Genomic DNA, 113,625 nt, shown 5'->3' on the forward strand with positions numbered 1-113,625 from the left:
TGCTTTCTTTGGTTACTTTTCTTTGCACCAGCAAAGAAAGTAACTCGGCCGCGTCAGCGGACGAAACGCTCGTGCTTCGAATATGGCCCACCGCGAGACGCAGGCGGACACCTCGACCTACAACGACAACGACAACGACAACGAACTCTCGAAATCGCGTCGTCGACCACCGACCGGATCATCAAACGCCAATCGCTTCGCCAGCAACGCAAGCGACGCCCCCTCAGCGGTGACGACGCCGCCATACAACGGATCATTCGCAATCGCCGCCCCGAGGCCCGCCATATGCACGCGCAGCTGGTGCTTCCGCCCCGTCACCGGCTCGAGCGCATAGCGCCACAGACCTTCGCTCCGTTCAACCACATCGATCCGGCTGTGACTGTTCGCCACCCCGTCGACCTCCCGCATGGTGTGAAACGGCACGCCCCGCTCGATCCGACTCTCGCGTACGAGCGGAAACGCGACGCCCGGTAACGCCGGCGCGATCGCCTCATACCGCTTTCGAATCGCGCGATCGCGAAACAGCGCCGCATACGCATCCCGCGTGGCCGCCCGCAGCGAAAACATCACCAGTCCCGCCGTATCGCGATCGATGCGATGCAGCGGGACGATGTCCTCGACGCCGAGTCGCCGCACCATCCGCGCGAGCAACGTATCGCGCACGTAGCGCCCCGCCGGCATCACTGCCAGACCGTGCGGCTTGTCGACCACCGCGATGTCGTCGTCGACATGCACCAGCGTTTCGACGCCGCCGCAGACCGGCTCATCGGGCACTTCGCGGTAGTAGAAGACGTCGCCGCCGACCGACAACGCCGCGTCGGCGTCGAGCGCGCGGCCTTGGGCATCCAATACACGCCCGCGCCCGAAGCGCGATCGCCAGGTCGTTCGATCGATCGACGGAAACCGCGCACACAGCGCCTCGAACACGGTCGCGCCCTCACCCGGCCGCAGCTGCACCCGGCTCGCGCCGACGCCATCGATCGCCGGCGGTTTCATTCAGCGCTGCGGCGGTGCCGCGAGTTCGCGTGCATCGAGCACGCCGTCGTGATTCACGTCCTGCTTCGCGAATCGCGCCGCCAGCGCGGCGCGATGCTCGGCGAGCGACACCGGCTTGCCACGCCCGCCCGGCAATTCCGCCTGCGACACAACGCCGTCGTGGTTCGCATCCATGCGCTCGAACGCATAGCCCATCCACGCCTGGAACTCGGCGAGCGACACGCGGCGATCGCCGTCGGTATCCATGCGCGACAGGTAATCATCCCGCGACGTCACCGGCGTGCCGGCGATCGCGGCGCCCGCAAACGACGAGGCCGCGCAGATCAGCGCGGCCCCGAGGTGGCGAATGCCGTGGCGCATGTCAGTGCGCGGACGCGAGCGCATAACCCTTCATGCGCGCCGAGAACTGCTGCAGCGAGGCGATGCCGCTGGCCTCGGCCTCCTGGCACCAGGCCTGCAGACGCGCGAGCGTGGCCTTGGCGTCGTGCGAGCGATCGTCGAGCACCGCGGCGAGACGCGCGCGGTATTCGGCGACGGTGGCAAGCTTCGGACGCTCGGCGAGGAACGCCTGCAGGCGTGCCTTCTTCTCATCGTCCAGCCAGCGGCCGCCATCGGCGAGGCCCTTGCGGAGCTTGCGCGGCAACATGCTGCGCATCTTCGCGCCGGCCGCCGCGGCTTCTTCGCGCAGCGCGGGCAGCGTGACGCCGCGGTAGTAGTCGGTCATCGCCTGGAAGCGGATCGCGAGCAGCGCCTTCAGCGTTTCGCCATCCGGCATCGCGACGTTCGGGCGCACGTCGAGCGACGGCGCGACGCGCAGCACCTTCGCCAGGCCCACCGCCTCCAGCCCGCGCAGCGCGAACCAGCCGATGTCGAACTCCCACTTGCGCAGCGCGAACTTCGCCGACGACGGGAACGCGTGGTGGTTGTTGTGCAGCTCCTCGCCGCCGATCCACACGCCCCACGGGGTGAGGTTGGTCGCGGTGTCGGTGGTCTCGAAGTTGCGGTAGCCCCACCAGTGGCCGAGACCGTTGACGACGCCCGCGGCCCAGAACGGGATCCACGCCATCTGGATCGCCCACACGGCGATGCCCTTGAAGCCGAACAGCGCGAAGCTCAGGAACAGCAGGATGGTCGGGCCCATCGTCGCGAACGGCGTGTAGAGCTTGCGCTCGATCCAGTCGTCCGGGCAGCCCTTGCCGTACTTCTCGATGTCCTCGCGATTCGCGCGCGCGTCGCGATAGAGCTCGACACCGCGCCAGAACACGGTCTTGATGCCCTTGATCTGCGGGCTGTGCGGATCCTCTTCGGTCTCGCACTTGGCGTGGTGCTTGCGATGGATCGCCGCCCACTCCTTGGTGATCATCGACGTCGTGAGCCAGCACCAGAAGCGGAAGAAGTGCGCGAGCACGGGATTGAAATCGACCGCGCGGTGCGCCTGCGAGCGGTGCAGGTAGAGGGTGACCGTGAGGATGGTGATCTGCGTGGCGACCAGCAGGTAGACCAGCATCGATCCCCAGCCGAACTGCAGCAGGCCGCCGGCGAGGAAATCGGTAAACGCAACGGACATCGAAGGGCTCCGGGGGAAAGCGGCCGTGGGCCGTGCCGCGAGGCGGCTCCCGAATGATGACACCGCTTCGTCGCCCGCGATCGTGACCGGGCCCGCAGGCGACGCGGGCGTTCATCTGCACCCCGACGGCGCATGCACAGGCGTATGACTAGGGTGCGCGTTCCCCCTTCACGACCGACCCCGCGCATGCGCATTGCCCAGATCGCCCCGCTGTACGAAGCCGTTCCGCCTCGCCTGTACGGCGGCACCGAGCGCGTGGTGGCGCATCTGTCCGACGCCCTGGTCGCCCGCGGGCACGACGTCACCTTGTTCAGCTCGGCCGACGCGTGCACCCGCGCGACGCTGGTGCCGGTGCGCGACCAGGCGATCCGCCTCGATCCCGCGCCGCTCAAGAGCGACCTCGCCGCCCACCTGTCGATGCTGCACGAGGTGCGCAAGCGGGCGGACGACTTCGACGTGCTGCATTTCCACGTCGACATGGTGCATTTCCCGCTGTTCGAGGACATGGCCGCGCGCACGCTGACCACGTTGCACGGCCGCCTCGATCTCAAGGATCTGGCGGGCTGCTACCGCCGCTGGTCGCAGTTCCCGCTGGTGTCGATCTCGAAGAACCAGCGCGAACCGCTGCGGGCGGCGAACTGGGCCGGCTGCGTCCATCACGGCTTTCCGCCGGAGCTGTACCCGTACAGCGCCGCCGCAGGCGGCTACCTCGCGTTCCTCGGCCGCATTTCGCCTGAGAAGCGGCCGGACCGGGCGATCGCCATCGCGCGTGCGGCCGGCATGCCGCTCAAGATGGCGGCCAAGGTCGACGACGCGGACCGCGCCTACTTCCACACCGTGATCGAACCGCTGCTGCAGGGCCCGGGCGTGGAGTTCATCGGCGAGATCGGTGACGCCGACAAGCCGGCCTTCCTCGGCAATGCCGCCGCGCTGCTGTTCCCCATCGACTGGCCGGAACCGTTCGGCCTGGTAATGATCGAAGCCATGGCCTGCGGCACGCCGGTGATCGGCTGGCGCTGCGGCTCCGTGCCGGAGGTGATCGACGACGGCATCAGCGGCCGCATCGTCGACAGCGAGGCCGAAGCCGTCGCCGCGGTCCGCGATCTCGCGTCGCTGCCGCGCGCCGCCGTGCGCGCGGCGTTCGAGCGGCGCTTCACGGCCGATGTGATGGCCGCGAACTACGAAGCGCTCTACGCCGACCGCCTGCTCGACACCGCCACCGCCGGCGAGGCCGTCGTCACCCCGGCACTGCTCGAGCGCGCACAGACGGCGCGCCTGCGCGCCTGACGCCATGGCGGAGGACAGCGGCAGCGGCGCGGCGCTGTACGCCAGCCACGTCATCAAGGACGGGGACAGTTTCCTCGTCGCGAACGGGCTGGGTGACGTCGAAGCGGCGGCGCACGGCCTGTTCCGGGACGACACGCGGCTGCTGTCGCGCTACGTGTTGCGCCTGGGCGATTCGCCGCCCGCGCTGCTGAGTGCGACGGTCACGCGCGACAACGTCTACTTCATCGCGCATCTGACCAACCGCGCGCTGCCGCCGCTGGGCGGCGTCGAATCGGCCAAGGGTCTGGTGCACCTGCAGCGCACGCGCTTCCTGCACCACGAGCGGCTGTACGAGCGCATCGCGCTGCGCAGCTACAGCGCCGAGCCGGTGCCGCTGCCGGTGACGATCGAGTTCGACGCCGACTTCGTCGATATGTTCGAAGTGCGCGGCTGTGAACGGCCGGCGCGCGGTCAACTCGATGCCCCCGTGGTCGGCGACGACAGCGTCCGCTTCAGCTATTACGGCCTCGACGGCCGGGCGCGCACCTCGGTGATCGCGTTCTCGCAGGCCCCGCAGGTGCTCGACGCGGGACGGGCGACATTTCTGATCGACCTCGCCCCCGATGCCCGCATCGACCTGTACATCGAGGTCGGCACCGAGCCCGATGCGACGCCGTCGCGCGCGCGTTTCCGCCATGCGGCAGGGCTCGCCCGCAAGCGCATGCGCGCGCGCCAGCGGCGCGGTGCACGCGTGACGTCGACGGGCCCGCTCTTCAATGCCTGGCTCAAGCGCTCGCGCGCCGACCTCGCGCTGCTCACCAGCGAACTCGAGAGCGGTCCGTATCCCTACGCCGGCATTCCCTGGTTCTCGACACCGTTCGGTCGCGATGCGGTGATCACCGCGCTGCAGACGCTGTGGCTGGATCCGGGGCTCGCCCGCGGCGTGCTGTCGTTCCTCGCGCGTCGCCAGGCCACGGACACATCGACGTTCCGCGACAGCGCGCCCGGCAAGATCATGCACGAGACGCGCAAGGGCGAGATGTCGGCGCTGGGCGAACTGCCCTTCGCGCTGTACTACGGCGGCGTCGACACCACGCCGTTGTTCGTGCTGCTCGCCGGCGCGTACGAACAACGCACGGCCGACATCGGCTTCATCAATGAACTCTGGCCGGCGCTGCTCGCCGCATCCGCATGGATCGAACGCGTCTGCGACGCGAACCCGCTCGGCCTGCTCGACTACGCGCGCGGCGAGGACAGCGGCCTGTCCAACCAGGGCTGGAAGGACAGCGAGGATTCCGTCTTCCACGCCGACGGGCGATTCCCGCGCGGACCGATCGCGCTCGTGGAGGTGCAGGGCTATGCGTACGCGGCGTTGCGCGAACTCGCGCGGCTTGCACTCACGCGCGGCGACGTGGCGCATGCCGATGCATGGGCCGCGCGTGCCGAACGCCTGCGTCGCACCGTTGAAGAACGGTTTTGGATGGACGACGAGCAGTTCTACGGCATCGCGGTCGACGGCGATTCGCAGCTGTGCGAGGTGCTGTCGAGCAATCCCGGCCACCTGCTCTACGTGGGCCTGCCCGATGCCGCGCGCGGTGAAGCGGTGGCGCGGCGCCTGCTCACTCCGATCTTCTACAACGGTTGGGGCATCCGCACGCTGGCGTCGGGTCAGCCGCGCTACAACCCGATGAGCTACCACAACGGCTCGGTATGGCCGCACGACACCGCACTCGCCGCCGCCGGCATCGCGCGCTACGGCCTGCGCGATGGCGCGATGACGCTGCTGCGCGGCGCGTTCGAATCGGCGACGCAGTTCGACATGCGCCTGCCCGAACTCTATTGCGGTTTCTCGCGCGCGCAGTCCGGCATGCCGGTCGCGTATCCCGTGGCCTGCCTGCCGCAGGCGTGGGCGGCGGGCTCGGCCTTCATGCTCGTGCAGGCCTGCCTGGGCGTGAGTGTCGACGGCTATCGCGGCGAGATCGTCGTCGACCGTCCGCGCCTGCCGCCGGGCATCGACGAGGTGCGCCTGGTCGATCTCGAGATCGGCAGCGCGCGCGTCGATGTGCAGTTCCGGCGCGTGCGCGACATGGTGGCGGTGTCGGTGGAAGGCGACGACGCGCATCGCGTCGCCCTGCGCGTGCGCCAGGACGCCCGTCGCTAGACTGGGGCGATGCCCGAACTGCCCGAAGTCGAGACCACGCGACGCGGCCTCGCGCCGCATGTCGAAGGCCGCCGCGTCACCGGTGTGACGCTGCGTCGGCCCGACCTGCGCTGGCCGATCCCGCCGGAGGTGTCCAACCTGCTGCCGGGCCAGCGCGTGGATGCGGTGCGGCGTCGCGCCAAGTACCTGCTGCTCGACACCGCCGCCGGCAGCGCACTGATGCACCTCGGCATGTCGGGCTCGCTGCGCGTGCTGCCCGCGGACACGCCGGTGCGCGCGCACGACCACGTCGACCTCGCGCTCGATTCCGGCCGCGTGCTGCGCTTCAACGATCCACGCCGCTTCGGCTGCCTGCTGTGGCAGTCGCCCGGCGAGACGCACGAGCTGCTGGCCGGGCTCGGCCCGGAGCCGCTGTCCGACGCCTTCGACGGCGACTGGCTGTTCCGCCTGTCCCGCGGACGCACCGCGCCGGTGAAGACCTTCCTGATGGACCAGGCGGTGGTGGTCGGCGTCGGCAATATCTATGCGGCAGAGGCGCTGTTCCGGGCCGGCATCTCGCCGTTGCGCGCGGCCGGCAAGGTGTCGCGTGAGCGCTATGCCCTGCTCGCCGACGCCGTGAAGGCCATCCTCGCCTACGCCATCGGCCGCGGCGGCACCACGCTGCGGGATTTCATCAGCCCGGACGGCGCGCCCGGCTACTTCGAGCAGGAACTGGCGGTGTACGGTCGCGGCGGCGAACCCTGCCGCACCTGCGGCCGGCCGCTCAAACAGGCGGCCATCGGACAACGCGCAAGCGTCTGGTGTCCGGCCTGCCAGCGCTGACCGCCGGTCGTGCGCGGCGCGCCTCCCATGCCTTCCGGCCCACGGTACCCCCGGGGGCCGGGCGTATAGTTCCTAAACGGAGGACGCACGCCATGACGGACGCCGCGGACATCACGAACTGGCTGGACGCCGCGCGCGATGGCAACCGCGAGGCGCTCGATCGCGTGCTGGGCACGCTCTACGACGAACTGCACGCCATGGCGCGTCGCCAGCTCGCCGGCCAGCAGGAACAGACCCTCGACGCGACGGCGCTGGTCCACGAGGCCTACCTCAAGCTCATCGGCAGCCACGGCGCGCAGTTCGGCGACCGTGCGCACTTCTTCGCGTATGCGGCCACGGCGATGCGCAGCGTCGTCGTCGATCACGTGCGCCAGCGCCTCGCGCAGAAGCGCGGCGGTGGGCTGGAGCGCGTCACCTCGATTCCCGAAGACGGCGAGGGGGCGATCCGTCTCGACGAAGACCTGCTCGCACTCGACGGCGCGCTCGACAAGCTGGCCGCGGTCGATCCGCGCCTCGCCCAGGTGGTCGAGCTGCGTTATTTCGGCGGCCTGTCCGAACTCGAGATCGCCGCGCTGCAGGATCGCTCCGAACGCTCCATCCGCCGCGACTGGCAGAAGGCGCGCATGTTCCTGCTCGCAAGCCTGGAAGGCGACGAGCAGGCGGCCTGATCCGTCGCGTCGCGCGGTCGCTGATCCATGGACCCGGCACGCTGGCTGCGCCTGTCGCCGCATCTCGACGAACTGCTCGAACTCGAGCCGTCCGAACGCGATGTGCGGCTGAGCCAGATCGCGAATGACGACGCCGCACTCGCCGCGGACCTGACCAAGATGCTCGCGCTGGAAGACGGCAACGCCGGCTTCCTCGCCGAACCGATCGTCGTTCCGAAAGCGCTGCTGAGCGAAGGCGGCGAGGTCGGACCGTATCGTCTGGAGAAACTGCTCGGCGAAGGCGGCATGGGCCAGGTGTGGCGCGCCTCGCGTGCGGACGGCCTGTACCAGCGGCGTGTCGCGCTCAAGCTGCTGCGCCCGGGTCTTGCCGACGAAACGCTGCGCCTGCGCTTCGCCCGCGAACGCCAGATCCTCGCGCGTCTCGCGCATCCGCACATCGCGGGGTTGCTCGACGCGGGCGTCAGCGCGGAAGGCGTGCCGTACCTCGCGCTCGAATACGTCGAGGGCGAGCCGATCACGCGCTACTGGCAGCGCCTGGACGTGCCGCTCGATGCGCGCCTGCGCATGTTCCGGCAGGTCTGCGCGGCGGTCAGCCATGCGCACGCCAACCTCGTCGTGCATTGCGACCTCAAGCCGTCGAACATCCTGGTGACGCAGGACGGCCAGGTGCGCCTGCTCGATTTCGGCATCGCGAAGCTGCTCGACGGCGCCAGCCCGCGCGGCGACAACACGCGCACCGGCACGCGCGCGTTCACCCTGCACTACGCCGCACCGGAACAGATCCGCGGCGCGCCGGTCACCACGATGACCGACGTGTATTCGCTCGGCGTCGTCCTGTACGAACTGCTGACCGGCACCAAGCCGTATCGCCTGAAGCGCCAGAGCGATGCGGAGTGGGAGGAAGCGATCCTCACGCACGATCCGGTGCGGCCCTCGCAGATGCTGTTGCGTCTTGCGGAAACGAAGCAGGGTGTCGAACGCCAGCAGTTGCGGCGCCGTGCACGTCGCCTGGTGGGCGATCTCGACAACATCGTGATGCGCACGCTCTGCAAGCCGCCGGAGCAGCGCTATCCGTCCGTCGAAGCGCTGAGCGAAGACCTCGCGCGTCATCTGGACGGCCGCCCCGTGCAGGCGCGTCCGCAGGGCCTGCTCTACATCGCGCGCAAGTACCTGCGCCGCCATCGCTGGGCGCTCGCGGGCACGACTGCCGCGATCGCCTTCATCGCGATCGCGGTCGGCGTGACGTGGCGACAGAGCCGCGAAGCCGTCGACGAAGCGCAGCGCGCGCAGGCGATGCGCGACTTCATCGCCGGCGTGTTCGAGAAGGCCGCGGAAACACGCGATGCCGGCGCGGTCGACCTGCGCACGCTGCTCGATGCGGCCGTCGAACGTGGCGACCGCGAACTCGCACGCGAGCCGGCGTCGCAGGCCGAGCTGTTCGGTCTCGTCGCGCGCCTGCGCATGGGCCTGGGCGACTATCCACAGGCCCTGGCGCTGCTCGAACGCCAACGCGGCCTGATCGAACACAACACCGACATGCCCGAAAGCCTGCGCATCGAAGCCAGCGCGCTGCGCGGCGACGTGTTGCGTCGCACGGGTAATCCGCGCGGCTGCGTGGCCGGCATGCGTCCGCTCGTGCCGCTGGCCGAGCGCCGGCAGCGCGCACTGCCGACGCCGGCGTCGGAATTCTTCTCCCAGCTCGGCCGCTGCGAACGCGCGCTCGGCGATCTAGGCCGCGCGCACGACCTGTTTGCACGCGCGCTGACGCTGCGCCAGTCGGTCGATGCGCCGGGGTCGGCGGTGGCGGAAATCGAAAGCCGTCTCGACCTCGCCACGCTGCAGGTGGACCAGGGCGAATTCGACGACGCGCTCACCACGTACCGCGAGGCGCGCGAACGTCTCGACGCCGAAGTCGGTGCGCGCCACCCGCTGCAGGTCGACATCGGCCGCCAGATCGCGACGGTCGAGCGGCGTCTGGGTCATCCCGGCCGCGCCGAGCGCGAACTCGTCGACACGCTTGCGACGGCGCAGGACGTGCACGGCGCGCAGCATCCGATCACCTTGCAGATCCGCCGCGAACTCGCCGACGTGCTGATCGACCAGTCGCGCTACCGCGACGCCGCGCTACCGCTGCGCACGCGGCACGCCGAACTCAGCGCGCGCCTGTCGGCGAACGATCCGGAGCTGCGCGACAGCCACCTGCTGCTGGCGCGCGTCGAATGGCAACTCGGTCGCCTGCCTGCCGCGCTTTCGTCACTGCAGACGGCGCTCGCGATCGATCGTCATCGCGGCGAACCGGAGGCGATCGCCGAAAGTCTCGCCGCGCAGGCGCAGGTGTTGTACGAAGCCGGACGCAGTGCGGAGGCGCGACCACTGCTGGAGGAAGCGCGCACGCTGCGCGTCGATCGCCATGGCGCGGCGGATGCGTCCGTCGCGGACATCGATCGCAGACTCGGCGATGTCGACGCTGCGTTGGGTGACGCGCGTGCGATTCCCGAACTCAGTCGCGCGCTGCATTTCCTTCGCCAGGGTTACGGTCCACGCGATCCGCGCACGCGCCTGGCGCAACTATCACTCGCGCGCGAACAGGCGTTGCAGGGCGATCCCGTCGCACTCCGCCTGCTCGACGTGCTCGCCGCGTCCGGCAAGGGCTACGTGCGGCCGCAGCCGTTCGCGTGGCGCGCGGCCGGCTACGCGGATGCGGTGCGCTGTGCCGGGCGTCCGCGCTCGGCGGGGGCACGCCATCTCGATCATCTGGTCGAGGCCGTGCGCGTCGCACAGCCCGACGGCAGCGTCACCCTGCGCGAACTCGAGCAATTGCGCCGCCAGTGCCAGCGCCCGGCCGTGCAGGTGCACGGTGACCTCGGCTGAGCGTCAGGTGCGCTCGAACGGCAGCGGCACCTGCATGGGCTCGATCGTGGCGTCGCCGCGCATCACCGACTTGAACTGCGCACGGGACACCGAAACGTAGCGCTCGTTGCCGCCGATCTCGACCTGCGGGCCGTCCTGCACCGCGCGGCCGTGTTCGTCGACGCGCACGGTCATGGTCGCCTTCTTGCCGGTGTGGCAGATCGTCTTGATCTCTTCGATCTCGTCCGCCCAGGCGAGCAGGTACTGGCTGCCTTCGAACAGCTCACCGCGGAAGTCGGTGCGCAGGCCATAGCACAGCGTCGGAATGCGCAGGCTGTCGACGATCTCGGTGAGCTGCCAGACCTGTGCCCGGGTCAGGAACTGCGCCTCGTCGACCAGCACGCAGTGCAATGGCCCATGCGCCTCGATGTCGGCGCGGATGCAGCGTTCCAGATCGTCGTCGCGCGAGAACGCGATCGCCTGCGACGACAGACCGATGCGCGAGGCCACGACGCCGCGCCCGGCGCGATCGTCCAGCGCGGGCGTCAGGATGAACGTGCGCATGCCGCGCTCCGCGTAGTTGTGCGCGGACTGCAGCAGCGTGGTGGTCTTCCCGGCGTTCATCGCCGAGTAGTAGAAGTACAGCTTCGCCATGGCGTCATTTTAGGCGGTCGACGCACGCCGCCGCACGCCTGACCGCATTCAGGCGATGGGATCGGCCTCGGGCACAATACGCGGCCCGCAGGTGGTGTCCATGCACGGTCTCAATCCCCAGCAACGCGCCGCCGTCGAGCACTGCGACGGCCCGCTCCTCGTCCTCGCCGGCGCAGGCTCCGGCAAGACGCGCGTCATCGTGGAGAAGATCGCGCACCTGATCGCGACGGGCCGCATGCCGGCCAAGCGAATCGCGGCGATCACGTTCACCAACAAGGCCGCGAAGGAAATGCGCGAGCGCGTCGCCAAGCGCATCAAGGGCGATGCCGCGGAAGGCCTGACCATCTGCACCTTCCACGCGCTGGGTCTCAAGTTCCTGCAGATCGAGCATGCGAAGGCGGGGCTGCGTCGCGGCTTCTCGATTTTCGACGCGGACGACACGGCGGCGCAGATCAAGGACCTGCTACCCGCGGGCAGCAAGCCGGACGCCATCGACGCGGTGAAGAACCTGATCTCGCGCGCGAAGAACGCAGGTCTGTCGCCCGAAGAAGCCATGCGCGAAGCACGCGCGCCGCGCGAAGTCGAAGCCGCGACCATCTACGAGCTCTACCAGGCGCGCCTCAACAGCTTCAACGCGGTCGATTTCGACGACCTGATCCGCCTGCCGGTGCAGTTGCTCGAGGCCGACGAGGACATGTGCCTGGCGTGGCGCGAGCGCATCGGCTACCTGCTCGTCGACGAATGCCAGGACACCAACGACGCGCAGTACCGTTTGCTGAAAGCGCTCGCCGGCCCGCGCGGGTTGTTCACCTGTGTGGGCGACGACGACCAGTCGATCTACGCCTGGCGCGGTGCGAACCCGGACAACCTGCTGCAGCTCAGCACCGACTATCCAACGCTGCGCATCGTCAAGCTCGAACAGAACTACCGCTGCAGCAACCGCGTCCTGCGCGCGGCGAACACGCTGATCGCGAATAACCCGCACGAGCACTTGAAGACGCTGTGGTCCGACCAGGCTGACGGCGAGCGCATCCGCATCTGGGAATGCCGCGAGTCTGGCCACGAGGCCGAACGCATCGCGGCGGAGATCCAGTTCATCGCGGCGTCCACGCGCTCGCCGTGGAGCGACTTCTGCATCCTGTTCCGCGGCAACTTCCAGAGTCGCGCGCTGGAGAAGGCTCTGCAGCTGCAGCGCGTGCCGTATCACCTGTCGGGCGGCACGGCGTTTCTCGACCGCGGCGAAGTCAAGGACGTGCTGAGCTGGCTTCGCCTGCTCGCCAATCCCGATGACGACGCCGCATTCCTGCGTGCCGTGCAGGCGCCCAAGCGCGAGGTCGGCGCGGGCACGCTGGCCAAGCTCGCCGAACTCTCGGCGCAGGCGCACATGCCGATGGCGCGGGCGATCGAGAACGTCGGCGCGCTCAAGCAGTTGCCGCCGCGTGCGGCGAATGCGTTGGATTCGTTCGCCACGCTGGTGCGCCAGTTGCGCGCGAAGTCCGCGGTCGTGACGCCGGCGGAGCTGGTGAGCGAAGTCGCCGAACGCAGCGGGCTGCTCGCCTCGGTGCGTGCGCAGTGCAAGGACGAGGCGTCGTACCAGCGTCGCAAGGGCAACCTCGACGAGCTCGCCGGCTGGTTCGAAGGCGCGCGCAACGCGGGACCGGGCGAACTCGCGGCGCAGCTCGCGCTGCTCTCGCATGCCGACAAGGGCGAGGCCGGCAACCAGGTGCGGCTGATGTCGCTGCACGCGGCCAAAGGCCTGGAGTTCCGCTACGTCTTCATCGTCGGCATGGAGGACGGCACGCTGCCGCACGAGGCCTCGTTGGACGAAGGCCGCCTCGACGAGGAACGCCGGCTGCTCTACGTCGGCATCACCCGTGCGAAGGAACGCCTGTGGCTGTCGTATTCGAAGACGGCGCAGCGCTGGGGCGAAGTGTTGCGGCTCAAGCCCAGCCGTTTTCTCGACGAACTGCCTGCCGCGGAGATCCAGCGCGACGGCGCCGACCCGGTGGTCGATGCCGAGAACAAGAAAGCCCGCGCGGATGCGGGCTTCGCGGCGATCAAGGCCTTGCTCGAAGGGTGAGCGCGCCGCAATGAAGAAGGGCGGCCGTGGCCGCCCTTCTCTTCACGCCCCGTCAGAACTGCACGGAGACCTTGGCGTCGAGGCGGTGATCGCTGGCTTCATCGCCGTACTGGCCGCTGTAGCCGAGCTCGACCAGCGTCTGCGGGCTCAACCACGCGCCGATGCCGGCTTCCGCCGTCCATGCGTTGTCGACGAGCGTCGCGCCGTGCACCACGAAGGCGCCGCCACCGTTCCACATCGCCGTCGTCGGCGAGTCCAGGTCACCCGAGGCGTGGCGGTAACCGACGCCGCCGCGCAGCTGGAACCAGCCCGGCGTCTGGCCGCTGCCCGTCGGCATCACCGCGAAGCGCACGCCGGCCGATGCGAGGTTGACGCGGCTGTCCCCGTCGACCGTCAACGCCGCGCTGCCGCCCGTCTCGGTGAAACGATCCGAATCCACGCGCACCTGCGCCAGCTGGCCGTAGGGTTCGACCGACCAGGCCGCCGAGCCGAAGCGATAGCTGCCTTCGACGAACGCCTGCGTGGTGCGGGCGTCGTAGTCCGACGTCAGCGTCTGGTCGACATCGGCGAATGCGACACGGCGACGCATGTCCACCGCATGGCTGGACCACGCGATACCGCCGTGGAGGGCGACCGGCCCGACGAAACCGCCGCCGTACAGCGCGACGTGACGATCGTTGGTATCGCCGCGGCTACCGCGCGCGGGGACCGCTAGATCTTCGCGGCTGCTGCCCAGCAAACCGCCGATCGTCCAGTTGCCCGCGAACGCATGGTCGGCGCCGACAAAGATGCCGCTGCCCTGCGCGTCGATCCGCGCGGCGTTGCCGTCGGCGTCGACGTGGCCGTCGGTCGCCATCCCCTGCGCCCACAGCGACGTCGCGCCGTCGGCACTCTGGTCCGGCGCCGCCTGCGAGAGGCCGCGCGAGAGCGCCGCATCACGGACATGACGGCTCGCGTCGATCAGCACCCCACGCGTGCTCGCATGCGCTTCGCCGCTGAGTGCGTCGAACGCCGGCTGCGCCTGCGCGGGGAACAGCTGTGTCAGCGACGTGAGCAGCGGGTTCGACATGGCGGTGGCGTCGGCCGCCGCACCAACCTGGCGCTGGTTCCACGTCGCGCCCGCGTCCGCGAGGGCCATGCCGCGCACGACGTTGATGCCGACCGCGGTGGGTGCGTACGCGAGATCGAAACGCAGGAACGGCGAGAACGCGCCGCGATCCACCGTCTGGAACTGACCGGCGACGCCGCTGTTCGCGGTGAGCAGGGTGTATTGCTGACCCAGCAGGTAGGTGCCCGGCGCGCCGAGCAGGCGCACGGTACCGCCTTGCAGCACGGCGTTGCCGTCGACCGCGATGCGGTCCGATGCGCCGTTCGCGCCGAGTTCGGCGTCGAAGAACGAGCCCACACCCTGCACGTAGGTGCCGTTGACGTGCAGCGTGCCGATGCTGTTGCCCGGCGCGATGGTGCCGTAGACAGACAAGCCATCGAGCGCGCCGTTGCCGCCGATGCGGCCGCCGGCGTTGACGCGCGTCGCTGCGCCCGACACCGCGCCGTTGATCGTCGCCACGCCGTTCGCGTTGACGGTCAGCGCGCTGCCGTCGAGCCGGCCACCCAGCAGCAACACGCCACCGTCGACATTGGTCGCGGCGGTGAGCGTGTTGTCGCCGGTCAGTTCGAGCACGCCCTGCTTCACCGTGGCGCCGGCAAACGCGTTGTCGCCCGACAGGCGCAGCCAGCCGATGCCTGACTTGGTCAGGCGACCCGGGCCGCCGATGTCGTTGGTCCAGTCGTCCCACGCGAGGCCCGACCACGTCTGGATGCCACCTGCGCGCGTGTTCATGACCACGTCGGTGTCGACGCGCAGCAGCCCCGGGCCTTCGATCGCCTTCTTGAGATCGATCAGGCCCCAGCCGTAGATATCGTCGACACCGGCATCGCCGAGGTCGGTGGCCGTGGTGAGCAGGACATCACGGACCTGAGGATTGTCGAGGTACGGGAATCGCTCCATCAGCAGCGCGAGCGCACCCGTGACGTGCGGCGCTGCCATCGACGTACCGGTCATCAGGCCGTAGTCGTATTCCGGGTTCTCGCCGGTGACGTCGAGGCCGATGACGTTGCCGTCCTCGTCGCGCACGACCAAGCCCTCGATGGAGCCGCTGACGACCGTCGACCCGATGTCAGTGCCCGGCGCAGCCACGCACCAGTCCTTGCTCAGGCCGCAGATGCTGGAGCTCGAATCGATCTCGCCGGTTTCATTGATGTTGACGACGCTCACCCAGTACTTCTCGAGCCCGTCGACGTAGCGCGGCAGCGTGGCGTAGATGCCCGCGATGTCGCCACTGTTGTTGCCCGCGGCGAAGACCTGAAGGATGTGGTCGTTGAGCGACGGATCAGCGTAGGTCTGGAAATACTCCGGCACGCCGTCGAGGCTGTACAGCTCGTCCATGTCCGCAGCGGTGTTCGGCTCGCTCGACAGGCCCCAGCTGTGATTGATCGCGCGAACGCCCTGCGCGGCCATCTGCGCGTACATGCTCTGCACGGCGCTGCTGTCGGGACCGATCGCGTAGTTCTGCCCGCTGGGGTCGCCCAGTAGCGCGAACAGATCCTGATAGGTGTTCGAGAACAGGCGCGAGGCGCTGAAGTCGGCACCGAACGCCACGCCCTGCGTGCCGTTGCCGTCGCGATTGGCGGTCATCGTGCCGGCGACGTGCGTGCCGTGCGTGCCGTAATGGAAGCCGGCCAGCGACTCGAGATACTCCGGCACCCAGTCGTAGAAGTAGCCGATGTCGGTGAGGTACTGGACCAGCGCGCGATCGTCGTCGGTGTACTCGAAGTAGTCGATGGCGACGCTGCCGCCGTCAGAGCTGAAGCACGCGTCCGGGCCGGCGAGTGCGGTCGTGTTGGCGCAGGCCACGCCGTCGCGCATCAGGTCGGCGATATGGATGCTGCGCGTCTGCTTGCCGGCGAATTCGTTGTGACCGAGTGCGACACCGCTGTCGAAGATCCCGAGTCGCACGCCGCGGCCGGTCAGGCCCCGCGCGTAGGCGTACTGCGCGTTGATCGCGGCGAGGCCCCAGTCCGCATTGAATTCTTCGGTCAACCAGCTGTCCGGATTCCCGGTACGGCCGGGGTCGGCGGGTGCCTGTTGGGCAGCGACCGGCAGCGACACGCCGACGGCAAGAGTGGCGACGACAGCACACGACAGCAACGAGCGCGCGAGCCCGGCGCGGGCGGCACGCGTGGAACGAGTCTTCATGGATTCCCCGGTCTAAATCGAACGGTCCGCCCCTGCGGCCGGACCTCATTCCGCGACCTGCGTCACGGGCAGGCAGCTGTATACGGCAGCCTTGGCCGGATTGTCGAGTGCAATGCGTTTTATCGGCAACGTGGTTCAGGCCGCCCGCGATTGCGGCGCTCATGCAACGGTGACACGAAGGCGACCGCAGCTAAATCAACAGGTTACAAAGCATATTCCGCCTGTTGCATTAGCAATAACGCTTTATTAAGCTGGCGGCGTCCGGTTCGACCCGGCACTGTCCAATTGTTGTTGTCCCGCCGGCTCCGGCCGGGTTTTCGGGGAGGCCTTATGGCCTCCTTTTTCTTTTTCCGCGATCGCCAGGGATCCGGCGCCCCCAGACCGAGCGGTTATCCGGCCTTCCCGGCCCGGTGAACACGCTTGGGCATAATGCCGGCGATGGCCCAACAGACGCCCCTGCCGTTACCGGACGCCCAGCCGCCCGCGAACGGCGACGACACGACGCCTCCCGCTCCGACCGCGCCTACGGGCGACGGGATCGAAGCCGAGCCCGCGCGCGCGATCGACCCCGCCCAACCCGACCTCCCCATGCCCGGCGCCGGCCGCGGCGACGGTCCCGCGCCGCGCCCGTCGCGCCCGCCCTCGCGTCCCCTGTGGGCGCGCGTGCTGGAGCGGATCATGGCGCCTTGGGTCGCGCTCAAGATCGAGCCGGCCTCGCCGGCCGAGCACGTGCCCGACTGGAACGGACGCCCCGTCTGCTACGTACTCGAGGACTACGGCCTCTCCAATGCCCTGATCCTCGATCGCGCCTGCCGCGAGGCCGGGTTGCCGTCGCCGCTGACGCCGCTGCCGGGCGATCCCACCGGTCGCGGTCGCGCCTACGTCGCGCTGTCGCGTCGCAACGTCGGGCCGATCGCGCCGCTGCCGAACATCCCGGGTGTGCTCGAACGCCCGCGCGTCGAGAACGGCAAGTCGCATTCGGAATCGCTGGCGCGCCTGATCGAGGCGCACCGCAGCGATGCCTCGCTCGACGTGCAGCTGGTGCCGGTGTCGATCTTCGTCGGCCGCGCGCCGGAGAAGACGACGGGCTGGTTCTCGGTGCTGTTCTCCGAGAACTGGCAGCTGGTCGGTCGCTTCCGCCGCCTGCTGTCGATCGCGCTCAACGGCCGCGAAACCTACGTGCGCTTCGCGCCGCCGGTGTCGCTGCGCACGATCGTCGACGAAGGCCTGCCGCCGGAACGCACAGTGCGCAAACTGTCTCGCGTGCTGCGGGCGCACTTCCGACGCATCCGCAGTGCGGTGATCGGACCGGATCTGTCGACGCGCCGTCTGCTGGTCGATCGTGTGCTTGCCGCGCCGACCGTGCTCGACGCGATCGCCGACCAGGCGCGTCGCGACAACAGCAGCATGGCCGATGCGTGGAAGAAGGCGCACGCGCTCGCGTACGAGATCGCGGCCGACTATTCGCATCCCGTGGTGCGCTCGGTGAGTTTCCTGCTCGCGCCGGTGTGGAACCGCATCTATCGCGGCGTGCTCGTCCATCACCTGGACCGACTGAAGGAAGACGCGCCGGGCCATGAAGTCATCTATGTGCCCTGCCACCGCAGCCACATGGATTACCTGCTGATCAGCTACCTGCTGTACACGCGGGGGATCGTGCCCCCGCATATTGCAGCGGGCGTCAATCTCAACCTGCCCGTCGTCGGCACGCTGCTGCGCAAGGGCGGTGCGTTCTTCCTGCGACGGTCGATCCGCGGCAGTGCGCTGTATTCCGCAGTGTTTTCCGAATACCTCGCGCAGCTGGTCGCCGGCGGTTATTCGATCGAGTACTTCATCGAGGGTGGCCGCTCGCGCACCGGTCGCCTGCTGCAGCCCAAGGGCGGCATGATCGCCATGACGCTGCGCGCCTACCTGCGCGCGCCGACCCGTCCGGTGCTGTTCCAGCCGGTCTACATCGGCTACGAGAAGCTGATGGAAGGACGCAGCTATCTCGACGAGCTCTCCGGCAAGCCGAAGGAGAAGGAATCGATCTGGCAGCTGCTGATGGGCATTCCCAAGGTGCTCGGAAGCAACTACGGCCAGGTGGTGGTGAACTTCGGCCAGCCGATCCGCCTCGCGGACGTGCTCGCGGAAAAAGCGCCCGACTGGGACGGCAAGCCCGTGCCCGAAGACGCGAAACCGTCGTGGCTCAACGACACCGTCGACACGCTGGCCGATCGCATCCAGATCAACGTCAACGGCGCGGCAGACGTCAATCCGATCAACCTGCTCGCGCTTGCGCTGCTGTCGACGCCCAAGCACGCGATGAGCGAAGTCGACCTGCTCGAGCAGATTGCGCTGAGCAAGAAGCTGCTCGCGCAGCTGCCGTATTCGGACCGCGTCACCGTCACGCCGCACACGCCCGAAGAGATCATCGCGCACGGCGAGGAGATCAACGTCCTCGTACGCGTGAAGCATCCGCTGGGCGACGTGCTGGAAGTCGACGACGAGAAGGCGGTGCTGCTCAGCTACTTCCGCAACAACGTGCTGCACCTGTTCACCGCGGCGGCGTGGGTCGCGTGCTGCTTCCAGCACAACCGCCGCATGACGCTGTCGTCGGTGCTGCGCCTGGGCCGCAGCGTGTATCCGTTCCTGCAGAGCGAACTGTTCCTGCCGTGGAGCGAGGACGACTTCGCCGAGCGTCTGCGCGCGACCGTCGACCTGTTCCAGGCCGAAGGCCTGCTGCGTCGTCGCGACGACGACGATCCGGAACAGCTGTCGCGCAGCGCCAGTCAGTCCGACGAGGTGTTCCGTCTTCGTGCGATCGGCCACTCGCTGCAGCAGGCGTTCGAGCGCTACTACATCGCGATTTCGGTGCTGGTGAAGAACGGTCCGGGCACGCTGAGCGCCGGCGAACTGGAGACGCTCTGCCACCTCGCCGCGCAGCGCCTGTCGCTGTTGTACGCACCGGCCGCGCCCGAGTTCTTCGACAAGTCGCTGTTCCGCGGCTTCATCGCCAAGCTGCGCGAGCTGCGCATGGTGTGGGCCGACGAGAACGGCAAGCTCACCTTCGACGCGCGCCTCGACGCCTGGGCCCGGGACGCGAAGTTCATCCTCGGCCGCGAGCTGCGGCATTCGATCGAGAAGGTCAGCCCGGAGGCGGCCGAGGCCGCGAAAGCGTCGGCGACGAAAGCCGCGTCCTGATCCGCCGTGCGACCCGGCGTGATGCCGTGGTCGCGCGTTCGCAGTCGCGCGTCGTGCCCGGAAAGGATGGGCAAGCCGTCGCTACGCAGGCTCGTCCGGGATCAGCGCCGACTCCAGCCGCGCGATCGCGTCCTTCAGCTGGAGCTTGCGCTTCTTCAGCCGGGTGACGGCGAGTTCGTCGCGGACGGCCGCGTGGCCCAGGCCGTCGATGGCGAGGTCGAGATCGCGATGCTGCTCGCGCAGGTCGGCGAGCTGGCGGGCGATGTCGGCGGGGCTTCGGCCGTCGGTCATGCGTCCAGCTTAGCCCGTGAGCGCGACCGGCAGCGAGCGCAGCCGACGTCCGATGCCGTCAGGCCGTGCGACGGCCGGCCCGTAGAATGGCGTGCATGAGTACCGTCGTTCCGATCATCCCGCTGCCCGAACCGCTGCCGCCACGCGCCAAGCGCGCGCAGCACGAGGCCAACAAGCTCGCCAAGCGCCTGCGTCACCAGGTCGGCCGGGCGATCGCCGACTTCGGCATGATCGAAGACGGCGACAAGGTGATGGTCTGCCTGTCCGGCGGCAAGGACAGCTACACCATGCTCGACATCCTTCTGCAGCTGCAGAAGAAGGCGCCGGTGAAGTTCGAGCTGGTCGCGGTGAATCTCGACCAGAAGCAGCCCGACTTTCCGGAACACGTGCTGCCGGCGTATCTCGAGTCGATCGGCGTGCCGTACAAGATCCTCGAGCAGGACACGTATTCGGTCGTCACGCGCGTCGTGCCGGAAGGCAAGACCATGTGCTCGCTGTGCTCGCGCCTGCGCCGCGGCGCCCTGTACACGTATGCCGAGCAGGAAGGCTTTACCAAGATCGCACTCGGTCACCATCGCGACGACCTCGTCGCGACGTTCTTCCTCAACCTGTTCTTCCACGCGAAGCTGTCGGGCATGCCGCCCAAGCTGCAGAGCGACGACGGCAAGCACGTGGTGATCCGCCCGCTCGCGTATTCGAAGGAAGAGGACATCGCGGCCTACGCGGACGCGAAGGCGTTCCCGATCATTCCGTGCAACCTCTGCGGCTCGCAGGAGAACCTGCAGCGCAAGCAGGTGAAGCGGATGATGGATGCGTGGGAGCAGGAATCGCCCGGTCGCATCGAGACCATGGCGCGCGCGCTCGGCGACATCCGCCCGTCGCAGCTGTCCGATACGAAGCTGTTCGACTTCCTCGCGCTCGGTCGACACGGCGATGCGCCCTTGCCCGATGCGCATGCTTGGCTCGCCGGCGAACCGCACGACGCGCGCGACGACTGAGCGCGACGCGTTTTCCGACCCGACATTCCGGCCGCTGCACAGGCGGCCCGTTTTCCACTCTCCGGATCTTCGATGTTCTTCCGCAATCTCACTCTGTTCCGTTTTCCCACGTCGCTCGAACTCGACGCCTTCGATGCTGGCCTCGCCGAATGCGCACTGCGCCCGGTCGGTCCGATGGAGCTGTCCACGCGTGGCTTCGTCTCGCCGTTCGGTCGTGACACCGAAGGCTTCAAGCACATGCTCGACGAGGCCTATTGGCTGGCGATCGGCAGCGAGGACCGGCTGCTGCCGGGTGCCGTCGTCAACGATCTGCTGCAGAAGAAGCTCGACGACATTGAGGAAAAGGAAGGCCGTCGACCGGGCGGTCGCACCCGCAAGCGGCTGAAGGACGAGCTGATCACCGAGCTGCTGCCGCGCGCGTTCGTGCGGCCGTCGCGTACCGACGCCATCCTCGACATGAAGCAGGGCATCGTCGCGATCGACACGTCGAGCAAGAAGTCGGCCGAAAGCGTCGTCAGCGAAATCCGCCGCGCGCTCGGCAGCTTTCCCGCGCTGCCACTCAATGCCGAGATCGCGCCGCGTTCGGTGTTGACCGGCTGGGTCGCAGGCGAAGCGCTGCCGGACGGCCTCAGCCTCGGCGACGAATGCGAGCTGCGCGACGCGCTCGACCAGGGTGCGGTGGTGAAGTGCCAGCGCATGGAACTCGCCGACAACGCCGAGATCGACAAGCACCTCCAGTCGGGCAAGCAGGTCACGCGGCTCGCATTGACGCTCGATGACCACGTGAGCTTCGTGCTCGGCGAGGATCTCGTCATCCGCAAGTTCAAGCTGCTGGACGGCGCGGTCGACACGCTGGAGAACACCGAACGCGAGGATCTGCGCGCCGAGCTCGAAGCGCGCTTTGCGCTGATGAGCCACGAGCTGCGCCGGCTGTTCACCGTGCTCGAGCCGGCACTCAAGCTGTCGAAGGTGGAGTAACCGCCGCATGTTCTTCCGCGCGCGACCGCCGCGCAGCGCACCGCCCCCGGTGCGCGAGCCGTTGCGGGTCGTGCTGCCGGACGGACGCGTGGTCGAGGTCAAGCGCGTCGACAACCGGCGCGTCCGCGGCCTGCGACTGACGGTGACCGAGCGCGGCATCCGGCTCACGGTGCCGCCGCGTACCAGCGACCGCCGCGCGCGCGCGTTCGTGCAGGAACACGCGGCGTGGCTGGCGGGCCAGCTCGCACACACGTTCGGCACCGTTCAACCGCTCGAGATCGGCGCCAGTGCGACGCTGCCGCTACGTGGCGTCGACGCACCGCTGCAGTGGCGCGACGGCCGTTTCCTGCGGGTCGAGCTCGATGGCGATGCCGTCGTCGCGACGCTGCCGCCGGCGATCGCCGAAGCCGCCGTGCGCAAGGCGTTCTCGAACTTCTATCTCGGCCAGGCACGCGCCGACGTCGGCCGCTGGATGCCCCGGTATCTGCCGACGCTGCCGCGCCCGCCGAAGGCGGTGACGATCCGCCCGCTGACGTCGCTGTGGGGCTCGCTCGCGCCCGACGACCGCATGCGCCTCGACCTCGCCCTCGTGCTCGCGCCGCCCGCGGCGTTCGAGTACGTGCTGGTGCACGAGCTCTGCCACCTCATCCAAGCGAACCACTCGGCCGCATTCTGGGACGAGGTCGAGCAGCGCTATCCCGAGTGGGAGCCGCAGCGCGAGCTGCTACGGTCCCGTGGCCGCCCCATCAAGGCCGCGTTGCGCGCGGTCTGCGAGATGCCGGGGATCCCGCATCACTGAATGCCATCGGCACGGATTCGCATGGCCGTGCCCGCCTGAATGCGCACGTCACAGCTGCGACCGAGCAGCGCCTAAAACGTGCACTGCGTGCGAAACGGCCATCGTTTTTTCGTGGGTTTGCAGTTAAGGCGAGCGGGACCGTGGACCGTGACGAGGCGGCAAAAATTTCCACGCCGGCGCAGGCTTTTCTGTGAAAACACTCGCGCGCGAATGCTGCCTACGGCCGCTTGGATTCGCAAAGTATTCATCCTTGTGCGTTGCGCGCGAATTCGTGACGTGTGTCACGGGTTGGCACGGGATATGCGATGAGGGCGATGCGTCCGAAACGGGGCGCTTCCTCCCCTGCAATACGACATCTCCAGGAGACACCTCATGCGCAAGACTCTCATTGCTGCTTCCGTCGCGCTGGCGTTCGGCCTCGTCGCAGCTCCCGCGTTCGCCCAGTCCATCACGGACTCCGCCAACGACAATTCCCGCAACACCGTCGGCCTGCTCGCGGTTGATAACTCCGTCAATGACGCGCTGAACGACAACTCCACCAACAACTCGAACAACGACAACCGTTCGGGCTTCAACAACAACTCGACCAACGACTCGCACGACGACAACTCGACCGACAACAGCGCGCAGCTGGGCATCCTCGGCGCCGCCGCGAACAACGGCGCGACCGCCGTCTCGAACGTCTCCGACTCGTTCAACACCAATACCGCGGTCGCCAGCTCGGTGCTGGTCGGCTCCGTGAGCGGCAATGGCTTCGGCCAGGTCGGCAACTACGCCGACAACAGCGGCGACAGCCGCGGCGGTCGTGGCGGCTCGGCCACGGGCGTGGGCCTCGGCCTGGGCATCGGCGCCAGTGGTAGCAACGACGGCGCGGACGGCCGTGGTGGCCGTGGCGGTCGTGGCGGCCGTGGCGGTGACGCGACCTCGTCCGACGGCACGTTGGCCATCCTCCCGATCATTGCTGCGGTCAGCAGCGGCTCCTCCGACGCGGACGGCGGCGACGGCGGCGACGGCGGCAACGGCGGCAGCGGCACCGGTGGCTCGAACAGCTCGGGCGACGCCGGTGGCATCGGCAGCGGCACCGGCCTCGCCGCCGGTGGCGACGGTGCGTCGAGTGGCGACGCCTATGCCGACGCAGGCGCGTTCGACATGTCGAACCAGGCGAACGGTACGGCCAATGCGGCAGCCGGGATCATGGTCATCGGCCAGAACAGCGGCGCGCAGTCGATGGTCCAGCAGGCGGTCACGGTGCAGTCCAACCTCAACGTGGGCGGTCACTGAGTCCGGTCCGGATGCGCGGCTTCGGCCGCGCATCTCCGGTTTCGACGCCGGCGGGGTTCGCCCCGCCGGTTCCGCCCCCGCCAGGAGACTGCCATGCGACTGCATCTTCATGCGGTGCTCGTAATCGCCGGCGCGACCGCGCTCGTGGCTCCGGCCGCGTTTGCGGGCAACGTCGTCGATCCCCTCGTTGCACCCGTTGCCGCAGCGGCGGCCACCCAACTCGTTCCGGCTGCGACGTCCAACGCCGTCAATTCACTCGACGCGACGGCCATGACGACCGACGCGCTCGATGACCTGCGCGGCGGCACCGACATCAAGGACAGCTTCAACGTCACCACCACGACCAACACGGCCGACAACGACGGCAACGTCAGCGGCAACACCGCACAGAACACCGTGAGCGGCGTGAACCTGGTCGACGGCGGGTCGTTCGGCAATGCCGCCGGCCTGAATACGGTCATCCAGAACAGCGGCAACAACGTGCTGATCCAGAACAGCACGGTCGTCAGCATCCAGTTCACGCCGTCGCCATGAGACACGGCGCTGCGCTGCTGCTGAGTCTGGGCCTGGGGTTCGCCACCCTCGCCGGGGCGACCACGATCGAGGTGCGTCCTCCGGGTCAGCGCTACGGCGTCGCCGTCACCAGCCTGAAGGAAGCGCGCTTTCGCACCACGGTGCGCCAGCAATACGACTTCAGCTGTGGCTCGGCGGCTGCCGCGACGCTGCTCACGTTCCAGTACGGACACCCGGTGAGCGAAGCCGACGTGTTCAAGCAGATGTTCACCACCGGCGATGCCAAGCGCATCCGCAAGGAAGGCTTCTCCATGCTCGACATGCGGCGCTACCTCGCGTCGCAGGGATACGAGGCCGATGGCTTCCAGCTGCCGCTGGACAAGCTCGAAGAAGAAGGCGTGCCCGCCATCGTGCTGCTCAACGACCGCGGCTATCGCCACTTCGTGGTGGTGAAAGGCCTGCGCGGCGAGCGGGTGCTGCTCGGCGATCCGTCGCGGGGCACGCGTTCGATGACGCGCCGCCAGTTCGAAAAGTTGTGGGACAACCGAGTGCTGTTCGTGGTGCACAACCGCCGCGAATTCGCGCAATTCAACCGACCGGCCGACTGGCGCATCGCGCCGCCCGCACCGGTCGACACCGTCATCCGGCGCGAAGGCGTGCAGAACTTCGACATGCCCAAGCGCGGACCGGGAGACTTCTGATGCGATTCCCTGCCCTGCTAGCCCCTGTTCTCTTCACCAGCCTGGTCTTTGCCGCGACGTCGCGCGCCGACGAGGTCGATCTCGGTCCGCCGATTCCGCAGGACCGTCTCGACAACCTGCGCGGCGGTTTCGACATGCCGTCCGGCATCACCGCCGGGTTCGGCTTCGAGCGCACCGTTACCGTCAACGGCCAGACCGTCATCACCCAGACCGTCACCATTCCCGACGTCTCCAAGATCACCCAGGAACAGGTTAACCAGCTCACATCGCTGACCCAGAACAAGGCCGTGCAGATCGGCGGCGGCTCGGGCTCGACGACCAGCAACGTGGCGACTTCGAACACATCCACCACGGCCACCACGCCGACGATCGCGACACCGGTGGTCAACACGCCGACGATTCCCGCGGTACCCGTGGTCGTGACGCCGACGGTCCCGACGACGCCGAGCATCCCGACGATTCCGACGATCCCGTCTACACCGGCCATCGCGCCGGCCATCGCGCCCACCGACAACACCGCGCTCGTCCCGAACGCGGGCACCACGGTACTGCCGAACACGGACATCGCGCTGATCCCGAACACCGGCACGTCGATCGTGCCGAACATGGGCACGCTGATCATCCAGAACTCGCTGGACGGCCAGACCATCCAGGCGATGACGACCATTCACGCGGCCGTCAACACCCTGACTCTATTGCAGAACATCCACTTCACACAGTCGCTGACCGACTCGCTGCGTCTGGGCGGAAACCCCTGACGCCCCACCGCTCCACACAACCCGATGAGGATGCCGATGTCACGGATGCTGCGTCGTCTCTCGCTCGCCGCTGCGATCTCACTGGCCATCGCCAGCCAGGCGCAAGCGCAAGAAGCGGATCGCGTTACCCAACTCGAAGCGCTCGTGCATGCACAGCAGGACGAACTGGCCGCGATGAAACAGACGATGGACGCGCAGTCGCGCGACATCGCCGATCTTCGTCAACAACTCCACGATCGCGACCTCGACGCCCTGCGCGGCGAGGGTGCGCCCGCCGCCTCGCTGGCCGGTGCGGCGGCGACCGCGACCGGCGTGGTGTCGGCCGCGGCGACGCTGGACGCGATGACGCCGTTCGCGCCGCAGTCGCCGGGCGGCAGCGCGCCGTCCCACTTCGCGGCCGCGCCGCAGGCGCCTGGTGGGCAGGGCGGCGGGCAGGCGACGGGCCAACCGCCCGGCTCGCAGCCCACCGCGCAACAGCCCGTGGGACGCGCACCGACCGAAGAAAGCCAGCGGCCGCAGGTCGCGCAGATCTTCGACCAGCCGGGCGTGCTCACGCCGCACGGCAAGTTCGTGCTCGAGCCGTCGTTGCAGGTGGGCTATTCGGCGACCGATCGCGTCGCGCTGATCGGCTACACCATCATCCCGGCGATCCTGATCGGCCTGATCGACGTGCGCCAGGTCAAGGCGACCGCCGCGACCGCGACGCTCACCGGTCGCTGGGGCGTGACCAATCGCTTCGAGCTGGAAGGCCGCGTTCCCTACCTCTACGCGAACACCGACACGATCAGCCGCGAGATCTTCACCGGTTCCGCGACCGACCGCGTCTTCACCACGCATGGCAGCGGCCTGGGCGACGTCGAAATGACGGCGCGCTACCAGTTCAACCAGGGCGGCCCGGACAAGGCCTACTGGGTCGGCTGGCTGCGCTACAAGTCGCGCACCGGCAAGGACATCTTCGAGGTTCCGACCGACTGCGTGACGCGCTGCGTCGACAACGCGACCGGCACGGGCCTGCCGCTGGAACTGCCGACCGGCACCGGCTTCGCCGCGATCCAGCCGGGCGTCACCTGGCTGTATGCGTCCGATCCGGTCGTGTTCTTCGGCGGCTTCAGCTATCTGCACAACTTCGAGCGCCACGACGTCCAACGCACCGTGCTGACCGGCGCGCCCGAAGGCTTCCCGCAGACGACGACCGAACCGCTGGGCGACATCAAGGCGGGCGACCAGCTCGGCTTCAACGTCGGCATGGGCCTCGCGCTCAACGAGAAGGCCGCGATCTCGTTCGGCTACGACATGTCGTGGGTCGACAAGATCAAGCAGAACGGCGAACCGCTGCCGGGCTCGGCGCGCCTGATCCTGGGCACCCTGCTGATCGGCGGCTCGTACACGTTCAACGAGCACGTCAGCCTCAACCTGTCGCTGGGCGTCGGCGTGACCCGCGACACCCCGGACACCACCTTCACCGCGCGCGTGCCGGTGACGTTCTGATTTACCCGCCCCCGCCGAACGTCACCGCAGCGACCCCGCGCCCCGGCGCGGGGTTTTTCTTTGCGCGCTCAGCGCTCGCCGTGCAGGAACGGACCGATCGCGTCCGCGACCGCGTCCGGCAGTTCCATGTGCAGGTGATGCCCGCCCTCGATGCCGACGAGCTCGACGTCGCGCAATCGCGCCGCACGCCCATCCCGCGCTTCGGCGGGGAAAAAGCGGAACGCCGGCACCGCATGCACCAGCCGCACGGGGCATTCGATGGCGGCGATGACGTCGCGCATCTGCCCTTCGGTCATGCGCACCGCGGTCGGTCGTGTGAGGCGTGCGTCGCTGCGCCAGGTGAACCCGCCTTCCGGCGCCGGCGCGAGTCCGCGTTCGACGATCGGTCGCGCCGCGAGCTCGGTGAGGCCACCGGCCTGCAGACGCGCGCGCACCGCGGTGGCGACGTCGGGAAACACGCGACGCCGCGCACCCGCCGGTTCGCCGTGCACCGCGAACGCTTCGCGCAGGCGGATCGCGGTGCGGTCCTCGGCTTCGACGAGGCCACCGAGCGCTTCGATCAGCGCCATGCGTTCGATGCGTTCCGGGGCGGCCGCGGCGACCAGCGTCGACGTCGCGCCGCCCATGGAATGCCCGAGCAGCGAGAACCGCGACCAGCCGAGCGCATCCGCCACCGACAACACCGCGCGTGCCGCCGCGACCAGCGTGTAGTCGGCGGACGGCGGCAGATGCGCGCTGGCGCCGTGGCCGGGTAGATCGATCGCGACGAGATCGAGTCCGGCCAAGCGCGACGACAGCGGCAGGAAGCTCGCCGCGTTGTCGAGCCAGCCGTGCAACGCGAGCACCGGCGCACCGCCGTGGCCGAAGCGCAGGCCGGCGAGCCGACCGAACGGCGTATCGAGCGTGATCTCGCGCATCAGTCCGCCAGCGCGCGGCGCGCGAGATCGGCGAGCGCGCGGGCATGCGCCGGCGCGTCGTTGAGGCAGGGGATGTACTGCATCCGGCCGCCGGCCTGCGCGAACTCGTGCGCGAGCATCTCGGCGATTTCCTCGAGCGTTTCGAGGCAGTCGACCGCAAAGCCGGGGCAGACGACGTCCACGTCGACCACACCGCGCGTGGCGAGCGCCAGCAGCGTGTCGCGCGTCGACGGCCCGATCCACTTCTCCTTTCCGAACTGCGACTGGTACGCCAGCGACCACTGCGCCGCATCGAGCCCGAGCGCTTCGGCAATGGCGCGCGACGACGCCTCGCAGTGCTGCTGGTACGGATCGCCGCGGCGCACGAAGCGCTCGGGCAGCCCGTGATACGAGAACAGCAGGTGGCGATCGCCCGACGTCGCTTCGCGCGCGGCGCGCACGCTGTCCGCAATCGCGTGTACCCAGCCGGCGTCGAGGTGGTAGTCCCCGATCACGCGCGGCTTCAGCACGTCCATGCGCGCGACGACGTCTTCGACGGAAGCGGTGGTCGACGTCGAGTACTGCGGATACAGCGGCAACATGACGACGCGCGCGTAGCCTTCGCGCTCCAGCTGCGCAAGCACGCCCTGCAGCTTCGGTTCGCCATAGCGCATCGCGTCGACGACGTGGACATCGGGCATTTCCGCCTGCACCGCGCGCCCAAGGCGACGCGTGTAGACCGCGAGCGGCGAACCGCCGTCGGGCCCGTCCATCCAGATCGATGCGTACTTCTTCGCGACCGGTCCGCCACGCAGTGGCAGGATCACGAAGTGCAGCAGCGGGCACCAGATCCAGCGCGTCAGGTCGACGACGCGGTGGTCATGCAGGAATTCGGAGAGATAACGTCGCACGGCGGCCGGCGTCGGCGCGTCGGGCGTGCCGAGGTTGGCCAGGACGAGCGCGGTGCGTGGTGGGGCGTCGGAACTCATCCGCATAGCATGACAGCGCCACCGACCGCGGCGTGCCGGCGCCGTCGCAACGCGTCGTCGCCGCTGCGATCGCGATGGATCGGTCGCACCGGTTGCTTGATATTCATCGCAGGCTCACTAGCCTGAACCATCCGTTCCTTCCGGTATCCGCCATGGCCCGTCGCCCCCGCCTGTCCGGCCTCGTCCTCGCGCTCGGCCTCGCCGCCGCACCCGCCGTCCTCGCCGGCCCTGCCGAGGACCTGCGCGCCAAGAACGCCGTGCGCGTGCTGCACGACATCCGCGAGATCCCGGAGTCCGCCATCCCGGACAAGCTGCTCGACGAGGCGCGCGCGATCGTCGTCGTCCCCGACGCGCTGAAGATCGGTCTGGTGGTCGGCGGCCGCCGCGGTCACGGGCTCATGGCGGTCAAGAATCCCGACGGCACGTGGTCGCAGCCGGCGTTCGTGAAGCTCACCGGCGGCTCGATCGGCCTGCAGGCCGGCCTGCAGTCGGCGGACATCGTGCTGGTGTTCCGCGGCGAGCGCGGCGTCGACTCGATCGTCAACGGCAAGGTCACGCTGGGCGCGGATGCATCGGTCGCGGCCGGTCCACTGGGTCGCAGCGCCGCCACCGCCACCGACGGCCAGCTCAAGGCCGAGATCTGGTCGTGGTCGCGCGCCCGCGGCCTGTTCGCCGGCATCGCACTCGACGGCGCCGTGCTGCAGGTCGACGACGAAGCCGACCAGCTCGCCTACGGCGCCGGCACCACGCCGCGCATGATCTTCGAGGGCCGCGCGACGGGCGCGCCATCGAACGCGCTGGTCGACTTCCGCGATGCGCTCGAGGAAGCGAGCGCCGCCGCACGCGCCGAGCGCGCGGGCACGCCGGCCACCAGCGTGGCGGCCAGCGCCGCGCAGCCCGCGCCGACCAACACCACGACTGGCGCACCGCCGAGCAGCAGCACGCCGGTTGCGCCCGGTGCCCCGGCCGCGACCGACCCCAAGCCGCAGCCGTTCCAGAACGCGGAACCCGCGGTAAAAACCGAACCGCTGCCGTAAACGCCGTCGCGGGCGCTGCGTTATCCTGATCGTCGTAATGCGACGCCACGCCCGTGGCGTCGGGACAGTCGCCGATCCGGCGTCGCGCCGAGGGCGCCACGGGGATCAGGAATCGAAAGCACGCATCGTTCGAGCGCTTCGGCTCAACGGGAGGAAGTCGTCATGTTTGGGTTGAGTGCGGGCCACCTCATTGTTTTGCTCGTCATCGTCGTGCTGATCTTCGGGACGAGCCGCCTCAAGACGGCCGGCAAGGATCTCGGCGATGCGGTGCGCGGCTTCCGTCAGGGCCTGCAGGGCGACGAAGACGCGCAGCGCCTGCGCGACGAGCGCCGCAACGACGACGTCGATTCGCGCAGCCGCGACACCAGCGACACCGATCGCGACCGTCGCTAAGCGCCCGCGCGGCGCGCCATGTTCGACGTCGGCTTCTCGGAGCTGCTGCTCACCGCGCTCGTCGCGCTGATCGTGCTCGGGCCGGAGCGCCTGCCGAAGGCGGCGCGCCTGGCCGGCATGTGGATCCGCCGCGCGCGTGCGCAGTGGCAGGCGGTGAAGAACGAACTCGAGACCGAACTCGCAGACGAGGAGATGCGTCGCAGCATCCTGCGCGCGCGTGACGAGATGCGCGAAGCACAGGACTCGCTGCGCGCCCAGCTGGCTGACGTCGAAGCACGCATGACGCGGGTGCCGGGCGCGCCGGAGCCGCAGGCGACCGCCGATGCCGATGCCGATGCCGCGTCATCGCTCGAGGCGCAGCTGGCCGATGCCGAAGCCGCGATGACCGCGCCGTCGACCGATTCCCCCACGCCGCCCGAACCGAATGAGCAGCGCTGACGCGCACCTGCCGCCCGACACGCCGCGCCTGCTCGATCACCTGATCGAACTGCGCGCGCGCCTGCTGCGCGGTGCGGTCGGCGTGATCGTCGCGTTCCTCGCCCTGATGCCGTTCGCCGGCAAGCTCTACACGCTGCTCGCGCAGCCATTGCTCAAGACGCTGCCGGATTCCGGCCATCTGGTCGCGACCGAACCCGCGGGCGGTTTCTTCGTGCCGATGAAGCTCGCCTTCATGGCGTCGATCTTCATTGCCGCGCCGTGGCTGCTGTACCAGGCGTGGGCGTTCGTCGCACCGGGCCTGTACAAGCGTGAGAAGCGCATCGCCCTGCCCCTGCTGGTGTCGGCGGTGACGCTGTTCTACGCCGGCTGCGCATTCGCCTACTTCATCGTGCTGCCGGCGGCGTTCGGTTTCCTCGCGCGCTTCACGCCCGACGTCGTCGCGCAGACGCCCGACATCGGCAAGTACCTCGACTTCGTGTCGGTGATCTTCCTCGCGTTCGGCGTGAGCTTCGAGCTGCCGGTCGCGCTGGTGATCCTCGTTCTGCTCGGCTGGGTGAAGCCGGCGCAGCTGCGCGAATGGCGCGGCTACGCGATCGTCGGCATCTTCGCGATCGCGGCGGTGATCACCCCGCCGGACGTGGTCTCGCAGCTGATGCTCGCGGTGCCGATGTGCCTGCTGTACGAGGCCGGCATCGTCGCGGCCTCGCTGGTGACCGGTCGACGCTGAGGCTAGGCCTCGATCTGCATGCGCGCGTCGGTCGACGGCGCGACCGGCACGTCGAACATGTCCCGCCAGGCGTAGTAGCTCGCCGCGACCAGCACGACCAGCACCGTCACCGCGAACACCGCCCATACGCCGAGTGCGACGGCCACGCCCAGCACCGGATGGATGAGCGCGGCGATGCCGCCGACCACCGCGGTCGCCAGCGTCACCACCACGGCGGCGACCAGGAATGCGGCGAGGAACACCACCGACGCGACGAGGTTGGCGCCGAGGTTGACCACCGACGCACGCAACCCCAGCCGCAGGCTCTCGACGATGCCGACGTTCGACAACGCGATCAGCGGCACGCACAGCAGCATGAGTGCGGCGCTGAAGTAGTTGAAGACGAACTGCAGCATGTTGACGAGAAACAGCAGGACCGGATGATCCGGCTCCGGCGGCACGACCACGTGCCCGCTCAGCGCGCCCTGCAGCGCCTTCATGCTTTCCGCCCAGTAATCCGGCCCGGTCAGCAGCACCACCAGCCCGACGCAGCCGAGGTTGAACACGATCTGCACGAGCCCGAGCGTCATCAGCGGACGTGCACGGCCGTGGCCGAACGCCGCGAACAGGTCGCGCGCGCGCGTCGGCCGGCCGTGTTCGGCTTCGTGCATCACGTGGATCAGCCCGGCGAGCAGCACCGGCATCACCAGCGTGAGCACGACGAACAGCGGAATACCCACCGCCACCGACTCGCCGAACGACAATTCGCTGCGACCCTGCAGGCGCGAGGCGACGGGCAACACCGCCAGCACCGACGCGAAATACAGCGTGCACAGGAACAGCACCGCCGCGCCGAACACCGCGCGCGGGTTGCGGCGGCCGATGTTGACCGCCTGCTTCATCCATTCGACGCCCTGCGCCACCGGGACCTTGCGCACGTTCATGCGCGGCCCTCCGCACGCGAACGGGCGACGTGCACGAAGCGACGCAGCACGCGACGCGAATGCGGCGTCGCGCTGACGCCGCGTTCGGTCGACACGGCGCAACGGCCTTCGCCGTGCAGCGCCTCGCGACGCGCACGTACGTAGCCGCGCATGTGCGTCGTGCTGAACTCGGGATGGAACTGCACGCCCCAGACATGTTCCTTCCAGCGATACGCATGGATCGGATCGTGATCGGACTTGGCGAGCAACGTCGCGCCCTCGGGCAGCTTCAGCACGGACTGCAGGTGCGTTGCCTGCGCGGCGAAGCGCTCGGGCAGGCGCGCGAACAGCGGGTCGTCGTTCGACGGTGCGAGGCGCTCGATCTCGACCGTGCCCATCTCGCGGCCTTCCGGATGCCAGCCCACCTCCCCGCCCAGCGCATGCGCGATGAGCTGGTGGCCGTAGCAGATGCCGAACAGCGGAAGGCCGGCCTGCGCGGCATCGCCCAGCCACTGCGCCGTGCGCTCGCTCCAGTCGCGGCGCTCGGTGACCATCGCGCCCGACCCGGTGATGATCACGCCGGCGAAGCCGTCGCGCGACGGCAGTGCTTCGCCACGTTCGACGTCGACCACCACCGCGGCGTCGCGCGGCAGGCCGGCGGCGGTGCGGATCCAGTGCGGAAATCCGCCATGGCGACGCATCGACGCGACCGGTTGGCCGGTTTCGACGATCAGGAAGGGCGCCGACCAGGTGTCGGGCGACGCAGCCGCGTCGGCTGCAGGACGGGACGACCGGTCGGGGTGGCCGGAACCGGGGATTTCGATGCGCGGAGGCTGCGCCATGGACGGCACGATCAGGTAGGGGGAGTCGACGCTTGCGGCCTGTGCGGACGCAAGGAAAAAGGGTCGAAAAGCGCGTCGCTATACTAGCCCGCTTTCCGCGCGACAGGCATGGAACGCAGCATGACGGCCCCCACGTTCCAGGAACTCATCCAGCGTCTGAACGCCTTCTGGGGCGCGCAGGGCTGCGTGCTCATCCAGCCGCTCGACCTCGAGGTCGGCGCCGGCACCTTCCATCCCGCGACGTTCCTGCGCGCGCTCGGCCCGGAGCCGTGGAACGCGGCCTACGTCCAGCCCTGCCGCCGCCCCACCGACGGCCGCTACGGCGAGAACCCGAACCGCCTGCAGCGCTACTACCAGTACCAGGTGGTGATGAAGCCGTCGCCGCCGAACATCGTCGAGCTCTATTTCGATTCGCTCAAAGCCTTGGGCGTCGACCCGCAGGTGCACGACCTGCGCCTGGTCGAGGACAACTGGGAATCGCCGACCCTCGGCGCCTGGGGCCTGGGCTGGGAGGTCTGGCTCAACGGCATGGAAGTCACGCAGTTCACCTACTTCCAGCAGGCCGGCGGCCTCGAATGCCGCCCGGTGCTCGGGGAGATCACCTACGGTCTCGAACGCCTGTGCATGTACCTGCAGAACGTCGACAACGTGTTCGACCTGGTGTGGACGACCGGCCCGGACGGCACGCCGATCACCTATCGCGACGTCTACCACCAGAACGAGGTGGAGCAGAGCGCGTACAACTTCGAGTACGCCGACGTCGCCGAACTGTTCCATCGCTTCGACGCCTGCGAGGCCGAGGCGCTCAAGCTCATCGACCTCGGCCTGCCGCTGCCCGCGTACGAGCAGGTCTGCAAGGCGTCGCACAGCTTCAACATGCTCGACGCGCGCCGCGCGATCAGCGTCACCGAGCGCCAGCGCTACATCCTGCGCGTGCGCAAGCTGGCACAGGGCGTTGCGCAGGCCTACTTCGCGCAGCGCGAGAAGCTCGGCTTCCCCGGCCTGAAGCGCACGGAGGCCACGGCATGATCCTGATCGGCATGTACGACTCGCCGTTCACGCGGCGCGTCGCCATCGCGCTCGCACTGCGCGGCATCGCGTTCGAGCACCGCCCGTGGTCAGTGGGCGCGGATTTCGACAGGATCCGCGAGTACTCGCCGCTCGGTCGCGTGCCGGTGCTGGTGCTCGACGACGGCGAGGTGCTGATGGAGTCCTCGTCGATCCTCGACTGGATCGAGCACGAAACGCAGGGCGAGCCGTTGCTGCCTGCAGGTGGCAAGGATCGTCGCGAGGCGATGCGCCTGATCGGCCTGGCGAGCGGTGCGGCCGATCGCGCGGTCGGCATCGTGCTCGAGCGCGTCTTCCATGCGCCCGAAGCGCGCTCGCAGGCGCTGCTCGATCGCAGCCTCAAGCAGATCGAAGGCACGTACGACGCACTCGATGCCGCCTGCGCCGCGCGTGCGGGCCAGTGGCTCGTCGGCGGGACGATGACGCTCGCCGACATCACCGTCGGGACGTACGTCACGCACGGCTCCAACGCCGCGCCGGTCGATCTCACGCGGTGGCCCGCACTCAAGGCACACGTTGATCGCTGCGAAGCGCTCGATGTATTCGCCCAGCATTTCGTTCCGTTCTTCGTTCCGCAGCCCAAGGGCGCCAAGGAAGTCTCCGCATGAAGCCGCTGCTGATCGAACTCGGCACCGAAGAGTTGCCGGTCAAGGCGCTGCCCGGCCTCGCGCAGGCGTTCTTCGACGGCGTCGTCAACGGCCTGCGGAAGCGGGGCGTCGAGGTCGACACGTCCGGCACGAAGCCGCTCTACACGCCGCGCCGCCTCGCCGTCGCGCTGCCGAAGGTGGCGACGACGCAGCCGGAACAGAAGTCGGAAGTGCTGGGGCCGTACCTCAACGTGGCGCTCGATGCGAACGGCGCGCCGACGCGCGCGCTGGAAGGGTTCGCGCAGAAGGCCGGCGTCGAGTGGACGCAGCTCGAGCGCACCACCGACAGCAAGGGCGAGCGCTTCGTGCATCGCGCGGTGAAGCCAGGTGCGCCGACCGCGTCGCTGCTCGGCGAGATCCTCGCCGAAGCCGTCGCCGGTATGCCGATCCCGAAGCCGATGCGCTGGGGCGCGAACGAGTTCGGCTTCGCGCGCCCCGTGCACTGGCTCGTCGTGCTGTTCGGCACCGACATCGTCGATGTCGAACTGCTCGGCGTGAAGGGCGACCGCATGAGCCGCGGCCATCGCTTCATGTACGACAAGCCGGTGTGGTTCACCGATCCGTCGGACTACGTCGAATCGCTGCGCGTGGCCAAGGTGCTTGTCGATCCCGACGAGCGCCGCGGCCGGATCCGCGGCGAAGTCGAGCGCGCGGCGAAGTCGGTCGACGGCGTCGCGCGCATCGAGCCCGGCATCCTCGAAGAGGTGAACGGCCTGGTCGAATGGCCGAAGGCCGTACTGTGCAGCTTCGAGCGCGAATTCCTCGAGGTACCGCAGGAAGCGCTGATCGCCACGATGGAGGCGAACCAGAAGTTCTTCCCGGTGCTCGATGGCAGCGATCGCCTCAGCGAGCACTTCGTCGGCATCGCCAACATTGAATCGAAGGACGAAGCTGAAGTCCGCAAGGGCTACGAGCGCGTGATCCGTCCGCGCTTCGCCGATGCGAAGTTCTTCTTTGACGAGGATCTGAAGCAGGGCCTCGTCGCGATGGGCGATGGCCTGTCGGGCGTGATGTACCAGGCCAAGCTCGGTTCGATCGCCGACAAGGCCGCGCGCATCGCCGCGCTGGCCGAATCGATCGCGGAGCAGGTGGACGTCGATCCGACGCTCGCGCGCCGCGCGGCGGAGTTGTCGAAGAACGACCTGCAGTCACGCATGGTCGGCGAGTTCCCGGAACTGCAGGGCATCGCCGGGCGTTACTACGCGCTGCGCGACGAGGTGCTCGACGGCCTTGGCGACACCGCGCGCTATGAACTTGCGCAATCGCTCGACGAAATCTACATGCCGCGCTTCGCCGGCGATGCGATGGCGCCGTCGACGTTGGGCCAGGTACTCGCGATCGCCGAACGTCTCGACACGCTTGCGGGCGGTTTCGCGGCCGGTCTTCGCCCGACCGGCAACAAGGATCCGTTCGCGCTGCGTCGCAACGCGCTGGGTCTGGCGCGCACGTTGCTCGAAGGTGGGCACGATCTCGTGCTGCACGAACTCGTCGAACGGGCCGTCGCGCTGCAGCCGACGCAGGCGCCGGATCTCAGCGCCTACGACATCACCAACTTCATCTACGACCGCCTGCGCGGTTACTACGCCGACCGCGGCGTCACCCCGCAGCAGTTCGACGCCGTGCTCAATGCGGTGCACGAATCGCTGCCGGACTTCGACGCGCGCCTCAACGCGATCGGCGACTTCGTGAAACTGCCGGAAGCCGAAGCGCTGGCCGCCGCGAACAAGCGGATCCGCAACATCCTGCGCAAGGCCGAAGGCGAGGTTGGCACGACGCTCGATGCGTCGCTGTACACCGAAGACGCCGAGCGTGAACTCGCAGCCGCCGTCGACGCGGCCATCGCCGACACGGATCCGCTGCTCGACGCACGCGACTACGCCGGCACGCTCGCACGCCTGGCGCGCTTGCGTCCCGCGGTCGACACGTTCTTCGACAAGGTGATGGTCAACGTCGACGACATGGCCGTGCGCCGCAATCGCCTCGCCCTGCTGCAGCGCCTCGCCGACCGCCTCGGCAGCGTCGCCGCGATCGAGTACCTCTCGATCTGAGTCGCAGGTGCCGTCGTCCCCATGGACGGCGGCGCCATTGGCATGTCACGACGCCGCGCCGTCACGGTCGCTTTAACGCCGCCGTCGCTATCCTGACCCGATGCCGACCCGCCCGCGCGCACGATGCGCCGCCCTCGTCCTTCTGTTCGCGTTCGGCGCGGCGTTCCCGGCGTGGGCGGCGCGCATCGCGCGCGTCGATGTGCACGGGCTCGACGAGGTGATGACGACGAACGTCGTGGAGTCGTTGTCGATCAATGACGAGACCGGCTCCGACATCGGCGAGCGCCGGCTCGACTACCTGCTCGAACAGGTCGAACCCGAGACGCGCGGCGCGCTCGAGCCGTTCGGTTACTACTCGCCGACGGTGAGGGTCACGCGCGAAGGCGAGACCGTGCGCATCGACGTTGAACTCGGCCCGCAGGTGGTGGTCGGCCGCGCCGCTGTCCATGTCGCGGGCGCAGCGGCGACCGATGAAGCAGTGAAGAAGCAGGTCGACGCCTTCCACCCGGGCAGTGGCGAGCCACTCGATCACACGATCTACGAAGCCAGCAAGTCGCGCATTTCGCGCACGCTGGCCGAACGCGGCTATTTCGATGCCGACCTCACCGCGCATCGCGTCGAAGTCACGCGCGCGACGCAGGACGCGGTGATCGACCTGCAGTGGGCGAGCGGCAACCGCTACGGGCTCGGTGGCGTGACGTTCGTGCAGACGCCGAACTCCATCATCGACGATTCGCTGCTGCACAAGATGGTGCGCTGGGACGTGGGCACGCCGTACCAGCAGGCGCGCGTCGAACGCCTGCGCGAGTCGCTGCAACGGCTCGACTATTTCTCCGGCATCGACATCGCCGTGCATCCGGAGAAGGCGGTCGATCGCAACGTGCCGATCGACGTCACGCTGACCCCAGCTAAGCGCACGGTCTACACCGTCGGCCTGAGCTACGGCTCCGACAGCGGTGCGGGCGCGCGACTCGGCATGGATCGGCGCTGGCTCAACCGGCGTGGCCACAAGGCGAATATCGACCTCGACTACGCGCAGCGTCGCAAGACGGTCACCTTGCAGTACCGCATTCCCGCGTTCGCGTGGGTGGACGGCTGGTACACGCTCGCGGCACAGGGTGCGGACGAGCAGACTGATTTCATCGACAACCGTCGCGGCGAATTCGTCGCTAGCCGAAGCGGTCGCATCAACCGCCGCCTCGACGCCGTCGCCGGGCTGCACGTGCTACGCGAACGCTGGGCCTATGCGGCGGAAGATGACGGCGATCCGTCGACAACACCCGACTACCGCTACGCGACGTTCTTCTACCCTCAACTCGACGCGACCTATGTGGATGTCGACGACCGCCTGATGCCGAGTCGCGGGTACGGCGCGACGGCGTTCGTTCGGGGCGGCCGCGGCAGCGCGGAGGGCGTGAGCGGCGTGCTGTTCGTGCAGGCGCACGCGACGATCAACTGGTATCGCGGCCTCGGCCCGCGCAGCCGTTTCATCGCGCGTGGCGAAGTCGGCCATACGTGGAGCGACGCGCCCACGGAAATCCTGCCGCCGAGCCTGCGCTTCCACGCAGGCGGCGAACGCAGCATCCGCGGCTACGGCTGGCGCGAAGTCGGTCCGCGCGTTGGTGCGCCCGGTCAGCGTTTCGCGGTGGGCGCGGAGAAGGTGATCACCGCGAGCGCGGAGTACGAGCACTACTTCAACGACAGCTGGGGCGCGGCCGCGTTCGTGGACACCGGCAGCGCGTTCGACGACAAGCCTGACCTGCATACCGGCGTCGGCTTCGGCGTGCGCTGGAAGTCACCGGTCGGTCCGGTGCGCATCGACATCGCGCACGGCCTGAACTCGCCCGACTCGCCGGTGCAGATCTACCTCAGCCTCGGAGCCGAGTTGTGAGTCCGCTGCCCGACGCCCCGCCCCCGGGTCCGCGCGAACCGACGCCGGAAGAGCGCGAAGCGCGCATCCGCGAACTCCGTGCGAAGCGTCGCTCACGCCTGCGCACGCTCGGCATCCGCAGCGCGGTCGGCAGTGGTGTGCTGCTCGTTGCAATCGTTGCGTTCGCGTACTGGCTGCTGACGACGATCGCGGGCCGCGACCTGTTGCTCGCGCAGATCAAGGCGCGGCTGCCGGCCGATGCATCGCTGGAATGGAAAAGCGCGGAAGGGCCGGCCTCCGGCCCGATGACGCTGCACGACGTGCGTTTCCACTGGAAGAAGCTCGCGTTCGCCGCGCAGCGCGTCACCATCGATCCGGCGCTGCGTCCGTTGCTCGGGCGACGTCTGCGTCTCGACGCGATGCAGGTCGAGCGCGCGACGCTCGATCTCCCGCCCAGCGACACACCGTTCGAACTGCCGCGCTGGCCGCAGTCGCTGCCGCAGATCACCGTGCCGCTCGCGCTGCAAGCAGATGACATCCGCATCGACGGCCTGCGCGTCACGCGCCAGGTCGCGCCGGTCATCGACATCCGGCGCGTGCGCGGTGGACTCGACGCCTCGACCGGAAAACTCGTGGCGTCGCGCGTCGACATCGACAGCGATCGCGGCCGGTTCGCGATCAACGGCATCTACGCGCCCATCGATCACTACCGCACCGATCTCGTCGCCACGGCACTGGTGCCGGTGAAGAACTCACGCGGACCGTTGAGGCTGGGGTTCGTGGCGCGCGGCGACCTGGACGCGATGAACGTCGCCGTCGCGGGCGCCGCACCGGGCGCGGTGCGTGCGACGCTGACATTGCGCGGCGCCGACCGTCCGCGTTGGCAGTTGAATGCGAACGCCCATGGAATCGATCTCGCTGCGCTGACCGCCACGGCGACGGATGCGCAGGTCAAGGCCGACATCGACCTCGAGGCGCGCGGCGTCGGTGGCGACGGCACGCTGCAGGGCGCGTTCGTGCAGGGCGACCGCCGAGTCGTCGTGCATCCGTCGACCGTGCACCTCGAACAGCAGGTGCTTGCATTCGCGCCGCTCGATGTCGAACTGCTCGGCGGCCGCGTCACCGTGCGTGGACGTGGCGATTTCGGCGAGCGTCACAACGCGCGCGTCGACTACACCGTCTCGGCGCGCGGTCTCCGCTGGGGCGACGGCGATGCGCAGGTCGTCACCGACGCCGATCTGGCGATCGCCGGCACGCAGGCGGCTTGGACGGTGAACGGCGACAGCGCGCTGCTGCGACGCGGGCACCAGGCGCACCTCGCCCTGGCGGGTACGGGCCGGCGCGGCGAGCTCACCGTGCAACGCCTCGAAGCGCGCATGCCCACCGGGACGCTGGACGCGAACGGGCGCATCTCCGCGCGTCCGTTGCTCGACTGGAACCTGCACGCCAACCTTGCCGGCTTCGATCCCGGTTACTTCGCGCCGGGCTGGAGCGGCGCACTGCACGGCACGCTGGCCACGACCGGTCGGCGCGACGATGGCGGCGCGCTGCACGCGATCGTCGACGTGCCGCGGCTCGGTGGGCGACTGCGCGGGCGACGCATGGGCGGCAGCGCGCACGTCACGCTCGAGGACGGCCTGTATCGCGGTGTGGTCGCGCTCAATGTCGACGGCGGCCGCCTGCTCGCGCAGGGCGAGGCCGGATTCGCGCCGCTCGCGCGCTGGAATGCGACTGCGCAGCTGCAACGTTTCGACCCGGCATTCCTCGTCACCGGTTGGCCCGGCGCGGTCGACGCGACGCTGCGCACGAGCGGACGTCGCGAGGCCGGCGCGCCCGGTCGTATCGGCGTGCTCGACGCCACGTTCGACGTGCCGCGCATCGGCGGTACGCTGCGCGGCCGCGCGCTCGCCGGTCACGGCACGGCGCACCTGCGCGGTGGCGACGTGGACGGCGAGGTGCAGCTCACGGCGGGCAGCAGTCGACTCGATGCGCGCGGTCGCATCGCCGATCGCCTCGACGTCGACGCCACGCTGTCGCCGGTGCAACTCGCCGACCTGCTGCCGGATGCGCGCGGCGTCGTCCGCGGCACGTTGCGCGTCACCGGCCCGCGCACTGCACCCGATGTCACCGCGGATCTCGATGGTCGCGATGTCGCCTTCGCCGATTACCGCGCGGCGACGCTGACGGCCAAGGGTCGCCTGCCCTGGCATGCGGGCGGCGCGCCGGGTGCGCTCGTCGTGCATGGCAACGGGTTGCAGCTGGGCCTGCCGCTGGACGCACTGGATGCCGACGCGCGCGGCGCGGTGGAAGCGCTGCAACTGCGCGCGACCGCGCACGGCGACTTCGGTGGCGCGGCTGTCAACGGGGCCCTGCGTCGCACCGGCGCGGTGTGGGCGGCCAACATCGCGACGCTGCAACTCACGCCCACGCGCGGCGCCGCCTGGCAACTCACGCGGGCGGCGAACGTGCGCTTCGGCGATGGTCGCATTGCGGTCGATGCCGCCTGCCTGCGCTCGTCCGCCGGCGGCGAACTCTGCGGCAATGCCGACTGGCCGCGTCGCGGTGCCGACATCACCGCGCGCGCGCTGCCGCTGACGCTGGTCGCGGGTTACCTGCCGGCGCGGGCCGACGGCACCCCGTGGCCGCTGCGCGGGAACATCGACGCGCAGGCGCAGGTGCGGCCGGCCGGTGGTTCATGGCGCGGCACCGCACACGTCACTTCACCGGAAGGCGGTTTCCGCCTCGATGCGAGACACGACTACGAGGTCGTGCGCTGGCGCGCGCTTGACGCGCGCGTCGGGTTCGATCCACAGCGCCTGCAGGTCGAGATGAACTCCGGTCTGTTCGACCACGGCCGCGTGCAGGGCCGCGTGGCCATGGGCTGGGCGGCGTATGCGCCGCTGTCCGGCGATGTCAGCGTCGATACCGACGAGCTCACGTGGATGGAGTTGTTCTCTCCCGACATCGTGGATCCGCGCGGTCGATTGACGGGTCGCATCACGCTCGGCGGCACGCGCACGGCGCCGTTGCTCGGTGGTCAGGCGCGCCTGACGGGTTTCACCACCGAGATGCCGGCGCTCGGCGTCAACCTCACCCAAGGCGAAGCGACGCTGGCTGCGTTGCCGGATGGCAGTGCGCGCATCGACGGCCATGTGCGTTCGGGCGATGGCGTGTTGAACATCGATGGTCGACTCGGCTGGCGCGACGCGGGTGCGCCACTGCAACTCAACCTGCGCGGCACGAACGTCGAAGTCGCGAACACGCGCGAGTTGCGGGCGGTCGTGAATCCCGACGTGGTGGTGCGCAGCGGGTCGGGCCAGCCGATCACCGTCACCGGCACGGTGGTGGTGCCGTCGGCGCTGCTGATGCTCGAGCGCCTCGACGGGCCCGTGAAGACGTCATCCGATGTCGTCGTGTTGGACCCCATCGACGCGAAGGCCGAGGTGCAGACGCCGGTGGCGCTCGATCTCAAGCTCGTCGCCGGCGACGACGTGCGCCTGAAAGGTTTCGGTCTCGATGGCACGCTCGCCGGCAGCGTGCAGGTGCACAGCGCGCCGGGCCGCAATACGACCGCGCGTGGGCAGATGGACGTGGCCGGTCGTTATGTCGCCTACGGGCAGAAGCTCGACGTCACGCGCGGCCACCTGACGTGGCAGGGCGGCGAGATCGGCGATCCCATCCTCGACATCCGCGCCGAGCGCGATGTCGGGGGCGTCACCGCGGGCATCGACGTCAGCGGCCGGGCATCGCGGCCGCGCGCCAATGTGTGGTCGAGCGAAGGCGATACGCAGTCCGAAGCGCTGTCGTATCTCGCGCTCGGTCGGCCGCTGCCGTCGCTCGGCGGCGAACAGGGCCAGCAGATCACCGCGGCGAGCGCGGCGCTGACGGCGGGTGGCGGGTTGCTCGCTTCGCAACTCGGTGCGCGACTCGGCCTCGACGATGCCGGCGTCAGCGAAAGCCGCGCGTTGGGCGGCAGCGTGCTCGGCATCGGCAAGTACCTGTCGCCGCGGCTCTACGTGGGGTACGGCGTTTCGCTGTTCGGTGCGGGCCAGGTGCTGACGCTGAAGTACCTGATCCGTCGCGGCGTCGACTTCACGGTCGAGTCCAGCACGGTCGAGAGCCGGGCGTCGCTGAACTACCGCAAGGAAAAGTGACGCTCACGCGACGGCAGCGGCGCGCGCGCTACGGTCAGCCCTTCCCTCATAGCGGAGCACGGCCATGAGCAAGCTTCACGGCGATGAACCCGGATACGAGGAAGTGCGCTTCGAGCGCGGCGAACTGCGCAAGCCGGACGATCGACACGACCAGCCCGGCCAGGGTGCGGTGCTGACGCCGCCGACTGATGGGCATGCGCACGATGCACGGCGCGATCCGTCGCTGGTCCCGCGAGCCGAAACGCAGCCCTACCCGCCGCTGCGCAAGTTCGGCATCAGCTGACGATCAGTCCGTCGACTGGCGCGTCTCGTCCGCGCTACGCGCGCTGTTGCGACCACTCTCCGCGTCGTGACCGGCGGCGTTGCGCAGGCGCTGCCCTTCTTCGCGATCCGCCGCCGACGGCGCAGACGGCGGCTTTCTCGGGGGCGGTGCGGGCTGCGCGGGCAGCGGGTGTGTCGGCTCGGGCATGACCTGTCGTCCTGCAGCGTGGGAAGCGCCAGCGTCCGGTGCGAGGCGTAAGTCGATGTGACGCAGCCGCGTTCATCGGCTTCCGCGACATGAATCGTTGTCCTCAAACGCAACGACCCGCGGATGAGCGCGGGTCGTTGCATGCGGCGCGTGGTGCTTACGTGGCGGTGCCGCCGCCGAGCTTTGTCTGGATGGCCTTCGCCTTGTCCAGATGCTGCTGCACGTGATCGCGCGTCATCTGCAGGTGCTTCTTGACCGCGTCGTCGGTGGCCGCAGGGATCAGCATCGTGTCCAGCTTGGTCAGTGCGTCCTGGTGGCCGTTGACCATCGCATCGATATAAGCCTTCGCGTACGCGTCGCCCTCGAGCGCGGCGAGCTGCTGCGTTTCCGCATCGCCCTTGCTCTTCATCTCGGTGATCGCCGGCGTGTCGGCGGGCGCGCCGCCGTTCTTGTCGAGCAGCGCCTTCGTATCAGCCATGTTCTTGCCGTGCTCGGTCTGCATCAGGTTGGCGAATGCGAGCACGTCACCGGTCACGTGCTTGCTCTTGGCCTGCTCGGCCGTCTTGACCTCGTGATCGTTGACGACGTTGAGCAGCGCGAGCGCTTCCGGCTGCGTCGGCGTTGCCGCCGGCGGCGGCGTCGTGGTGTCCGCAGGCGGCGTGGTGGCGGGTGCGGGCGTGGCCGGCGTTTCAGCGGCCGGTGCCGGTGTGTTGTCGGTGCCACCCGACGTGTCGGCATTGCGATTGCAGGCGCTCGTGGCGAACAACACCAGCGCGGCGGCGGCGAGTGCAAGGGGGGTCTTCGTGTTCATGGGGCGTCTCCAGCAGTGGATGGTGCGACGTGGCGTGTATGCGGCCGCCGCGACGCTACCCCTGTTCATCGTGACGCTTCGTGAAGGCAACGCGGCGCCGCGACAACGCGTGCACGCAATGAAGAACACGCGCGCGCGTTCTGCTGGTGGACGTCGCATCGGTGTGGCTCACCCGCTTGCGATGACGCCGCAGGCGTGTCGATTAACTCTTCAGTGCACGGTTTCGATTTGACACGACGAAGACCCGAAGTGCACGACGCGCTAACCGCGGCTGCGTTCAACTGGGTGCACGCAAGAACGGACGACGAACACGCAATGCGTCGAGGGCGGCGCGCACATGCTGCATCGGGTGGTCTCGACTGCCCAACAAACCCCACAGGAGAAGATGGATGAGCCAGAACAACCAGAATGACCAGCGCCGCGAGGGCCAGAGCAACCAGAACGACCAGCGTCGCGAAGGTCAGGGCCAGCAGAACAACGAGCAGCGCCAAGGCCAGGGCCAGCAGAACAACAACGAGCAGCGCCAGGGTCAGGGTCAGCAGAACGAGCAGCGTCGCGAAGGTAGCTCGCAGCAGAACCGCGATCGCTGAGGGTGATGCCGACGGTCACTCCTAGACCGTCGCTGTCGGAAAGCGCCCTGGCCGTCCCCGGGCGCTTTCTTTTTTATCCGCCTTCGAAAGCCCCACACCTTCCATGCAGCCCGTTACACCGGACGATATCTACCGGCATCGCCACCTGCAGGATCTGGACGCCTCGCCACAGCACAGGCGCGCCGTTGTCGTGATGTCGCGCGCACGGCGGAGCGGCGGCTATCGCTCCACCGCCTGGTTGATGGACACATGCCCTGATGCCGGACGCGGTGCGCGCCGGCTGACCTCCCCCGATTTCAATGCGCGCGCCATGCTGGTGGCGGCCGATGGAGAGCGCGCGGCCTTCATCAGTGAGCGCGACCCGGAGAAAGGTCCGCAGGTGCAACTCATCCGATTCGACGGCGGCGAAGCGCGCCCGGTCACGGATACCCATGATCCGATCTCCAGCCTGCTCGCGTGGTCGCCCGACGGCACGCGCGTTCTCGCGCTGCAGACCGTGCAGTGGAAGGAAGACGAACGCGACGATCCCGAGGCGAAGCAGCGGCCGCTGGTCGTGCGCTATCTGCCGTACAAGATGGACGGCTCCGGCCCCAAGGTCGGCGCGCGTACGCGCCTGGTGTCGATCGACGTCGCCAGCGGCGAGATCACGCCGTTGGTCGACGGCGACTTCGACGTTTCGGACGCGGCGTGGTCGCCCGACGGTACCCGCCTGGCGTTCTCGCGCAAGCGCGACGGCCTTCAGCGGCACCCGTCGGATCTCTGGCTGGCCGATGCGAACGGCCAGCATGCGCATCGCATCACCACTGACCTCTATTCGGTCACCGGCATCCGCTTTTCGCCGGACGGACGCCGCATCGCCTTCGCCGCAGGCCGCATCGAGGGCGATTCCATCGTGCAGCTCTACGTGCACGACATCGCGTCCGGCCGCTGCGAATGCCCGAAGGGCGACGACCTGCAACTCGAAGGCGCGACGCTGCTTTGGCATTCCGACGGCGAGCGCATCGCCACCGTCGCGTCGCATGGCGGCCTGTTCGAAATCGCGGTGCTGCACGTGGCGTCCGGCGAAGTGCGCTACGTCGCGCGCGGACTGCGCCATGTCACGGCACTCGCCGCCAGCGGCGATGCGCTGGTGTTCGTCGCGGCCTCGGTGCGGCGGCTCGACGAGGTGTATCGCGTCGACTGGGACGGCGCGAACGAGCGACGGCTGACAGCCTTCAACCGCACGTGGTTCAGCGCGCGCGTGCGGCCGCGCGTCAAGCGCCGTCGCTTTCAGGTGCCCAACGCCAAGGGCGGTACGGAAACCATCGACGCATGGTTGCTATTGCCGCCCAAGGGCGACGGACCGTTTCCCGCGCTGGTCGACTTCCACGGCGGCCCGCAGAGCATTGCGCTGCTCGATTTCGCCAGCCACGTGTACTGGTACCCGCTGATCGCGCACGGCTACGCCGTCATCGCGCCGAACCCGGTGGGCTCCGGCGGCTACGGCGGCGAGTTCGCGCGCCGGCTGATCGGTCACTGGGGCGAGTACGACCTGCCGCAGGTGGAAGCCGTTCTCGATCACCTGCAGAAGGACGAGGTCATCACCAAATCCATCGGCTGCTATGGCAAGTCCTATGGCGGCTATCTGTCCGCGTGGTCGGCGGCGCGAAGCGACATGTTCAAGGCCGCGGTCGTCAGCGCGCCGGTCGCGAATCTCAAGTCGCATGGAGGCACGTCCGACACCGGCTACTACGTCACGCCGTATGCGATGGGCGCCGACCTCTACGAGTCGGACGACCGCTACCGGCGGCTCTCGCCCGTCGAATATGCGGCGAGTGTCGACACCGCGACGCTGTTCCTCAACGGCCGGGACGATCAGCGGTGCCCCGCGGGCCAATGCGAAGAGATGTTCGCGAACATGATTCGCGCCGGCCACCGCAATTGCATGATGGTGCTGTATCCCGCCGGCACGCATTCGCTGTCCGGCAGCGGCAATCCCTCACATCGCGTCGACTATCACGACCGCGTGGTGAACTGGATACGGGCGAACGTCTGACGCCGCTCTCACGTTGCCGCTGGCATCGTTTCGCTCCTCCTTTTCCCCACCGAACGGGTACTTGCATGAATGCGATCGAATTGCTGAAGGCTGACCACGAGAAGGTGCGCGGGCTGCTGTCGCAGCTGGCCGACACCACCAAGCGTGCGGAAAAGACGCGCACCGAACTGCTCGAAAAGATCCGCCTCGAGCTCGATGTGCATACGCAGATCGAAGAGGAAATCTTCTATCCGGCGTTCAAGGACGCCGTGGGCGAAGGGAAGGATGAAGCCACCGTGTTCGAGGCACTGGAAGAACACCGCGCGGCGGGCGAGCTGGTACTTCCCGACCTGTTGGCGACCGACGTCACGAGCGACAAGTTCAGCGGCCGCGCCAAGGTGCTGAAGGAACTGGTTGAGCACCACGCCAAGGAAGAGGAAGACGAGATGTTCAAGACCGCCCGCCAGGTGCTGACGCGCGAACAGCTCGACGAACTCGGTACGCAGATGGCGCAGCGCAAGAAGGAACTGCTCGAGATGGGTGCGGATCAGATCGAACTGATGAAGAAGCAGCAGGGCCAGGTCGGCTCCGAGCAGTCGCCGCCGCGCGCTTCGCTGCAGTAAGCATCTCCGATCGTGCGAACAGCGCCCGCCTTTTGGCGGGCGTTGTCGTTTCGGGCGCTCAACCGCGTCCGAGAAATCGCAGGCCGACGCCGGGTTCGGTGGCGATCCAGCGCGGATGCGTGGCATCGTCGCCCAGCTTCTGGCGCAGCTTGCCGACTAGGATGCGCAGGTAGTGGGTGTCGTCCTGGTGCGTCGGCCCCCACACCTCGCGCAGCAACTGCGGCTGCGTCACCACGCGGCCGGCATGGCGCACCAGCAGCACCAGCAGGGCGTACTCCTTGCGCGTGAGCGACACCGGTGCGCCGTGCAGCGTTACTTCGCGTCGCAGCGGATCGATGCGCAGCGCGCCGTCGTCGTAGATGGGGGGCTCGCCGTCGGCCGTTGCCTGCGTGCGGCGCAATGCACGCAGGCGCGCCATCAGTTCGCGGATGCCGAATGGCTTGGTGACGTAGTCGTTCGCGCCGGCGTCGAGCACGCGCACCTTCTCGTCTTCATCGGCGCGCGCAGTCAGCACCACGACCGGCACGCTCGACCACTGGCGCAGTTCGCGCAGAGCATCGATGCCGTCGCGGTCGGGCAGGCCCAGATCGAGGATGACGAGGTCCGCGCCTTCGGTGGCGAGGCGCGCGAGTCCGTCGCCCGCGGTGGCCGCGTCGAGCACCGCATAGCCCTGCGAACGCAGCGAAATGTCGAGGAAGCGACGGATCTGCGGCTCGTCGTCGATGACCAGCACGCGCGCAGGCACGGTGTCGGTCATGCGGGCGGCTCCATCGGCAGGGTGATGCGTACGCACGTACCGCCACCGGGCGCGCGGTCGATGACGATGTCGCCAGCGTGTGCGCGCACGATCGCGCGGGTGATCGCGAGGCCGAGCCCGGTGCCGGACGGGCCACGATCGCCACGTTCGACGCGATGGAACATGCCGAACACGCGCTCGCGCTGGTCGTCCGGAATGCCCGGGCCGTGGTCGCACACATCGATCACGAAGTGAGCATCCCGCTGACGGATGTCGATCTCGACGGGCTGATCGTCACCGGCGAATTTCAGTGCGTTGTCGATCACGTTGTGCAGCGCCTGCTCGATCAGCGCGCCCTGGACCAGCGCCGGTGCAAGCGCGGGCGCGACGTGGACGTCGACATGCGCGGCGGGGCGATGACGCTGCACGCGCGCGATCGCCGCACCGACGAGTTCGTCCAGCCCGAACCAGTCGCGCACGGGCTCGAGGCCATGGCCGAGCCGCGTCATGTCGAGCAGGTTCTGGATGTAGCGATCCAGGCGCTCGCCCTCTTCGCGTACGGTCGCGAGCAGTGCGCTGCGATCGGCCGGGGGCATGGCGTCACCCCACGCGTCGAGGCTGTCGGCCGCGCCGATGATCGATGCCAGCGGCGTGCGTAGATCGTGCGAGACCGAGGCGAGCAGTCCGCTGCGCAGGCGTTCGGTTTCCGCGGCGACGCGCTGCGCTTCGACTTCGGCGACCAGCCGCGTGCGCAACAGCGCCTGCGTGACATCGTCGGCCATGGCGCGCGCGACGTCGCGTTCGCGCGGCGCGAGCACGGGCAGGCCTTCGGGCAGCTTGAGACCGAGCACGCCCAGCACGCGATCGGGCGCGCGCAACGGCAGGAACCACCAGCCCTGGTCCTCCACCGTCTCGGCGCGCGTGCCGCGCAGGATGTGGCGCGCCGTGTCGTCGAGACGGATCCACACGTCGGCTTCCAGCGCATCATGGAAGGCGTCGTGCGCGGCGCGGACCACGGCGTCTTCGTCGGCGGCGATCGCGAGCTGCTGGCCCAGCGCCTGCCGCGCCGCGCCGTGGCGCTGTGCTTCGCCGAGCGCTTCGACCTGCTCCGCCAGACGCGACGCGAGCCGGCCGGCAAGCAATGCCGCGGCGAGGAAGGCGAGCACCGTGGCGACACCGTGGCGCGCGCCGATGTACAACGTGTAGCGCGGCTCGATGAAGAAGAAGTTGTAGGCGAGGAAGCACAGCAGCGCGGTCAGCGCGGCCGGGCCCGCATGCGTGCGCGCGGCGACCGCGAACACGGCGAGCATGAACACCAGTGACAGGTCGTTGACGCCCAGCCAGCGCTGCAGCAGCTGCGCCAACGCCACCGCGGCGACGCTGCCCGCGACAGCGAGCGCATACGCGGCGACGGGGCGGTACGGTCGGGCGAGGGGAGGCGCGTTCACGTCCGTCGGTCTCGGCAACGCAGGCATTGTCGCCGCTGCGCGCGCGACATGTCGCGTCGACTGGCGAATTTATGGGGAATTTACGCGGCAACGGCGCGCGGTGTCTTCCGACTTTACGCAGCGCGGATCGAGACTGCGCACCCGATCCACCGTGGAGCGCCGTCGTGCGCCTGGAACCCGTCAACGCTTCGTCGCACGCGCCGCAGGCGCGTCCCGCCACGCTGGTGCTCGCTGCGCTGGGCGTGGTCTTCGGCGACATCGGCACCAGTCCGCTGTATACGCTCAAGGAAGCGTTCCTGCCGCACTACGGACTCACGCCCGACGCACCGACGATGCTCGGCGTGCTCTCGCTCATCGTGTGGGCGCTGATGGTGGTGATCACCGCCAAATACGTCGGCGTGATCATGCGCGCCGACAACGAGGGCGAGGGCGGGATCATGGCCTTGTCGGCGCTGGCCGAACGCACGCTAAAGGGTGCCCGCGGCATCTACATCGTCGGCGTGCTCGGCGTGTTCGGCGCCGCTCTGTTCTTCGGCGACGGTGTGCTGACGCCGGCGATCTCGGTGCTGTCGGCAGTCGAGGGCCTTGAAGTCGCGGCGCCCGCGCTGGCGCACTGGGTGCTTCCGCTGACGGTGCTGGTGCTGGTCGTGCTGTTCGCCGCGCAGCGCTTCGGCACCGACGTGGTCGGCCGCGCGTTCGGGCCGATTATCCTGCTGTGGTTCGTCGCGCTGGCGGCGATCGGCATTCGCGGGATCCTGCTGCATCCACAGGTGCTGGCCGCATTGAACCCGGTGTGGGCGCTGCGCTTCTTCGCGACGCACGGGCCGCACGGCTTCTTCATCCTCGGCGCAGTCGTGCTCGCGGTGACCGGCGGCGAAGCTTTGTATGCCGACATGGGCCATTTCGGTCGTCGCCCCATCCAGCGTGCGTGGCTGTACATCGTGCTGCCCGCGCTGGCGTTGAACTATCTCGGCCAAGGCGCGCTGGTGCTCGCGCAGCCGGGCGCGGTCGACAATCCGTTCTACCTCGGCGTACCGACCTGGGCGCTGTATCCGATGATTGGTCTGTCGACGCTCGCGACGGTCATCGCGTCGCAGGCGGTGATCAGTGGTGCGTATTCGGCGGCGCGTCAGGCGGTACTGCTCGGCTACCTGCCGCGCATGACCATCCGCCAGACCTCGCGCGACGCGTTCGGCCAGATCTATGTGCCGACGATCAACTGGCTGCTGATGCTCGGCACGATCGCGACGGTCGTCGGCTTCGGCAGTTCGACCGCGCTCGCCACCGCGTACGGCGTGTCCGTAACCGGCACGATGCTGATCACCACCGTGTTGCTGATCGTCACCACGCGCCACCACGCGCTGCTGCCGAGGGCGATCTACTGGCCACTGGTCGCGCTGTTCGTCGGTGTCGACGTCGCCTTCCTCGGCGCCAACCTCGCCAAGTTCTTCGACGGTGCATGGTTCCCGTTGCTGCTCGGCGTACTGGTGTTCGCAGTACTCCGCACCTGGCGCCGCGGGCGCCAGCTGCTGCAGGCGGAAGTCCTGAAGGACGGCATCGCCATCGACGAGTTCGTGCCGCAGCTCATGCTGGCGCCGCCGCTGCGCGTTCCCGGCACGGCCGTGTTCCTCACCTCGCAGCCGGGCGTCGTGCCGAAGGCCTTGCTGCACAACCTCAAGCACAACCGCGTGCTGCACGAGCGCAACGTGCTGCTCAATGTGCAGACGCGGCCGCTTCCAGTCGTGCCGCCGACGCAGCGACTGGTGATCAAGCCGATCGGCGACAGCTTCTATCGCGCGACGTTGCATTTCGGTTTCATGGAGACACCGGATGTGCCGCTCGCGCTGATGCGTGCGGTCGACTACGGTGACATCTGCTTCGACCCGATGGAGACGACCTATTTCGCGAGCCGCGAAACCGTCGTCGCTGCGCGCCACCGCGGCATGCCGATCTGGCGCGACGTCATCTTCGCCTTCATGCATCGCAACGCGACGGCGGCGAGCAATTTCTTCCGCATTCCGGGCAATCGGCTGGTGGAGATGGGGGCGCCGGTGGAGATCTGAGGGTGTGCGCGTAGCGTCGAGTGTTTCCGAGGGGTGTGCGGATCGCTCCCGCTGGTGATGCTGGTCGCGTCACCATGTGAGCAGGAGCGTTTCGTGCGCTGGCGCGCCCGAGTTACTTTTCTTTGCTGGTGCAAAGAAAAGATAACCAAAAGAAAGCACCTTCCTCGACGGATCTACAGCTCGCGATCGGGCAGCACTCTCGGGATCGCCACACTCGGCATCCTGCCTCGGGTGGCGACGGCCGACGTCCTGTCGGCCGCCCCTTCGGGGTCTTTACGATTGGTGCTGGCTGTTGACACAACGAGAAAGCGGAGCGGAGATCACTCGACGGCGCGGGCAGCGCGGGCAGCGAACAGTCGCGCCAATAGCAGTCACGCCGTGCGTCGCCTCGTATCACGCACCAGATGCACCAGAAGAAGCGAGATCGCCGCGGGTGTCATGCCGGGAATGCGCTGGGCCTGGCCGATCGTAAGCGGACGCACGCGTTCGAGTTTCTGCCGAACTTCCGCGGAAAGGCCGCGCACGTTCGCGTAGTCGAAGGCGTCGGGGATCGCGGTGTCCTCGTGGCGGCGCGCGCGTTCGATCTCGTCGCGCTGGCGATCGAGGTAGCCCGAATACTTCGCGTCGATCTCCACCTGCTCCGCCACCGCAGGATCGTCCACCGCCGGACCGAGCGATGGCACGCGCGTCAGCGATGCGTAGTCCATTTCGGGGCGTCGCAACAGGCCGAGTGCATTCGTCTCGCGACTGACCTCGAGGCCGAGCGTGTCGGCGATCTCGGCGCCGAGTGCATTGTTCGGCGCGGCCCACACCGCGCGCAGGCGCGAGGTTTCGCGTTCGATGACATCACGCTTGGCGTCGAAGCGCGACCAGCGTGCATCGTCAACCAGGCCAAGATCGCGCCCGGTCGGCGTCAGGCGCAGGTCGGCGTTGTCCTCGCGCAGTTGCAGGCGGTATTCGGCGCGCGAGGTGAACATGCGGTACGGCTCGCTCGTGCCGTGCGTGGTGAGATCGTCGACCAGCACGCCGAGGTAGGCCTCATCGCGACGCGGACTCCAGCCGGCTTCGCCGCGCACGAAGCGCGCCGCGTTGACGCCGGCGAGCAGGCCCTGCGCGGCGGCCTCCTCGTAGCCGGTCGTGCCGTTGATCTGGCCGGCGAAGAACAGGCCGTCGATCGACTTGGTTTCCAGCGTCGTTTTCAGGCCGCGCGGATCGAAGAAGTCGTATTCGATGGCATAGCCGGCGCGGGTGATGTGTGCGTTCTCGAAACCGCGGATGCTGCGCACGAGTTCGAGCTGCACGTCGAAGGGCAACGAGGTCGAGATGCCATTCGGATAGACCTCGGCGACGTCCAACCCTTCGGGTTCGACGAAGATCTGGTGCGACGCCTTCTCGGCGAAGCGCACGACCTTGTCTTCGATCGACGGGCAGTAGCGCGGGCCGATGCCTTCGATCTGGCCGGTGTACAGCGGCGAGCGATCGAGCGCGCCGCGGATGATCTCGTGCGTGCGTTCGCTGGTGTGCGTGATCCAGCACGACACCTGGCGCGGATGGTCGGCGGTCGAGCCCATGAACGACATCACCGGGCGCGGGTCGTCGCCGGGCTGTTCGTCCATCACGGAATAGTCGAGCGTGCGGCCGTCGATGCGCGGCGGCGTGCCGGTCTTCAAGCGATCGACCACGAACGGGCCTTCGCGCAGCTTCGCGGCGAGCGTCGTCGCGGGTGGATCGCCCGCGCGCCCAGCCGCGTACGTCGTCGCGCCGATGTGCACCTTGCCGGCGAGGAAGGTGCCGGCGGTGAGCACGACCGCGGGCGCGAAGAAGCGCAGGCCGGTCTGCGTGAGCACGGACGACACGCGGCCGTTGTCGAAGCCGATGTCGTCGACCGCGGCCTGGAAGATGGTGAGGTTCGGCTGCGACTCGACCGCGCGGCGGATGTACGCGCGATAGAGCGAGCGATCGGCCTGGCAGCGCGTCGCCCGCACCGCCGGGCCCTTGCTCGCATTGAGGCGACGCCACTGGATGCCCGCCGCATCGGCCGCGCGTGCCATCACGCCGCCGAGTGCGTCGATCTCCTTGACGAGGTGTCCTTTGCCGATGCCGCCGATCGCCGGGTTGCAGCTCATTGCGCCGACCGTCTCTATCGAATGCGTGAGCAGCAAGGTGCGTGCGCCCGCGCGTGCGGACGCGAGCGCCGCCTCGGTGCCGGCATGGCCGCCGCCCACCACGATCACGTCGAACCGGTAGAACGAATCGCTCATCGCTGTGCCTCTAAATGCCCGCGTATTGTCGCGCAGGCTCCGCTCTGCGGATTCCTGAACAGGGAGCCGACGCAAACGTCAGCGCCTGACCGCGGCGGCCGGGCATGGCCGCGTTGCGTCACTTTCGGGTCAGGCGACGCTGAACCGATCGCGCGGCGGAACGTGACGACTGTTGGAATCCGGCCACCACAGCCGCTTCAGCCGCGGATGGCACGGTTCGTGCAGTGCATTCGTTTGCACCCAGCGGGGCAGGCGCTTGCGTCGGCCAGCATTGGAACAGGGGCTGGCCACAGCGCCCGCGGGGAAGCACGAAGGGCCGGATGTCGGGGGACGTCCGGCCCTTCACCTTTTCAGGGGTTCGCCATCACGGTGCTGGGACCGGGTGTCGGCCCCCGGCGAGGGGCGGAACAGGGGGGATCCGAAGATCCTCGCCGGGGTCCGACATGGGCGGAAACGTGCGACCGGCCGCGTGCGCGGCGGCGCCGGGCTAGCTTGAGGCCGCCCCGGCGGCATCGCAAGCCGTCGGCGTCACGTTTCGGTTCTCAGCGCGGATCGTTCTCGGCCGCGCTCTCGCGACGTGCGCGACGGATCACGTCGCCCGCCGGGCTGCCACTGCGCTCGCCGCCCATGCGCGGGCCCGGATCCGGGCGGGTCACCTCCGGCATCGCCGGGCGCGGCGCGACCTGGACCATGCCGCCGCCGTTGTCGACCTGACGACGCCGACGGACGATCTCGTCGGGGTTGCGCCACGGACCGCCGTCGGGACGATGGCCGCCGCCATCCCGGTCGTGGTTGCCGCCGTTGTTGTTATCGGGGCGCGGACGCGGGTGATAGTTGGGATAGGTGTAGTGGTAGCCACCGCCGTAGTACGGGTAGCCGTAATACGGATAACCACCGCCGTAGTAGCCCCCGTAGTAGCCGCCCCAGACCGAGAAGCCCGGCCGATACGGCCCGTAGTAGTACGGGTAGCCGAAGCCGTAGTACGGCCACGCATCGTGGTAGCGGTATTCCACGGAGGGCGAGCCGTAGTAGTAGTCGCCCTGGCCGTCGGCGCGATAGCCGTACGGCGGTGTGGTGACGCAGCCCGCGAGCACGGCGGTCGCGGCGAGCGGAATCAGAAGCCTGCGAATCATGGCGATCACCCCTGTATCAGACGATGCAGCTTCGGCCGCTCGCATTGAACTACCGCTTAACTTTTTCGCGGTAAAACAGGCGCGGCTGAGCGGTTCAGGCCAATGCGTCGACGGCGCTCCCCCGCACGCAGCGGTGCATGCGCGACGTTGCCGAGTGGGCCCTCCCCTGCGAGCATCGCACGCCCTCGTTCCGGACGCGCCACCCATGTCGACCCTGCATCGCGTCTCCGGGCGCACGCGTCTCGGCCTGGTGCTGAGCCTGGTGACCGCCCTGTGCTGGGCGACGTTGCCGGTCGCGCTCAAGGTGACGCTGCAGGCGCTGGATCCGCTGACGCTGACTTGGTTCCGCTTCCTCGTCGCCGCGGTGCTGGTCGTCGGCTGGCTCGCGGTGCGCGGACGCCTCGGCGGACTAGGCACGCTGGGCCGGCGCGGGTGGGCGATGCTCGCGGTCGCCGCGGTGGCGCTGGTGGGCAACTACGTCTTCTATCTGCTGGGCGTGGGGCGCACGTCGCCCGGCAATGCGCAGCTGATCATCCAGCTCGCGCCGCTGCTGATGGCGGTCGGCGGCATCGTCGTGTTCGGCGAGCGCTTCCGCGGTGCGCAGTGGTTCGGCATGGCGCTGCTCGTCGCCGGGCTCGGCCTGTTCTTCGAGGACCAGCTCACCCATGTCGGCGCGACGCCCGGCCACGGTGACACCCACGCCTACCTGCTCGGCTCGCTGCTGGTCGTTCTCGCCGCGGTGGTGTGGGCGATCTACGCGCTTGCGCAGAAGCAGTTGCTGGTGAAGCTCGGTTCGATGCAGATCCTCGCGGTGATCTATGTCGTCGCGACGCTGCTGCTGTGGCCGTTCGCGCATCCGAGCCATCTCGCGCGCCTCGACGGCCTGCAGTGGGCGCTGCTTGGCTATTGCGCGCTCAATACCGTCGTTGCCTACGGCGCGTTCGCCGAAGCGCTCGCGCACTGGGAAGCCTCGCGCGTGTCGGCGGTGCTCGCGACCACGCCGCTGATGTGCCTGGGCGTGGTCGCGCTGGTGCATGGTCTGTGGCCGGCGACGCTCGCACCGGAGCCGATGTCGGCGATCGGGTGGATCGGCGCATTGCTGGTGGTGGCGGGCTCGAGCGCGGTGAGCCTGCTCGGCCGGCGTCGCGCATGACGATGCGGTAATACCGGCCGGCCGATCGAGCCACTACCCTAGGACGCTTTCCGCCGCCGGCTTCCGCATGACCCACCCCGGTTTCGACGACGTCCTCGCAGCGGCTGCGCGCATCGCGCCGCATGCGCACGTCACGCCCGTGCTGACCTCGCGTGCGATGGACGCGCTCGCCGGCTGCACGCTGCACTTCAAGGCCGAACAGCTGCAGCGCATCGGCGCCTTCAAGTTCCGCGGCGCCTGCAATGCGGTCTGGGCGCTGGACGAGGCGGACGCGGCACGCGGCGTCGTCACCCATTCCTCGGGCAATCACGGCGCCGCGCTCGCGCTCGCGGCGAAGAGCCGCGGCATTACCTGCCACGTCGTCGTGCCAGAAGGTGCGGTGCCCGGCAAGCTCGCGGCGATCGCCGGCTACGGCGCGGTGCTGCACCGGTGCGCGCCGACGATCGACGCACGCGAAGCCCTGTGCGCCGAACTGCAGGCCACGCTCGGCGCACGCCTGGTGCATCCGTACACCGATCCGCTGGTGATCGCCGGCCAGGGCACGGCCGCGCTCGAACTGCTGGCGGCGCAACCGCTCGATGCGATCGTCGTGCCGGTCGGCGGCGGCGGGCTGGCGTCGGGCACTGCGCTCGCGATCGCCGGTGCGTCGCCGTCGACGACGCTCTACCTCGCCGAACCTGCCGGCGCCGCCGAGACCGCGGCGTCGCTCGCGCGCGGGGAGCGCGTCACGCAGTTCACGCCCGACACCATCTGCGACGGCCTGCGCGGCACGCTGGGCGCGATCAACTTCGAGCTGCTGCGCGGACACGGTGCACAGGCGCTGGTGGTCGACGATGCGGCGACGCTCGACGCGATGCGCTGGGTGTGGACGCGCATGAAGCAGCTGATCGAACCTTCGTCGGCCGTCGCGCTCGCGGCGGTGCTCGGCAATCGCGACCTGTTCGAAGGACGCCGCGTCGGCGTCATCCTGTCCGGCGGCAACGTCGACATCGCCGCATTGGTGAATGCATGAGCACACTGACCGCCGCGCGCCCGTGGTGGCGCCATCCCGCGCTATGGGTCGCGCTGTTCGCGATCGTCACGACGTTCGCCTTCATCGAATTGCGCGGCATCTGGGATCCGGACGAAGGGCGCTACACCAACGTCGCGCTCAACATGGTCGACAGCGGCGACTGGCTGATTCCGCGTCGCAGCTACGAGGTCGAGCACTGGACCAAGCCGCCGCTGACGTACTGGGCGATCGCGTCCAGCGTGGTCGCGTTCGGCACCAATGCGTTCGCCGCGCGCGTGCCCTCCGCCCTGTCGCACCTGCTGTGCGTGTTGCTGGTCGGACTGATGGGCCGTCGACTCGCGCCGGGCAACGGGCCGCGCGCCGCATTGACCTACGCCGCGATGCTGTTCCCGTTCGGCGCGTCGCAGATGATCACCACGGACTACCTGCTCACCGCGACCGAAACGCTCGCGCTGTGGGCGTTCGTCGAAGCGCGCTTCGGGCCGTCCCATCCCAAACGGTGGCTGGTGCTGATGTGGGCGGGCTTCGGCCTCGCCTTCCTCACCAAGGGTCCGCCGGGCCTGTTGCCGTTGCTGCCGATCCTGTTGTTCGACGTGCTGACGGGCACGCCGGGTCGCCCCGGCATCTTCCGTCCGCTCGGCCTGCTGGTCTTCGTCGCGATCGCCGCGCCCTGGTACATCGCGGTCACCCAGAAGACGCCGGGGCTGCTGGGCTACTTCCTCGGCTCGGAAGTGGTGGGCCGTGTCGCCACCGACGAGTTCAAGCGCCACGGCGAGTGGTACGGCTGGTTCGTGATCTATGCACCGACGCTGGTGATCGGCACGCTGCCGTGGTCGCGCAGCCTGTGGCGCTGGATGCGCGGGCTCGCCGCACAGGTGCGCGAGTGGCGCAGCGGCGTGGCGGCGCGCATCGCCGGCGCGAACTGGCTGCTGCCGACGCTGTGGGCGCTCGTCCCGCTGCTGATCTTCTGCATCGCGCGCTCGCGCCTGCCGCTCTACATCCTGCCGCTGTTCGCGCCGCTCGCGCTGCTGGTCACGCTGCAATCGCTCAAGGACGGCCGCGCGATGCCGCGTCCGGCTGCAATCGTGCTGTGGGGCGCCGCGATGATCGCGCTGAAGATCGCATCCGCGCATTTCCCGACGCACAAGGACGCCCGCGACTGGGCGCGCGCCATCCGCGAGCGCACCAGCGATCCGATCGAGGAAGTGCTGTTCGTCGAGGACATGGCGCGTTACGGCGTGCACCTGCACCTCGGCCCGCGCGTGCAGATCGAGAAGCTGTCGCTGCAGGACGTGCCGGAAGCGCGATTCAATCCCGAGCACGACGAATCGCTGGACGGCGAACTCGCCGAGCACGAGCCCGAGCAGCTCTGGGTGTGCAAGCAGGACAACGCCGCGACGGTGTTCGCGCACGTGCGCGCCGCGGGCTTCGAACCGGTCGTGCTCGGCACGCCGTATCAGGGCCGCCTGTTCTTCCGCACCGTTCCGGTCACGCGTCCGCCGGTGGTCGCAACGCCACCAGCACGCTGAACAACACGATCGCCGCGATCACCACGATCGCGCCGATGGCGGCAATGCCGTGCGGCCAGGGCTCGCCCAGCCACACGGCGCCGATCACTTCGGCGAACAGGATTTCCGCGGCCTGCATCGCTTCGGCTGCGCCCAGCGCCACGGGATCGCGACGCACCAGACCCGTCGCGCGGAAGAACAGCACGGTCGCGATGATGCCGGCGCCGAGCGCCACGCCGCCGGTCAGCATCACCTGCCGCAGCGGCGGCGCGCCTGCGGTCACGCCTGCATACATCGCCACCGGCACCCACAGCGGAATACTGGCCAGCGTCATGCCGAATACGCGCTGCGTGGCATCGAGCTCGACGCCGCGGCGCTCCAGATGCAGCAGCAGGCCGCGATTGCCGAGGGGATACGCGAACGCCGCGAACGCGACACACAGGAACTCGATCCACGCGTCGCGATGCAAGGTGCCGTGCGCCTGCGACCACTGCATCATCGCGACGCCCGCCACCGCGATCACCCCGCAGCCCAGCGCCGCCATCGGCACGCGACGACGCGCATCGCGATACAGCAGCGGCGCGCACAACATGCCGGCGATCACCGTCAGCTGGAACGTGCCGGCGATCAGCCACGCGGGCCCGCTGGACGCCGCATACGCGAGACCAATGTAGAACGCGACGAAACCAATACCGCTCCACAGGAACCACGGTCCGGGACAGGCGCGCATCTCGCGCCACAGCGGCGTCCAGCGGCCGCGCATCAGCGGCAGCATCAGCGGCACCGTCCAGAAATAGCGCAGCGACGCCGTCCATGCCCAGTGCGCGCCTTCGACAGCGGCCGCGCGATTGAGCACGTAGGTCGACGTAAAGAAGAACGCCGACAGCAGCGCGAGGGCGACCGCGCCGATCGCAGTGCGCGCGTCGGTTCTCACGAACGTCGCCGGATCGGAATGTTCGCCGCAGGCACGCGCACTTCTTCCATGTCGCCCACGCGGATCGGCGCACCCGGCGCGGGGCCCCAGGCCTGCGCATAGACGACTTCCCATGTCACCGGCAGGCCGTTCGGCCCGCGCATGGCGTCGTACGCCTGAGCGGCCCGCGCGAAGCGCGCGCGTCCAGTCAGCGCACGACGACGATCGTGCATTGCATTCGTCGCGCCGAGCGTGCGCAGCTCACGCATGATCGACGGCAGGTCCGGCTGCGTGAGGCGGAACACGTCGCGGTCGAGCACCGGATCGCGGAAGCCCGCGCGCAGCAGCGCGTCACCGAGGGCTGCGATGTCGACGAACGGGCTGACGTGCGGCGCGTCGTCGGCATTCGCGAAGGCGTCGCGCAGTTCCATCAGCGTCTGCTGCGCGAAGGTCGACACCAGGAGCAAGCCGTCCGGTTTCAGCACGCGACGGAAGCCCGCGAACACCGCCGGCAGATCCTCGACCCACTGCAGGCAGAGGTTGGAAAACAGCACATCGACGCTGCCTTCGCGCAACGGCAGCGCCATCGCGTCGGCGCGCACGATCTGCGGCTTGCGCGAGAAGTCGAACAGGCCGCGCTTGGCGCCGAGACGCCGCTGCGCTTCCTGCGCCATGCCCGGCGCGAGGTCGACGCCGATCACCTGCGCCTTCGGCCAGCGCGCCTGCAGCAGCGCCGTGCCATGTCCTGTACCGCAGCCGACGTCGAGCACGAGCTGCGGCGTGCGACGCCCGAGCGCCTTGTCCTCGTAGTACGGCAATGCCTCGGCCAGGCGCGTGCCGACCTCGCGCTGCAGGGCTGCGGCTTCGTCGTAATGCGTCGCCGCCCGCGAAAATGCGCGGCCGACCTGACGGTGGTCGAAGACGTCGTTCATGCGGCGCGTTCCGCGAACAGCGGCGCCGCGAACGCGTCGATCGCCTGCGCGACTTCCTCCGCAGCGCCGAGGAATGGCGCGTGGCCGGCGTCGCGGATAACGAGGCTCGTCGCGTTCGGTGCGAGTTGGGCGGCGGCCGGCATCGCGCCCGCGGGCACGAGGCGATCGCGACGACCGGATATCCACAGGCTCGGCACGCGCAGATTCGGCAATTCGGCACGCGCGTCGAATGCATCGAGCAATTCGAGTCCACGCAGCAGTGCAACAGCCGCGGGCTCGCCGCGTTCGAACGCGTGCGTGCGCAGGTCGCGCAATTCGGCCTGCGCGCTCGCCGAGCCCAGCGCTTCGAGCGCGAGGAAACCGTCGAGCGTGCCGCGGAAGTCGGTCGACAACGCATCGCCGAAATCACGGAACAGCGTCGGCTTCACGCCGTGCGGCCAGTCCTCGCCGGTGACGAAGCGCGGCGACGAGGCAAGCATCACCAGGCCACGCACACGCGCCGGATGTTCGAGCGCATTGCGTAATGCGAACTGGCCGCCGAGCGACCAGCCCAGCCACACCGCGTCGGGCGCGGCGTCGACCAGCAGCGACGCCAGCGCGTGCGGATCCAGCGGTGCGTCGCTCTCGCGCGCATGGCCGTGACCGGGCAGGTCGACGAGGTGCAGCGTGTAGCGATCCCGCAGACGCTCGACCAGCGGCATGAACAGGCCGCCGTGCATGGCCCAGCCGTGGATGAGTGCGAGTGACGGCCCGTGGCCGTGCGATTCGATGTGCATGTCAGCGCGCACGCAGGCTGCGGATCGCGGCGATGGCGTCGTCGCGACGCGCGGCCGGCACCAGCAGGTGATCGTGGTAGTGGCCGGCGATCACGTTGCAGGCGATGCCCTGTTCGGCGAGCACGCCGGCCACCGCGGCGGTCAGCCCGACCGCATTGAGTGCCGAATGCACGGCAAGCGTCAGCCACGCGGCGACGAAACCCGGCGGTTCGCCACGGCTGCGCGCGAACGCTTCGGGCACGACGTAGGTAACCCCTTCGTCCTCGTCGATGCGCGCGACGGCGACCGCATCGGCCTCGGCATCGCGCGACGTGCGCGAGATCAGGACGAAGGTGCCCGGCCGCGCGCGCACGTCGAGGTTCGCAAGGATTTTCGGAAGCTGGATTTCGCCGGTCATGCGGGACGTGCACCTGAAGCGACGGCCGCATCACGCGCGCGGGCCAGGGCGTCGACGAGCGTGTCGACTTCGGATTCGGTATGCGCCGCGGTCAGTGTGACGCGCAGGCGTGCGCGGCCTTCGGGCACGGTCGGCGGACGGATCGCGGACACCCAGAAGCCGGCGTCCTCGAGCACCTGCGCCATGCGCAGCGCGATGCGATCGTCGAACGCCATCACCGCCTGGATGGGCGTGGTCGACGGCAGGACGTCGAGGCCATGGTTCGACGCACCCCCGCGGAACTGCGCGACCAGCGCAGCGAGATGCGCGCGGCGATCGTCCGCGGCGCGCGCGATACGCACCGCCGCGATCGATGCGGCCGCGAGCGCGGGCGGCAGCGCGGTGGAATAGACATGACCGCGCGCGGTTTCGGCGAGATGCCCGACGAGATCCGCGTCACCGACGACGAGCGCGCCATAGGTGCCGAGCGCCTTGCCGAGCGTCGCGAGTTGCAGCGGCACGTCGCGCGTCGACAGGCCGGCACCCGCCACGCTGCCGCGCCCATCCGGCCCGAGCACGCCGACACCATGCGCATCGTCGACATAGAGCAGCGCGTCGTTCGCGTGCGCCAGCGCGGCGAGTTCGCGCAGCGGCGCGACGTCGCCATCCATGCTGAAGACGCCGTCGGTGGCGATCAGCGCGAGGCCGTCGCCTTCGTGCGTCGCGAGCTGGCGCGCAGCAGCTTCGGCATCGTTGTGCGGATAGCGGCGCAGCGTCGCGCCGCTGAGCTTGGCGGCGTCGATCAGCGACGCATGGTTGAGCCGATCCTGCACGCAGGTGTCGCCGCTCTGCAGCAGCGCCTGCAGTACGGCGAGATTCGCGGTGAAGCCGCTGCCGAACAGCAGCGCGGCCGGTGCCTGCAGCCAGTCGGCGACTTCGCGTTCGAGCGTCGCGTGCAGCGCGTGATGTCCGCACACGAGCGCGGACGCCGTGCTGCCGACACCTTCGACGCTGCCATCGCGCAAGGCCGCGATGACCTGCGGATGCTGCGACAGCCCGAGGTAGTCGTTGCTGCAGAAATTCAGCAGCTCGCGACCGTCGACCTCGCAACGCATGCCCTCGCGCCAGGTGACGGTGCGACGCACGCGGCGTCGTGCCGCGGCGTCACGTGCGGCTCGTGCGTCGGCGATGCGGCGCGACCAGCGCACCTCAGGCCGCGCAGCCGCACCCCGTGCCGCAGCCCATCGACGCCGCAGGCGCGGTGTCGACGATGTCGGCGTGCACGGTGTTCGGCGTCTCCACCACGCTCATCGGCCGCAAGCCCAGGCGCGCGAACAGCGCCATGTCGCGCTCGGTGTCCGGGTTGCCGGTGGTGAGCAGCTTCTCGCCGTAGAAGATCGAGTTCGCACCGGCGGCGAAGCACAGCGCCTGCAGCTCGTCGCTCATCGATTCGCGGCCGGCGGACAGGCGCACCATCGAGCGCGGCATCATGATTCGCGCGACCGCGATCATGCGCACGAACTCGAACGGATCGAGCTGCGCGGTGCCCGCGAGCGGCGTGCCCTCGACCTGCACGAGGCGGTTGATCGGCACCGAATCCGGATGCGCGGGCAGGTTCGCCAGCGCCTGCAAGAGACCCGCGCGCTGCTCGCGCGTCTCGCCCATGCCGACGATGCCGCCGCAGCAGGTCTTCATGCCGGCATCGCGCACGTGCGACAGCGTGTCGAGCCGATCCTGGTACTCGCGCGTGTGGATGATCTCGCCGTAGAACTCCGGCGCCGTGTCGAGATTGTGGTTGTAGTAGTCGAGGCCCGCGTCGCGCAGCGCCTTGGCCTGCGTGTCGCTGAGCATGCCGAGCGTCGCGCAGGTCTCGAGGCCGAGCGCCTTCACCTCGCGGATCATCGCGGCGACCTTCGGGATGTCGCGGTCCGCCGGCGAACGCCAGGCCGCGCCCATGCAGAAGCGCGACGCGCCGGCGGCCTTGGCCTGCTTGGCCTTCTCGACGACGGCGTCGGTCGACATGAGCTTGGTCGCGTCGACGCCGGTCTGGTAGCGCTGCGCCTGCGGGCAGTACGCGCAGTCCTCCGGGCAGCCACCGGTCTTGACCGACAGCAGCGTCGAGACCTGCACCTCGGCGGGGTCGAAGTGCTGGCGGTGGACGGTGCCGGCGCGGTGCAGCAGCTCAGTCAGCGGCAGGTCGAACAGGGCGAGGATCTCGTCGCGGGACCAGTCGTGGCGCAGGCCGGTGGGCACGGCGCGCAGTTCACTGACAGCTTCCATAGGAGTTTTCCGACAGCCGCGGCGGGGTGGGCCCGGCAGTCTGGAAACCATGAACACCGCTGTCAACCTGACGACCCCGATCCCGGTTGACGGGCTCCGCGCCCGCCTCGGCTTCTGGCTGCGCAACGACGCGACCCGCCTGCTGTGGCCCACGCGCTGCCTCGCCTGCGAGGACCCGGGCCTCGACGGCATGGACCTCTGCTTCGCCTGCGAAGCCGCCCTGCCCGAACTCGAGGCCGCCTGCCCGGGCTGCGCGTTGCCAGTGCCGGAAATCGGTCAGGTCTGCGGCGTATGCCTGACGGCCCGCCCCGGCGCCCTGAACGAGATCCACGCCGCCTTTCTCTACGCCGCGCCGCTGGACCGTCTGATCCCGCGCCTGAAGTTCGCCGGCGACCTCGCCGCCGGCCGCCTGATCGCACAGCTGATGGCCGAACGCCTGCGCCGTGCGCCGCAGCCGCAGGCGCTGATCCCGGTGCCGCTGCATCGCGCCCGCCTGCGCCAGCGCGGCTTCGACCAGGCGCTCGAGATCACCCGTCCGCTCGGTGCCGCACTCGGCCTGCCGGTGCTCGACCACGCGCTGATCCGCCATCGCGCGACGCAAGAACAGTCGCGCCTGTCGGCAGTGGCCCGCCGTCGCAATCTCAAGGACGCGTTCCAGGCGTGGCCCAAGCTGCCGCTGCCCGAACACGTCGCGATCGTCGACGACGTCATGACCACCGGCGCCACGTTGCGCGCGGCGGCCGCGGCGTTGAAGCGGGCGGGGGTGAGGCGCGTCGATGCCTGGGTGACGGCGCGCGTCCCGTAAACCTCCGCAAGGTAATTTCCTCTTGCACACGCAGTCACACCCGTATCGGAGCTTCATGCGCCACGCACCGCTTCTGCTTGCCGCCACCATCGTCGCCGCGACCGCACTGCCCGCCTGGGCCGACCAGTTCGAATACCTGAGCCTGCCGCAGGCGCAGGTCGCGTTGCGCCACATCCGCGCCGGCGACGTCGTGCATCACTTCTGCGCGCCGTGTGGCGACGAGCGCTCGGAGCGCATGACCGTGCGCCAACTCGGCATCGACCGGGTCTGGGATGCACGCGGATCGTCGAAGGTCTATCGCGATGGCGATCGCCACGGCTACTGGGAGCTGCTGCTCAACGACGTGGGCGTTGATCTCGCGTACGTCTACGTCCGCGACGGGGCCCGATGGCGGAACCTCGCGGACATGCTGGGGTTGCATCCGACGAACGTGCCCGCGGTGCTTCCGAAAGCCTCGATCGGCACGCGTTGGCGATGCGGCGACGTGGACGAGAATCCTTATCTCACGGTACTGAACGAGGCACGCGACCCATGTCCCATTGATGAGGCGACCGGAGAACCCCTACGACGCACTGGTGAGTAGGCGGCACTTGCCGGGCGCGGGACGTCTTCGCGATCAGCGACCTCGGCCGCCGGCCCACCCCATCTGCCGGTCGTGCATCCGCGACAGCAGCGCGAGCGACGCGAGCGCGCCGCACAGGCACAGGAACATGTCCCACTGCGTGTCCCAGGCGTCGCCCTGGGTGGCGAGGAAGGCGTCGGCGTCCGCGCCGAGCGCGAGCGCACTCCACCATTCGATGAGCTCGAAGAACGCGGAGAAGCTCAGCGCCGCGGTGATGCAGAGATACGTCAGCCAGGCGCCCGGTCGCAGCGGTGTTTTCCGTAGCAGCACTTCGCGCGCGAGAATCGCCGGCACGAAGCCCTGCACGAAGTGGCCGACGCGGTCCCACGGGTTGCGCTGCGTATGCAGCACGTCGCGCAGCCATTCGCCCAGCGGGGCCTTCGCGTACGTGTACGCGCCGCCCTCGATGAGCACCAGCGCGTGCAGTGCGAGCAGCCAGGCGAGCAGACGCGTCGGCGCGAGGCGGCGGTCGAGCGCCAGCCACGGCAGCGCGAGCATCACCCAGAAGGTTTCCATCGCCCAGGTCATGCGATCGCGTGCGACGACGAACGACACCAGCATCGCGAGTGCGACGCCACCCAGCAGCACCGCACCTTCCCGGCGCGACGGCGTACGCCGCAGCGGCGCGTCGACGACAGTAGCGGACATGGCAACTCCCCCGAATGGCCCCGCCGCCATCCTCGCACCGTCGCGGCCATGACGTCCGGTGCATGACGCGACATCCTCCATCGCTACACTCGACGCCTTCATCGACAGGGAGCGCACCGTGAGCCAGTGGTTCTTCGTCCATCCGCAGACCAGCGAACGCGTCGGTCCGCTCGATCCCGAGGCCGCGTTCGACTTCGCGCGGCAGAACCCGAACCACCAGTGCTGGCGCGAAGGCCTGTCCGGCTGGCAGCCGGTGCGCGCCATGCCGGAGTTCGCCGAGGCGGTCGGTGCGCAGCCGTCGCACGTGCCGCCGCCTCCGCCGCCGGGCTTCGGTGCGCGCGGCAGCGCCGATGACATCGACTACCGCATCGTCGGCAACGACATGCCGTTCGTGGAGATCGAGCTCGACCCGGGCGAAAGCGCGATCGCCGAAGCCGGCGCGCTCATGTACAAGGACGGCGTCATCCAGATGGACACCATCTTCGGTGACGGCTCCAAGGCCGGCGGTGGCGGCATCGGCGACAAGCTGTTCGCGGCCGCGCGCCGCGTGGTGACCGGCGAGAGCCTGTTCACCACCGTGTTCACCCATCAGGGCCAGGGCAAGGCGCGCGTCGCGTTCGCCGCGCCGTATCCGGGCACGGTTCTGCCGATCCGCCTGTCCGACCACGGCGGCACGCTGATCTGCCAGAAGGATTCGTTCCTGGCCGGCGCGCGCGGCGTGCGCCTCGGCATCTTCTTCCAGAAGAAGATCCTCACCGGCCTGTTCGGCGGCGAAGGCTTCGTCATGCAGCGGCTCGACGGCGACGGCTGGGTGTTCGTCCACGCCGGCGGCACGCTGGTCGAGCGCGACCTCGCGCCGGGCGAACGCATCGACGTCGACACCGGCTGCGTCATGGCCTTCCACCCGACGGTGAACATGGACATCCGCCCGGTCGGTGGCATCAAGTCGATGCTGTTCGGCGGCGAAGGCGTGTTCCTGGCGACGCTCACCGGCCCCGGCAAGGTGTGGCTGCAGTCGCTGCCGTTCTCGCGCATGGCCGGCCGCATGCTGGCGGCCGCGCCGCAGGGCGGCGGCAAGAACGTCGGCGAAGGCTCGGTGCTGGGCGGGCTGGGTCGCCTGCTCGATGGCGACAACGGGTTCTGACATCGACTCGCGCGCGGCGACTCCGGTCGTCGCGCGCAGCCCACCACGGCATGACAACCCTCATCGAAATCGCACTTCTTCTCGCCGGCGTGGTGCTGCTCGTCGTCGGCTATCGCCGCCACCATCGACGACTGCTCGCGGCGTCCGCGATCGTGCTGTTCCTCGCGGGAGCGGGCGTCGATTTCGCGGCCGGCTTCGGCGAGGGCTACACGCACGCGTTGGTCCATCACGTATCGCGCTGACCGGTTCGCCGCGTCGCGTTCCCGATCGCGTCAGCCCCGCCCTGCTCCAATCCACCGTCCGCCGCCGCCTTCCGCATCACATGCCTGCTTCCGCTTCGACGCGCACTGTCGCGCGCCTTTTTCTGTTCGCGTCGATCGGCACACTTGCCGCATGCGGCGGTGACGTTCGTCCGTCGCAGGACGCCATCACCCCGCGCGTGGTCGCGCCGGCACCCAAGCCCATCCGCATCGGTCTCGCGCTGGGGGGTGGGGCCGCGAAAGGCTTCGCGCACATCGGCGTCATCAAGATGCTCGAAGCCAACGGCATCAAGATCGACGTGGTGAGCGGCACGAGTGCGGGCAGCGTGGTCGGTGCGCTGTACGCGAGCGGCATGGATGCGTTCGCACTGCAGAAGCAGGCGGTCGCGCTCGACGAGGACCGCATCAAGGACGTGCGCCTGTTCTCCGGCGGCCTCGTGCAGGGGCAGGCGTTGCAGGACTACGTCAACGCGTCGGTGAAGAATCGTCCGATCGAAAAACTCGGCAAGCCGTTCGCCGCGGTGTCGACGCAACTCGAAACCGGCACGCGCACCGTGTTCACCCGCGGCAACACGGGGCAGGCCGTGCGCGCGTCGAGCAGCATTCCCGGCGTGTTCGAGCCGGTGCCGATCGGCGCCGTGCATTACATCGACGGCGGCATCGTGAGCCCGGTGCCGGTCGACGCCGCGCGCCAGCTCGGCGCCGACTTCGTGATCGCCGTCGACATCTCGAGCAAGGCGCCGGGCAGCGCGCCGACCAGCCTGCTCGGCACGGTGAACCAGTCGATCACGATCATGGGGCAGAAACTCGGCGAGCAGGAACTCGCGCGCGCCGATGTCGTGATCCGTCCGCGCGTCAATGGTGTTGGCCCGGCGGCGTTCGAACAGAAGGGCGACGTGATCCTGGAAGGCGAACGCGCGGCCGTCGCCGCGCTACCGCAGATCCGCGCCAAACTCGCGCAGTTGCGCGCGTCGCGCATACCGAAGCCGGCGCCTGCACCGACGAAGCCCGCATGCACGCCGTCGAAGCTGCCGGATTGGCTGCACAAGGGCGACTGCAAGAACTGAGGCGCGTCGCGCTAGGATCGCCCCGGGGACTCGGGGGATTCCATGCAGGACAGTATTTACGCCGCGCCGGCTGCGGCGATCGCCGATGTGCGCGCCACCGCCGACAGCACACGCACGGCGACGCCGTTCTTTGTCGTCGCGCCATGGAAGTTCGTGGTGATGTACGTCGCGACGCTGGGTCTGTATCGCTACTACTGGTCGTACATGCACTGGGCGCGGTTCCGTCGTGCGACGGGCACACCGATGTGGCCGGTCGCGCGCTCGATCTTCGCGATCTTCTACATGCACGAGCTCAACACCGAGGCGGATCATCGCGCGCGCCAGCACGGCGGCGTGCACTGGTCCCCAGGCAACGCGACGACGGTCTACGTGGTGTGCACCATCGCCGGCTTCGTACTCGATCGCATGGGCGCGAACGATGTGGGGCCGCGATGGCTTGCGCTTGCGGGTCTCGCCATGCTCGCCCCAACGACGTGGGCGCTGTGGCGCACGCAGCGTGCCGCCAACGTGGGATGCGGCGATCCGCGGGGCGTGGCGAACAACCGCCTCACCTGGGCCAACTGGATCTGGCTCGCCGTCGGCGCGCTGGTGTGGTTGCTGGTAGCGATCGGAACAGTCGGCATCCTGCTCGGGATGGACAGCTGAATCGATCGGCCGCTGCATCGCTGTCACCCGGGCCATGCAGAATGCGCCGATGCTCAACGCACTCGTCTACGAAAGCCAAGCCGATCCGCGCCTGACCGACGCGGAGCTGGAAGTCATCCTCATCGGCTCGCGCGTGCGCAATGCACGACGCGACATCACCGGTGCGCTTCTGAAGCGTGACGTGCGCATCCTGCAGATGATCGAAGGCCCGACGGACACGATCGCACGGACGTTCGAAGCGATCGCGGCGTCGCCATTACATCGCGACGTCCGCGTGCTGCATCGGGCAAGCGGCCTCGAACGCGTGTTCGATCGCTGGCACATGGGTTTCTTCGACTTCCAGTCCCTGCACGGACGCGGCGCCAGCACCGCGACGTGGGTCGACACGCTGCCGCAGCTGCAGACCGACGCGGCAAAGAATCCGGTGTTGGCAACGCTGCTCGAACGCTGGGCCGAAATTACGTCGGACGTGCGCTGATCGTCTCGACGGGGCGCGTCAAGGTTTTCGCGCGATCGAAGGGGAGCGCGGGCGCGCGCACCACGCGCGGTCTCCCGGTCACCGCCCCGGCAACGGCATCCCGCGAAACGCCTTGACGGTGCGCAGCACGAAACTCGAATTGACGTCCGCGACGCCGGCCTGGTTGAGCAGGCGGTCGAGCAGGAAACGTGAGAAGTGTTCGAGGTCGCGCACGGCGACCTGCAGCAGGTAGTCCATGTCGCCGGTGAGTGCGTGGCAGGTCACCACTTCGTCCCACTGCTGGACGAAGGCGGCGAAGGCCTCGATCGACGCCGCGTCGTGCTTGGCCAGCTGGACGCGCACGAAGGCCTGCAGGCCGAGGCCCAGACGCTCCGGGTCGACCTGCGCCGCGTAGCCGGCGATCACCCCGTCGCGTTCCAGCCGCTGCACCCGTCGCAGGCAGGCCGACGGCGACAGGTGCACCCGCTCGGCGAGCTCGGCGTTGGTCAGCCGCCCCTCCTGTTGGAGGGCGGCGAGCAGCAGCAGATCGATGCGGTCCAGCTCGATGGCGGCCATTCGTTGCGCCTGATATGCGGATGACGCACGGATCGTGCGCCAAGGGCCGCTGTCGGCGCAACAACGCAATCCCGTTGCGCCCGCCTGCCCCTACGCTGCGAAGGTCCACGGAGTGCCGCCATGAACGCCCAGCCGCAGCGCGTCGAACACCAGCTCACCGACAAGGGCTATGTCCCGGTCTATACGACGGCGGTCATCGAGCAGCCGTGGTCGACGTATTCGCCGATCGACCACGACGTCTGGGCGCAGCTGTTCGAGCGCCAGCAGAAGATCCTGGTGGGCCGCGCCAGCGAGGCGTTCATGACCGCGCAGCGCGCCATGCACATGAGCGCGCACGAGATCCCAAAGTTCGACGACCTCAACCAGGCCCTGCGCGCGGCGACGGGCTGGGAGCTCGTCGGCGTCGAAGGCCTGCTGCCCGAGCTGACCTTCTTCGACCACCTCGCCAATCGCCGTTTCCCGGTGACGTGGTGGATCCGCAAGCCCGAGCAGATGGACTACCTGTCCGAGCCGGATCTCTTCCACGACCTGTTCGGCCACGTGCCGCTGCTGATGAACCCGGTGTTCGCCGACTACATGCAGGCGTACGGCCGCGGTGGCGTCAAGGCGCACGGCATCGGCCCCGACGCACTCGCCTGCCTGACGCGCCTGTACTGGTACACGGCGGAATTCGGCCTGATCCGCGACCCGGACGGCCTGCGCATCTACGGCAGCGGCATCCTGTCGTCGAAGGGCGAATCGATCCACTGCCTCGAGTCGGACGCGCCGAACCGGATTGGTTTTGACCTCGAACGCATCATGCGCACGCGCTACCGCATCGACACGTACCAGAAGACGTACTTCGTCATCGACTCGTTCGAACAGCTGTTCGAGGCGACGATGCCGGACTTCACGCCGATCTATTCGAAGCTTGCGACGCAGGACTCGATTCCCGCGGGCGACGTGCTCGACGGCGACCGCGTGTTCAATCGCGGCACGGGCGAGGGTTGGCTGATGGATGGCGACGTGTAAGCGCGATCGCGCAACGGAATCAAAGAAAGGGCGGGTCAATCGACCCGCCCTTTTTCGTGCAAGGTGTCGGCGCTGCGTCAATCGGCGATCTCGGCAGCGACGCGGACCTTCGACTTACTTCTTGTCGGTGTCGCTCGTGGTCGTCGCAGGCGTATCGGTCGACGGCGTGGTCGACGCGTTCGCGTCGGCGGCCGGCGTGCTCGCTGCCGCATCCGCCGCGGCCTGCGCCGCAGCAGCGTCCGCCGCAGCCGCAGCCGCCTGCGCGTCCGACTGCTGGGTCGCCGCGGCATCCGCGGTGGTCGACGCACCCGCGGCGGTCGACGTATCGGCCGCCGGGGTGGCGGCGGTATCGGCGTTCGGGTCGCCGCGGTGGCAGGCGGACAGCGCGAGCGCGGTGAGTGCGACGAACAGAAGTCGGGTACGGATCATGGGAAGGCTCCTCGGGGAATCGGCGACAGCATCTCCACCACGCGTCAACGCGAGGCGAAGCGTTGACGGCCCATTCGCCGCTCCGTCGACCCCGCCCGGTGCACCGCTACAATCGCGACAAGGGCAAAGGGGATGAATGTGCACACAGGCTGGGGTCTCGCGAGGACTGTCGTTGGCTTTGCGGCATGCGCCGGCCTCTTATGGGCAGCCACACAACGCATCACGCGTCCTGGACGCACCCCCATGGCGGACGTTCCAGTGGCGGCAGAAGCGGCGTTTGCGCGCGGACGGGTGGCGTCGGGTGGCGAGCCGCTGCTCGCGCGAACGCACGTTGTGGCGCCCACGCTGCAGGGCGTTTCAGCCGAACCGCAAAGCTACTTCATGGCCGCGCCTGAGTTCATGGCGGACCCTGTTGCCGCCGGCGCGTCCGCAATCGCCGTCGGCGACATCTCGGCGGACGGCCGCGATGATCTCGTCTTCCTGTCGCGGCACGAGACACAGAATCCGGCGGACGGCCAGATGGAGATCTACGCCGCGTATCAGCGCGCCGACGGTCGACTCGACGGCGCCGTGAAAATCGGCCAGTCCGGCAACAATCTGTCGTACCAGCTGCTCGTCGCGGACCTGGATCATGACGGCATTGGCGACATCGTCACCGCGACGGCGACAGGCCTTCTGCTGCTGCGCTCGAACGGCGACGGCACATTTCGCGCGAGCAGCGCCTATGTGGGTGAGCTTGCCGAACTTGTGGTCACGGATGTCGATCGCGATGGTCACCCGGATGTCCTGGTCGACTCCAGCAACACCGAGGCGACCGTGGTCTACGGTGATGGACACGGCGGGATCGCGCGCGTGTCGACGTTGCAGTTGCCCTCCTCGGCCGAGCGCGCCGTGGGCGATGTAACGGGTGATGGACTGGACGACATCGTCCTCGCGACGATCTATAACCGCCCCATGCAGGAGATCCAGGTGTATCGCGCGCTGCCTTCGGGCGGTTACGCGCAACCGACGTTCTTCTATCGTCCGATGGATGCCAACCAGACGGGCTCGCTGGCCATCGGAGATTTCAACGGCGACGGCCGCGGCGATCTCGCGCTGGACGAAGCCCGCGACGGTGCGAGCCTGCAGATCTACCTCCAGGATGGGCAGGGGACGCTGCAACCCGCCTACCCGATGGACCGGCAGAGGGGCTCGGGCGCGTTGCTCGCTGCCGATCTCGATCGCAACGGCCGCACTGATCTCGCACTCGCGCACAACGGCTGGGGTTACGTCGGCTATTACCTGCAGACGAGCACGGGTTTCACTGCGGAAACCATGATCAGCGCCAACCAGTACCACGGCCGCAGGAACTACTTCGCGTCCGGAGATCTCGACGGCGATGGCTGCGGTGATCTGGTCGTTTCCCGCTGGACGCAATCGCCCGTGCTCATCTACGGCCGTGGGTGCGTGCCCCGCGCGCCCCTCCGCGCCATGTGTCGATATCCCGCCGTGCCCGCAGTTGCGCAGACACGGGCGGCCAGCCGAGTGACCGGGCCTTCCAACGCAGCATTTCGTGTCGTGCCGGGGCGGCGCACCGCACGAGTGCTTGGCGAGCGAACGGCCAATGCCACGTACAGCGCTCGCCAGTGACGCGAAGGCGCGGGCCACGGCGTGCTGCCGTGACTGGTGATCGATAGGTAACTGGCCATGCTGCGCTTCCTAGACTTGCGGCGGCACGCGCCCATGCGCAGTTGGCGGTTGCACCTCGGCCAGCGCCAATCCGCTCGCTCGGCACCGAGGCGTTTCACCAGATTGATGAGCAAGTGGTCGATATGAGCCCGCAGGTCACGCTCTTCGCGGATCAGCTGTTTCAATAGCCTCGCTGCCAGATCGCGCGCGCTCCTTCCGCTGCCGGCGTGTTGAACGACGCTCGGTGACGGGCTGGCGGCGCGAGAAAGTCGAGTTCTTCGCCGACGTCAGGGACTACGGCTTGATCGGGAAGGCGCGGGGAGTAGATGGCCTAAGCCACGATGCGCACGCCGCTGTAGCGGCAACTAGTGGCGTACGTCTGCAAGGGCAGCTCCCTCGGTCTCCACCTGCGTCGCCCGATCGAACGGCAGCGGCTTGGCAAACAGATAGCCCTGCAGTTCGCCAGCACCACGTGTGCGCAACCAATCACGCTGGAACGGGGATTCGACGCCTTCCGCTACGACGCCGAGTCGCAGGGTTTTCGCCAGCGCGATCACCGCTTCGCAGATCGAACGATCGCTCGCATCGGATTCGAGATCGTTGACGAACGAGCGGTCGATCTTGAGACGGTGGATCGGCAGGCGCTTCAGGTAGCTCAGCGAGGAATAGCCGACGCCGAAGTCATCGATCGCGAGCGTAACGCCGAGATCGGCCAGTGCCGCCATTACATTCGCCGCGCGCTGCGGGTCGTCGACGATGACGCTTTCGGTGAGTTCGAGTTCGAGCGCGCCCGGTGGTAGCTGGAATTCGTCGATGACGCGACGCACGTCGTCGAGCAGGCCGTGCGCGAACTGCATCGCCGAGACGTTCACTGAGATGCGGACGTGGCCGAGGCCCTGCGCGACGAGGAACGCGTGGTGACGCGCGGCTTCATACAGGACACGGCGGCCGAGTTCGACGATCAGCCCGCTTTCCTCGCAGATCGCAATGAAATCTGACGGCGGCAGCAACCCGCGCATCGGATGTTCCCAGCGCACCAGCGCTTCGAGCGCGACGAGTTGCAGGTCGGCGGAGAACAGGGGCTGGAACAGCAGGCGGAACTCGCGACGCTCCAGCGCCTCGCGCAGTTCCTGCAGCAGCTGCAGCTTGCCGCCGCCCGACGGTGTCGCGCCGGCGCGATACGCGATCGTGCAATTGCGGCCCTGGCGCTTGGCCTGGTACATCGCGAGTTCGGCGCCCATGAGCAGGTTTTCGGCGCTCGCAGCGTCCTCGGGGAAATGGCTGTAGCCGACGCATGCGCTCAGCTTGCAGCGTCGTGCGGCGCCTTCCAGCGGTTCGGCGAGGGCGGCATGCACGCGCGAGGCGAGGCGTTCGACTTCGAGCTCGTCGTCGCTCTCGAGCACGATCACGAACTCGTCGCCGACGGAGCGGCCGATCAATGCGCGCGGGCCCGCGACGCGTTGCAGGCGCGCGGCGATCTCGCAGAGCACGCGGTCACCCGTCGCGTGGCCGAGCTCGTCGTTGACGAGTTTGAATTCGTCGAGGTCGACGATCAGCACGGCGACGCGACGGTTTTCGTCCTGCGCGCGCTGCACGATCTCAGCGAGCTGTTCGAGCACGAGGTGACGATTCGGCAGGCCGGTCAGCACGTCGTGCGTGGTGCGCCACTTCAGCTGCTGCGCGTGACGCTGGCGTTCGCTGGTGTCGGTCATCAGGCCGAGCACATGCGTGACCCGGCCTTCGGCATCGCGCATGGGCGTGAGTTGCAGTTCGTACCAGAACGGCATGCCGTCGCGACGCGTGCCCTGCGAGGCCACGTGCAGGTCGGTCACCGCTTCGAGCGCATCGCGCAGCAGCGCGCTTCCGGTCTGCTGCGGATCGAAGGCCTGCACGTCGTCGAACGGACGGCCCTCGATGTCCGCCATCGCGTAGCCCGTGATCTGTTCGAACGCGGCGTTCGCATAGACGACCGGGTAGCCGTCGCGCATGGCGTCGGCGATGAGGATCCCGCTGGGCGACGATTCGACCGCACGCTCGAGCAGGCGCAGGCGCGTCGACAACAGGTTCTGCGGACAGCGGTCGATCATGCCGCCGACCATGCGCAGCGGTGCGCCGTGGCCGTTGCGCTGGATGTAGCCGCGATCGAGCACGTCGGTGAACGAGCCATCGCCGCGCTGGAACGCGTATTCCTCGGTCCACTGCGTGGCCGTGCCTTCGATCGCCGCCGCGAGGCTCGCACCGACGCGCGCGCGATTGTCCGGGTGCACCAGCGCCGCCCAGGCATCGATGTCGCGCGGCAGCGTCACCGAATCGAAACCAAAATTCGTCGCGAAGCTGTCGCTGAACCACAGGTCGCCGGTGGTAACGTCCCAGTCGTAGGCGGCGTCGCTCACCGCCTGCGCGATCAGGTGCACGCGTTCCTGCGCGCGTTCGACTTCGCTGACATCGCGCGCGACGACGAGGCGCGCCGGCTGGCCCTGCCAGGTCACGCGCGACGTGCGGATCTGCACGTGCATCAGCGCGCCGTCGCGATGGCGGTGCAGCCACACGGCTTCCGGGCGCGGTGCGCCCGCGGTCGAACGGATGTAGCGCTCGATGTGCGGACGCTCGGCCTCGGGGCGCAGGTCGAGGATGCTCATCGACCGCATCGCGACCCGGTCGTAGCCGTACATCTCGGCGGCGACGGTGTTGGCGTCGAGGATGTCCAGCGTGGACTCGTCGAAGACCCACATCGGCACCGGGCTGGCGTCGAATGCATCGAAGTCTTCGGTCACGGCGTCCCCACGCGTCGCGGAAGCCCCGCACATTGACACGTCGCCCTGTCGCTGCGAACCCCGCGGTTTACCAACTCCGTCGCGTTTTCAGTCGACGGGCGTGCGCGGTAAGAGCGGAACGCGGTCACAACGGCAAACCGTCCCCGAACAGGTCGACCTGCGGGTCGGCGACATCGAGGTTGGCCAGGCCGACGCCGATCAGGCGATAGCGGGTCGACGCGGGCAGGCTCACCCGGGTACGCAGCTCGACCGCGGTCCGCGCGAACGCCTCGGCGTCGCCCGGCATGCGCGACGGCGTGAGCGAGCGGGTGAGGATGCGAAAGTCGGAGGTCTTGAGCTTGAGCACGACGGTGCGCGGCCGACGCGGCGCGCGGTTCTCGCGTTCGTCGCGTTCGCGCTGGCGTTGCCACGCGGCCCAGGTGCGCTCGGCCATGCGCGCGATGTGCGGGGCGAGGTCGTCGAGCGGAAGGTCGGTTTCCAGCGTGTCCTCGCTGGAGATCTGCGTATGCGGGCGCTCGGGTTCGACCGGATGCTCGTCGATGCCCCAGCTGAGTTCGAACAGGCGACGGCCCCATCGGCCGAAGCGTTCCATCAGTACGTCGCGGCCGGCGTCGCGCAGGTCGGTGACCGTCTTCAGGCCCAGCGCTTCGAGTTCGCCCTGCGTGACCTTGCCCACGCCCGGCAGTCGGCCGACCGGCAACGGGGCGAGGAAGGCTTCGACTTTCGAGGGCGGCACGACGAACAGGCCGTCGGGCTTGTTCCAGTCCGACGCGATCTTGGCGACGAACTTGTTGGGCGCGACGCCGGCGGACGCGGTGAGATGCGTCTCCTCACGAATCGCGGCGCGAATGTCCTTGGCGATGTCGGTGGCGGTCGGGAGAGCAGTGAGCGGGTTCGTGACGTCGAGGTAGGCCTCGTCCAGCGACAAGGGCTCCACCAATGGCGTGTGCCTCGCGAAGATCGCGCGGATCTGCTGCGAGACCTGCTTGTAGCGCACGAAGTCGGGGGGCACGAACACCGCGTCGGGACACAGGCGTTCCGCGCGCACTGCGGGCATCGCCGAGCGGATCCCAAACACACGCGCCTCGTAACTCGCCGCGCATACCACCGAACGCGCACCTTTCCACGCGACGACGACGGGTCGTCCGCGCAATGCCGGGTCGTCTCGCTGCTCGACGCTCGCGTAGAACGCGTCCATGTCGACATGGATGACCTTGCGGAGCGTCATCGCGCGCGGCCCCGACACATGCGCGCAACACGACGCGCGCACCGTACGCCGCGAGCGGACGACGGGAGCGCGAGGACGATGGCGGGCGGTGCACAGGACACGTTGGAATTGTGGCGCGAGGCAGTCGCTGAACAGGCGACAACCCGGCCGGGCGTCGCGACGGATCGCTCACATGACCGCGCCCACCCTTTCGCGCACTTACCGCCGCACCGCACGCCCATGCTCGATGTCACCGCCGACCGCCTGCAGCAACAGCACGCCTACCTCGAAGATGGCATCGCCCACGCAATGCGTCGCGCCGGCACCGGCCCGGACCTCGTGCTCGAGCGCCGGCTGATGGGGCAGGCGCGTCTGCTGCAGGCCATGCTCTCGGACCGCAGCGCCGCGCAGGCGGTGGCCGACGTGGCCGAGGCCGCACGCCGGGTCATGGACACGTCGGAGCCCGAGGCGCCCTTGCAGATGCTGGCGATCGCCCGCGACAACCTGGCGCGGACGGTGCGTCGCTACGCCATGGGTCTGCCGCGCCGCGCGCACTGAGGCAGCGCCGCAGCCGTCGCTAACGGGCTGCGTTCCCCGCCATCGGCGACAATGGGCGTCCCGTCCGCCTGCCCGTCGCCGATGAATCCGACCGCCTCGCCCGTCTCGCTGACCCGCTACCTGCTCGAGGAAGAGCGCGAGGGCCGCGTCAGCCCGAACCTGCGCCTGCTCATCGAAGTCGTGGCCCGCGCCTGCAAGTCGATCTCGATCGCGGTCGGCAAGGGCGCGCTCGGCGGCGTGCTGGGCGACGCCGGCACCGGCAACATCCAGGGCGAGGCGCAGAAGAAGCTCGACGTGCTGTCGAACGAGATCCTGCTCGAGGCCAATGCCTGGGGCGGCCACCTCGCCGCGCTGGCGTCGGAGGAAATGGACCACGCCGTGCGCATCCCGGACGACCAGCCGCGCGGCAAGTACCTGCTCCTGTTCGACCCCCTCGACGGCTCGTCGAACATCGACGTCAACATCTCGGTCGGCACCATCTTCTCGGTGCTGCGCTGCCCGGACGGCGTCGCGGAAGTCGGCGACGAGCATTTCCTGCAGCCGGGCACGGCGCAGGTCGCGGCGGGCTACTGCACCTACGGCCCGAGCACGATGCTGGTGCTGACCATCGGCAACGGCACCCATTCCTTCACGCTCGACCGCGAGATCGGTTCGTTCGTGATGACCACCCGCGGCATGCGGATTCCCGAGGAGACCAAGGAATTCGCGGTCAACATGTCGAACCAGCGCTTCTGGGAAGCGCCCATGCAGGCCTACGTCGGCGACCTGCTGGCCGGCAAGGACGGCCCGCGCGGCAAGGACTTCAACATGCGCTGGGTGGCGTCGATGGTGGCGGACGTGCACCGCATCCTGACCCGCGGCGGCATCTTCAGCTATCCGCTGGACAGCAAGTGCGCGCCGAAGGGTGGGAAATTGCGCCTGATGTACGAGGCCAACCCGATGGCGCTCCTGGTCGAACAGGCCGGGGGCGCGGCCAGCACGGGCCGCCAGCGCATGCTCGAGGTCACCCCGACCGGCCTGCACATGCGGGTGCCGGTGTTCCTGGGCTCGAAGCAGGAAGTCGAGGCCGCGGTCCGTTACCACCACGAGCACGACGCCCGGGCGACCGCCGCGGCCTGAACGACGCGGCCTGCCGACAGCCGGTAACGTGAAGAGGGTCACAAAAGCTTGACCTGTCACGCCACGGGGCTACCTTGGTCGTCCGGTGCGTGGGGCGCCGACAGGAGTCGGACATGGCGGACGGTGGCGCGGGCCGCGACGTGGTCTACGTCGCGCGCGCGGGGCGAGGAACGCCCCCGGCGCGTTTGCAACAGTTGGGCTGGAAAGTGGCGTTGGCGACCGATGCACGCAGTGCGCTCCGCATCGTGCAACGCCGGTCGACGCACCCGTTCGCCGCGCTACTCGACCTGCGCGACGGCTTCTCCGATACCGACCTCGCCGAGTTCGGGCCGGTGCTCGCGGCGAGCAACGTCGGCTGGGTCGCCGGCGTCTCCACCGAACAGCTGGGCGAGCCCGCGGTGCGCCGGCTCATCCGCGACTACTGCTACGACTACGTCACCCTGCCGTGCCCGGAGGGCGTGCTCGACACGGTGATCGGCCATGCGCACGGCATGGCGCGCCTAGCCTGCGAGTCGGCGGTGCGCCTGGCGAACGACGGCCTCGAAGGCATCATCGGCGAGAGCCCCGGCATGAAGGCGCTCGCGCGCACGCTGTGCAAGGCCGCCAACACCGAAGCGCCGGTCTTCATCGCCGGCGAGACCGGCACCGGCAAGGAACTTGCCGCGCAGGCGTTGCATGCGCATTCCAAGCGTCGCGGCATGCCGTTCGTGGCGATCAACTGCGGCGCGATCCCGCATTCGCTGATCCAGTCCGAACTGTTCGGCTACGAGCGCGGCGCGTTCACCGGCGCGCAGAACCGCAAGTTCGGCCGCATCGAGATGGCGAACGGCGGCACGCTGTTCCTCGACGAGATCGGCGACCTGCCGATGGAGAGCCAGGCCGCGTTGCTGCGCTTCCTGCAGGAAGGCACGTTCCAGCGCCTGGGCGGCCACGACACCATCCGCGTCGACGTACGCATCGTCTCGGCCACCCACCACGATCTGCAGAGCGCGATCGCACAGGGCCGCTTCCGCGCCGACCTCTATCACCGCCTCTGCGTGCTGCGCGTGGCGCAGCCGCCGTTGCGCGAGCGCGGCAACGACATCGACCTGCTCGCGCAGCACGCGCTGTCGCGCTATTCGACCGAAGGCCAGCGCGTCATCAAGGGCTTCTCCCCGGACGCACGCCGTGCGCTGCACGCCTACGACTGGCCGGGTAACGTGCGCGAACTCATCAACCGCGTGCGCCAGGCGGTGGTGATGGCGGAAGGGCGACTGATCACCGCGGCCGACCTCGGCGTGGGTGACGTGGTCGCGCCGACGCCGCCGACGCTCGAAGAGGTGCGCAACGATGCGACGCGTCGTGCGATCGAAGCCGCGCTGCGGCGTTGCCACGGTCGACTGGTCGATGTCGCGCGCGAACTCGACGTCTCGCGCGTCACCCTCTATCGGTTGATGCAGCGCTACGGCCTGCGCGACGACGGCGGTCAGGGCGAAGTCGCGAGCGTCACCCCGATCACTCCACTGATCGCGGTCCCGGGTGGACGTCGCGCGAGTGACGGGCGTCCCGCACCCGCGGCCGACCGACGTCGGACGCGCGGGCTTTCCATCGCCTGATCAGAACGCGCGCGAACCGCGCAGCGAGAACACGAAGTTCGGCGCGTCCGGCGTGAGGCCGGCGGCGAGCTGGCCGTTGAGCGTCCAGCCCGACGGCAGCACGTAACTCGTGCCGAGGTTGAGCGTGGTCGCGTTGCTGGAGCTGCCCGGAATGCGCACCGACTTCGACTCCGGTGCGCGCGTATGCGTGGCCGACTGCGCCGCGCTCGCCACGCTCATGCTGATCGCCGCGCGATCGTTGAGCGCGACCGCGACGCCCCCGCTGAGGTTGAACATGTGGCCGAGGAAGACTTCCGCCGGCTGCACGCTGCCCACCACCGGCGAGATGTCGGCGAAGTCTTCCGACTTGTTCCAGGTGTAGCCGATGTTGCCGAACAGGATCACCGGGTCGTAGGTGCGCAGCACCGAGACGTTGCCGGTCGCGCTCCACACGCCGGTGCCGGTGGGTAGCGTTTCCGGCACGTTGAGGTTGCTGTTGTTGCCGTCGGCCTGGATGACCTTGAGTCCGAACGGATCGTGGCCGGTCGGCGCGCGCACGCGCAGGCTGGCGACGACGTCGGGATGCGTCGCCGACTCCTTCACGAGCTGGTAGTACGCGGCGACGCTCGCATCGCCGATGCCGCTCGCACGCACCTTCACTTCGGTCAGCGACGTCGCGGCGCCACCTGCGCCACCGCTGACGAAGCGCGTCTCGCGCGTCACCCACGGCAGGTCCGCTTCCAGGCTCAGGCGATCGGTGATGCCGTAGCGACCGGTAAGGTCGAACGTGCCGATCGACGCCTTGTTCTGGTCGATGTTGATCGTGCCGAGGAAGATCGCATCGAGCGCGAGGAAGCCGCTCAACGTCAATGCGCGACGGTCGTAGTAGCTGTAGCTCATGCCCGCATCGAGCGTGAACTTGCGCTCGAACAGTGGCGCGTGTTCGCGCACGACCAGCGTCTTCTCCTGCTGGCGACGCGCCTCGTCCTCGTCGCGCTGCGTCTGCCCGACCTGCAAGGGTTGCTGTTCGCTCGGCGGTGGCGGCGTCGACTTCTCGCGCGCGATGCGCGCGGTATCGACCGGCGGCGGCACCGCGGTCTGCGGCCCACCTTCGCCCGTGAGACCACGGCCACGCAGTTGCTGCAGCTGGAGCTCTTCGACCTGCGCGCGCAGCCACGAGATCTCCGCGTCCTGCGCGTCGATCTTGGCGGTGAGGGCGCTCAGCTTGGCATCGATGTCCGAGGCCGCGGCGGGTGCCGCGCTCTGCGGATCGGCGAAGGCGAGGGGGCTGGCGAGTGCGAGGGCGAGTGCAGCGGGGAGGACACGGGCAGACAGGCGCGGCGAGCGCTTCGGGTGCGACGGCATTCTTCGATCCTTGATGCGGCTGCGGTCAGTGGCGCAGTCCGGACACGGCCGAAAGCGCCTGTTGGATGCCCAGCTGCTGCACCGCCGACGCCGGCAGGGCCGACGTCATCATCTGCAGATGCAGGGCATTACTGGCGGTGAAGCCGTCCCCGGCGATCTGCCCGATCTGCGTGATCCGGCCCGACGCGCCCGGCGTCACCTGCTGGCCGATGGTAGCGCCTGGCGCGACGAGTCCAAGCTGCACCCCGCCGCCGACGAAACTGACCTGCGCCTGCAGGGCCCCATCCTGGGCCTGCGCGCTCGACGCACCGTTGAAGCCCGACGGCGCCGCGGGGTTGCTGCCCAGCTGCACGATGGTGAGGTTGCCCATGCGATTGCCGTCGCCCGCGATCTGCGTGATCTGGCCGATGCCGTCGACGTGGATCTGCTCGCCACCGGTGGCGATGTTGTTCGACACCGGCGCGCTGCCGTTGCCCGCGCTCGCGCTGGCATGGCTGTCGACCTGCACGTCGTAGCCGTTGCCGGTCTTCTGCACGTACAGCGAGCCGACCGCGGTGGCGGTGCCACCCTGCGCGGTGGCGAGCTGCGAGACCAGGTCGATGCGCACGCCGACCAGCATGTCGGCGCCGTAGTACTTGCCGGTCATCGTGCCGAGCGCGGCGTCATCGACGACTTCGACACGCAGCGGCGTGTTGTTCACCGGCGGAGAAGGTGGCAGGGCGAATGCCGGACCGGCACCCGCCACTGCCGCGAAGGCCATGAAAACAGCGTGGGGGAGAAAGCGGTGTTCCATGGAGCCCTCGAAATCGATTCTTTGCGACGTCAGAACAGGTCGGCGCGGACGAGGCCGAGTTCGACCACCGGCACCGGCATCGAGGCCTCGGTCAGCGCATCGCCGCGACGCGCAAGCGCGATCGACTGACGACCGTTGACGAGGTACGAGCGCGCATCGAGCGGCTTGTCGCCGACCACCGCGAGCACGATGCCGTTCCAACCCTTGACGAATTCCTGCTCGTTCATCACGCGATGACCGAGCGCCGGATCGGCGACGAAGACACGCCCGGCCTGGGCGCCCTTCACCACCACGAAATGCTTGTAGCCCTTGAGGTCGAGCAGCGCGATCACCGGCATCTGCAGGCGATACAACGCACCGGCATCGATGCGGAAGCCATGCGCACGGAAGCCCTCGAGGCCTTCGACGTAATGCTTCATGTCGAGCATCGAGAACCCGCTGCGCACGATCTCCTTCGGATCATTGCCGACCAGCATGCTGCGGATCATGTGCGGCTCGTCGACGTCCATGCCGTAGCCGTAGCGCAGCACGCTCGCGAGCGCCGCGGAGCCGCAGCTGAAGTCGTATTGCTGACGCACCATGTCGCGATAGCGCAGGTCGCGCAGCGTGGTCACCGGCTTGTCCAGCGGTGCACCGTCGACGATGTTCGCCATCGACACGTTCGACCCCGCCTGCGCAGGCAGCGCGAACGCGGCGAACAGTGCGGCGGACATCAGGAGCGGAATGCGCGACATGACTTCTCCGGAGAAGCGCGGTGGCCGGCGTGGCGTCCGGCCACCGCGTTTACGACGTGAACGACTTGCTTGGGTGGAACGAATTACGGACCGTCGACGGCCGAAGCGATCGACAGGCCGTTGTGCTGCGCGTTGCCGACGCCCGCGGCGACGTTGACGCCGATGTTGCCCTGCGCGCCGTACAGCGCGTTGCCGCCGAGCGTGGCGTAGACGTCGAGGTCGCTGAACGACCACGTGTCGGAGTTCAGCTCGTTGCCGAGGGTGAGCTGCGCGCTGGCCGAGGTGGCGATCGCGTAGCGGCCCGAGGTGTTGACCGAACCCGTCATCGTGTTGCCCTGCGTGTTGCCCACGCCGGCCGCCACGTTCACGCCGATGTTGCCGCGCGACAGCGCGAGCGCGTTGCCGGCCATTTCAGCGGTGTAGTTGGTGTCGATGTCGGACGTCTCGGCGTAGTTGCCTTCGACGATCTGCAGCGACGTGCCCATCGCGGTGGCGAACACCTTGCCGGCGTCGACCGACGACAGCGCGGCGTCGTTGGCCTGCTCGTTGCCGACGCCCGCCGACACGTTCACGCCGATGTTGCCCTGCGCGCCGAACAGCGCGCTGTCGCCGAACTTGGCGTAGTGGTCGCCGTCGCCGTACGAGGCGTTGAGGACGTTTTCCTGCGTCTGGTCGGCAACCGCGGCCGACTTGCTCGACACTTCGAACGCGCCGAACGCGAGCACGAGCGCGTCGGTCTCGGCGATGTCGGCGGAGACGGTCAGGTTGTGGATTTCGGTGTCGCCGAAGGCGAACGCGGGGGAGGCGACGGCGACGAGGCCGATGGCCAGCAGCGAATGACGAAGCTTCATGGTGATGTCCTTTTTCTGGAAGTCGTAGTGGATTACGGGCCGTCGACCGCGGAGGCGATGGCGAGACCGTTGTGCTGGACGTTGCCGACGCCGGCCGCGATGTTCACGCCGATGTTGCCCTGCGCGCCGGAAAGCGCGTTGCCACCGAGAACGGCGAACGTGTCGAGGTCGTAGTAGGTGATCAGCTCGTTGTAGCCGGCGCCCTGGTAGCTGGCCGACGACGCGATCGCATAGCGACCCGAGGTGTTGACCGAACCGGCCATCGTGTTGCCCTGCGCGTTGCCGACGCCGCCGGCGACGTTCACGCCGATGTTGCCGCGCGCATTGGCGAGCGCGTAGCCGTTCATCACGGCGCTGTAGTAGCCGTCCGTGGGCGACGCGGAACCGCCGAGGTTGCCTTCGGTCAGCTGCGCCGACGTGGCCATCGCGGTGGCGAACACTCGGCCGGCGTCGACCGACGACAGCGCGGCGTCGTTCGCCTGCTCGTTGCCCACGCCCGCGGCGACGTTCACGCCGATGTTGCCCTGCGCGTTGCGCAGCGCGTTGCCGTTGAAGTCGGCGGCATGCGAGCCGTCGCCGATCGAGTAGTTGCTGATCGATTCCTGCGTCTGGTCGGCAACCGCAGCCGACTTGCTGGAGACGCTGATGTCGCCGTACACGTCGACGAAGCCGAGCGTGATCGCGTAGTCGGTGGAATCGGTGTAGTTGAAGATCGTCGCGTCGCCGTAAGCGAAGGCGGGGCTGGCGAACAGTGCGCTGACGGTCAGCGCGAGAAGCGTGCGGTGCAACTTCATGATGTCTCTCTCCTTTCGACGTGGGATTTCTGTTTCTGCCTAGCTGCCGTGGGTTACGGCGTGCCCCCCGGCAGTTGGAGCACGATGGCGTTCGCCGACGCATTGCCGACGCCCGCGGTCTGGTTGATCTGCAGCACACCGGTCGGTGCCGCGATCGCGCCCGCATCGATGCGCGCTTCGCGCGTGCCGACCGGCGTTGAAGAGGAAGTCGTCGTCGACGCCGGCGCGGCAGTGGCCGCGAGCGCGGATTCGTCGACCGACTGCGCGAACGTGACACCGGCGGCGGTGCCGATCGCGATGAGGTTGGCCTGCGCATTCGCGTGGCCGGCGACCTGGTTGAGCCCGACCACGCCGTTCGCGTTATCGAGCGCACTGCCACTGATCGCCGCGCGTGCATCGCGCGCGAGATCCGCGCCGGTGGTGTCGACGCTCTGTGCACCGAACGCCTGCGCGAGCGCGGTGTCGCCGACCGCGATCGCGCGCAGGTTGCTCTGCGCGTTGCCGACGCCGGCGGCGACGTTGAGGCTGGCGACACCGGAGACATCGGCCGCGGCATGGCCGTCGATGCGGCTGTCGTCGCGCGACTGGGCGAACGCGGCCGGCGCGAGTGCGGACAGCAGCAGGACGAGACCGATGCGGCGGCTCACGGGCCGACTCCGATCTTGCTCGCGCGCATCGCCGCGTTGGTCACGGTGTCGGCGATGCCGGCGGTCGCGCCGATGATCGTGCTGCCGATGGTCCCGCTCATGCCCAAGGGCGCCGCGCCCGCGCCGACCGGTGCGCCGCCGCGGAGCTCGACGGGCTCGCCGCCCACCATGCGCGGCTCACGGGCGACGCGGGCGTCGAACCCGGTCGGTGCGGTGTCGCCCAGCGCACCGTCACCGACCAGCGTGTCGAGAACCCCACCGAGCGCCTTGCCGAAGACCTGGCCCGGGAACACCGTGGCGGTGACGCGCGCGGGGTTGTCCGTGGTGCTGGGAAGACCGCGGTAGGCGATGCGCGGATTGACGTCGCGCACGATCACCATGGTCTGGTCCTGCGCCGCGTCCATGCCCGTGGGGGAGGGGGCGCCATCGCCCGCGCAGGCCGGACCCGCCGCGAGGCACGCGGTGGCGAAGGTCAGCGTCGGCAGGACGAGGCGGGGCAGGGACACGGGCGCACTCCGTTGGGGTATGCCCCTGAGAGCCAGTCCCGTGCCAACTTTTTAAGTGATTGTTCTGGAAGGTGTTTTTCCGGTGAAGACCTTGAGCCCTGCGTCGCCGTCGGGCACAAACGTTTCATTCCTGAAACACGCGGGCGGTGGATATGCGCGACATCGGCGGCGAGCTGGCGCGGTTGCCGTAGCCCGCGCCCTCGTAGAGCGCCGCTGGGCAAGGCTTTCCGCCCGCCCGACGGCGCGACCCGGGCCGCTCAGCGGCCGTGTTTCATCCACGCAACCGCCGCCTGCGTGCGAGGATCAGCCCCCGCCCACCGCCGTCCGACCGCGCATGACCGACCACGACTCCGCCGTGCCCGACTTCATCCACGTGGTCGAAAACGCCCTCGATCCGGCTTGGTGCGCGCAGGTGGTCGAGCGCTTCAGCCGCGGCAACGGGCACGAGCCCGGCCGCGTCGGCGGGGGCGTGTTCCCCGACATGAAGGACAGCCTCGACCTCGCCATCTCCACGCGCGAGGACTGGCGCGATGTCGCCAACACGCTCAACGAAGCGGTCGTCGCCGGCCTGCGCGAGTACGTGCGGCGCTGGCCGCATGCGGTGGTCGCCCCGCTGATGCTGGAGATGCAGGACGGCGACAAGCGCCATCGCCTCACCAGCGAACGCCTGCAGGCCATGGACGACGCGGCGCTGACGCCACTGCTGATGCAGCTGTTCCGTCCCGGCACGATCAACCTGCAGCGCTACACCGCCGGCCGCGGCGGCTATCCGTACTGGCACTGCGAGCTGATGCCGCGCGATCCCAGCGCGGAGACGCTGCATCGCCACCTGCTGTGGACGGTCTATCTCAACGACGGCTTCAGCGAAGGCGAAACCGAGTTCCTTTACCAGCGTCGCAAGATCGCGCCGAAGACCGGCGCGCTGTTGATCGCGCCCGCGGCGTTCACGCATACGCACCGCGGCAATCGTCCGCAGGGCGGCGACAAGATGATCGCGACCAGCTGGATTCTCTTCCAACGTGCGGAAGCGCTGTTCGGTGCGGGCGGATGAACCTGTACGAGGTCGTGCGCTGGGGTAACGAGTCCGACGATCCGGTCACCGGCGGCGGAAACGGTCCGGATACGTGTTTCCTGGTCCGCGCGTCGTCGGTCGACGAGGCGGCGGCACTCGTCGATCGCGAACTCGCGCGAATGCCGAGCGAATTCGTCGAGCCGTGGGCGCACGTCGTGAGCCTGCTCGGCACTGAGCTATCGACGCAGAGCGATGCGCGCATCCTGCGCGGGCCGTACATCCAGCATGCGTATGGCTACGGCTGGACGGGGTGGTCGCGCAATGCGCCGGGCGAACCGTGGGAGGACACCGGACGCCGCGGTTGAGCGTCAGCTTCGTCGCGCGACGACGAAGCATGCCGCCATGACGCACGCCACTTCGACCGCAACGAAACACCAGGTCGCCGGCCCGGAATGCCCGATCGATTCGACGCCGAAGGCTGCCTCGATCCACCGCCACAGCGGTGCGAGCAGGAAGGTCACGATGAACGCGATCGGCAGCGTGACGAGCAGTGCGGCGAACACGGGCAATACCCGCGCCGCGCGTGACGTCACGGCCGCGAGTGGTTGAGCACCAGCCAGTACAGGCCGACCTGCTTCACCGCCCAGACGAACTGTTCGAAGTCGACGGGCTTCTGGATGTAGCTGTTCACGCCGAGCGCGTAGGTGGCTTCGACGTCGAACGGTTCGGTGCTGGTCGTCAGTACGACGACGGGCAGCGAGCGCGTCGCTTCGTTGCCGCGGATCGCCTGCAGCACTTCGCGGCCATCCACTTTCGGCAGGTTGAGATCGAGCAGCACCAGCGACGGAAGATCGGCCGGATCGCGGTCGGCGAAACGTCCGCGGGCGAAGAGGTAGTCGAGTGCTTCGGCGCCGTCGCCGACGACCGCGAGCTGGTTGGCGATCTTGGCCTCGTCGAACGCGAGCCGTGTGAGCTCGACGTCGTCCGGGTTGTCCTCGACCAGCAGGATATCTTTGTGCATCCGCGCCTCAGTCGTCGACGGCAGGCAGGTCCACGGTGAACGTACTGCCCGAACCTATGATGGATTCGGCGGCCACGTGCCCCCGTGCCGGTGCGCGATGCGTTGCGCAATGGCGAGCCCGAGCCCGTGCCCCGCACCCTGTTCCAACCCGTGCAGGCGCTGGAACGGCTGGAACAGCTTGTGAGCATACTGCATGTCGAAACCGGCCCCGTTGTCGCGGATCACCAGTCGCAGACGCTGACCGATGCGCTCGCCGTGTACGTCGATCCGTGCGTGATCGACACCGCGTGTGAACTTCCATGCGTTGTCGAGCAACGTCTTGAGCATCTGTCGTAACAGACGCTCGTCGCCAACGGCGTGAAGGCCCGGCTGCACATCGACCATCACTGTGCGACCCGGTTCCAGGTCGTGCAGTTCGGCCAGCGCCCATTCGCAGAGGATGGACACGTCGACTTCCGCGGGGTGCATCGGCGCGCTCGCCGCGCGCGAGAGTTCGCCCAGCGCGACAAGCAGGCCCGACATGCGCGTCGCCGCAGCGCGGATGCGCGAGAGATGCATGCGTTCGGAGGCGTCGAGTTTGTCCGAGGCGCGATCCTCGAGCAGCTTCGCGAAGCTTTCGATCGAACGCAGCGGTGCGCGCAGGTCGTGCGCGACGGTGTCGGCGAACATCTGCAGCTGGCGCTGTTCGGCGTGGTGGTCGACCGGCGTGTCGATCCACTGCGCGAGGCGCTGCGTGGCGTCGATCGTGCGCACGTGCAGGTGGCCGCTGGTATGGCCCGGCACCGTGAGCGGCGCGTCCGCGTCGAGCGTGGCGTGATCGGCGAACGTGGGATCGAGGTCCGCCAGGCGCGCGCCCGCCGCAAGATGCAGCCGGCGCGAGAACGCCGGATTCGCCGCGAGCACGCGGCCATCGGCGTCGAGAAGTGCGGTCGGTGCCGTGCAGGCCGAGAGCCAGGCCGCGCAGGCACTGGCCGTCGGATCCATCCGGTCGGTCTGTGGGGGAGTGGGCACGGCAGGCAGGCGCGGCGGAAAGCCGGAGTGTAGCGAGGCGCCGGTGAAGGCCGATCGCCGCCTCACGGCGTTGACGCGGACCGGTGGCAGCATCGGCTTCCCACCGTCGCGCTCGCCGTATGGATCTCCACCAGATCGCCTTCCTGCTGATCCTCGCCGGCGCGCTCTACCTGTTCGTGAGCGAGCGCCTGCGCGTGGACGTCACCGCCATGCTGACGCTGCTCGCGCTGGTGCTCACCGGCGTGCTCGATGCGAAGCAGGCGTTGTCGGGCTTCGCCAGCGAGCCCGCGATCATCGTGGCCGCGGTGTTCGTGATCTCCGGCGCGCTCGCCGCCACCGGCATCACCGAACGCCTCGGGCAGTGGATCGGGCGCGCCGCGGGACAGGCCGAATGGCGTGCGGTGCTGGTGATCATGCCGGCGGTGGCGGCGCTGTCGTCGTTCACCCACCACGTGATGGTGACCGCGATGATGCTGCCGATCGTCACGCGCTTCGCGCGCGCACGCGGGCTGTCGCCGTCGCGGTTGTTGATGCCGATGTCGCTGGCCGCATCGCTGGGCACCACGCTCACGCTGGTCAGCGCGCCGGCGTTCCTGCTGGCCGCGGACCTGCTGGAGCGCACGCACACCGGTCGCCTCGGCATCTTTTCGATCACGCCGATCGGCCTGGCGCTGGTCGCGATCAGCATTCCGTACATGCTCGTCGCGCGCTGGATCCTGCCGCGCGGCGCGGGCGCGGCCGACGACGCGGACTGGATGGCGCTCGGCCAGTACCGCACCGAGCTCTGCGTGGTCGAAGGCGGGCGCTGGAGCACGCGGCCGCTCGCCGAACTGCGCGAGATGCTCGGCGACACCTTCCAGCTGCACGGCTGGGTGCGCGACGGCCGCGTGCGCGACGACCTCGGCGACACCAGCCCGCTGATCGCCGGCGACATACTGCTGGCCGAAGCGTCGCCGGACGCGATCGCATCGCTGCACGACGATCCCGGCTTGCAGCTGCACGCACTCGCGCGCTTCGGCGACGAGGTCGACGGCGCGGGCGAGACGCAACTCGTGCAGGCGCTGGTCGCCCCGGCATCGGAATTCATCGGCCGCTCGCTGCGCGAACTCGACTTCGCGCGACGCTTCCACACCGTGGTCGCGGGGCTGTGGCGGCGCCACGGTGCGCATGCCGCGCGCCTGGCCGACCAGCGACTGCGCGAAGGCGACCTGCTGGTGCTGTACGGCCGCGCCTCGCGCCTGGCCGAACTCGCCGCGCACCACGGCTTCCTGATGCTGATGCCGTTCGCCGGCGAAGCGCGACGCCGCCTGCGCGCGCCGCTCGCGCTCGTCATCCTCGGCGCGACCGTGCTCGTCGCCGCGACCGAATGGCTGCCGGCGCCGCTGGCCTTCCTGTTCGGCGCGGTCGCGATGGTGGCGACGCGCTGCGTCGACGTCGACCGTGCGTATCGCGAAATCGACGTGCGCATCTTCGTGATGATCGCCGGCGTGATCCCGCTGGGGATCGCGATGGAATCGACCGGCACCGCGCAACTGCTCGCGCAGGCGCTGCTGCATTTCATCGCGCACTGGCCGGCGCTGGGCGTGCTGCTGGTGATGTTCGGCGCGGCCGCGCTGCTCACGCAGATCCTCTCCGACGGCGCCACCACCGTGCTGCTCGCGCCCATCGCCCTCAACATCGCGCAGTCGCTGCACCTGCCGGCCACGCCGTTCGTGGTGTGCACGGCGCTCGGCGCGGTCGTCGCCTTCCTGACGCCGATCGGCCACCACGGCAACCTGCTGATCCTCGGGCCCGGCCAGTACCGCTTCGCCGACTTCCTGAAAGTCGGCGCGCCGCTCACCGCGACCATCGCGGTCGTCAGCGCATGGATGGCGCGCTGGTTATGGCTGGGTGGTCCGTTGTGGCCGATGTGAGCGGCGCCGCGGCGCTCGCGCGTCGCGGCATGCGCAGTTCGAAGATGGTGCCGTGTTCGCTGTCCGACGTGACGCGCAGCGTCCCGCCGTGCGCCATGGCGATCTCGCGAGCGATGTAGAGGCCGAGCCCCAGGCTCGTCGTGCGGGTTTCGGCCGCGGGCAGTTGCACGAGCGGCTTGAAGATCCGCTCGATGTCTTCCGTCGGCAGTGGTCGACCCTGATTGATCACGCGAACGACGAGGTCGCCGGCCTGGCCTTCGGCTTCGAGGCGCACCGGGAAACCGCTGGCGCCGTGCTGCGCCGCGTTGACCAGCAGGTTGGTCAACAACTGCTGCAGGCGTACCGGATCGGCATGGCTGCGAAGATCGCCGTCGAGCTGCATGTCGAAGTGTGCGTTCGGATACGTGGCGCCGGCGTCCGCCAGTGCGGCCCGCACGACGTCGGCCAGGTCGCATTCGACCGACGATGTCGGGATGCCCGGCCCCATCTGCACGCGTGTGTAGCCGAGCAGGTCGTCGACCATGTGGCTCATGAAGCGGGCCGATCGGGACGCGCGCTGGCCGAGTTGGCGCGTCTGTTCGGGTGAAACCCCGGTGCCGGTCAACAGCTGGCCGATCATCGCGACGGTCGCGAGCGGCGAGCGCAGATCGTGCCCGAGCACGGCGAGGAACAGGTCGCGCGCCGCGTCGGCACGTTCGGAGTACGCGACGATCGACTGCGCGAGTGCCTGGTCGATGGCTTCGTTGAACCGCACCATCTCGTCGAGCGTGTGGTCATCCACGTGGCCGACTGTCGGCAGCCATTGGCGCAAGACGGTGGCGCGCAGCGCGCGGAATTCGGCGCTGAGCTGCAGCAACGAGAAGTCGCTGTCCTGTCGCAACGCGCCGTGGATCGCCGCGGCGGTGCGGGGGCCGCGCACGTCGTCGGAATCACCCTGCGATTTCGCGAATTGCTCGTCCTGCGACTGCGGCGACTCCAGGTCGAGCGCGACCGCATACAGGATGTCGCGCGCGTGGTCGCGCAGCGCGAGGTCCGTCATGTGCGAGTCGTCCGGCGCGTTGCGGCGCGCGAACTCTTCCCAGTCCGCGAGGATCGCGTCCATCTGCGAGTGGATGAATCGGGACAGCTGCATCGGAAACTCCTTGCGACGACTCGGCCGGACGCGAAACGTCGTGGTGGCCGACGTCGGGAGTGCGGAGTGCGATGCGGCGGTGGGCCGCCGGTATCCACGCAGTGTAGGCGTTCGCCGGGCGGCACGCGCCGCTGTCAGAACAGCTCGCCCTGCGGCGTCGCTTTGCGCGGCGGCGTGAACCGGCGGGTGTCGAGGTCGGGATAGCGCGTGTAGCCCAGCCGCGCACGCGCCTTGCGAAAGCGCTGCTGCACCAGTTGCGCGAACACGCCGGTGCCGGTCATGCGCGTGCCGAACTCGGCCTGGTAATCGCGGCCGCCGCGCATCTGCTGCACCAGGCTCATCACGTGCGCGGCGCGCTCGGGGTAATGCAGTTCGAGCCATTCGCGCCAGACGTCCTTCAACTCGTGCGGCAGGCGCAGCAGCGTGTAACCGGCTTCGCGCGCGCCGTGATCGAACGCGGCCTCGAGGATGTGCTCCATTTCCATGTCGGTGATCATCGGGATCACCGGCGCGACCATCACGCCGACCGGCACACCGGCGTTGGCCAGCGCCTTCATCGCGCGCAACTTCGCATGCGGCGCCGACGCACGCGGCTCGAGCCTGGACGCGAGCCGGTTGTCGAGCGTCGTCACCGAGAAGTGCACGCTGACCAGGTTGTCGCGCGCCATCTGCGCGAGCAGGTCGACGTCGCGTTCGATCAGTGCGCTCTTGGTGACGAAACTCACCGGATGCTTCGTCTCGGCGAAGAGCTCGAGCACTTGGCGAGTGATGCCGTAACGGCGTTCGATCGGCTGGTAGGCGTCGGTGTTAATGCCGAGCGCGGTCACGGTCGGCACGTAGCCCGGCTTCGCGAGTTCCTCGCGCAGGCGTTCGAGCGCGTTGGTCTTGGCGAAAAGCTTGGTTTCGAAGTCCAGCCCCGGCGACAGGTCGAGATACGCATGCGACGGACGCGCGAAGCAGTAGACGCAGCCGTGCTCGCAGCCGCGGTACGGATTCAGCGACTGCGAGAAGCCGACGTCCGGCGACTGGTTGCGCGTCAGGATCGTACGCGCGCGCTCCTCGGTGACGGTGGTGGCCGGCTTCGGCGCGTCGACGAGGTCTTCGTACACCGAGCCCCAGCCGTCGTCCGCGCCTTCGGTGGTGGTCACCTCGAAGCGGCCGGCCACGCGCGATGCCGAGCCGCGGCCCTTGATCGGCTTCTGCGGTTTGCGGGCGTCGGTCATCCGCCGATTGTCGGTCGCGGGCGTCTCACCCGGTGGGACCGACGCGAGAGCGTCACGGCCGCTTTCCACGGAGCGGCCGTATGATCGGGCGCCCGGTGTCCGCCGCCCTCGCCGCCCACCGCGATGCCTGAATCCGCTCTCCTCTGCCGTCTGAAAAACGCGCGCGCGACGCCGCGATGCTGAAGCTCGTCGACACGCTCCACGCGCTGGTGCACGCGCATCCGACGATCAGCGCGTGGCTGCTCGCCGGCTGGCTGCTGTACCTCGTCGGCCTCGGCCTGTGGATCGTGATGCAGAAGCGCGAGCCGGCGGCGACGCTGGCCTGGCTGATCAGCCTCGCCGCCCTGCCCTACGTGGGCTTCCTCGTCTATTACGTCTTCGGCCCGCAGCGCATCCGCCGCCAGCGCCTGCGTCGTGGCCGCGCCCGCGCGCGCATGCCCGATGCGCCCGAGAGCGCCAGCGCGGAATCCCGCGAACTCGCCCGGCTCGGCCTCGCGACCACGCGCCTCCCCGCGTCGACCGCCACCGATGTGCAGTTGCTGGTCGACGGTGGCGCGACCTACGAAGCATTGCTCGACGCGATCGCCGCCGCGCAGCACCACGTCCATCTCGAGTACTACATCTTCGAGCCCGATCGCACCGGCACACGCGTGCGCGATGCGCTCATCGCGCGCGCGCAGTCCGGCGTCACCGTCCGGCTGCTCGTGGACGCCGTGGGCTCTGCGCGCCTCAAGCACCGGTTCCTCGCGCCGCTGCTCGACGCCGGCGGCGAAGTCGCCTGGTTCCACCCGATGCTGTCGCGCTGGCGGCGTCCTTGGCTCAACATGCGCTCGCACCGCAAGATCGTCGTCGTCGACGGCACGGTCGCGTTCACTGGCGGCATCAACGTCACGGACGAGGAAGACGATCGCCTGCGCAGCGATGCATACCGCGACCTGCATCTGCGCCTCGAAGGCGAAGTCGTCGGCTACCTGCAGCAGGTGTTCGTCGAGGACTGGATCTACGCGACCGGGCAACGTCCACCGAGCCTGCCGCGCGTGGTCGCCGAGCCGGGCCCGGTGTCGACGCAGGTGCTGGTGTCCGGACCCGATGCACCGTGGGAAGCGATCCACCGCATGCACGTGTCGGCGATCCATGCCGCGCGCGAACGCGTCTGGCTGGCGACGCCGTACTTTGTGCCCGGCGAGGCGGCGATGATGGCGCTGACCTCCGCTGCACTCGCGGGCCTCGACGTGCGCCTGCTGGTGCCGCGCCGCAGCGACTCGCGCCTGGTCACGTTCGCCGCGCGTTCCTACTTCGACGAGTTGCTCGCCGCCGGCGCGCGCATCCACGAGTACGCGCCGCGCATGCTGCACACCAAGGCGCTGCTCTGCGACGACGAGATCGCGATCATCGGCAGCGCCAACTTCGACCACCGCAGCTTCCGTCTCAACTTCGAAGTGTCGATGCTGTTCCGCGATGCGGGTATCGCGGCGGCGCTCGCCGACATCCTGCAGCGCGACATGTGCGATGCCCCGCGCGTGCGCGTCGACCGCCATCGCTCGTTCCTGCGTGCGCGCTTGCCGGAAGCACTGGCGAGGTTGATGTCGCCCTTGTTGTAGCGCTTTGTGTTGCGCCGACGGGCGATGCACTCGACCACTGCGTCGATTGGACTACACCTGCTGATGCTCGACCCGTCTATTGCGAGGTCGTGTCGATGTCCGGTTTTTTCGGTGCGAGACGATGCTCGTCGTCGGTCGACCTGTCGTGCGATCGCTGCGGGAGAGCCGACGCGTCGTGGGGCAATGGGTATTGGTATGCCGTGAGCGTGTGCCGCAGCGTGAGAACACGCCGCGCTGAGGCATGCGCGCGACAGTTCGCCCAAGGCTTGCGCATTCGTGCGAGGGACATCGGCAGGATGACGCACGAGGTGGCGCACGCGGCCATGCCTGTTCGCCCGATGGAGGGTTAGATCGCAGCCACGGGCGGCCGCGGCCGCCTGCGGACGGCGCTACACTCGCGACGGCCCACGAGGAACGTCGCATGTCCTGGCTCTATCTGCTGCTCGCGATCGCCGCCTTCGCCGTCGCCTTTAAGACCGGCTCGACCGCGCTGATGGTCATCGCCCTGCTCGCCGGCCTCGCCCTGCTCGTGGCCTGGCTGATGGGCGTCCTCGCCTCCCGCCTGGAAAGCCGCAGCGGCAACCCGGCGATGATCGTCGACCCGATGGAGCTGCAGCGCATGCGCGAGCAGGCGGAAGCCCGTCGCGCCGCAGCCGCGAACGGCGCGGCCCCACCGGCCGAATAGCCGCGGTCGGATTTGCGGGGGTGTGGCGCGCACTGAAGCCGCCGCATCGAGACGTCACGGCTGCGGTGCGTCGCGGTTGTTGGCGTCGCAAGCGTTAATGTCGCCGTCGTTTCTCGCGAGGCGCGGAACAGGCGACGCGATTGCTCCGTGCTCATCGGACCGCTGCCGGCAGCGATGCAATGAGCACGCGAGCTGCCTCCGCTTCGATAGGCAGCGATGCGCACGCTGAAGACAGCAAGCGCTACGATGCCTGCATGACCCTGCTCAGCGTGAACGTCAACAAGATCGCCGTGCTGCGGAACTCGCGCGGTGGGCACGAGCCCGACGTCGTGCGCGCGGCAACCACCTGCCTCGACGCCGGCGCCGCCGGCATCACCGTGCACCCACGACCCGATGCGCGCCACATCACCGCCGATGACGTGTACGCGCTGTCGGCTCTGACGCGCGCGCGCGGCGTCGAGTTCAATCTCGAGGGCAATCCCTTCGCGCCGCCGCGCAGCGGCTATCCCGGATTTCTGGCCCTGTGCGAAGCGGTGCGCCCCGCGCAGGCAACGCTGGTACCGGACAGCGACGCACAGGTCACCTCGGACCACGGTTTTGATTTCTCGACCGACCTCGGCGAGTTGCGCGAGCTCGTCGCTGCGCTGAAGGCGATCGGCTGCCGCGTCAGCCTTTTCGTCGATGCGGACGCCGCCGCGGCCGCGCTGCCGGCCGAGCGCGGTGTCGAACAGGCCGCCGCCGTGGGCGCCGATCGCGTCGAGCTTTACACCGGGCCCTACGCGGAAGCGTTCGCATCGGGCCGTGCGGATGAGGCGACCGCATCGGCGCGCACCACCGCGATGCGCGCGCAGGCGGTGGGTCTCGGCGTGAATGCCGGCCACGATCTCAGCCAGGCGAATCTGGCGACCTTCCTGCGCGGCGTGCCGGATGTTCTGGAAGTCTCGATCGGCCATGCGCTGATCGGCGAAGCGTTGTACGACGGGCTCGCGTCGACGGTCGCCCGCTATCTGCGCGTGATTGAAAGCGCGCGCAGCTGACGGTTTCGACGTCCCGCCCGCGCGTTCGGTCCGACGATTGCGGAGTTGATGATCCCGGCGATTGAGCGTCCGCTGTCGGCCCGACGCATCGACGAAATCGCAAACAAAAAAAACGCCGCCCGAGGGCGGCGTTTTCAACAAGGTAAGCGGTATTTCGTTGGGGCGATCGCGCCTTTATTCGAGTTCTGACGCGACGTACAGCACTTACTGTTCGTTCTGGACGAAACCGATCTTGTCCATCTGCGCGTTCTTCGCATACGCGAGAACCTTCGCCAGCGTTTCGTACTCGGCCTGACCGTTCACGTCGATCTCCAGACGCGGCTGGTTGGTCGGGTCACGCTGCACCGTCTGCTGCATGAGGTTCTGCAGCTGGTTCAGTGCGACGGGCGCGCCGTCCCAGGACACCGTGCCCGACGCGTCGATCTTCAGCGAGACCGGCGGCGGCGGTTCACGGTCCTGCGGCGGCGGGTTGAGCGTCGGCTGCGGCAGGTTGATGTCGATCGGGTACGAGAGCGTCGGCGCCGTCACCATGAAGATGATCAGCAACACCAGCATGACGTCGACCAGCGGCGTCACGTTGATGTCGGCCATCGGGCCGCTGCTATTGCCGGTGCTGAATGCCATGGCGGTTCCTTACTTTTCCTTCGTCGCGACGAAGCCGACCTTGCGCATGCCCTGCTTCTGGGCCATGTCGACCAGCTCCTTGAGGATCTGGTACTTGGTCGTCTTGTCACCGCGGACATTGAGCTGCGGCTGCGGGGTCTTCTGCGCTTCGACCGAAAACTGGCTCTCGAGCAGACTCTTCTGGATCGGCTCGTCGTTCCAGTACACCGACCCGTCTTCCTGGACCGTCAGCGTGATCGGCGGGACCGGCGGCGGCTGATCCTCGCCATGCTTGATCAGGTTGGCCTGAGGCAGTTCCACCTTCACCTTGTGGGTCATGAGCGGCGCCGTGATCATGAAGATGATCAGCAGCACCAGCATCACGTCCACGAGGGGGGTGACGTTGATCTCGGCCATGGGGCCGCCGCTGTTGCCTGAACTGAAGGCCATTTCCGACTCCGGTTAGTTGGTTCGACCGGTGATTAGCGCTTGGTCGGGATTTCGCCGACGCGTGCGCCGGTGGCGAAGAAGTCGTGCAGATCGTGCGCGAACGTGTCGAACTTGTTGTTCGTGACGCGGTTCAGGCGATTGAAGAAGTTGTACGCCAGAACCGCCGGGATCGCGACGAACAGGCCGAGCGCGGTCATGATCAGCGCTTCGCCGACCGGACCCGCGACCGCGTCGATCGACGCCTGGCCCGAAGCACCGATGCGGATCAGCGCGCCGTAGATGCCCCACACGGTGCCGAGCAGACCGACGAACGGAGCGGTCGAACCGACGGTGGCGAGCACGGTCAGGCCGGCTTCGAGGCGCGACGACTCACGGGTGACGGCCTGGCGCAGGGCGCGGTCGACGAACTCCGAGCGGTTCAGCGACTCGACGAGGCGCGAACCTTCATGGCGCTGGTGGTGCGCGGCGGCCTGGGCGGCGTCGAGCGCGATCTTCGAGAACGGCTCGAAGCGCGGCTGCTCTTCCATGTAACGGATCGCGTCCTGCGCGTTCGGGGTTTCCCAGAACGTGCTGATCACGCGGTCGCTGGTGGCGCGCAGGCGGGTGTTCTTGATGAAGTTCATGACGATCCAGTAGATCGACATGGCCGACATCAGCGTCAGGGTCAGGAGCACGACCCACGAGATGATGTACTGGCCCGGGTTGCCGGTCATTTCCTGGAGCAGGTGCAGCGGGCCCATCTGCGTCAGGGCAGATGCGGCGTTGCCTCCGGTGGCGGCGGCTTGGGCGAGGGTTTCCTGAAGCATGACGCTTACCTTTGTTGAGTAGTTGAAAGGTGGTGCAAAAGGAGCGGGGGTTGAATCGGTCGGGCGGGCCGCTTACTGCAGCGACCACACCACCGGGACGACGGCGGTACCCGGATCGCCGGGGCAGACCTTCCAGCGACGGACCGCGCTGACCGCGGCGCGGTCGAGGTCACGGTTGCCGGCGCTCTTGCGGACGCTGGCGTCGGTGATCGTGCCGTCACCGGTCCAGGTCACCTGAACGATCGTCGTGCCTTCGGCCTGCTCACGCAGCGCCGCCGGCGGATAGCTGGGCGTGTTCTTGCTGCAGACGCTTGCCTGGCCGTTGACCACGTTCGGCGGCGACGGCGAAGCGGCCGGGGGCGCCGGCGGCGACGGCGGCGGTGCGGGCGTCGACATCGCGTTCGCATCCTCCGTAATGATCGGCGGCTGCTCCGGCGGCGGCGGCGTCGGCGTCGGCTGCACGATCTGCTGCTTCGGCGGATTCAGGATCAGCTGCTTCGGCGGCTCCGGCGGCGGCGGCGGCGGCGGCGGAGGCGGCGGCGGCGGCTTGATCAGGTTCACGACGGTGACCTGCTCTTCCTCCTTCTGCACCTTCGGCGCGGTCGCCGGAACGAGCAGGAGAAGAAGTGCGGCGACGTGCACGGCGATCGCGGAGGAGATACCGGCGATACGCGGCCAGTTCAACCCTTCGTTATCTCGAGTGGCGTTGGAGAGGTATTGCGTCATGCGCCATTGCTCAGGAGGGAATTCCGGACGCCATGGCGCCGCGGGCGTGGATCAGCCCAATGACGTTCTTCACGCCCGTGGGAACTGGCAAGCATATACCAAACAGCGGCAGCGGTTCCAAGCGCTTTGTGCGCGCTTGTGACCGTTGCCGCGTTGTCTTACTTGCCGGACAGCGCGAGGATCTTCTTCGCGTCTTCGGGATGCTTCAGGCCCTTGTCGAGTGCCTGCTGCGCGGCCGCTTTCGCTTCGGAAATCCGTTGCTCGTTGCGCAGAACCCCGGCGAGTGCCAGATACGCTTCGCCGTCCTTGCCGAGCGGACCGGCCTTGCGATACGAATCGATCGCCTTGTCGACTTGGTCGGAGAAGTAATACGACTGTGCGAGTGCGAGGTAGACGCTGTAGTCGGGCTTCAACACGCCCTTCGTCATGCCCTCGTTGATGACGTCGATCGTTTCCTGTTCCTTGCCCTGGATGTTCGCGTAGATCGCGAACAGCTGGCGGTAGTCGGCATCGTCCGTCAGCTGGCCTTCCTTGCGCATCTGCTCGAGCAGCGTCGCAGCCTTGTCGTTCTGCTTGGTCTGCAGATACGACTGCACGAGGTTGAAGCGCGCCTGCTTGTCGCCCGGATTCTTCGACGCGACGCTCTCGGCGATCTTCGCCGCTTCGGCCGCGTTACCGCTGCGGGCGAGCGAGTCGGCGAGCAGCTGGTCCCAGTCGGCATGGCCCGGAGCAGCGGCGACGGCGGGCTTCAGCGTCGCGGCAGCTTCGGCGTAACGGCCGAGGCGATACAACGCGTTGCCGCGCAGCACCTGCGTTTCCGGCGACGTGTCATGCGTTTCCGCGATGAACTGATCCGCGCTCGCGAGCGCACCGGCGTAGTCCTTCTGCATCATCTGCACCTGCGCACGCTGGTGCATCAGGCCGAAGTGCGTGTCGTTGTCGAGGCTGTTCTGCGTGATCGCGGTGTTGATGTACTGCAGCGCGGCCGGATAGTCCTGCGCCTGAATCGCGACCTGCGAGGCGAGTTGCGCAGCGAAGGCCTTCTCGTACGCGTTCGATCCCGTGTCCGCGATGATCGCGTCGGCGCCCGTGCGCACCTCGGCGTTCTTGGCGTCGTTGAACGACTTCAGCAGCGCCTGCAGCTTGGGCGTGCCCTTCACCGACGCTTTGCCGACCGGCACGCTGCGCGTGGCGTTCGGATACTTGCTGCCGCCCGCGGCCGTCGCCGTCGCCGCCGTCGGGCTCGCTTTTTCCGTCTTCGCAGCCTTCAACTCACGTGCGCGACGTGCCGCCTGCGCGCGACCGGAGCTCGACTCGGCCTTGTCTTCGAGGTCGTCGCTCTGGCTCTGCGCGAACGCAGGAGCGACGGTCGCAGACATGGCGACGGCGATCACCGCGACCAGGGCGCGGCGGCGAAGGGTGGGGGATGCCATAGATTGACCTCGGTCCAGCCGCGACGGCGCGCGGCAAAAATGCAGCCGGAAGCGGCCACGGGGGCGGTCAACCTAGCAGAAGTGCCGCCGGCGTTGGAACGGTGGCGTAGGGCATCCCGACCACCCCATTCGGGCAGCGGTCAGCCGCAGCGCGGGCGCACTCCAGCCGCTTGCGCCTGCTGGTACGCCGGCATCAGGCCGCCCGCCCGCTGGCTCAGTTCGCTCAGGCGCGCCTGGGGATTCGGGTGGGTCGACAGGAAGGTCGGCGGACGGCTGCCGTTGAGCGCGGCCATGTTCTGCCAGAGGTTCACGGCCTGACGGGGATCGAAGCCCGCCTTCGCCATCAGCTGCTGGCCGACGACGTCTGCTTCGCTCTCCTGCGTGCGCGAGTTCGGCAGCAGGAACAGCGCCTGCGCGCCAGCCGCGCCGTATTGCGACACCGCATTCGCGGCGGTCGACCCGTACTTGGCGCCGACCAGCGCACCGGCGATGCCGAGCGCCGCCTGCGCTTCCATCTGCTTGGTAATGCGTTCGTCGTGGTGACGGGCGATCACGTGGCCGATCTCGTGGCCGATCACGGCCGCCAGCTGATCCTGGTTCTGCGCGACCTTGAAGATGCCCGTGTACACGCCGACCTTGCCGCCTGGGAGCGCGAAGGCGTTCGGCTCGTCCTTCTGGAACAGCGCCACTTCCCAGCCGCCCTGCTGCGCGGGCAGCTGGCGCGTCAGCGCGTCGACGACGCAGCGCACGTAGGCGGTCTGCTGCGCGTTGCTGCTCTGCGGCGTTTCGGCCTTCGCCTGCGCGAACGCCTGCGCGCCGAGCTGGTTGAGCTGCTCCTGCGATACCGCGCCGACGGTCTGCTTGCGACCGGTGGGCGACGTCGTCGTGGTCGCGCAACCGGCGACCGCAAGGCTGATGGTCAACGCGAGGAAAAGCGGCTTCATTGGGACGGTCCAGCTGAATGGGGATTTCGTTTTAGGCGGCCGTAGATCAAGACGTCGTCAATCGCATCGGCGTCGGCGACGTGCTGTTCACGTCCCTCACGCGAGCTGCACGTCACGGCCGTCGCCGCAGTGCGGCCCAAAAAGAAAAAGCCCGGCAAACCGGGCTTTTTCATGTCGACCGCGTGAGCGGATCAGACGTCGAGGTTTGCCACCTTCAGCGCGTTCTCCTCGATGAACTCGCGACGCGGTTCGACCACGTCGCCCATGAGCGTCGAGAAAATCGCATCCGCGGCAACGGCGTCTTCGATGCGCACCTGCAGCAGGCGACGCGTTTCCGGATTCACCGTGGTTTCCCACAACTGCTCCGGATTCATTTCGCCCAGGCCCTTGAAGCGCTGGATCTGACGACCCTTCTTCGCTTCGTCCATCAGCCAGTTGTACGCATCGGCGAAACGCGCGATCGGCTGCGCGCGATTGCCGCGCACGATCTGCGCACCGTCGCGCACGAGGCCGTTGAGCAGCGTCGCGGCTTCGCGCAGCGGACGGAACTCGCCGGTCTCGAACGACGGCATCGGCAGGATCTGCACGATCTCCTCGCCCATGTGCGTGCGATGCACGACGAGCGCGGCGGGACGCGTGCCATCGCTCTCGTTCCACTCGAGGCGATACGTCGGCTTGCCGAGCAGGCCGTCGTTGATGCGCGCTTCGATCGCCTTCAGCGCGGTCGCATCGAGCGTCGCGGTGCCGGCGTGGAACGGCGCGATGTCGAGCAGTGCTTCGAGCACCTGCGTGTCGAAACGGTGCGCATGGCGACGGATCGCTTCGCGCGCGTTCGCGTACGCGAGCAGCAACTTCTCGAGGCCTTCGCCCGCGATCGGCGGTTCGCCGTCGGTGGGAATCAGCGAGGCGCCGTCGACCGCGTTGTTCGCGAGGTACGCATCCAGCGCCGAGTCGTCCTTGAGGTACAGCTCGGTCTTGCCCTGCTTGATCTTGTAGAGCGGCGGCAGGCCGATGTAGACGTGGCCGCGCTCGATCAGCTCCGGCATCTGGCGATAGAAGAACGTGAGCAGCAGCGTGCGGATGTGCGAGCCGTCCACGTCCGCGTCCGTCATCAGGATGATGCGGTGGTACCGCAGCTTGTCCGGGTTGTACTCGTCCTTGCCGATGCCGGTGCCGAGCGCGGTGATCAGCGTGCCGACCTCGGCGCTGCCGAGCATGCGGTCGAAGCGCGCGCGCTCGACGTTGAGGATCTTGCCCTTGAGCGGAAGGATCGCCTGCGTCTTGCGGTTGCGGCCCTGCTTGGCCGAGCCGCCGGCCGAGTCGCCCTCGACGATGAAGAGCTCCGACAGCGCCGGGTCCTTCTCCTGGCAGTCGGCGAGCTTGCCCGGCAGGCCGGCGATGTCGAGCGCGCCCTTGCGACGGGTCAGGTCGCGGGCCTTGCGCGCGGCCTCGCGGGCGCGGGCGGCGTCGACGATCTTGCCGGCGATCGCGCGGGCCTCATGGGGGTGTTCCTGCAGGAACTCCTCCAAACGTGCGCCGAACGTGCTCTCAACGACCGGGCGCACCTCGGAGCTGACCAGCTTTTCCTTGGTCTGCGAGGAGAAGCTCGGGTCCGGCACCTTCACCGACAGCACGGCGATCAGGCCTTCGCGCATGTCGTCGCCCGAGAGCGCGACCTTCGCCTGCTTGGCGATGCCGTTCTGCTCGATGTAGTTCTGCAGCGTGCGCGTCAGCGCGGCGCGGAAGCCGATCAGGTGCGTGCCGCCGTCCTTCTGCGGGATGTTGTTGGTGAAGCAGAACATCGTTTCCTGGTAGGCGTCCGTCCACTGCAGGGCGACGTCCACGGTGATGCCGTTCTGCTCGCCCGTCACCGAGATCACGTTCGGGTGCAGCGGATTCTTGAGCTGCGCCAGGTGCTCGACGAAGGAGCGGATGCCGCCCTCATACTCGAACACGTCGCGCTTGCCCTCGCCGCGCTCGTCCGCAAGGACGATGCGCACGCCGGAATTCAGGAACGACAGTTCGCGCAGGCGCTTGGCCAGGATGTCGTAGTGGAATTCGACGTCGGTGAAGATCTCGGCCGCCGGCAGGAAGCGCAGCAGCGTGCCGCGGCGATCCGAAGGCTCCAGACGCTCGAGCGGATACACCGGCTCGCCCAGCGCGTACTCCTGGCGCCAGTGATAGCCGTCGCGCCAGATCTCCAGCCAGAGCTTCTCGGACAGCGCATTGACAACCGACACGCCGACGCCGTGCAGACCGCCGGAGACCTTGTACGAGTTGTCGTCGAACTTGCCGCCGGCGTGCAGCACCGTGAGGATGACCTCGGCGGCGGAGACGCCCTCTTCCTTGTGGATGTCGACGGGAATACCGCGACCGTTGTCGAACACCGAGCAGGAGCCGTCCGCGTGCAGGGTGACCGTCACCTCGTTGGCATGACCGGCGAGGGCCTCGTCGATGCCGTTATCGACGACCTCGAACACCATGTGATGCAGGCCGGTGCCGTCGTGCACGTCGCCGATGTACATGCCGGGACGTTTGCGCACGGCCTCAAGGCCGCGCAGCACGGTGATCTTGGAGGAATCGTAGGAATCGGACGGTGCCGCGGTGGGCAGCGCCTCGTCATGCATATCGGACATCGGTCGCCCCGCGCGACACCGGGAGCCGCGGGTGCGGGGGCGTCGCGACACATTAGCTTTACGTGCGCGAAGTATAGCAGCGGGTCTCAACGCGACGGCGGACCGGGGATGAACGGCGTCGCTCAGACCGGCGAGATGCGGCCGTGTTCCACGTGGAACACCTTCGGCGACAGACCCAGTTCGGCCACGGGTGTCGGAACGTCGGTGCCGCTGACGAACACCTGGCTGCCGCGCTCGGCCAAGCGTTGCAGGACACGGCGCTGGTGATGACGGTCGAGCTCAGACGCGAGATCGTCCAGGGCAAAGACCGGCTGCTGGCCGGTCGCTTCCGCGTGGAAATCGGCTTGCGCCAGGAGCGCCGACAGGGCGGCAAGCTTGGCCTGACCGCGGGACAACGCATCGCGACCCGGAATCGCGACGAACGCGGGGCGCCAGTCCGCGCGATGCGGGCCAACGCTGGTGTGGCCCGCCTGCAGATCGCGGTCGCGGGCGAGCAGCAGGGCGTCCGAGAGGGACAGCTCTTCGCGTCGCCAGCCGGGGGAATAACTGAGCGTCGCTGCGCCCAAACCGGGCGCCAGCTCCTCGGTCACCGCAGCGAAGCCGGGTGCGAGCGCCGACACGTAGCGCTGTCGCTGCTCGGTGAGCTCTTCGCCGGTCTCCGCCAGCTCTGCATCCCATGCGTCAAGCTGGGCATCGCGTACCCGCTGCTTGAGGAGGATGTTCCGCTGCTTGAGCGCCCGCGCGTAGCGGCGCCATGGGCGAAGAAAGCCATGTTCCACGTGGAACAGGCCCCAATCGAGGAAGCGGCGGCGGACCTCACTGCTGCCGTGAACCAGCTCATGACTGCCTGGCTCGAAGGTGACGACAGCCAAGGCCGCGCACAGCTCCCCGATCTGCCCCACCGGCTGGCCGTCCAAGCGGCCCGCCCAGTCGCCCCCGCTGTGGCGGAGTCCCGCCCGCCGAGTTCGGTCGCCCGCCTTTCCGGCCTCGTCCCATTCGACGAACACCTCGACCGCGTCCGCGCCGGCCTGCACCAGGCCTTCCCGCACCCGCCCGCGGAAGCTCCGCCCGTAGGCCATCAGGTGCAAGGCCTCGATCACGCTGGTCTTGCCCGCGCCGTTGTCGCCGATCAGCAGGTTCAGTCCGGGGGCGGGCGCCAGGCTGACGTCGTCGAAGCGCCGCAGATGGCGAATGTCGAGGCGGGTGACCTGCACTGCGTCTAGGGCTCCAGTGAGGAAGCAGGGTAGCGGGGCCAATACCGATGCAGGTGAGGGCCCGGCCATTGTCGTTTACCGCGGGTCCAAACGACGACGCCCGGCCAAAGCCGGGCGTCCGATGTTCCACGTGGAACAGGCCGGTTAGAGACGCAGCGGCATGATGACGTGGCGGCAACGCTCGTTCGAGGCCTCGCGAATCAGCGCGGACGAATTGGCGTCGCGCAGCTGCACGACGACGACTTCGTCCTTCAGCGACCCCAGCGCATCGAGCACGTAGCCAACGTTGAAGCCGACGGCCAGGTCATCGACGCGGGTCTCGCACTCGACCTCTTCCTGCGCCTCTTCCTGCTCGGGGTTGTGCGCCGACACCTTGATCTGCCCCGGCGAGACTTCCATACGGACGCCGCGGTACTTCTCGTTCGAAAGGATGGCCGCGCGCTGCAGGGCCGCCCGCAGGACGTCGCGGTCGATGCGCACTTCCTTGTCGGCGCCAATCGGAATCACCGCCTCGTAGTCCGGGAAGCGACCGTCGATGAGCTTGCTGGTAAAGGTCACGTCGTCGCGCTTCACGCGCAGGTGGCCGCGACCCATTTCCAACTCGAGGATGCGATCGCCGCCTTCCAGCAGGCGCTGCAGCTCGGTCACGCCCTTGCGCGGCACGATGATCTGGCGCTTCGTCTGCGCGCCCGTGCCTTCCAGGCCGGATTCGCACAGAGCCAGGCGGTGGCCGTCGGTGGCGACGCAGCGCAGCGAGCTTTCGCGCAGGTCGAACAGCAGGCCGTTGAGGTAGTAGCGCACGTCCTGCTGGGCCATCGCGAACGCGGTGCGTTCGATCAGCTCCTTGAGCGCCGCTTCCGGCACCTGCACGCGCTCGGTCGCATCGACGTCATCCAGCGACGGGAAGTCGTTCGACGGCAGGCTCGACAGGGTGAAGCGCGAGCGTCCGGCTTGGACGCTGATGCGCTCGCCGCTCTGGCTGATCGTGATGCGGCTGCCGTCGGGCAGGGCACGCACGATCTCAAAGAGCTTTCGGGCCGGGATCGTGGTCTCGCCGTCCTGCGCGTCCTCGACGGCGACGCGGGAGACCATCTCGACCTCGAGGTCGGTACCGGTCAGGGAGAGCAGGCCGCCCTGCACCTGCACCAGCAGGTTGGCGAGCACCGGCAGGGTCTGACGTCGCTCGACGACGTTGACGACCTGCGCGAGCGGCTTGAGAAACACTTCGCGTTGAAGGGAAAAGCGCATCTGGACCCCGATCCCCGTTCCGTTTCTAAAGAGTGGATTAAATCAAAAGCATGGTGGCGGTGGAGGGCGCCGAAATCCGGTAAAACCCTCTCAAGCCTTTGAAATTTCTGGTTTTTATCGACCTAACGACCCTGTTGGAAACCGCCCTCGGGATCGTGATCAACCTGTGGACAAACCGGCCGTCGTCGCGACCGCTCCGAATTGTCCACAACTTGCCCCCGGCGCGCGCACGCGCCATGCACACCTTACTCGCTCAGCTTGCGGATGAGCTTGTCCCAATCCTCGCGCAGCTTGCCGTCCGTCTCCATCAGCGTGCGGATCTGGCGGCAGGCGTGCAGCACGGTGGTGTGGTCGCGGCCAGCGAAGGCGTCGCCGATCTCGGGTAGCGAGTGCTCCGTGAGTTCTTTCGCCAACGCCATCGCCATCTGCCGGGGCCGTGCCAGCGAGCGCGTGCGGCGCTTGCTCAGCAGGTCCTTCATCTGCAGGCCGTAGTAGTCGGCCACGACCTTCTGGATGTTCGGAATGCCGATCGCCTGCTGCTGGGCGCGCAGCAGGTCGCGCAGCGTCTCCTGGGCGAACTCGACGGTGATCGCGCGGCCGGTGAAGTTGGCGCGCGCGGCGAGCGTGTTGAGCGCGCCCTCGAGGTCGCGCACGTTGCTGCGCATCTTCTTGGCGAGCAGGAAGGCGACGTCCTCGGGAATCTCGACGCCGCGCTCGCGCGCCTTGCTGAGCACGATCTGCGCGCGCGTCTCGAAATCCGGCGGCTCGATCGCGACGCTGAGGCCCCAGGCCAGGCGCGACTTCAGCCGCGGCTCCAGGCCCTCGACTTCGCGCGGATAGCGGTCGCAGGTCAGGATGATCTGCTGGCGGCCGTCGAACAGCTGGTTGAAGGTGTGGAAGAACTCTTCCTGCGTGCGGTCCTTGCCGGCGAAGAACTGGATGTCGTCGATCAGCAGCGCGTCGACCTGCTGGAACTGCCGCTTGAAGGCGTCCATGGTCTTGTCCTGCAACGACTTCATCATCGCGCTGAAGAACTGCTCGCTGCGCAGGTACATCACGCGGAAGCCCGGGTTGTTCGTCCGCATCATGTTGCCGGCGGCGAACATCAGGTGGGTCTTGCCGAGGCCGGTGCCGCCGTAGAGCAGCAGCGGGTTGTGCGCGCGGTCGCCCGGCTTGAGCGCGGCCTGCATGGCGGCGGCGCGGCCGAGCTGGTTGCTGCGGCCCTCGACGAAGTTCTCGAACGTGTAATGGTTGTCGAGGTTGCCGTTGAACGGCATCGGCGCGGGCGTCGCGGCGGCTGACGCACGGCCGGACGACGCGGGCGCCGGCGTCTCGCTCTTCGCCTTCGGCAGCGCACCGACCTCCAGCCGCACCTCGTCGGCGCCGGCGAAATAGCTCAGCAGTTCGCGGATCCGCGGCAGGTAGCGCTCGCGCACCTGGTCGACGACGAACGCGTTCGGCGCGTACAGCACGGCGCGGTCGCCCTGCAGGTCGGCCTGCAACGGCCGCAGCCAGGTGTGCACGTCCTCGGCCGGCAGTTCGGCTTCCAAGCGTTCGAGGCAGCGCGGCCAGGCATCCATCATCGACAAGGCAAAAAACCCGGGGAAATTCGGTGGAAACGGAGCGACGAGCCGGCGGCGCGGATGCCTCGGGCGAGGCCGCGTCCATCGGTTCGGGGGTCGGGCAGACTATCATTTATCCACAGGGCCGGGACAGGCTTGTCCACACCGTCGCCCCGGAACACGCCCTCACATCGGCTTGACCCGGCTGTACGTGGCCCGCTAGACTTCCGGGTTCACTTTTGCCGTTCTTCGCGAGTTGCCTCATGGCCACCAAGCGCACCTACCAGCCCAGCAACCTCAAGCGCAAGCGCGACCACGGCTTCCGTGCGCGTATGGCGACCGCCGACGGCCGCAAGATCCTTGCCCGCCGCCGCGCCAAGGGCCGCAAGCGCCTGACGGCCTGATCGGCTTCGGCCGGTCGCCTGGCGTGTTTCGCCGGGCCGCGTCCGCGCCGCGCCAGATCGCCGCGGACGCCAGCGTCGACGACGCATCATGACTTCCCAGTGCTTTCCCCGATCGGCGCGCGTGCGAACGCGTGCCGATTTCGATCGTGTGTTTGGCGACGGCCGCCGCACGGGCCTGCCCGTGCTCGCGCTGCACTGGCGTCCCGACGACACGATCGCGCCTCGCCTCGGGCTTGCCGTCTCGCGCAAGGTCGATCCGCATGCGGTCGGTCGCAACCGCATCAAGCGCCAGCTGCGCGATGAATTCCGTCGCATCCGCACCTCGCTCGCCCCCGGCGACTACGTCGTGGTCGCGCGCCCCGGTGCTGCCAAGCAGTCCGGCCTTGAATTGCGCGCCGCCTTCCACGATCTCCTGCGTCGGGCCCGCGCGTTGCCGGCTCCGGCACCCGCCGGCACAATGCCGCCGCCGTCCTCCGACCCTTCCGCCGGCGCGTAATCCACGCGCCCGGCCCGAGCCTGCCTGCCCATGAACCAGACCCGCGCCTTCCTCCTCTTCGCCTGGCTGTTGGTGGCGTCGCTCTTGTGGATGGAATGGACGCGCGAGAAGGCCGCGCCGCCGCCGGCGACGACGTCCACGGCGACGACGTCGACCACAGCCAGCGTGCCGACCGCGGTCGGTCCGGGTGCGGTTCCGACGGCACCGGGTACGACGCCGACCGCGAGTGCCACCCCCGCCGCGACCGCAGGCGCCGTCACCGTCCACACCGACGTGCTCAACGCCACGCTCGATGGCGGCCAGATGCTGCAGGCCGAGCTGCCGGGCTATCCCGACCTCGATGACCCCACCCGCCCGGTACGTTTGTTCTCGACCGACCCCGCGCACTACTTCGCCGCACAGAGCGGCTGGGTCGCGACCGGCGCGCCGGCACCGACGCACCTCTCGGGCTTCGTCCCCGCCGAGGCGACGCGCGCGTATTCGATGGCGCCCGGCGCGACGACGCTCGACGTGCCCTTCGTCTGGACCGGCGCGAACGGCGTGACCATTCGTCGCACCTATACGTTCACGCGCGGCAGCTACGCGGTGCGCGTGCACGACGAGGTGGTCAATGCCGGCACCGCGCCGTGGCAGGCCAGCGTCTATCGCCAGCTCAGCCGCACCATGCCGGAAGCGCCCAAGGGCGGCTTCACCTCGGGTCGCGTGTTCGCCTTCCAAGGTGCTGCGTGGTACAGCCCGCAGGACAAGTACGAGAAGCGCGCGTTCAACAAGTTCACCGATGACGGCGCGCTGTCGAAGAAGGTCACCGGTGGCTGGATCGCGTTCCTGCAGCACCACTTCTTCACTGCGTGGATTCCGCAGCCGGGCGACGCGACCGAGTTCGCGACCATCACGCCGAACGGCATCGGCGGCACCAACTACGTGATCCGCGAAGTCGGCCCGACCGTCAACCTCGCGCCGGGTCAGAAGCTCAGCACCGACGCGCGCCTCTGGGTCGGCCCGAAGAGTGTCGAACAGATCGCGGCGGCGAAGGTGCCGGGCCTCGAGCGTGCGGTCGACTTCAGCAGCTACACCACGATGGCGACGCTCGCCGGCTGGCTGTACGCGGTGCTGGCGTGGCTGCACGGTTTCATCGGCAACTGGGGTTGGTCGATCATCGGCCTCGTGGTGCTGATCAAGCTCGCGCTGCTTCCGCTCGCGAACGCCCAGTACCGCTCGATGGCGAAGATGCGTCGCCTGCAGCCGAAGTTGCAGCAGCTCAAGGAACGCCATGGCGAGGACCGCCAGCAGTTCCAGCAGGCGATGATGGAGCTGTACCGCAAGGAGAAGGTCAATCCGGCCGGCGGCTGCCTGCCGATCTTCGTGCAGATGCCGATCTTCCTCGCGCTGTACTGGATGCTCTCGGAGTCGGTCGAGCTGCGCCACGCGCCGTGGATGCTGTGGATCCACGACCTCACCGCGCGTGATCCTTATTTCGTGCTGCCGGTGATCAACGCGGCGGTGATGTTCGTGACGCAGAAGCTCACGCCGACCGCGGGCATGGATCCGGCGCAGGCGAAGATGATGCAGTTCATGCCGCTCGCCTTCGGCGTGATGTTCGCGTTCTTCCCCTCGGGCCTGGTGCTGTACTGGGTGACGAACGGCCTGCTCACGCTCGCGCAGCAGTGGTACTTCCTGCGCAAGTACGGCGAGCCGGCGAAGAAGAACTGACGCACCGCACGGGCCCGCCGCATGGCGGGCTCGTCGTTTGGAGACTGTGCACGTGACATCGCGCGAGACCATCGCCGCTATTGCGACTGCCGCGGGCAGTGCGGGCGTCGGCATCGTGCGCGTGTCCGGGAGCGAGGCGCGCCGCATCGGCGAGGCGATCGCGCAGCGCGTTCTGACGCCGCGTCGCGCGCACCACGCGCAGTTCCGACACGGCGACGACGTCATCGACGACGGTCTCGCGATCTGGTTCGCAGCGCCCGCGAGCTACACCGGCGAAGACGTGGTCGAACTGCAGGCGCACGGCAGCCCGGCGGTGCTCGCGCAATTGCTCGAGGCCTGCCTCGCACTTGGCGCGCGCCCCGCGCGGCCTGGCGAATTCACCGAACGCGCGTTCCTCGAAGGCCGACTCGATCTGGCGCAGGCGGAAGCCGTCGCGGATCTGATTGCCGCCGCGGACATCCGCGCCGCGCGCGCTGCACGCCGCGCCCTCGATGGTGACTTCTCGCGCCGCGTCGATGCGCTCGCCGACGCGCTGCTGCACGTGCGCGTGCATTGCGAAGCCGCGATCGACTTCGCGGACGAACCGATCGACACACTCGGCGGCGCCGATCTTCGACGTCGACTCGACGCGATCGAACATGATCTCGACGCGCTGATCGCGGCCGCCGAACAGGGGCGTCGCCTGCGCGATGGCCTGCACGCGGTGATCGTCGGTCCGCCGAACGCGGGCAAGAGTTCGCTGCTCAACGCGCTCGCGGGCGTCGACCGCGCGATCGTCACCGACATCGCGGGCACCACGCGCGACGTGTTGCACGAGACCGTGCGCATCGAAGGCGTCGAGCTCACGCTGGTCGACACCGCGGGCCTTCGCGACAGCGGCGACGCGATCGAACGCGAAGGCATGCGCCGCGCACGCGGTGAACTCGAACGCGCGGATCTCGCGATCGTTGTCGTCGATGCACGTGACGCGGCGGCAGGCGCCGGGGCGGTCGCCGATGCAATCGCGAACGTCCCGCACGTGCTGCGCATCGCCAACAAGATCGATCTGCTCGATGGCCCCGCACCTGAAGGATTCATCGCTGCATCGGCGATGACCGGCTCCGGCCTCGACGCCGTCCGTCGCCGCCTGCACGCGCTTGCACTCGGCCCACAGGCCGATACCGTGCAGGGCGCATTCACCGCACGCACGCGGCACGTGCATGCGTTGACGCTCGCGCGCGCCGAACTGCTGGACGCCCGCATGCAGCTCGCGCACGAGCACCTCGACCTCGCGGCCGAACAGTTGCGCCGCGCCCACGATGCGCTCGGCGAGATCACCGGGCGCGTGCATGCCGACGACCTGCTCGGCCACATCTTCTCGAGCTTCTGCATCGGCAAGTAGGACGGCGACGATGCGCGCGTGAACGCGCCCGTCACGGCCGCGGACGGCACGCTTTCTATACTCGTCGCACGTTCCCGACAAGTTCCTCCATGACGCCGAACGCCTCCGCTGCGCGCGCCATGACGGCGTCCGACGCATCCATCCGCCGCCAGATTGCCGAGTGTGACTGGGCATCCACGCCACTGGGTCCGGTGGCGGCGTGGCCGCGCAGTCTGAAGACGGTGGTCGAGCTGATGCTCGATTCGCGCTTCGCGATGTGGCTGGCCTGGGGCGATGACCTCACCTTCTTCTGCAACGACGCGTATCGACCGACGCTGGGCGTCAAGCGCGACTTCATCGGTGCGTCGGCGCGCGAGGTGTGGAAGGAGATCTGGCCCGACATCGGGCCGCGCATCGAGCACGTGCTGCGCACCGGCGAAGCGACATGGGACGAGGGCCTGGAACTCTATCTCGAGCGTCGCGGCTTCAAGGAAGAGTCGTACCACACGTTTTCCTACAGTCCGGTGCAGGGTGACACCGGCCGCATCGAGGGCATGCTGTGCGTCGTCACCGAAGTCACCGAGCGCACGCTGGCCGAACGCCGCATGGCGACGATCGCCGCGATGTCGAGCCACGTGATGGGCGCGCGCACCGTCGACGATGCCTGCGCGCGTGCCGTCGAAACGCTCGCATCCGCGTCGCGTGACGTGCCTTTCGTGGCGATC

At 68.6% G+C, this 113,625-nt stretch carries 104 protein-coding genes (1 of these 104 only partly in view); 56 read left to right on the forward strand and 48 right to left on the reverse strand.

Annotated elements, in window-relative coordinates; genetic code table 11:
* Positions 1-117: 117 nt before the first annotated feature.
* The 3 genes from DWG18_RS13045 to DWG18_RS13055 all read right to left on the reverse strand — a co-directional run bounded on the left by DWG18_RS13045 (position 118) and on the right by DWG18_RS13055 (position 2,563).
* On the reverse strand, positions 118-810 hold the full coding sequence (locus tag DWG18_RS13045) for a pseudouridine synthase (RefSeq protein ID WP_343195066.1): 693 nt from the start codon (positions 808-810) through the stop codon (positions 118-120).
* A gap of 186 nt (positions 811-996) precedes the next feature.
* On the reverse strand, positions 997-1,356 hold the full coding sequence (locus tag DWG18_RS13050) for a hypothetical protein (protein ID WP_205289358.1): 360 nt from the start codon (positions 1,354-1,356) through the stop codon (positions 997-999).
* 1 nt (position 1,357) lies between these two features.
* Positions 1,358-2,563, reverse strand: a complete 1,206-nt coding sequence (locus DWG18_RS13055) for a fatty acid desaturase (protein WP_115647592.1) — start codon at positions 2,561-2,563, stop codon at positions 1,358-1,360.
* 186 nt (positions 2,564-2,749) lie between these two features.
* Between DWG18_RS13055 and DWG18_RS13060 the strand changes: the two genes are divergently transcribed.
* The 5 genes from DWG18_RS13060 (at position 2,750) to DWG18_RS13080 (ending at position 10,351) form a co-directional block, all read left to right on the forward strand.
* On the forward strand, positions 2,750-3,850 hold the full coding sequence (locus DWG18_RS13060) for a glycosyltransferase family 4 protein (protein WP_115647593.1): 1,101 nt from the start codon (positions 2,750-2,752) through the stop codon (positions 3,848-3,850).
* Positions 3,851-3,854: 4 nt separating this feature from the next.
* A complete protein-coding gene (locus DWG18_RS13065) occupies positions 3,855-5,990 on the forward strand; it encodes an amylo-alpha-1,6-glucosidase (protein WP_115647594.1) in 2,136 nt (711 codons plus the stop codon).
* 9 nt (positions 5,991-5,999) lie between these two features.
* Positions 6,000-6,812 carry a bifunctional DNA-formamidopyrimidine glycosylase/DNA-(apurinic or apyrimidinic site) lyase gene (gene mutM, locus DWG18_RS13070; protein ID WP_115647595.1) on the forward strand — a complete coding sequence of 271 codons (813 nt, stop codon included), beginning with the start codon at positions 6,000-6,002 and terminating at the stop codon, positions 6,810-6,812.
* Between the two features lie 92 nt (positions 6,813-6,904).
* A complete protein-coding gene (locus tag DWG18_RS13075) occupies positions 6,905-7,480 on the forward strand; it encodes an ECF-type sigma factor (protein WP_115647596.1) in 576 nt (191 codons plus the stop codon).
* A 27-nt stretch (positions 7,481-7,507) separates the two neighbouring features.
* Positions 7,508-10,351, forward strand: a complete 2,844-nt coding sequence (locus tag DWG18_RS13080; protein ID WP_115647597.1) for a serine/threonine-protein kinase — start codon at positions 7,508-7,510, stop codon at positions 10,349-10,351.
* A 3-nt stretch (positions 10,352-10,354) separates the two neighbouring features.
* On the opposite strand, the gene DWG18_RS13085 is transcribed toward DWG18_RS13080, so the two are convergent.
* The gene (locus DWG18_RS13085) at positions 10,355-10,984 is read right to left on the reverse strand and encodes a thymidine kinase (RefSeq protein ID WP_115647598.1); all 630 of its coding nucleotides are present in this window, start codon (positions 10,982-10,984) and stop codon (positions 10,355-10,357) included.
* A gap of 100 nt (positions 10,985-11,084) precedes the next feature.
* On the opposite strand from DWG18_RS13085, the gene DWG18_RS13090 reads away from it, so the two are divergent.
* Positions 11,085-13,064 carry a UvrD-helicase domain-containing protein gene (locus DWG18_RS13090; RefSeq protein WP_115647599.1) on the forward strand — a complete coding sequence of 660 codons (1,980 nt, stop codon included), beginning with the start codon at positions 11,085-11,087 and terminating at the stop codon, positions 13,062-13,064.
* Between the two features lie 52 nt (positions 13,065-13,116).
* Here DWG18_RS13090 and DWG18_RS13095 read toward each other — a convergent pair whose 3' ends face one another.
* Positions 13,117-16,320 carry an autotransporter serine protease gene (locus DWG18_RS13095; protein WP_115647600.1) on the reverse strand — a complete coding sequence of 1,068 codons (3,204 nt, stop codon included), beginning with the start codon at positions 16,318-16,320 and terminating at the stop codon, positions 13,117-13,119.
* Positions 16,321-16,749: 429 nt separating this feature from the next.
* Between DWG18_RS13095 and plsB the strand changes: the two genes are divergently transcribed.
* A complete protein-coding gene (gene plsB / locus DWG18_RS13100; protein WP_115647601.1) occupies positions 16,750-19,503 on the forward strand; it encodes a glycerol-3-phosphate 1-O-acyltransferase PlsB in 2,754 nt (917 codons plus the stop codon).
* Between the two features lie 81 nt (positions 19,504-19,584).
* Here the strand turns inward: plsB and DWG18_RS13105 are convergent, their stop codons facing one another.
* On the reverse strand, positions 19,585-19,794 hold the full coding sequence (locus tag DWG18_RS13105; protein ID WP_115647602.1) for a YdcH family protein: 210 nt from the start codon (positions 19,792-19,794) through the stop codon (positions 19,585-19,587).
* A 95-nt stretch (positions 19,795-19,889) separates the two neighbouring features.
* On the opposite strand from DWG18_RS13105, the gene ttcA reads away from it, so the two are divergent.
* The 8 genes from ttcA to DWG18_RS13145 all read left to right on the forward strand — a co-directional run bounded on the left by ttcA (position 19,890) and on the right by DWG18_RS13145 (position 27,310).
* A complete protein-coding gene (gene ttcA, locus DWG18_RS13110; protein WP_115648187.1) occupies positions 19,890-20,792 on the forward strand; it encodes a tRNA 2-thiocytidine(32) synthetase TtcA in 903 nt (300 codons plus the stop codon).
* A gap of 72 nt (positions 20,793-20,864) precedes the next feature.
* Positions 20,865-21,770 carry a recombination-associated protein RdgC gene (locus DWG18_RS13115; RefSeq protein WP_115647603.1) on the forward strand — a complete coding sequence of 302 codons (906 nt, stop codon included), beginning with the start codon at positions 20,865-20,867 and terminating at the stop codon, positions 21,768-21,770.
* A 7-nt stretch (positions 21,771-21,777) separates the two neighbouring features.
* Positions 21,778-22,569, forward strand: coding sequence for a SprT family zinc-dependent metalloprotease (locus DWG18_RS13120; protein WP_115647604.1), 792 nt, complete (start codon positions 21,778-21,780; stop codon positions 22,567-22,569).
* Between the two features lie 372 nt (positions 22,570-22,941).
* Positions 22,942-23,850 carry a hypothetical protein gene (locus DWG18_RS13125; RefSeq protein ID WP_115647605.1) on the forward strand — a complete coding sequence of 303 codons (909 nt, stop codon included), beginning with the start codon at positions 22,942-22,944 and terminating at the stop codon, positions 23,848-23,850.
* A gap of 93 nt (positions 23,851-23,943) precedes the next feature.
* Entirely contained in the window at positions 23,944-24,384 is a 441-nt protein-coding gene (locus tag DWG18_RS13130) for a hypothetical protein (protein ID WP_115647606.1), read from the forward strand.
* The gene (locus tag DWG18_RS13135) at positions 24,381-25,064 is read left to right on the forward strand and encodes a C39 family peptidase (protein ID WP_115647607.1); all 684 of its coding nucleotides are present in this window, start codon (positions 24,381-24,383) and stop codon (positions 25,062-25,064) included. The genes DWG18_RS13130 and DWG18_RS13135 overlap by 4 nt, the downstream gene beginning before the upstream one ends.
* Positions 25,064-25,822, forward strand: coding sequence for a hypothetical protein (locus DWG18_RS13140; protein ID WP_115647608.1), 759 nt, complete (start codon positions 25,064-25,066; stop codon positions 25,820-25,822). The genes DWG18_RS13135 and DWG18_RS13140 overlap by 1 nt, the downstream gene beginning before the upstream one ends.
* Positions 25,823-25,858: 36 nt before the next feature.
* Complete coding sequence (locus tag DWG18_RS13145) at positions 25,859-27,310, forward strand: acetate kinase (RefSeq protein WP_162823846.1); 1,452 nt, start codon at positions 25,859-25,861, stop codon at positions 27,308-27,310.
* A gap of 68 nt (positions 27,311-27,378) precedes the next feature.
* On the opposite strand, the gene DWG18_RS13150 is transcribed toward DWG18_RS13145, so the two are convergent.
* Together DWG18_RS13150 and hemH are read right to left on the reverse strand one after the other, a co-directional pair.
* Positions 27,379-28,227 (reverse strand): alpha/beta hydrolase, encoded by an 849-nt coding sequence (locus DWG18_RS13150; protein ID WP_115647610.1) that lies wholly within the window; start codon positions 28,225-28,227, stop codon positions 27,379-27,381.
* Positions 28,227-29,201 (reverse strand): ferrochelatase, encoded by a 975-nt coding sequence (gene hemH / locus DWG18_RS13155; RefSeq protein ID WP_240318532.1) that lies wholly within the window; start codon positions 29,199-29,201, stop codon positions 28,227-28,229. Before hemH ends, DWG18_RS13150 begins: the two co-directional genes overlap by 1 nt.
* A 146-nt stretch (positions 29,202-29,347) precedes the next feature.
* On the opposite strand from hemH, the gene DWG18_RS13160 reads away from it, so the two are divergent.
* The 4 genes from DWG18_RS13160 to tatC all read left to right on the forward strand — a co-directional run bounded on the left by DWG18_RS13160 (position 29,348) and on the right by tatC (position 31,790).
* Positions 29,348-30,232, forward strand: coding sequence for a lipid-binding SYLF domain-containing protein (locus tag DWG18_RS13160; protein ID WP_115647612.1), 885 nt, complete (start codon positions 29,348-29,350; stop codon positions 30,230-30,232).
* Between the two features lie 162 nt (positions 30,233-30,394).
* Positions 30,395-30,625, forward strand: a complete 231-nt coding sequence (gene tatA, locus DWG18_RS13165) for a twin-arginine translocase TatA/TatE family subunit (protein ID WP_115647613.1) — start codon at positions 30,395-30,397, stop codon at positions 30,623-30,625.
* A gap of 18 nt (positions 30,626-30,643) precedes the next feature.
* Positions 30,644-31,063: a Sec-independent protein translocase protein TatB gene (gene tatB, locus DWG18_RS13170; protein WP_115647614.1), complete on the forward strand. Its 420-nt coding sequence runs from the start codon at positions 30,644-30,646 to the stop codon at positions 31,061-31,063.
* On the forward strand, positions 31,050-31,790 hold the full coding sequence (gene tatC / locus DWG18_RS13175; RefSeq protein ID WP_115647615.1) for a twin-arginine translocase subunit TatC: 741 nt from the start codon (positions 31,050-31,052) through the stop codon (positions 31,788-31,790). The genes tatB and tatC overlap by 14 nt, the downstream gene beginning before the upstream one ends.
* A gap of 2 nt (positions 31,791-31,792) precedes the next feature.
* Here tatC and DWG18_RS13180 read toward each other — a convergent pair whose 3' ends face one another.
* On the reverse strand, positions 31,793-32,713 hold the full coding sequence (locus DWG18_RS13180) for a DUF2189 domain-containing protein (RefSeq protein WP_115647616.1): 921 nt from the start codon (positions 32,711-32,713) through the stop codon (positions 31,793-31,795).
* Complete coding sequence (locus tag DWG18_RS13185; protein ID WP_115647617.1) at positions 32,710-33,534, reverse strand: glutamine amidotransferase; 825 nt, start codon at positions 33,532-33,534, stop codon at positions 32,710-32,712. The genes DWG18_RS13180 and DWG18_RS13185 overlap by 4 nt, the downstream gene beginning before the upstream one ends.
* 108 nt (positions 33,535-33,642) lie before the next feature.
* Between DWG18_RS13185 and glyQ the strand changes: the two genes are divergently transcribed.
* The 6 genes from glyQ to DWG18_RS13215 all read left to right on the forward strand — a co-directional run bounded on the left by glyQ (position 33,643) and on the right by DWG18_RS13215 (position 43,604).
* Entirely contained in the window at positions 33,643-34,563 is a 921-nt protein-coding gene (gene glyQ, locus DWG18_RS13190; protein ID WP_115647618.1) for a glycine--tRNA ligase subunit alpha, read from the forward strand.
* Positions 34,560-35,210, forward strand: coding sequence for a glutathione S-transferase family protein (locus DWG18_RS13195; protein ID WP_115647619.1), 651 nt, complete (start codon positions 34,560-34,562; stop codon positions 35,208-35,210). The genes glyQ and DWG18_RS13195 overlap by 4 nt, the downstream gene beginning before the upstream one ends.
* Positions 35,207-37,297: a glycine--tRNA ligase subunit beta gene (gene glyS / locus DWG18_RS13200; RefSeq protein ID WP_115647620.1), complete on the forward strand. Its 2,091-nt coding sequence runs from the start codon at positions 35,207-35,209 to the stop codon at positions 37,295-37,297. The genes DWG18_RS13195 and glyS overlap by 4 nt, the downstream gene beginning before the upstream one ends.
* 100 nt (positions 37,298-37,397) lie before the next feature.
* The gene (locus DWG18_RS13205) at positions 37,398-39,188 is read left to right on the forward strand and encodes an autotransporter assembly complex family protein (RefSeq protein ID WP_115647621.1); all 1,791 of its coding nucleotides are present in this window, start codon (positions 37,398-37,400) and stop codon (positions 39,186-39,188) included.
* Complete coding sequence (locus tag DWG18_RS13210; protein WP_115647622.1) at positions 39,185-43,321, forward strand: translocation/assembly module TamB domain-containing protein; 4,137 nt, start codon at positions 39,185-39,187, stop codon at positions 43,319-43,321. The genes DWG18_RS13205 and DWG18_RS13210 overlap by 4 nt, the downstream gene beginning before the upstream one ends.
* 64 nt (positions 43,322-43,385) lie before the next feature.
* Positions 43,386-43,604, forward strand: a complete 219-nt coding sequence (locus DWG18_RS13215; RefSeq protein ID WP_115647623.1) for a hypothetical protein — start codon at positions 43,386-43,388, stop codon at positions 43,602-43,604.
* 343 nt (positions 43,605-43,947) lie between these two features.
* Here DWG18_RS13215 and DWG18_RS13225 read toward each other — a convergent pair whose 3' ends face one another.
* Positions 43,948-44,601 carry a DUF4142 domain-containing protein gene (locus DWG18_RS13225; protein ID WP_115647625.1) on the reverse strand — a complete coding sequence of 218 codons (654 nt, stop codon included), beginning with the start codon at positions 44,599-44,601 and terminating at the stop codon, positions 43,948-43,950.
* Positions 44,602-44,990: 389 nt separating this feature from the next.
* Here DWG18_RS13225 and DWG18_RS13230 point away from each other — a divergent pair, with 389 nt between their 5' ends.
* The 3 genes from DWG18_RS13230 to DWG18_RS13240 all read left to right on the forward strand — a co-directional run bounded on the left by DWG18_RS13230 (position 44,991) and on the right by DWG18_RS13240 (position 47,828).
* Entirely contained in the window at positions 44,991-45,191 is a 201-nt protein-coding gene (locus tag DWG18_RS13230) for a hypothetical protein (RefSeq protein WP_115647626.1), read from the forward strand.
* 241 nt (positions 45,192-45,432) lie between these two features.
* Entirely contained in the window at positions 45,433-47,226 is a 1,794-nt protein-coding gene (locus DWG18_RS13235) for a S9 family peptidase (protein WP_162823847.1), read from the forward strand.
* Positions 47,227-47,291: 65 nt separating this feature from the next.
* Positions 47,292-47,828 (forward strand): hemerythrin domain-containing protein, encoded by a 537-nt coding sequence (locus tag DWG18_RS13240; protein WP_115647628.1) that lies wholly within the window; start codon positions 47,292-47,294, stop codon positions 47,826-47,828.
* Positions 47,829-47,886: 58 nt separating this feature from the next.
* Here the strand turns inward: DWG18_RS13240 and DWG18_RS13245 are convergent, their stop codons facing one another.
* Both DWG18_RS13245 and DWG18_RS13250 read right to left on the reverse strand, forming a co-directional pair.
* Entirely contained in the window at positions 47,887-48,585 is a 699-nt protein-coding gene (locus tag DWG18_RS13245) for a response regulator (RefSeq protein WP_115647629.1), read from the reverse strand.
* Positions 48,582-50,012 carry an ATP-binding protein gene (locus DWG18_RS13250; RefSeq protein WP_162823848.1) on the reverse strand — a complete coding sequence of 477 codons (1,431 nt, stop codon included), beginning with the start codon at positions 50,010-50,012 and terminating at the stop codon, positions 48,582-48,584. Before DWG18_RS13250 ends, DWG18_RS13245 begins: the two co-directional genes overlap by 4 nt.
* 164 nt (positions 50,013-50,176) lie before the next feature.
* Here DWG18_RS13250 and DWG18_RS13255 point away from each other — a divergent pair, with 164 nt between their 5' ends.
* Complete coding sequence (locus DWG18_RS13255) at positions 50,177-52,075, forward strand: potassium transporter Kup (protein ID WP_240318533.1); 1,899 nt, start codon at positions 50,177-50,179, stop codon at positions 52,073-52,075.
* 371 nt (positions 52,076-52,446) lie between these two features.
* On the opposite strand, the gene mnmG is transcribed toward DWG18_RS13255, so the two are convergent.
* On the reverse strand, positions 52,447-54,336 hold the full coding sequence (gene mnmG, locus DWG18_RS13260; RefSeq protein WP_115647632.1) for a tRNA uridine-5-carboxymethylaminomethyl(34) synthesis enzyme MnmG: 1,890 nt from the start codon (positions 54,334-54,336) through the stop codon (positions 52,447-52,449).
* 542 nt (positions 54,337-54,878) lie between these two features.
* On the reverse strand, positions 54,879-55,469 hold the full coding sequence (locus DWG18_RS13265) for a hypothetical protein (protein WP_162823849.1): 591 nt from the start codon (positions 55,467-55,469) through the stop codon (positions 54,879-54,881).
* Between the two features lie 205 nt (positions 55,470-55,674).
* Here DWG18_RS13265 and DWG18_RS13270 point away from each other — a divergent pair, with 205 nt between their 5' ends.
* The 3 genes from DWG18_RS13270 (at position 55,675) to DWG18_RS13280 (ending at position 59,163) form a co-directional block, all read left to right on the forward strand.
* On the forward strand, positions 55,675-56,622 hold the full coding sequence (locus DWG18_RS13270) for a DMT family transporter (protein ID WP_162823850.1): 948 nt from the start codon (positions 55,675-55,677) through the stop codon (positions 56,620-56,622).
* A gap of 67 nt (positions 56,623-56,689) precedes the next feature.
* Positions 56,690-57,634 carry a pyridoxal-phosphate dependent enzyme gene (locus tag DWG18_RS13275; protein ID WP_115647634.1) on the forward strand — a complete coding sequence of 315 codons (945 nt, stop codon included), beginning with the start codon at positions 56,690-56,692 and terminating at the stop codon, positions 57,632-57,634.
* Positions 57,631-59,163, forward strand: a complete 1,533-nt coding sequence (locus DWG18_RS13280) for a glycosyltransferase family 39 protein (RefSeq protein WP_115647635.1) — start codon at positions 57,631-57,633, stop codon at positions 59,161-59,163. Before DWG18_RS13275 ends, DWG18_RS13280 begins: the two co-directional genes overlap by 4 nt.
* On the opposite strand, the gene DWG18_RS13285 is transcribed toward DWG18_RS13280, so the two are convergent.
* From DWG18_RS13285 to bioB, 6 genes are read right to left on the reverse strand one after another with little or no spacing between them, the layout of a single operon-like run.
* Positions 59,123-60,076, reverse strand: coding sequence for a multidrug resistance efflux transporter family protein (locus DWG18_RS13285; protein ID WP_162823851.1), 954 nt, complete (start codon positions 60,074-60,076; stop codon positions 59,123-59,125). The two genes, DWG18_RS13280 and DWG18_RS13285, sit on opposite strands and share 41 nt — an antisense overlap.
* On the reverse strand, positions 60,073-60,987 hold the full coding sequence (gene bioC, locus DWG18_RS13290) for a malonyl-ACP O-methyltransferase BioC (RefSeq protein ID WP_115647637.1): 915 nt from the start codon (positions 60,985-60,987) through the stop codon (positions 60,073-60,075). The genes DWG18_RS13285 and bioC overlap by 4 nt, the downstream gene beginning before the upstream one ends.
* Positions 60,984-61,763 (reverse strand): pimeloyl-ACP methyl ester esterase BioH, encoded by a 780-nt coding sequence (gene bioH / locus DWG18_RS13295; RefSeq protein WP_115647638.1) that lies wholly within the window; start codon positions 61,761-61,763, stop codon positions 60,984-60,986. The genes bioC and bioH overlap by 4 nt, the downstream gene beginning before the upstream one ends.
* A gap of 1 nt (position 61,764) precedes the next feature.
* Positions 61,765-62,160 (reverse strand): ACT domain-containing protein, encoded by a 396-nt coding sequence (locus DWG18_RS13300; protein ID WP_115647639.1) that lies wholly within the window; start codon positions 62,158-62,160, stop codon positions 61,765-61,767.
* The gene (gene bioF / locus DWG18_RS13305) at positions 62,157-63,395 is read right to left on the reverse strand and encodes an 8-amino-7-oxononanoate synthase (protein WP_115647640.1); all 1,239 of its coding nucleotides are present in this window, start codon (positions 63,393-63,395) and stop codon (positions 62,157-62,159) included. Before bioF ends, DWG18_RS13300 begins: the two co-directional genes overlap by 4 nt.
* On the reverse strand, positions 63,349-64,392 hold the full coding sequence (bioB, locus tag DWG18_RS13310; protein ID WP_115648189.1) for a biotin synthase BioB: 1,044 nt from the start codon (positions 64,390-64,392) through the stop codon (positions 63,349-63,351). Before bioB ends, bioF begins: the two co-directional genes overlap by 47 nt.
* 76 nt (positions 64,393-64,468) lie before the next feature.
* Here bioB and DWG18_RS13315 point away from each other — a divergent pair, with 76 nt between their 5' ends.
* Together DWG18_RS13315 and DWG18_RS13320 are read left to right on the forward strand one after the other, a co-directional pair.
* Positions 64,469-65,224 (forward strand): ComF family protein, encoded by a 756-nt coding sequence (locus DWG18_RS13315; RefSeq protein ID WP_115647641.1) that lies wholly within the window; start codon positions 64,469-64,471, stop codon positions 65,222-65,224.
* Positions 65,225-65,279: 55 nt separating this feature from the next.
* A complete protein-coding gene (locus DWG18_RS13320) occupies positions 65,280-65,807 on the forward strand; it encodes a hypothetical protein (RefSeq protein ID WP_115647642.1) in 528 nt (175 codons plus the stop codon).
* A 33-nt stretch (positions 65,808-65,840) separates the two neighbouring features.
* On the opposite strand, the gene DWG18_RS13325 is transcribed toward DWG18_RS13320, so the two are convergent.
* Positions 65,841-66,494, reverse strand: a complete 654-nt coding sequence (locus DWG18_RS13325) for a DUF2238 domain-containing protein (protein WP_115647643.1) — start codon at positions 66,492-66,494, stop codon at positions 65,841-65,843.
* A 118-nt stretch (positions 66,495-66,612) separates the two neighbouring features.
* Between DWG18_RS13325 and DWG18_RS13330 the strand changes: the two genes are divergently transcribed.
* The 5 genes from DWG18_RS13330 to DWG18_RS13350 all read left to right on the forward strand — a co-directional run bounded on the left by DWG18_RS13330 (position 66,613) and on the right by DWG18_RS13350 (position 70,088).
* Positions 66,613-67,638, forward strand: a complete 1,026-nt coding sequence (locus tag DWG18_RS13330; RefSeq protein WP_115648190.1) for a TIGR00266 family protein — start codon at positions 66,613-66,615, stop codon at positions 67,636-67,638.
* Positions 67,639-67,688: 50 nt separating this feature from the next.
* Complete coding sequence (locus DWG18_RS13335) at positions 67,689-67,880, forward strand: hypothetical protein (protein WP_115647644.1); 192 nt, start codon at positions 67,689-67,691, stop codon at positions 67,878-67,880.
* Positions 67,881-67,960: 80 nt separating this feature from the next.
* Positions 67,961-68,965, forward strand: a complete 1,005-nt coding sequence (locus DWG18_RS13340; protein WP_115647645.1) for a patatin-like phospholipase family protein — start codon at positions 67,961-67,963, stop codon at positions 68,963-68,965.
* A gap of 42 nt (positions 68,966-69,007) precedes the next feature.
* Complete coding sequence (locus DWG18_RS13345; protein WP_115647646.1) at positions 69,008-69,610, forward strand: hypothetical protein; 603 nt, start codon at positions 69,008-69,010, stop codon at positions 69,608-69,610.
* A gap of 49 nt (positions 69,611-69,659) precedes the next feature.
* The gene (locus tag DWG18_RS13350) at positions 69,660-70,088 is read left to right on the forward strand and encodes a BLUF domain-containing protein (protein WP_162823852.1); all 429 of its coding nucleotides are present in this window, start codon (positions 69,660-69,662) and stop codon (positions 70,086-70,088) included.
* Between the two features lie 78 nt (positions 70,089-70,166).
* Here the strand turns inward: DWG18_RS13350 and DWG18_RS13355 are convergent, their stop codons facing one another.
* Positions 70,167-70,643, reverse strand: coding sequence for an Lrp/AsnC family transcriptional regulator (locus DWG18_RS13355; protein ID WP_115647648.1), 477 nt, complete (start codon positions 70,641-70,643; stop codon positions 70,167-70,169).
* 120 nt (positions 70,644-70,763) lie between these two features.
* Here DWG18_RS13355 and phhA point away from each other — a divergent pair, with 120 nt between their 5' ends.
* Positions 70,764-71,654 carry a phenylalanine 4-monooxygenase gene (phhA, locus tag DWG18_RS13360; protein ID WP_115647649.1) on the forward strand — a complete coding sequence of 297 codons (891 nt, stop codon included), beginning with the start codon at positions 70,764-70,766 and terminating at the stop codon, positions 71,652-71,654.
* A 114-nt stretch (positions 71,655-71,768) separates the two neighbouring features.
* Here the strand turns inward: phhA and DWG18_RS13365 are convergent, their stop codons facing one another.
* Positions 71,769-72,083, reverse strand: coding sequence for a hypothetical protein (locus DWG18_RS13365; RefSeq protein WP_115647650.1), 315 nt, complete (start codon positions 72,081-72,083; stop codon positions 71,769-71,771).
* Between the two features lie 243 nt (positions 72,084-72,326).
* Between DWG18_RS13365 and DWG18_RS13370 the strand changes: the two genes are divergently transcribed.
* The gene (locus tag DWG18_RS13370) at positions 72,327-73,712 is read left to right on the forward strand and encodes a VCBS repeat-containing protein (protein WP_205289359.1); all 1,386 of its coding nucleotides are present in this window, start codon (positions 72,327-72,329) and stop codon (positions 73,710-73,712) included.
* A 404-nt stretch (positions 73,713-74,116) separates the two neighbouring features.
* On the opposite strand, the gene DWG18_RS13375 is transcribed toward DWG18_RS13370, so the two are convergent.
* Complete coding sequence (locus DWG18_RS13375) at positions 74,117-76,525, reverse strand: EAL domain-containing protein (RefSeq protein WP_162823854.1); 2,409 nt, start codon at positions 76,523-76,525, stop codon at positions 74,117-74,119.
* A gap of 124 nt (positions 76,526-76,649) precedes the next feature.
* Positions 76,650-77,753, reverse strand: a complete 1,104-nt coding sequence (gene dinB, locus DWG18_RS13380; RefSeq protein ID WP_115647653.1) for a DNA polymerase IV — start codon at positions 77,751-77,753, stop codon at positions 76,650-76,652.
* Between the two features lie 219 nt (positions 77,754-77,972).
* On the opposite strand from dinB, the gene DWG18_RS13385 reads away from it, so the two are divergent.
* The 3 genes from DWG18_RS13385 (at position 77,973) to DWG18_RS13395 (ending at position 81,004) form a co-directional block, all read left to right on the forward strand.
* The gene (locus tag DWG18_RS13385; RefSeq protein WP_115647654.1) at positions 77,973-78,290 is read left to right on the forward strand and encodes a hypothetical protein; all 318 of its coding nucleotides are present in this window, start codon (positions 77,973-77,975) and stop codon (positions 78,288-78,290) included.
* Between the two features lie 81 nt (positions 78,291-78,371).
* On the forward strand, positions 78,372-79,409 hold the full coding sequence (locus DWG18_RS13390; protein ID WP_115647655.1) for a class 1 fructose-bisphosphatase: 1,038 nt from the start codon (positions 78,372-78,374) through the stop codon (positions 79,407-79,409).
* Between the two features lie 113 nt (positions 79,410-79,522).
* Positions 79,523-81,004: a sigma-54 dependent transcriptional regulator gene (locus DWG18_RS13395; RefSeq protein WP_115647656.1), complete on the forward strand. Its 1,482-nt coding sequence runs from the start codon at positions 79,523-79,525 to the stop codon at positions 81,002-81,004.
* On the opposite strand, the gene DWG18_RS13400 is transcribed toward DWG18_RS13395, so the two are convergent.
* From DWG18_RS13400 to DWG18_RS13430, 7 genes are all read right to left on the reverse strand, one after another.
* The gene (locus DWG18_RS13400) at positions 81,005-82,348 is read right to left on the reverse strand and encodes a transporter (RefSeq protein ID WP_115647657.1); all 1,344 of its coding nucleotides are present in this window, start codon (positions 82,346-82,348) and stop codon (positions 81,005-81,007) included.
* A 25-nt stretch (positions 82,349-82,373) separates the two neighbouring features.
* The gene (locus DWG18_RS13405; protein WP_162823855.1) at positions 82,374-83,048 is read right to left on the reverse strand and encodes a hypothetical protein; all 675 of its coding nucleotides are present in this window, start codon (positions 83,046-83,048) and stop codon (positions 82,374-82,376) included.
* Positions 83,049-83,170: 122 nt separating this feature from the next.
* Entirely contained in the window at positions 83,171-83,875 is a 705-nt protein-coding gene (locus DWG18_RS13410) for a C39 family peptidase (RefSeq protein ID WP_115647659.1), read from the reverse strand.
* An 83-nt stretch (positions 83,876-83,958) separates the two neighbouring features.
* The gene (locus DWG18_RS13415; RefSeq protein ID WP_115647660.1) at positions 83,959-84,726 is read right to left on the reverse strand and encodes a cell surface protein; all 768 of its coding nucleotides are present in this window, start codon (positions 84,724-84,726) and stop codon (positions 83,959-83,961) included.
* 32 nt (positions 84,727-84,758) lie between these two features.
* Positions 84,759-85,520 carry a cell surface protein gene (locus DWG18_RS13420; RefSeq protein ID WP_115647661.1) on the reverse strand — a complete coding sequence of 254 codons (762 nt, stop codon included), beginning with the start codon at positions 85,518-85,520 and terminating at the stop codon, positions 84,759-84,761.
* A 53-nt stretch (positions 85,521-85,573) separates the two neighbouring features.
* Complete coding sequence (locus DWG18_RS13425; RefSeq protein ID WP_115647662.1) at positions 85,574-86,167, reverse strand: hypothetical protein; 594 nt, start codon at positions 86,165-86,167, stop codon at positions 85,574-85,576.
* Complete coding sequence (locus DWG18_RS13430; RefSeq protein ID WP_162823856.1) at positions 86,164-86,673, reverse strand: hypothetical protein; 510 nt, start codon at positions 86,671-86,673, stop codon at positions 86,164-86,166. The genes DWG18_RS13425 and DWG18_RS13430 overlap by 4 nt, the downstream gene beginning before the upstream one ends.
* A 334-nt stretch (positions 86,674-87,007) precedes the next feature.
* Here DWG18_RS13430 and DWG18_RS13435 point away from each other — a divergent pair, with 334 nt between their 5' ends.
* On the forward strand, positions 87,008-87,724 hold the full coding sequence (locus tag DWG18_RS13435; RefSeq protein ID WP_115647664.1) for a 2OG-Fe(II) oxygenase: 717 nt from the start codon (positions 87,008-87,010) through the stop codon (positions 87,722-87,724).
* Positions 87,721-88,050: a hypothetical protein gene (locus DWG18_RS13440; protein WP_115647665.1), complete on the forward strand. Its 330-nt coding sequence runs from the start codon at positions 87,721-87,723 to the stop codon at positions 88,048-88,050. Before DWG18_RS13435 ends, DWG18_RS13440 begins: the two co-directional genes overlap by 4 nt.
* 3 nt (positions 88,051-88,053) lie before the next feature.
* Here DWG18_RS13440 and DWG18_RS13445 read toward each other — a convergent pair whose 3' ends face one another.
* From DWG18_RS13445 to DWG18_RS13455, 3 genes are read right to left on the reverse strand one after another with little or no spacing between them, the layout of a single operon-like run.
* A complete protein-coding gene (locus DWG18_RS13445; protein ID WP_162823857.1) occupies positions 88,054-88,278 on the reverse strand; it encodes a hypothetical protein in 225 nt (74 codons plus the stop codon).
* Complete coding sequence (locus DWG18_RS13450; protein ID WP_115647667.1) at positions 88,275-88,706, reverse strand: response regulator; 432 nt, start codon at positions 88,704-88,706, stop codon at positions 88,275-88,277. Before DWG18_RS13450 ends, DWG18_RS13445 begins: the two co-directional genes overlap by 4 nt.
* A 54-nt stretch (positions 88,707-88,760) precedes the next feature.
* Positions 88,761-89,690, reverse strand: a complete 930-nt coding sequence (locus DWG18_RS13455) for an ATP-binding protein (RefSeq protein ID WP_162823858.1) — start codon at positions 89,688-89,690, stop codon at positions 88,761-88,763.
* A gap of 146 nt (positions 89,691-89,836) precedes the next feature.
* Here DWG18_RS13455 and DWG18_RS13460 point away from each other — a divergent pair, with 146 nt between their 5' ends.
* On the forward strand, positions 89,837-91,630 hold the full coding sequence (locus tag DWG18_RS13460; RefSeq protein WP_115647669.1) for an SLC13 family permease: 1,794 nt from the start codon (positions 89,837-89,839) through the stop codon (positions 91,628-91,630).
* On the opposite strand, the gene DWG18_RS13465 is transcribed toward DWG18_RS13460, so the two are convergent.
* Both DWG18_RS13465 and DWG18_RS13470 read right to left on the reverse strand, forming a co-directional pair.
* Positions 91,575-92,762: a HAMP domain-containing sensor histidine kinase gene (locus DWG18_RS13465; protein WP_115647670.1), complete on the reverse strand. Its 1,188-nt coding sequence runs from the start codon at positions 92,760-92,762 to the stop codon at positions 91,575-91,577. The two genes, DWG18_RS13460 and DWG18_RS13465, sit on opposite strands and share 56 nt — an antisense overlap.
* 134 nt (positions 92,763-92,896) lie before the next feature.
* The gene (locus tag DWG18_RS13470; RefSeq protein WP_115647671.1) at positions 92,897-93,985 is read right to left on the reverse strand and encodes a PA0069 family radical SAM protein; all 1,089 of its coding nucleotides are present in this window, start codon (positions 93,983-93,985) and stop codon (positions 92,897-92,899) included.
* Between the two features lie 176 nt (positions 93,986-94,161).
* On the opposite strand from DWG18_RS13470, the gene cls reads away from it, so the two are divergent.
* The 4 genes from cls (at position 94,162) to DWG18_RS15340 (ending at position 97,497) form a co-directional block, all read left to right on the forward strand.
* Complete coding sequence (gene cls / locus DWG18_RS13475; RefSeq protein ID WP_115647672.1) at positions 94,162-95,586, forward strand: cardiolipin synthase; 1,425 nt, start codon at positions 94,162-94,164, stop codon at positions 95,584-95,586.
* A 421-nt stretch (positions 95,587-96,007) separates the two neighbouring features.
* On the forward strand, positions 96,008-96,271 hold the full coding sequence (locus DWG18_RS13480) for a hypothetical protein (RefSeq protein WP_115647673.1): 264 nt from the start codon (positions 96,008-96,010) through the stop codon (positions 96,269-96,271).
* Between the two features lie 254 nt (positions 96,272-96,525).
* On the forward strand, positions 96,526-97,308 hold the full coding sequence (locus tag DWG18_RS13485) for a pyridoxine 5'-phosphate synthase (RefSeq protein ID WP_115648191.1): 783 nt from the start codon (positions 96,526-96,528) through the stop codon (positions 97,306-97,308).
* 48 nt (positions 97,309-97,356) lie between these two features.
* The gene (locus tag DWG18_RS15340) at positions 97,357-97,497 is read left to right on the forward strand and encodes a hypothetical protein (protein ID WP_162823859.1); all 141 of its coding nucleotides are present in this window, start codon (positions 97,357-97,359) and stop codon (positions 97,495-97,497) included.
* Positions 97,498-97,512: 15 nt separating this feature from the next.
* On the opposite strand, the gene DWG18_RS13490 is transcribed toward DWG18_RS15340, so the two are convergent.
* From DWG18_RS13490 to dnaA, 10 genes are all read right to left on the reverse strand, one after another.
* Positions 97,513-97,932 carry a biopolymer transporter ExbD gene (locus DWG18_RS13490; protein WP_115647674.1) on the reverse strand — a complete coding sequence of 140 codons (420 nt, stop codon included), beginning with the start codon at positions 97,930-97,932 and terminating at the stop codon, positions 97,513-97,515.
* A 9-nt stretch (positions 97,933-97,941) separates the two neighbouring features.
* Positions 97,942-98,361 (reverse strand): biopolymer transporter ExbD, encoded by a 420-nt coding sequence (locus tag DWG18_RS13495; RefSeq protein WP_115647675.1) that lies wholly within the window; start codon positions 98,359-98,361, stop codon positions 97,942-97,944.
* A 32-nt stretch (positions 98,362-98,393) separates the two neighbouring features.
* Positions 98,394-99,167: a MotA/TolQ/ExbB proton channel family protein gene (locus DWG18_RS13500; protein ID WP_115647676.1), complete on the reverse strand. Its 774-nt coding sequence runs from the start codon at positions 99,165-99,167 to the stop codon at positions 98,394-98,396.
* Positions 99,168-99,239: 72 nt separating this feature from the next.
* Positions 99,240-99,893 carry an energy transducer TonB gene (locus tag DWG18_RS15605; protein ID WP_162823860.1) on the reverse strand — a complete coding sequence of 218 codons (654 nt, stop codon included), beginning with the start codon at positions 99,891-99,893 and terminating at the stop codon, positions 99,240-99,242.
* A 158-nt stretch (positions 99,894-100,051) separates the two neighbouring features.
* Entirely contained in the window at positions 100,052-101,326 is a 1,275-nt protein-coding gene (locus DWG18_RS13510; protein WP_240318534.1) for a tetratricopeptide repeat protein, read from the reverse strand.
* Positions 101,327-101,466: 140 nt separating this feature from the next.
* Complete coding sequence (locus DWG18_RS13515) at positions 101,467-102,270, reverse strand: M48 family metallopeptidase (protein ID WP_115647678.1); 804 nt, start codon at positions 102,268-102,270, stop codon at positions 101,467-101,469.
* 191 nt (positions 102,271-102,461) lie between these two features.
* Entirely contained in the window at positions 102,462-104,897 is a 2,436-nt protein-coding gene (gene gyrB / locus DWG18_RS13520) for a DNA topoisomerase (ATP-hydrolyzing) subunit B (RefSeq protein ID WP_115648193.1), read from the reverse strand.
* Positions 104,898-105,028: 131 nt separating this feature from the next.
* Positions 105,029-106,120, reverse strand: coding sequence for a DNA replication/repair protein RecF (gene recF, locus DWG18_RS13525; protein WP_115647679.1), 1,092 nt, complete (start codon positions 106,118-106,120; stop codon positions 105,029-105,031).
* 144 nt (positions 106,121-106,264) lie between these two features.
* Positions 106,265-107,368 (reverse strand): DNA polymerase III subunit beta, encoded by a 1,104-nt coding sequence (gene dnaN / locus DWG18_RS13530; RefSeq protein WP_115647680.1) that lies wholly within the window; start codon positions 107,366-107,368, stop codon positions 106,265-106,267.
* A gap of 245 nt (positions 107,369-107,613) precedes the next feature.
* Positions 107,614-108,948, reverse strand: coding sequence for a chromosomal replication initiator protein DnaA (gene dnaA, locus DWG18_RS13540; RefSeq protein WP_115648194.1), 1,335 nt, complete (start codon positions 108,946-108,948; stop codon positions 107,614-107,616).
* A 245-nt stretch (positions 108,949-109,193) separates the two neighbouring features.
* On the opposite strand from dnaA, the gene rpmH reads away from it, so the two are divergent.
* The 5 genes from rpmH to DWG18_RS13565 all read left to right on the forward strand — a co-directional run.
* Complete coding sequence (rpmH, locus tag DWG18_RS13545) at positions 109,194-109,334, forward strand: 50S ribosomal protein L34 (protein WP_027083663.1); 141 nt, start codon at positions 109,194-109,196, stop codon at positions 109,332-109,334.
* A gap of 88 nt (positions 109,335-109,422) precedes the next feature.
* Entirely contained in the window at positions 109,423-109,830 is a 408-nt protein-coding gene (gene rnpA / locus DWG18_RS13550) for a ribonuclease P protein component (RefSeq protein ID WP_115647682.1), read from the forward strand.
* A gap of 30 nt (positions 109,831-109,860) precedes the next feature.
* The gene (yidC, locus tag DWG18_RS13555) at positions 109,861-111,540 is read left to right on the forward strand and encodes a membrane protein insertase YidC (protein ID WP_115647683.1); all 1,680 of its coding nucleotides are present in this window, start codon (positions 109,861-109,863) and stop codon (positions 111,538-111,540) included.
* Positions 111,541-111,586: 46 nt separating this feature from the next.
* Positions 111,587-112,921, forward strand: coding sequence for a tRNA uridine-5-carboxymethylaminomethyl(34) synthesis GTPase MnmE (gene mnmE, locus DWG18_RS13560; protein WP_115647684.1), 1,335 nt, complete (start codon positions 111,587-111,589; stop codon positions 112,919-112,921).
* Positions 112,922-113,010: 89 nt separating this feature from the next.
* A protein-coding gene (locus DWG18_RS13565; RefSeq protein ID WP_115647685.1) for an ATP-binding protein crosses the window boundary here: on the forward strand, positions 113,011-113,625 show its start. The gene runs 3,294 nt beyond the window's last position; the window shows 615 of its 3,909 coding nt (coding positions 1-615); its start codon is at positions 113,011-113,013; the stop codon falls past the right edge of the window.

It is taken from the genome of Lysobacter sp. TY2-98 (assembly GCF_003367355.1).
Lineage (GTDB): Bacteria > Pseudomonadota > Gammaproteobacteria > Xanthomonadales > Xanthomonadaceae > Cognatilysobacter.

Coding starts and splice junctions, on each gene's coding strand:
- DWG18_RS13050 (WP_205289358.1), bottom strand. CDS start 1,356: ATGCGCCACGGCATTCGCCACCTCGGGGCCGCGCTGATCTGCGCGGCC.
- DWG18_RS13055 (WP_115647592.1), bottom strand. CDS start 2,563: ATGTCCGTTGCGTTTACCGATTTCCTCGCCGGCGGCCTGCTGCAGTTC.
- DWG18_RS13060 (WP_115647593.1), top strand. CDS start 2,750: ATGCGCATTGCCCAGATCGCCCCGCTGTACGAAGCCGTTCCGCCTCGC.
- DWG18_RS13065 (WP_115647594.1), top strand. CDS start 3,855: ATGGCGGAGGACAGCGGCAGCGGCGCGGCGCTGTACGCCAGCCACGTC.
- mutM (WP_115647595.1), top strand. CDS start 6,000: ATGCCCGAACTGCCCGAAGTCGAGACCACGCGACGCGGCCTCGCGCCG.
- DWG18_RS13075 (WP_115647596.1), top strand. CDS start 6,905: ATGACGGACGCCGCGGACATCACGAACTGGCTGGACGCCGCGCGCGAT.
- DWG18_RS13080 (WP_115647597.1), top strand. CDS start 7,508: ATGGACCCGGCACGCTGGCTGCGCCTGTCGCCGCATCTCGACGAACTG.
- DWG18_RS13085 (WP_115647598.1), bottom strand. CDS start 10,984: ATGGCGAAGCTGTACTTCTACTACTCGGCGATGAACGCCGGGAAGACC.
- DWG18_RS13090 (WP_115647599.1), top strand. CDS start 11,085: ATGCACGGTCTCAATCCCCAGCAACGCGCCGCCGTCGAGCACTGCGAC.
- DWG18_RS13095 (WP_115647600.1), bottom strand. CDS start 16,320: ATGAAGACTCGTTCCACGCGTGCCGCCCGCGCCGGGCTCGCGCGCTCG.
- plsB (WP_115647601.1), top strand. CDS start 16,750: ATGCCGGCGATGGCCCAACAGACGCCCCTGCCGTTACCGGACGCCCAG.
- DWG18_RS13105 (WP_115647602.1), bottom strand. CDS start 19,794: ATGACCGACGGCCGAAGCCCCGCCGACATCGCCCGCCAGCTCGCCGAC.
- ttcA (WP_115648187.1), top strand. CDS start 19,890: ATGAGTACCGTCGTTCCGATCATCCCGCTGCCCGAACCGCTGCCGCCA.
- DWG18_RS13115 (WP_115647603.1), top strand. CDS start 20,865: ATGTTCTTCCGCAATCTCACTCTGTTCCGTTTTCCCACGTCGCTCGAA.
- DWG18_RS13120 (WP_115647604.1), top strand. CDS start 21,778: ATGTTCTTCCGCGCGCGACCGCCGCGCAGCGCACCGCCCCCGGTGCGC.
- DWG18_RS13125 (WP_115647605.1), top strand. CDS start 22,942: ATGCGCAAGACTCTCATTGCTGCTTCCGTCGCGCTGGCGTTCGGCCTC.
- DWG18_RS13130 (WP_115647606.1), top strand. CDS start 23,944: ATGCGACTGCATCTTCATGCGGTGCTCGTAATCGCCGGCGCGACCGCG.
- DWG18_RS13135 (WP_115647607.1), top strand. CDS start 24,381: ATGAGACACGGCGCTGCGCTGCTGCTGAGTCTGGGCCTGGGGTTCGCC.
- DWG18_RS13140 (WP_115647608.1), top strand. CDS start 25,064: ATGCGATTCCCTGCCCTGCTAGCCCCTGTTCTCTTCACCAGCCTGGTC.
- DWG18_RS13145 (WP_162823846.1), top strand. CDS start 25,859: ATGTCACGGATGCTGCGTCGTCTCTCGCTCGCCGCTGCGATCTCACTG.
- DWG18_RS13150 (WP_115647610.1), bottom strand. CDS start 28,227: ATGCGCGAGATCACGCTCGATACGCCGTTCGGTCGGCTCGCCGGCCTG.
- hemH (WP_240318532.1), bottom strand. CDS start 29,201: ATGCGGATGAGTTCCGACGCCCCACCACGCACCGCGCTCGTCCTGGCC.
- DWG18_RS13160 (WP_115647612.1), top strand. CDS start 29,348: ATGGCCCGTCGCCCCCGCCTGTCCGGCCTCGTCCTCGCGCTCGGCCTC.
- tatA (WP_115647613.1), top strand. CDS start 30,395: ATGTTTGGGTTGAGTGCGGGCCACCTCATTGTTTTGCTCGTCATCGTC.
- tatB (WP_115647614.1), top strand. CDS start 30,644: ATGTTCGACGTCGGCTTCTCGGAGCTGCTGCTCACCGCGCTCGTCGCG.
- tatC (WP_115647615.1), top strand. CDS start 31,050: ATGAGCAGCGCTGACGCGCACCTGCCGCCCGACACGCCGCGCCTGCTC.
- DWG18_RS13180 (WP_115647616.1), bottom strand. CDS start 32,713: ATGAACGTGCGCAAGGTCCCGGTGGCGCAGGGCGTCGAATGGATGAAG.
- DWG18_RS13185 (WP_115647617.1), bottom strand. CDS start 33,534: ATGGCGCAGCCTCCGCGCATCGAAATCCCCGGTTCCGGCCACCCCGAC.
- glyQ (WP_115647618.1), top strand. CDS start 33,643: ATGGAACGCAGCATGACGGCCCCCACGTTCCAGGAACTCATCCAGCGT.
- DWG18_RS13195 (WP_115647619.1), top strand. CDS start 34,560: ATGATCCTGATCGGCATGTACGACTCGCCGTTCACGCGGCGCGTCGCC.
- glyS (WP_115647620.1), top strand. CDS start 35,207: ATGAAGCCGCTGCTGATCGAACTCGGCACCGAAGAGTTGCCGGTCAAG.
- DWG18_RS13205 (WP_115647621.1), top strand. CDS start 37,398: ATGCCGACCCGCCCGCGCGCACGATGCGCCGCCCTCGTCCTTCTGTTC.
- DWG18_RS13215 (WP_115647623.1), top strand. CDS start 43,386: ATGAGCAAGCTTCACGGCGATGAACCCGGATACGAGGAAGTGCGCTTC.
- DWG18_RS13225 (WP_115647625.1), bottom strand. CDS start 44,601: ATGAACACGAAGACCCCCCTTGCACTCGCCGCCGCCGCGCTGGTGTTG.
- DWG18_RS13230 (WP_115647626.1), top strand. CDS start 44,991: ATGAGCCAGAACAACCAGAATGACCAGCGCCGCGAGGGCCAGAGCAAC.
- DWG18_RS13235 (WP_162823847.1), top strand. CDS start 45,433: ATGGACACATGCCCTGATGCCGGACGCGGTGCGCGCCGGCTGACCTCC.
- DWG18_RS13240 (WP_115647628.1), top strand. CDS start 47,292: ATGAATGCGATCGAATTGCTGAAGGCTGACCACGAGAAGGTGCGCGGG.
- DWG18_RS13245 (WP_115647629.1), bottom strand. CDS start 48,585: ATGACCGACACCGTGCCTGCGCGCGTGCTGGTCATCGACGACGAGCCG.
- mnmG (WP_115647632.1), bottom strand. CDS start 54,336: ATGAGCGATTCGTTCTACCGGTTCGACGTGATCGTGGTGGGCGGCGGC.
- DWG18_RS13265 (WP_162823849.1), bottom strand. CDS start 55,469: ATGATTCGCAGGCTTCTGATTCCGCTCGCCGCGACCGCCGTGCTCGCG.
- DWG18_RS13270 (WP_162823850.1), top strand. CDS start 55,675: ATGTCGACCCTGCATCGCGTCTCCGGGCGCACGCGTCTCGGCCTGGTG.
- DWG18_RS13275 (WP_115647634.1), top strand. CDS start 56,690: ATGACCCACCCCGGTTTCGACGACGTCCTCGCAGCGGCTGCGCGCATC.
- DWG18_RS13280 (WP_115647635.1), top strand. CDS start 57,631: ATGAGCACACTGACCGCCGCGCGCCCGTGGTGGCGCCATCCCGCGCTA.
- bioC (WP_115647637.1), bottom strand. CDS start 60,987: ATGAACGACGTCTTCGACCACCGTCAGGTCGGCCGCGCATTTTCGCGG.
- bioH (WP_115647638.1), bottom strand. CDS start 61,763: ATGCACATCGAATCGCACGGCCACGGGCCGTCACTCGCACTCATCCAC.
- DWG18_RS13300 (WP_115647639.1), bottom strand. CDS start 62,160: ATGACCGGCGAAATCCAGCTTCCGAAAATCCTTGCGAACCTCGACGTG.
- DWG18_RS13315 (WP_115647641.1), top strand. CDS start 64,469: ATGAACACCGCTGTCAACCTGACGACCCCGATCCCGGTTGACGGGCTC.
- DWG18_RS13320 (WP_115647642.1), top strand. CDS start 65,280: ATGCGCCACGCACCGCTTCTGCTTGCCGCCACCATCGTCGCCGCGACC.
- DWG18_RS13325 (WP_115647643.1), bottom strand. CDS start 66,494: ATGTCCGCTACTGTCGTCGACGCGCCGCTGCGGCGTACGCCGTCGCGC.
- DWG18_RS13335 (WP_115647644.1), top strand. CDS start 67,689: ATGACAACCCTCATCGAAATCGCACTTCTTCTCGCCGGCGTGGTGCTG.
- DWG18_RS13340 (WP_115647645.1), top strand. CDS start 67,961: ATGCCTGCTTCCGCTTCGACGCGCACTGTCGCGCGCCTTTTTCTGTTC.
- DWG18_RS13345 (WP_115647646.1), top strand. CDS start 69,008: ATGCAGGACAGTATTTACGCCGCGCCGGCTGCGGCGATCGCCGATGTG.
- DWG18_RS13350 (WP_162823852.1), top strand. CDS start 69,660: ATGCTCAACGCACTCGTCTACGAAAGCCAAGCCGATCCGCGCCTGACC.
- DWG18_RS13355 (WP_115647648.1), bottom strand. CDS start 70,643: ATGGCCGCCATCGAGCTGGACCGCATCGATCTGCTGCTGCTCGCCGCC.
- phhA (WP_115647649.1), top strand. CDS start 70,764: ATGAACGCCCAGCCGCAGCGCGTCGAACACCAGCTCACCGACAAGGGC.
- DWG18_RS13365 (WP_115647650.1), bottom strand. CDS start 72,083: ATGATCCGTACCCGACTTCTGTTCGTCGCACTCACCGCGCTCGCGCTG.
- DWG18_RS13370 (WP_205289359.1), top strand. CDS start 72,327: ATGGCGGACGTTCCAGTGGCGGCAGAAGCGGCGTTTGCGCGCGGACGG.
- dinB (WP_115647653.1), bottom strand. CDS start 77,753: ATGACGCTCCGCAAGGTCATCCATGTCGACATGGACGCGTTCTACGCG.
- DWG18_RS13385 (WP_115647654.1), top strand. CDS start 77,973: ATGCTCGATGTCACCGCCGACCGCCTGCAGCAACAGCACGCCTACCTC.
- DWG18_RS13390 (WP_115647655.1), top strand. CDS start 78,372: ATGAATCCGACCGCCTCGCCCGTCTCGCTGACCCGCTACCTGCTCGAG.
- DWG18_RS13395 (WP_115647656.1), top strand. CDS start 79,523: ATGGCGGACGGTGGCGCGGGCCGCGACGTGGTCTACGTCGCGCGCGCG.
- DWG18_RS13400 (WP_115647657.1), bottom strand. CDS start 82,348: ATGCCGTCGCACCCGAAGCGCTCGCCGCGCCTGTCTGCCCGTGTCCTC.
- DWG18_RS13410 (WP_115647659.1), bottom strand. CDS start 83,875: ATGTCGCGCATTCCGCTCCTGATGTCCGCCGCACTGTTCGCCGCGTTC.
- DWG18_RS13415 (WP_115647660.1), bottom strand. CDS start 84,726: ATGAAGCTTCGTCATTCGCTGCTGGCCATCGGCCTCGTCGCCGTCGCC.
- DWG18_RS13420 (WP_115647661.1), bottom strand. CDS start 85,520: ATGAAGTTGCACCGCACGCTTCTCGCGCTGACCGTCAGCGCACTGTTC.
- DWG18_RS13435 (WP_115647664.1), top strand. CDS start 87,008: ATGACCGACCACGACTCCGCCGTGCCCGACTTCATCCACGTGGTCGAA.
- DWG18_RS13440 (WP_115647665.1), top strand. CDS start 87,721: ATGAACCTGTACGAGGTCGTGCGCTGGGGTAACGAGTCCGACGATCCG.
- DWG18_RS13450 (WP_115647667.1), bottom strand. CDS start 88,706: ATGCACAAAGATATCCTGCTGGTCGAGGACAACCCGGACGACGTCGAG.
- DWG18_RS13455 (WP_162823858.1), bottom strand. CDS start 89,690: ATGGATCCGACGGCCAGTGCCTGCGCGGCCTGGCTCTCGGCCTGCACG.
- DWG18_RS13460 (WP_115647669.1), top strand. CDS start 89,837: ATGGATCTCCACCAGATCGCCTTCCTGCTGATCCTCGCCGGCGCGCTC.
- DWG18_RS13465 (WP_115647670.1), bottom strand. CDS start 92,762: ATGCAGCTGTCCCGATTCATCCACTCGCAGATGGACGCGATCCTCGCG.
- DWG18_RS13470 (WP_115647671.1), bottom strand. CDS start 93,985: ATGACCGACGCCCGCAAACCGCAGAAGCCGATCAAGGGCCGCGGCTCG.
- cls (WP_115647672.1), top strand. CDS start 94,162: ATGCTGAAGCTCGTCGACACGCTCCACGCGCTGGTGCACGCGCATCCG.
- DWG18_RS13480 (WP_115647673.1), top strand. CDS start 96,008: ATGTCCTGGCTCTATCTGCTGCTCGCGATCGCCGCCTTCGCCGTCGCC.
- DWG18_RS13485 (WP_115648191.1), top strand. CDS start 96,526: ATGACCCTGCTCAGCGTGAACGTCAACAAGATCGCCGTGCTGCGGAAC.
- DWG18_RS15340 (WP_162823859.1), top strand. CDS start 97,357: ATGATCCCGGCGATTGAGCGTCCGCTGTCGGCCCGACGCATCGACGAA.
- DWG18_RS13490 (WP_115647674.1), bottom strand. CDS start 97,932: ATGGCATTCAGCACCGGCAATAGCAGCGGCCCGATGGCCGACATCAAC.
- DWG18_RS13495 (WP_115647675.1), bottom strand. CDS start 98,361: ATGGCCTTCAGTTCAGGCAACAGCGGCGGCCCCATGGCCGAGATCAAC.
- DWG18_RS13500 (WP_115647676.1), bottom strand. CDS start 99,167: ATGCTTCAGGAAACCCTCGCCCAAGCCGCCGCCACCGGAGGCAACGCC.
- DWG18_RS15605 (WP_162823860.1), bottom strand. CDS start 99,893: ATGACGCAATACCTCTCCAACGCCACTCGAGATAACGAAGGGTTGAAC.
- DWG18_RS13510 (WP_240318534.1), bottom strand. CDS start 101,326: ATGGCATCCCCCACCCTTCGCCGCCGCGCCCTGGTCGCGGTGATCGCC.
- DWG18_RS13515 (WP_115647678.1), bottom strand. CDS start 102,270: ATGAAGCCGCTTTTCCTCGCGTTGACCATCAGCCTTGCGGTCGCCGGT.
- gyrB (WP_115648193.1), bottom strand. CDS start 104,897: ATGCATGACGAGGCGCTGCCCACCGCGGCACCGTCCGATTCCTACGAT.
- dnaN (WP_115647680.1), bottom strand. CDS start 107,368: ATGCGCTTTTCCCTTCAACGCGAAGTGTTTCTCAAGCCGCTCGCGCAG.
- dnaA (WP_115648194.1), bottom strand. CDS start 108,948: ATGGATGCCTGGCCGCGCTGCCTCGAACGCTTGGAAGCCGAACTGCCG.
- rpmH (WP_027083663.1), top strand. CDS start 109,194: ATGGCCACCAAGCGCACCTACCAGCCCAGCAACCTCAAGCGCAAGCGC.
- rnpA (WP_115647682.1), top strand. CDS start 109,423: ATGACTTCCCAGTGCTTTCCCCGATCGGCGCGCGTGCGAACGCGTGCC.
- yidC (WP_115647683.1), top strand. CDS start 109,861: ATGAACCAGACCCGCGCCTTCCTCCTCTTCGCCTGGCTGTTGGTGGCG.